Annotated in this window: 82 protein-coding genes and 1 tRNA gene; 36 read left to right on the top strand and 47 right to left on the bottom strand. The window is 66.0% G+C overall.

The features are described from left to right. Nucleotides 1-148: 148 nt before the first annotated feature. Entirely contained in the window at nucleotides 149-445 is a 297-nt protein-coding gene (locus tag ACFWIX_RS09660; RefSeq protein ID WP_377215898.1) for an HPr family phosphocarrier protein, read from the bottom strand. A gap of 173 nt (nucleotides 446-618) precedes the next feature. On the opposite strand from ACFWIX_RS09660, the gene ACFWIX_RS09655 reads away from it, so the two are divergent. Further along, the gene (locus tag ACFWIX_RS09655; RefSeq protein WP_377215897.1) at nucleotides 619-1,389 is read left to right on the top strand and encodes a GntR family transcriptional regulator; all 771 of its coding nucleotides are present in this window, start codon (nucleotides 619-621) and stop codon (nucleotides 1,387-1,389) included. Between the two features lie 100 nt (nucleotides 1,390-1,489). Here the strand turns inward: ACFWIX_RS09655 and ACFWIX_RS09650 are convergent, their stop codons facing one another. The 4 genes from ACFWIX_RS09650 to ACFWIX_RS09635 form a co-directional block, all read right to left on the bottom strand. Then, the gene (locus tag ACFWIX_RS09650; RefSeq protein ID WP_377215896.1) at nucleotides 1,490-3,160 is read right to left on the bottom strand and encodes a cytochrome bc complex cytochrome b subunit; all 1,671 of its coding nucleotides are present in this window, start codon (nucleotides 3,158-3,160) and stop codon (nucleotides 1,490-1,492) included. Next, entirely contained in the window at nucleotides 3,138-4,211 is a 1,074-nt protein-coding gene (locus ACFWIX_RS09645; RefSeq protein ID WP_377215895.1) for a Rieske 2Fe-2S domain-containing protein, read from the bottom strand. The genes ACFWIX_RS09650 and ACFWIX_RS09645 overlap by 23 nt, the downstream gene beginning before the upstream one ends. Before the next feature lie 100 nt (nucleotides 4,212-4,311). Then, on the bottom strand, nucleotides 4,312-5,100 hold the full coding sequence (locus ACFWIX_RS09640; protein ID WP_377215894.1) for a c-type cytochrome: 789 nt from the start codon (nucleotides 5,098-5,100) through the stop codon (nucleotides 4,312-4,314). A gap of 86 nt (nucleotides 5,101-5,186) precedes the next feature. Next, a complete protein-coding gene (locus ACFWIX_RS09635) occupies nucleotides 5,187-5,861 on the bottom strand; it encodes a heme-copper oxidase subunit III (protein ID WP_377215893.1) in 675 nt (224 codons plus the stop codon). Nucleotides 5,862-5,973: 112 nt separating this feature from the next. Here ACFWIX_RS09635 and trpD point away from each other — a divergent pair, with 112 nt between their 5' ends. Then, a complete protein-coding gene (trpD, locus tag ACFWIX_RS09630) occupies nucleotides 5,974-7,029 on the top strand; it encodes an anthranilate phosphoribosyltransferase (RefSeq protein WP_377215892.1) in 1,056 nt (351 codons plus the stop codon). A gap of 10 nt (nucleotides 7,030-7,039) precedes the next feature. On the opposite strand, the gene ACFWIX_RS09625 is transcribed toward trpD, so the two are convergent. After that, nucleotides 7,040-7,321 carry an Lrp/AsnC family transcriptional regulator gene (locus ACFWIX_RS09625; protein WP_377215891.1) on the bottom strand — a complete coding sequence of 94 codons (282 nt, stop codon included), beginning with the start codon at nucleotides 7,319-7,321 and terminating at the stop codon, nucleotides 7,040-7,042. Nucleotides 7,322-7,392: 71 nt separating this feature from the next. Next, complete coding sequence (locus ACFWIX_RS09620; protein ID WP_377215890.1) at nucleotides 7,393-7,803, bottom strand: DUF3054 domain-containing protein; 411 nt, start codon at nucleotides 7,801-7,803, stop codon at nucleotides 7,393-7,395. Nucleotides 7,804-7,890: 87 nt separating this feature from the next. On the opposite strand from ACFWIX_RS09620, the gene ACFWIX_RS09615 reads away from it, so the two are divergent. The 10 genes from ACFWIX_RS09615 to ACFWIX_RS09570 all read left to right on the top strand — a co-directional run bounded on the left by ACFWIX_RS09615 (nucleotide 7,891) and on the right by ACFWIX_RS09570 (nucleotide 15,714). Continuing rightward, a complete protein-coding gene (locus ACFWIX_RS09615) occupies nucleotides 7,891-8,364 on the top strand; it encodes a VOC family protein (RefSeq protein WP_377215889.1) in 474 nt (157 codons plus the stop codon). A 44-nt stretch (nucleotides 8,365-8,408) separates the two neighbouring features. Beyond that, nucleotides 8,409-8,558 carry a hypothetical protein gene (locus ACFWIX_RS09610; protein ID WP_377215888.1) on the top strand — a complete coding sequence of 50 codons (150 nt, stop codon included), beginning with the start codon at nucleotides 8,409-8,411 and terminating at the stop codon, nucleotides 8,556-8,558. A gap of 226 nt (nucleotides 8,559-8,784) precedes the next feature. Continuing rightward, the gene (locus ACFWIX_RS09605; RefSeq protein WP_377215887.1) at nucleotides 8,785-9,990 is read left to right on the top strand and encodes a type III polyketide synthase; all 1,206 of its coding nucleotides are present in this window, start codon (nucleotides 8,785-8,787) and stop codon (nucleotides 9,988-9,990) included. Between the two features lie 2 nt (nucleotides 9,991-9,992). Continuing rightward, entirely contained in the window at nucleotides 9,993-10,682 is a 690-nt protein-coding gene (locus ACFWIX_RS09600; RefSeq protein ID WP_377215886.1) for a class I SAM-dependent methyltransferase, read from the top strand. Beyond that, the gene (locus tag ACFWIX_RS09595) at nucleotides 10,648-11,850 is read left to right on the top strand and encodes an FAD-dependent oxidoreductase (RefSeq protein WP_377215916.1); all 1,203 of its coding nucleotides are present in this window, start codon (nucleotides 10,648-10,650) and stop codon (nucleotides 11,848-11,850) included. Before ACFWIX_RS09600 ends, ACFWIX_RS09595 begins: the two co-directional genes overlap by 35 nt. Before the next feature lie 37 nt (nucleotides 11,851-11,887). Beyond that, complete coding sequence (locus tag ACFWIX_RS09590) at nucleotides 11,888-12,586, top strand: peptide deformylase (RefSeq protein ID WP_377215885.1); 699 nt, start codon at nucleotides 11,888-11,890, stop codon at nucleotides 12,584-12,586. Beyond that, nucleotides 12,579-13,442, top strand: a complete 864-nt coding sequence (locus ACFWIX_RS09585; protein ID WP_377215884.1) for a methyltransferase domain-containing protein — start codon at nucleotides 12,579-12,581, stop codon at nucleotides 13,440-13,442. The genes ACFWIX_RS09590 and ACFWIX_RS09585 overlap by 8 nt, the downstream gene beginning before the upstream one ends. A 173-nt stretch (nucleotides 13,443-13,615) precedes the next feature. Then, on the top strand, nucleotides 13,616-14,089 hold the full coding sequence (locus ACFWIX_RS09580; protein ID WP_377215883.1) for an NfeD family protein: 474 nt from the start codon (nucleotides 13,616-13,618) through the stop codon (nucleotides 14,087-14,089). Between the two features lie 57 nt (nucleotides 14,090-14,146). Beyond that, on the top strand, nucleotides 14,147-15,109 hold the full coding sequence (locus ACFWIX_RS09575; protein WP_377215882.1) for an SPFH domain-containing protein: 963 nt from the start codon (nucleotides 14,147-14,149) through the stop codon (nucleotides 15,107-15,109). 257 nt (nucleotides 15,110-15,366) lie between these two features. Next, the gene (locus tag ACFWIX_RS09570; protein ID WP_013600997.1) at nucleotides 15,367-15,714 is read left to right on the top strand and encodes an RNA polymerase-binding protein RbpA; all 348 of its coding nucleotides are present in this window, start codon (nucleotides 15,367-15,369) and stop codon (nucleotides 15,712-15,714) included. Nucleotides 15,715-15,823: 109 nt separating this feature from the next. Here the strand turns inward: ACFWIX_RS09570 and ACFWIX_RS09565 are convergent, their stop codons facing one another. From ACFWIX_RS09565 to ACFWIX_RS09480, 18 genes are all read right to left on the bottom strand, one after another. Continuing rightward, nucleotides 15,824-16,564: a polyprenol monophosphomannose synthase gene (locus ACFWIX_RS09565; RefSeq protein ID WP_377215881.1), complete on the bottom strand. Its 741-nt coding sequence runs from the start codon at nucleotides 16,562-16,564 to the stop codon at nucleotides 15,824-15,826. A gap of 101 nt (nucleotides 16,565-16,665) precedes the next feature. After that, nucleotides 16,666-18,318: an amidohydrolase gene (locus tag ACFWIX_RS09560; RefSeq protein ID WP_377215880.1), complete on the bottom strand. Its 1,653-nt coding sequence runs from the start codon at nucleotides 18,316-18,318 to the stop codon at nucleotides 16,666-16,668. Between the two features lie 44 nt (nucleotides 18,319-18,362). Continuing rightward, nucleotides 18,363-21,284 (bottom strand): DEAD/DEAH box helicase, encoded by a 2,922-nt coding sequence (locus tag ACFWIX_RS09555; RefSeq protein ID WP_377215879.1) that lies wholly within the window; start codon nucleotides 21,282-21,284, stop codon nucleotides 18,363-18,365. A 20-nt stretch (nucleotides 21,285-21,304) separates the two neighbouring features. Further along, nucleotides 21,305-22,099, bottom strand: coding sequence for a twin-arginine translocase subunit TatC (gene tatC / locus ACFWIX_RS09550; RefSeq protein ID WP_377215915.1), 795 nt, complete (start codon nucleotides 22,097-22,099; stop codon nucleotides 21,305-21,307). Between the two features lie 50 nt (nucleotides 22,100-22,149). Beyond that, on the bottom strand, nucleotides 22,150-22,422 hold the full coding sequence (gene tatA / locus ACFWIX_RS09545) for a Sec-independent protein translocase subunit TatA (RefSeq protein WP_377215878.1): 273 nt from the start codon (nucleotides 22,420-22,422) through the stop codon (nucleotides 22,150-22,152). Nucleotides 22,423-22,455: 33 nt separating this feature from the next. Then, complete coding sequence (locus ACFWIX_RS09540; RefSeq protein WP_377215877.1) at nucleotides 22,456-22,818, bottom strand: hypothetical protein; 363 nt, start codon at nucleotides 22,816-22,818, stop codon at nucleotides 22,456-22,458. Between the two features lie 10 nt (nucleotides 22,819-22,828). Next, nucleotides 22,829-24,823 carry a helix-turn-helix transcriptional regulator gene (locus tag ACFWIX_RS09535; protein ID WP_377215876.1) on the bottom strand — a complete coding sequence of 665 codons (1,995 nt, stop codon included), beginning with the start codon at nucleotides 24,821-24,823 and terminating at the stop codon, nucleotides 22,829-22,831. Between the two features lie 103 nt (nucleotides 24,824-24,926). Then, complete coding sequence (locus ACFWIX_RS09530) at nucleotides 24,927-25,322, bottom strand: FKBP-type peptidyl-prolyl cis-trans isomerase (RefSeq protein ID WP_066275847.1); 396 nt, start codon at nucleotides 25,320-25,322, stop codon at nucleotides 24,927-24,929. 66 nt (nucleotides 25,323-25,388) lie between these two features. Beyond that, a complete protein-coding gene (locus ACFWIX_RS09525; protein WP_377215875.1) occupies nucleotides 25,389-26,315 on the bottom strand; it encodes an FKBP-type peptidyl-prolyl cis-trans isomerase in 927 nt (308 codons plus the stop codon). Between the two features lie 111 nt (nucleotides 26,316-26,426). Next, nucleotides 26,427-27,791 carry a Pup--protein ligase gene (pafA, locus tag ACFWIX_RS09520; RefSeq protein ID WP_377215874.1) on the bottom strand — a complete coding sequence of 455 codons (1,365 nt, stop codon included), beginning with the start codon at nucleotides 27,789-27,791 and terminating at the stop codon, nucleotides 26,427-26,429. Next, nucleotides 27,791-28,510 carry a proteasome subunit alpha gene (gene prcA, locus ACFWIX_RS09515; protein ID WP_377215873.1) on the bottom strand — a complete coding sequence of 240 codons (720 nt, stop codon included), beginning with the start codon at nucleotides 28,508-28,510 and terminating at the stop codon, nucleotides 27,791-27,793. The genes pafA and prcA overlap by 1 nt, the downstream gene beginning before the upstream one ends. A 1-nt stretch (nucleotide 28,511) precedes the next feature. Then, a complete protein-coding gene (gene prcB, locus ACFWIX_RS09510) occupies nucleotides 28,512-29,330 on the bottom strand; it encodes a proteasome subunit beta (RefSeq protein ID WP_377215872.1) in 819 nt (272 codons plus the stop codon). 86 nt (nucleotides 29,331-29,416) lie between these two features. Continuing rightward, entirely contained in the window at nucleotides 29,417-29,620 is a 204-nt protein-coding gene (locus tag ACFWIX_RS09505) for a ubiquitin-like protein Pup (RefSeq protein ID WP_377215871.1), read from the bottom strand. 83 nt (nucleotides 29,621-29,703) lie between these two features. After that, a complete protein-coding gene (dop, locus tag ACFWIX_RS09500; protein WP_377215914.1) occupies nucleotides 29,704-31,323 on the bottom strand; it encodes a depupylase/deamidase Dop in 1,620 nt (539 codons plus the stop codon). A 50-nt stretch (nucleotides 31,324-31,373) separates the two neighbouring features. Next, complete coding sequence (gene arc / locus ACFWIX_RS09495; protein WP_377215870.1) at nucleotides 31,374-33,125, bottom strand: proteasome ATPase; 1,752 nt, start codon at nucleotides 33,123-33,125, stop codon at nucleotides 31,374-31,376. 83 nt (nucleotides 33,126-33,208) lie between these two features. Further along, entirely contained in the window at nucleotides 33,209-34,273 is a 1,065-nt protein-coding gene (locus tag ACFWIX_RS09490) for a tRNA (adenine-N1)-methyltransferase (RefSeq protein WP_377215869.1), read from the bottom strand. 98 nt (nucleotides 34,274-34,371) lie between these two features. Continuing rightward, complete coding sequence (locus tag ACFWIX_RS09485; protein WP_377215868.1) at nucleotides 34,372-35,583, bottom strand: site-2 protease family protein; 1,212 nt, start codon at nucleotides 35,581-35,583, stop codon at nucleotides 34,372-34,374. Next, entirely contained in the window at nucleotides 35,528-36,283 is a 756-nt protein-coding gene (locus ACFWIX_RS09480; protein ID WP_377215867.1) for an HAD family hydrolase, read from the bottom strand. Before ACFWIX_RS09480 ends, ACFWIX_RS09485 begins: the two co-directional genes overlap by 56 nt. Nucleotides 36,284-36,427: 144 nt before the next feature. Between ACFWIX_RS09480 and ACFWIX_RS09475 the strand changes: the two genes are divergently transcribed. Beyond that, nucleotides 36,428-37,333 (top strand): PAC2 family protein, encoded by a 906-nt coding sequence (locus ACFWIX_RS09475; RefSeq protein WP_377215866.1) that lies wholly within the window; start codon nucleotides 36,428-36,430, stop codon nucleotides 37,331-37,333. Nucleotides 37,334-37,357: 24 nt separating this feature from the next. Here ACFWIX_RS09475 and mshC read toward each other — a convergent pair whose 3' ends face one another. Further along, nucleotides 37,358-38,635, bottom strand: a complete 1,278-nt coding sequence (mshC, locus tag ACFWIX_RS09470) for a cysteine--1-D-myo-inosityl 2-amino-2-deoxy-alpha-D-glucopyranoside ligase (RefSeq protein WP_377215865.1) — start codon at nucleotides 38,633-38,635, stop codon at nucleotides 37,358-37,360. Between the two features lie 15 nt (nucleotides 38,636-38,650). Further along, entirely contained in the window at nucleotides 38,651-39,484 is an 834-nt protein-coding gene (locus tag ACFWIX_RS09465; RefSeq protein ID WP_377215864.1) for an undecaprenyl-diphosphate phosphatase, read from the bottom strand. Nucleotides 39,485-39,536: 52 nt separating this feature from the next. Between ACFWIX_RS09465 and ACFWIX_RS09460 the strand changes: the two genes are divergently transcribed. Next, nucleotides 39,537-40,469 carry an aldo/keto reductase gene (locus ACFWIX_RS09460; RefSeq protein ID WP_377215863.1) on the top strand — a complete coding sequence of 311 codons (933 nt, stop codon included), beginning with the start codon at nucleotides 39,537-39,539 and terminating at the stop codon, nucleotides 40,467-40,469. Between the two features lie 15 nt (nucleotides 40,470-40,484). Here ACFWIX_RS09460 and ACFWIX_RS09455 read toward each other — a convergent pair whose 3' ends face one another. Further along, a complete protein-coding gene (locus tag ACFWIX_RS09455; protein ID WP_377215862.1) occupies nucleotides 40,485-40,745 on the bottom strand; it encodes a hypothetical protein in 261 nt (86 codons plus the stop codon). A 39-nt stretch (nucleotides 40,746-40,784) separates the two neighbouring features. Here ACFWIX_RS09455 and ACFWIX_RS09450 point away from each other — a divergent pair, with 39 nt between their 5' ends. Next, nucleotides 40,785-41,018, top strand: a complete 234-nt coding sequence (locus ACFWIX_RS09450; RefSeq protein ID WP_377215861.1) for a DUF5703 family protein — start codon at nucleotides 40,785-40,787, stop codon at nucleotides 41,016-41,018. Between the two features lie 12 nt (nucleotides 41,019-41,030). Here ACFWIX_RS09450 and ACFWIX_RS09445 read toward each other — a convergent pair whose 3' ends face one another. Continuing rightward, nucleotides 41,031-42,335, bottom strand: coding sequence for a M20/M25/M40 family metallo-hydrolase (locus tag ACFWIX_RS09445; protein ID WP_377215860.1), 1,305 nt, complete (start codon nucleotides 42,333-42,335; stop codon nucleotides 41,031-41,033). 162 nt (nucleotides 42,336-42,497) lie between these two features. On the opposite strand from ACFWIX_RS09445, the gene ACFWIX_RS09440 reads away from it, so the two are divergent. Further along, nucleotides 42,498-42,580 (top strand) — tRNA-Leu (locus ACFWIX_RS09440). A 78-nt stretch (nucleotides 42,581-42,658) separates the two neighbouring features. Here ACFWIX_RS09440 and ACFWIX_RS09435 read toward each other — a convergent pair. Together ACFWIX_RS09435 and ACFWIX_RS09430 are read right to left on the bottom strand one after the other, a co-directional pair. Then, nucleotides 42,659-43,591 (bottom strand): glycosyltransferase family 9 protein, encoded by a 933-nt coding sequence (locus ACFWIX_RS09435; RefSeq protein ID WP_377215859.1) that lies wholly within the window; start codon nucleotides 43,589-43,591, stop codon nucleotides 42,659-42,661. Beyond that, entirely contained in the window at nucleotides 43,588-44,730 is a 1,143-nt protein-coding gene (locus ACFWIX_RS09430; RefSeq protein ID WP_377215858.1) for a glycosyltransferase family 9 protein, read from the bottom strand. The genes ACFWIX_RS09435 and ACFWIX_RS09430 overlap by 4 nt, the downstream gene beginning before the upstream one ends. A gap of 210 nt (nucleotides 44,731-44,940) precedes the next feature. Between ACFWIX_RS09430 and ACFWIX_RS09425 the strand changes: the two genes are divergently transcribed. The 4 genes from ACFWIX_RS09425 (at nucleotide 44,941) to ACFWIX_RS09410 (ending at nucleotide 48,361) form a co-directional block, all read left to right on the top strand. Beyond that, entirely contained in the window at nucleotides 44,941-45,243 is a 303-nt protein-coding gene (locus ACFWIX_RS09425) for a DUF4193 domain-containing protein (protein WP_377215857.1), read from the top strand. Between the two features lie 161 nt (nucleotides 45,244-45,404). Then, on the top strand, nucleotides 45,405-46,145 hold the full coding sequence (locus ACFWIX_RS09420) for a M50 family metallopeptidase (protein WP_377215856.1): 741 nt from the start codon (nucleotides 45,405-45,407) through the stop codon (nucleotides 46,143-46,145). A gap of 10 nt (nucleotides 46,146-46,155) precedes the next feature. Continuing rightward, nucleotides 46,156-47,247, top strand: a complete 1,092-nt coding sequence (locus ACFWIX_RS09415) for a glutathione S-transferase family protein (RefSeq protein WP_377215855.1) — start codon at nucleotides 46,156-46,158, stop codon at nucleotides 47,245-47,247. 43 nt (nucleotides 47,248-47,290) lie between these two features. Further along, nucleotides 47,291-48,361 (top strand): aromatic acid exporter family protein, encoded by a 1,071-nt coding sequence (locus tag ACFWIX_RS09410; RefSeq protein WP_377215913.1) that lies wholly within the window; start codon nucleotides 47,291-47,293, stop codon nucleotides 48,359-48,361. Nucleotides 48,362-48,376: 15 nt separating this feature from the next. On the opposite strand, the gene ACFWIX_RS09405 is transcribed toward ACFWIX_RS09410, so the two are convergent. From ACFWIX_RS09405 to ACFWIX_RS09395, 3 genes are read right to left on the bottom strand one after another with little or no spacing between them, the layout of a single operon-like run. Further along, nucleotides 48,377-49,288, bottom strand: coding sequence for a MaoC family dehydratase (locus ACFWIX_RS09405; RefSeq protein WP_377215854.1), 912 nt, complete (start codon nucleotides 49,286-49,288; stop codon nucleotides 48,377-48,379). Then, nucleotides 49,285-50,625, bottom strand: a complete 1,341-nt coding sequence (locus tag ACFWIX_RS09400; RefSeq protein ID WP_377215853.1) for a 3-oxoacyl-ACP reductase — start codon at nucleotides 50,623-50,625, stop codon at nucleotides 49,285-49,287. The genes ACFWIX_RS09405 and ACFWIX_RS09400 overlap by 4 nt, the downstream gene beginning before the upstream one ends. A gap of 10 nt (nucleotides 50,626-50,635) precedes the next feature. Further along, nucleotides 50,636-51,994 (bottom strand): acetyl-CoA C-acetyltransferase, encoded by a 1,359-nt coding sequence (locus ACFWIX_RS09395; RefSeq protein WP_377215852.1) that lies wholly within the window; start codon nucleotides 51,992-51,994, stop codon nucleotides 50,636-50,638. A 57-nt stretch (nucleotides 51,995-52,051) separates the two neighbouring features. Between ACFWIX_RS09395 and ACFWIX_RS09390 the strand changes: the two genes are divergently transcribed. Both ACFWIX_RS09390 and ACFWIX_RS09385 read left to right on the top strand, forming a co-directional pair. Then, nucleotides 52,052-52,786 (top strand): TetR/AcrR family transcriptional regulator, encoded by a 735-nt coding sequence (locus tag ACFWIX_RS09390; protein ID WP_377215851.1) that lies wholly within the window; start codon nucleotides 52,052-52,054, stop codon nucleotides 52,784-52,786. A 1-nt stretch (nucleotide 52,787) separates the two neighbouring features. Next, complete coding sequence (locus ACFWIX_RS09385; RefSeq protein ID WP_377215850.1) at nucleotides 52,788-54,908, top strand: acyl-CoA dehydrogenase; 2,121 nt, start codon at nucleotides 52,788-52,790, stop codon at nucleotides 54,906-54,908. Nucleotides 54,909-54,994: 86 nt separating this feature from the next. On the opposite strand, the gene glgA is transcribed toward ACFWIX_RS09385, so the two are convergent. After that, the gene (gene glgA / locus ACFWIX_RS09380) at nucleotides 54,995-56,200 is read right to left on the bottom strand and encodes a glycogen synthase (protein WP_377215849.1); all 1,206 of its coding nucleotides are present in this window, start codon (nucleotides 56,198-56,200) and stop codon (nucleotides 54,995-54,997) included. Nucleotides 56,201-56,301: 101 nt separating this feature from the next. Here glgA and glgC point away from each other — a divergent pair, with 101 nt between their 5' ends. From glgC to ACFWIX_RS09365, 3 genes are all read left to right on the top strand, one after another. Then, nucleotides 56,302-57,711 carry a glucose-1-phosphate adenylyltransferase gene (gene glgC, locus ACFWIX_RS09375; protein ID WP_377215848.1) on the top strand — a complete coding sequence of 470 codons (1,410 nt, stop codon included), beginning with the start codon at nucleotides 56,302-56,304 and terminating at the stop codon, nucleotides 57,709-57,711. An 84-nt stretch (nucleotides 57,712-57,795) separates the two neighbouring features. Then, a complete protein-coding gene (locus ACFWIX_RS09370; RefSeq protein ID WP_377215847.1) occupies nucleotides 57,796-59,247 on the top strand; it encodes an SDR family NAD(P)-dependent oxidoreductase in 1,452 nt (483 codons plus the stop codon). Nucleotides 59,248-59,266: 19 nt separating this feature from the next. Next, entirely contained in the window at nucleotides 59,267-59,734 is a 468-nt protein-coding gene (locus ACFWIX_RS09365; protein ID WP_377215846.1) for a pyridoxamine 5'-phosphate oxidase family protein, read from the top strand. Between the two features lie 4 nt (nucleotides 59,735-59,738). Here the strand turns inward: ACFWIX_RS09365 and ACFWIX_RS09360 are convergent, their stop codons facing one another. From ACFWIX_RS09360 to ACFWIX_RS09350, 3 genes are all read right to left on the bottom strand, one after another. Further along, nucleotides 59,739-60,590: a transglutaminase N-terminal domain-containing protein gene (locus tag ACFWIX_RS09360; RefSeq protein WP_377215845.1), complete on the bottom strand. Its 852-nt coding sequence runs from the start codon at nucleotides 60,588-60,590 to the stop codon at nucleotides 59,739-59,741. After that, nucleotides 60,587-61,513: an alpha-E domain-containing protein gene (locus ACFWIX_RS09355; RefSeq protein ID WP_066275749.1), complete on the bottom strand. Its 927-nt coding sequence runs from the start codon at nucleotides 61,511-61,513 to the stop codon at nucleotides 60,587-60,589. Before ACFWIX_RS09355 ends, ACFWIX_RS09360 begins: the two co-directional genes overlap by 4 nt. Nucleotides 61,514-61,591: 78 nt before the next feature. Continuing rightward, nucleotides 61,592-63,148 (bottom strand): circularly permuted type 2 ATP-grasp protein, encoded by a 1,557-nt coding sequence (locus ACFWIX_RS09350; RefSeq protein ID WP_377215844.1) that lies wholly within the window; start codon nucleotides 63,146-63,148, stop codon nucleotides 61,592-61,594. A gap of 112 nt (nucleotides 63,149-63,260) precedes the next feature. On the opposite strand from ACFWIX_RS09350, the gene ACFWIX_RS09345 reads away from it, so the two are divergent. Then, on the top strand, nucleotides 63,261-64,286 hold the full coding sequence (locus tag ACFWIX_RS09345; protein ID WP_377215843.1) for a YeiH family protein: 1,026 nt from the start codon (nucleotides 63,261-63,263) through the stop codon (nucleotides 64,284-64,286). Nucleotides 64,287-64,305: 19 nt separating this feature from the next. Further along, on the top strand, nucleotides 64,306-66,936 hold the full coding sequence (gene pepN, locus ACFWIX_RS09340) for an aminopeptidase N (protein ID WP_377215842.1): 2,631 nt from the start codon (nucleotides 64,306-64,308) through the stop codon (nucleotides 66,934-66,936). Nucleotides 66,937-67,002: 66 nt separating this feature from the next. Here pepN and ACFWIX_RS09335 read toward each other — a convergent pair whose 3' ends face one another. The 4 genes from ACFWIX_RS09335 to ACFWIX_RS09320 form a co-directional block, all read right to left on the bottom strand. After that, entirely contained in the window at nucleotides 67,003-67,260 is a 258-nt protein-coding gene (locus tag ACFWIX_RS09335) for a type B 50S ribosomal protein L31 (protein WP_076803010.1), read from the bottom strand. A 139-nt stretch (nucleotides 67,261-67,399) separates the two neighbouring features. Further along, nucleotides 67,400-68,209: a TrmH family RNA methyltransferase gene (locus tag ACFWIX_RS09330; RefSeq protein WP_377215841.1), complete on the bottom strand. Its 810-nt coding sequence runs from the start codon at nucleotides 68,207-68,209 to the stop codon at nucleotides 67,400-67,402. Nucleotides 68,210-68,216: 7 nt separating this feature from the next. Then, nucleotides 68,217-69,002, bottom strand: a complete 786-nt coding sequence (locus ACFWIX_RS09325; protein ID WP_377215840.1) for a sulfite exporter TauE/SafE family protein — start codon at nucleotides 69,000-69,002, stop codon at nucleotides 68,217-68,219. Nucleotides 69,003-69,012: 10 nt separating this feature from the next. Further along, entirely contained in the window at nucleotides 69,013-69,798 is a 786-nt protein-coding gene (locus ACFWIX_RS09320) for an ABC transporter ATP-binding protein (protein ID WP_377215839.1), read from the bottom strand. A 157-nt stretch (nucleotides 69,799-69,955) separates the two neighbouring features. On the opposite strand from ACFWIX_RS09320, the gene serB reads away from it, so the two are divergent. After that, the gene (gene serB / locus ACFWIX_RS09315; RefSeq protein WP_377215838.1) at nucleotides 69,956-70,849 is read left to right on the top strand and encodes a phosphoserine phosphatase SerB; all 894 of its coding nucleotides are present in this window, start codon (nucleotides 69,956-69,958) and stop codon (nucleotides 70,847-70,849) included. Nucleotides 70,850-70,939: 90 nt separating this feature from the next. Here serB and ACFWIX_RS09310 read toward each other — a convergent pair whose 3' ends face one another. Further along, the gene (locus ACFWIX_RS09310; protein ID WP_377215837.1) at nucleotides 70,940-71,692 is read right to left on the bottom strand and encodes an SDR family oxidoreductase; all 753 of its coding nucleotides are present in this window, start codon (nucleotides 71,690-71,692) and stop codon (nucleotides 70,940-70,942) included. Nucleotides 71,693-71,818: 126 nt separating this feature from the next. Further along, nucleotides 71,819-72,544, bottom strand: coding sequence for a beta-ketoacyl-ACP reductase (locus ACFWIX_RS09305; RefSeq protein WP_377215836.1), 726 nt, complete (start codon nucleotides 72,542-72,544; stop codon nucleotides 71,819-71,821). A 153-nt stretch (nucleotides 72,545-72,697) separates the two neighbouring features. On the opposite strand from ACFWIX_RS09305, the gene ACFWIX_RS09300 reads away from it, so the two are divergent. From ACFWIX_RS09300 to ACFWIX_RS09285, 4 genes are read left to right on the top strand one after another with little or no spacing between them, the layout of a single operon-like run. Beyond that, on the top strand, nucleotides 72,698-73,150 hold the full coding sequence (locus ACFWIX_RS09300) for a DUF3099 domain-containing protein (protein WP_377215835.1): 453 nt from the start codon (nucleotides 72,698-72,700) through the stop codon (nucleotides 73,148-73,150). Next, a complete protein-coding gene (locus ACFWIX_RS09295; RefSeq protein WP_377215834.1) occupies nucleotides 73,147-73,413 on the top strand; it encodes a hypothetical protein in 267 nt (88 codons plus the stop codon). Before ACFWIX_RS09300 ends, ACFWIX_RS09295 begins: the two co-directional genes overlap by 4 nt. Then, complete coding sequence (locus tag ACFWIX_RS09290; RefSeq protein WP_377215833.1) at nucleotides 73,414-74,289, top strand: SURF1 family protein; 876 nt, start codon at nucleotides 73,414-73,416, stop codon at nucleotides 74,287-74,289. A 3-nt stretch (nucleotides 74,290-74,292) separates the two neighbouring features. Beyond that, complete coding sequence (locus tag ACFWIX_RS09285) at nucleotides 74,293-74,769, top strand: YbaK/EbsC family protein (protein WP_377215832.1); 477 nt, start codon at nucleotides 74,293-74,295, stop codon at nucleotides 74,767-74,769. A 9-nt stretch (nucleotides 74,770-74,778) separates the two neighbouring features. Here ACFWIX_RS09285 and abc-f read toward each other — a convergent pair whose 3' ends face one another. Beyond that, complete coding sequence (gene abc-f, locus ACFWIX_RS09280) at nucleotides 74,779-76,377, bottom strand: ribosomal protection-like ABC-F family protein (protein WP_377215831.1); 1,599 nt, start codon at nucleotides 76,375-76,377, stop codon at nucleotides 74,779-74,781. A 295-nt stretch (nucleotides 76,378-76,672) separates the two neighbouring features. On the opposite strand from abc-f, the gene ACFWIX_RS09275 reads away from it, so the two are divergent. Genes ACFWIX_RS09275 through ACFWIX_RS09265 form a run of 3 tightly spaced genes read left to right on the top strand, consistent with a single transcriptional unit; the run spans nucleotide 76,673 to nucleotide 78,668 of the window. Beyond that, nucleotides 76,673-77,314 (top strand): biotin transporter BioY, encoded by a 642-nt coding sequence (locus ACFWIX_RS09275; protein WP_377215830.1) that lies wholly within the window; start codon nucleotides 76,673-76,675, stop codon nucleotides 77,312-77,314. A gap of 11 nt (nucleotides 77,315-77,325) precedes the next feature. Beyond that, entirely contained in the window at nucleotides 77,326-78,048 is a 723-nt protein-coding gene (locus ACFWIX_RS09270) for an energy-coupling factor ABC transporter ATP-binding protein (protein WP_377215829.1), read from the top strand. Continuing rightward, a complete protein-coding gene (locus ACFWIX_RS09265; protein ID WP_377215828.1) occupies nucleotides 78,045-78,668 on the top strand; it encodes an energy-coupling factor transporter transmembrane component T family protein in 624 nt (207 codons plus the stop codon). The genes ACFWIX_RS09270 and ACFWIX_RS09265 overlap by 4 nt, the downstream gene beginning before the upstream one ends. 11 nt (nucleotides 78,669-78,679) lie before the next feature. Here the strand turns inward: ACFWIX_RS09265 and ACFWIX_RS09260 are convergent, their stop codons facing one another. Beyond that, the gene (locus ACFWIX_RS09260; protein WP_377215827.1) at nucleotides 78,680-79,864 is read right to left on the bottom strand and encodes a thiolase family protein; all 1,185 of its coding nucleotides are present in this window, start codon (nucleotides 79,862-79,864) and stop codon (nucleotides 78,680-78,682) included. Then, nucleotides 79,854-81,263: a class I adenylate-forming enzyme family protein gene (locus ACFWIX_RS09255; protein WP_377215826.1), complete on the bottom strand. Its 1,410-nt coding sequence runs from the start codon at nucleotides 81,261-81,263 to the stop codon at nucleotides 79,854-79,856. Before ACFWIX_RS09255 ends, ACFWIX_RS09260 begins: the two co-directional genes overlap by 11 nt. Before the next feature lie 60 nt (nucleotides 81,264-81,323). Between ACFWIX_RS09255 and ACFWIX_RS09250 the strand changes: the two genes are divergently transcribed. After that, nucleotides 81,324-82,211 (top strand): neutral zinc metallopeptidase, encoded by an 888-nt coding sequence (locus tag ACFWIX_RS09250; RefSeq protein ID WP_377215825.1) that lies wholly within the window; start codon nucleotides 81,324-81,326, stop codon nucleotides 82,209-82,211. Nucleotides 82,212-82,272 lie beyond the last annotated feature (61 nt).

The following is an 82,272-nucleotide window of genomic DNA, read 5'->3' as shown; positions in this document are numbered from 1 at the left end:
GCCACCACCCTTTATATAACCTCCTTTTTTGGGGGGCTGTTTTTTTTTTTTTTTGCTCAATTAATTTTCCCCCCCGGGGGCGGGCCCCCCAGTTGGGGGGGGGCCCCGGCGCCGCTTTTCGTGTTGCAGGGAGATGTACAACCAGCGGTCAGCCGTTGTTTCCCTGGGACTCGAGGAGGGCGGCCAGCGACGAAAGAATCCGCTCCGCTTCCTCGGTGAGGTGCGGCTCACGAGCTGTCTCGGACTCGATCTCGAGACGAACTTCGCACCCATGCTGAAAGTCTGCCGCCATGACCTGCAGCAGCGACCGGGCGTCGGCTGCGGCCGTTCCGTCCTTGCTGATAGTGACGGGTAATCCGGACGCGGTGACTGCCCGGACAAACTCAGCGGCTGGTCTGGCATGCAGGCCGACCAGGGCCCTGACCACGGCCTTGCGTGATGGCAAAAGTACTCCTCGATTCGGCTTCCTCACGAAGCCGCTATGCAATTTCCCATCCAATATAGCCGCCGCGCCTACGGCTCCGGACACCCGCCCCGCCATGTTGCGGAAAGCGGGGCATTAGCGGTCTAGACCTGCCATAAAATGGATGCTGCAACCCAACGGCAGGGAGAACAACCATGGCAGGTAGCGCTGCGGCCATTGCAGGCACTATCGACCGCGAGAGTGGCATCGCCATATACGTCCAGCTCCGCGAAATCCTCCGGACCTATATCGCTGAGTCATGTCCCCCAGGGTCGGCGCTGCCCTCCGAACGGGATCTCGCGGACCGTTTCGGCCTGGCCCGCATGACGGTCCGGCAGGCGATTGATGCCCTGGTAGGGGAGGAGGTCATCGAGCGCGTGGTGGGGCTGGGGACTTTCGTGCGCAAGCCGAAGGTTGATCTCCAGGTAAAGCTGACGTCATACAGCGAAGAGATGCAGCGCCGCGGGATGGTACCCGCTGCCAAAGTCCTGAGCTTCGAGCAGATCGGCGCCAGCGCCTTTCTGGCGCGCGAACTCCAGGTTGAGGAGGGAACGCCCCTGGTTCGCTTCCGGCGGCTTCTGCTCGCCGATGGAGAGCCGATGAGCGTTGATGAGAACTTCATCCCGGCCCATCGGGTGCCGGGGCTGCTGGACCAGGAGCCCCCTACGTCTCTCTACAACGTCCTCAGTGAACAATTCGGGCTGGTGATGGAGTGGGGGGAGGACATGATCGAGGCGACGGCCGCCTCCCCCTCCACCGCGCGGCTCCTGAACGTGGAGGTGGGCTCGCCGTTGTTGAAGATTCAACGCCATGCGTTTGTTGCACGTGCCATGGTTGACTATTCGGTGTCCTACTACCGTGCCGACCGCTACAAGCTGTGGGTTCCGCTCCAGCGGCCCGGTGCGCGGAGGGCGCGAAACCACTAAACGCGCCGTTCCCCCCGTGGATGCCGGCGCAGGCTGGGGAGACGTGAAAGACGGAAGGCCCGGTCCTTATGGACCGGGCCTTCCGTCTATGGCATGGAACCTAGTGGCTCAGACTCTTGGACTCGTCGGCTGCCTCGACCGCCGCATGTCCGTGGCCGTGTGCGGCCTCGAGTTCAGCAGGAGTGGCCGGAGCGACACGATCCTCGAAGAACCACCGGGAGAGGAACGCGCGACGCTTCTCCTTGCGTGTCACCAAGCCGTGCTCGTTCGGTTGGGCAGGAATCACCGTTGGCGACTCGAAACCAACCAGCTTGTAGCGCTTGTACTCGTCCAGCGGAGCGTGGACCTCGATGAATTCACCATGCGGCAGGCGAACAATGCGGCCAGTCTCCCGGCCGTGGAGGGCGATCTCGCGGTCCTTGCGCTGGAGGGCCAGGGCCACTCGCTTGGTGACAATGAATGCGATGACCGGTCCGATGAAGAACAGGGCCCGCAGCCAGTAGGTCACGTCGTTCAGAGAGACACTGAAGTGCGTCGCGATAAGGTCGGAGCCCGCAGCGGCCCACATCACGCAGTACCAGACAAAGCCGGCCATACCGATAGCCGTACGGGTAGGAGCGTTACGGGGACGGTCCAGCACGTGGTGTTCCCGGGTGTCCTTGGTTACCCAGCTCTCGATCCACGGGTACATGAACATAACAGTGAACAGTATGCCGGCCGGGACCAGGGCCGGGAGCAGCACGTTCAAGGTGAGCGTGTAACCGAAAATCACGTATTCGAAGTAGAAATCGCCGATGACGCCGGGCATCAGGCGGAGAGCGCCGTCAACGAATCCGATGTACCAGTCGGGCTGGGTGCCTGCAGACACAGGGGAAGGGTCGTACGGGCCATAGTTCCAGATCGGGTTGATGGTGAAGAACCCGGCCATCAGAGCCAGGACCCCAAACACGATGAAGAAGAAACCGCCTGCTTTGGCTGCGTAGACAGGACCCAGAGGATAGCCCACAACATTGTTGTCGTTGCGGCCTGGACCGGGGTACTGGGTGTGCTTGTGCACTACCACCATGAAGAGGTGCAGGACAATCATCAGCAGGATCAAGGCCGGTACCAGCAGAATGTGCAGGACATACAGGCGGCCGATGACGGCCGTGCCGGGGAACTCGCCCCCGAAGAGGAAGAACGAGATATATGTACCGACGACCGGGATGGACTTGATGACGCCGTCGATGATGCGCAGGCCGTTACCGGAGAGCAGGTCATCGGGGAGGGAGTAGCCGGTGAAGCCGGCAGCCATGGCCAGGATCAGCAGGACGCCACCTACGACCCAGTTCATTTCACGGGGCTTGCGGAACGCCCCGGTGAAGAACACCCGCAGCATGTGCACGGCAATCGAGGCAACGAAAAGTAGTGCGGCCCAGTGGTGGACCTGGCGCATGAAGAGGCCGCCGCGGATATCGAACGAGATGTTCAACGAGGAGCTGTAGGCAACCGACATCTCCACGCCCTTCAACGGCACGTACGAACCCTCATAGTGCGTCTCCGCCATGGAGGGATCGAAGAAGAACGTCAGGAAGGTGCCTGAGAGCAGCAGTACTACGAAAGAGTAAAGTGCCACTTCGCCGAACATGAAGGACCAGTGGTCGGGGAAAACCTTGCGGCCGAATTCACGGAGGATCCCGGAACCGCCGACACGCGCGTCAACGAAGTCGGTAATCCGGCCTGCCTTGGTTTTGGCGACGAAAGCGGGCTCAGCTGTTGATGCTGCGCTCATGCATATCACGCTCCCAGTAACTCGGTCCTACAGGTTCTTTGAAATCGCTGGTAGCGACAAGGTAGCCCTCGTCATCGACTGCGATAGGCAGCTGGGGCAGTGGGCGGCTCGCCGGTCCGAAGATCACCTTGCACTCTTGAGTGAGGTCGAAGGTGGATTGGTGGCACGGGCACAGCAGGTGGTGGGTCTGCTGCTCGTAAAGGGCAACAGGGCATCCCACGTGGGTGCAGATCTTGGAATACGCAACAATACCGTTGTAGCCCCAGTCTTCACGGCCCTCGGAAGGGTTGAGCGACGCGGGGTCAAGGCGCATGAGCAGGACGACGGCCTTGGCCTTCTCGTTCAGCTTGCCTTCGTGGAGCTCGTTGAGCCCCTCCGGAATGACGTGGAACGCGGACCCGATCGTGACATCCGAGGCCTTGATGGGGGTACCGTCCGGGTCGCGGGTAAGGCGCTTAAGCTTGCCTTCCTGCGGAGCCCACATGGTGTGCGCCAGCTTGTCATCGGGACGCGGTCCCAGGTCGCCGAAGATGGCGACGGCGGGGAGGGGTGCAAGCGCCACAGCGCCGAGGAGGGTGTTGCGGATCAGCGGACGGCGCTTGATGCCGGTTTCCTCCACAATGTCGTCCACGATGCGGACTGCAGCCTGGCGGTCCTCTTCGTAGCGGATCGCGTGGCGCTCTTCCGAGACTTCGTGGTCGGGCATCAGGGCCTTGGCCCAGTGGACGATGCCGGTACCAATGCCGAGCATCGCGAAGGCGGTGCCAAGGCCAAGCAGCATGTTCTGCAGCCGGATAGTGCCGATGCTGGATTCTTCGCCTCCCAGGTCGATGGCAAAGTACGCCACCAGGAAGATCAGGGTTCCGACAACAGAGATGCCAAATAGTAAGGCGACCTGCCGTTCTGCCCGCTTTGCGGCCTTCGGGTCCGTGTCAGCCAGGCGCAAACGGTGCGGGGGAATTCCAGGGTCCTGGAACTTCTCCACCTCATTCTGACCAGCCGTAGCTACGGTGCCCGAGTGGTTCGGACTGCCGTCACTATGGTTGCCCATAATTCGCCTCATCCTTCTCTCGTCCCGGCGGTAGCCGGGTTAGTTTCTAATTTCAAGCTGCTGTTGACCAGCAGAAGTGTTTGCCCGTTCGGGCGGATCCCTAGGATGTCCGGGAGGTTAGCCAAATCGTGAAAGCGATGATGACGCCGAGGCCGGCAACCCACACAAAAAGACCTTCGGCAACGGGACCCAGGGAGCCCAGGGCGGCGCCACCGGGCGAACCGGTGCTTTCGATCTGCTTCAGGAACGTGATGATGTCACGCTTGCCCTCTGGGGAGATGTTCGAGTCGCTGAAGACGGGCATATTCTGCGGACCGGTGACCATGGCCTCGTAGATGTGTTTTCCGGAAACGTCGGCCAGGCCCGGGGCGAACTTGCCCCGGGTCAGTGCACCACCGGCAGCGGCCGCGTTGTGGCACATCGCGCAGTTGACGCGGAAGAGCTCGCCGCCTTCGGCTGCGTTTCCGCCTTCGTCCAGCAGTCCTTCTTCAGGGATTGCCGGGCCGGCACCGAGAGAGGCAACGTAGGCTGAAAGCTGCTCGGTCTGCTCATCGTTGAACTGGACTGGCTTCTTAAGGGCCTGAGGGCCGTTCATCTGCATCGGCATGCGGCCGGTTCCGACCTGGAAGTCCACGGATGCTGCACCGACGCCTACCAGGGAAGGGCCGTCCTGGGTGCCGCTGGCTCCCATGCCGTGGCAGGTGGCGCAGTTGGCGGCGAAGAGCTTGCCGCCTTCTTCGACATCATCGGAGCTGTAGCTCGTCGTGGAGGCCTTTGCCTCATTGACGGAGGTGGCCGCAGCGTAGATCCCACCCGTGAGGAGGAGGCCCATCAGAAGCAGCGCGATGGCTGCGAGTGGGTGACGCCGCTTTTGTGAGAGTGCCTTCACGTGGTGGTTCCTTTATTCGATCGTGCGCCGGCTCGTGGAGCCGCTACCTGAAATTCTGCCTCTTGTAGAAAAAGAATCAAAGCTGGCTACTTGAGTACGTAGATGACCAGGAAGAGGCCGATCCACACCACGTCGACGAAGTGCCAGTAGTACGACGTGACGATCGCGGAGGTGGCCTCGAAGTGGCCGAACTTCTTGGCTGCGAAGGAGCGTCCCATAATCAGCAGGAAGGCGACCAGTCCACCGATCACGTGCAGGCCGTGGAAGCCGGTGGTCATGTAGAACGCGGAGCCATAGGCGTTCGAGGAGAGCGATACGTGCTCGGAGACGAGCATCGCGTATTCGGTGGCCTGGCCGGCGACGAAGAAGGCGCCCATCAGGAACGTGAGGGTGAACCATTCGTTCATTCCCCAGCGGCCGAACTGGAAGACACCACCGGTTCGGCGCGGCTGGAGGCGCTCGGCGGCGAAGACGCCCATCTGGCAGGTGAAGGAACTTGCCACGAGGACGATGGTGTTGGCGAGCGCAAACGGGAAGTTCAGTTTGGCGGTCTCATCCGCCCACATCTCACCACTGGTGGAGCGGAGCGTGAAGTACATGGCAAAGAGACCGGCAAAGAACATCAACTCGCTGGAGAGCCACACTACGGTTCCAACGGAAACCATATTGGGGCGGTTCAGCGTGGGGTGCGCCGGGGTACTGGGGGCATGGGTCGCAGATGTCACATAGACATTATGTCTGTAAAAGTCCGTGCTGCCCAACGCAAACCGCCTTTTGGAAGGACTTTTTCTACAAAGACGCGAAATCGCGGTGAAAAGTTCCCCGGGGCCGTTCATATTGGTCACCCGCTGGTGTGATCGATAGCATCAGGACGTGACTTCTCAGGCATCCACGGCGCCGGTCAACTCCTGGCCCCGCCTTATCTCGGCGTTGATCAAAGGCACGGACCTCACGGCCGACGACACCTCCTGGGCCATGGACAGGATCATGTCCGGAGAAGCGACGCCGGCCCAGATTGCCGGCTTCCTGGTGGCGCTCAGCGCCAAGGGCGAGACGGTGGAGGAACTGTCCGGCCTGGTGGAGACGATGCTGCTGCATGCCAACCCGATCTCGATCGCAGGCGAAAAGCTGGACATCGTCGGCACCGGGGGCGACCAGCTCAACACTGTGAATATCTCCAGCATGGCAGCCCTGGTGGCTGCCGGGGCCGGCGCAAGAGTGGTCAAGCACGGGAACCGCGCCTCGTCGTCGTCCTCGGGTTCCGCGGACGTGCTGGAGGCACTCGGCGTGCGGCTGGACCTGCCCATAGAGAATGTGGCGAGGAACGCCGCAGAGGCTGGTATCACCTTTTGCTTCGCGCAGGTCTTCCACCCGTCATTCCGCCACACCGCCGTGCCGCGCAGGGAACTTGCCATCCCCACTGCCTTTAACTTCCTGGGCCCGTTGACGAACCCGGCACGGGTGCAGGCCTCGGCTGTCGGCGTCGCCAATGCACGGATGGCTCCCCTGGTGGCAGGAGTACTGGCGCAGCGGGGGAGCAGGGGCCTGGTGTTCCGAGGAGACGACGGGCTGGACGAGCTCACCACCACTGGACCGTCCACTGTATGGGAGATCCGGGACGGTGCCGTCACTGAAGCGGGGTTCTCGCCGGAAGACCTGGGCATCAGGCTGGCGACAGTCGAACAGCTTCGTGGCGGCGATGCGGAGGCCAACGCCCAGGTGGTGCGCGACGTGCTTGCAGGACAGGAAGGCCCTGTACGCGATGCGGTTCTGCTCAATGCGGCGGCCGGGCTCGTGGCGTTCGACACAGCCGCCGAAGGGACCTTCCTGGAGCGGATGCGCACGGCTTATGTCCGCGCCAAGCAGTCCATAGATTCCGGAGCGGCGGCTGCCGTGCTCGATAAGTGGGTCGCGCTGACCCGCCCCTGATCCGGCCGGCTTACTGCTCGAATCCTAGGGCGAAGGCGGCGTCGAGGTCGTGTTGTGAGTAGGCCCGGAAAGCAATGTGCGTAGTCGTGTGCACTACAGCGGGCACCTTGGAAAGCTTGTCTGCAATGACGTCGGCGAGGTCCTCGTGCCTGGCCACCCGCGCTACGGCGATCAGGTCCCATTCACCGGTCACCGAATACACCTCACTGATTCCCTCGATGGCCGAGATCTCTTCAGCCGTTTCCGGAATGCGGGCGGCGTCGGTCTTGATCAGAACGAATGCGGTGATCACGGTGAATCCTTTCGGATCAGTTGCGCCGTAGCAATGCCCGGCAAGCTTTTCGGTGCTGACAGCCTATTACATCAGGGCAATGTTCCCCGCGAGGTTGAGCGCACAACGAGCCCTGCCAGCAAGCGATAGCCGAGCAGCAGAACGCCCAGGCTCAGGAACGCGACGATCACGAAGGGGAGCACTACCGTTTGTCCTGTGAGGGCGCGCAGGAGCATGCCGCCTGCCAGGCTGCAAAGCCAAATCACGACGCCGGCCCATCGCACCTTCAACGGGTGCAGCCATGCACGGGAGGCCAGCCAGCCTATCGCCGCGCCGGCCAGGAACGGCCACGCGGTTAGCAGCACCCCCGCCACTACGTCTCCACGTTCGTGGGCTCCGCGTCCGACAGCGGCAAACAGCATGATCAGCACGGCGTCAGTCAGTGCCACAGCGGCTACGGGCCAGGGGGACCGCAGGTCGCGGCGGCTAAGCAGGGAAGGCATGCTTCGAGCCTAGCGTCCACAGGCTGCGTCTTCGTGCCGTTGTGTGTGGCAAGTGGCAGGGTTAGGCTCGGGGCGGAAGGGGGCACCATGCCGCGCAATATTGGAACCTGCCTGTGGTTTACGGACCAGGCTGAGCAGGCAGCCGAGTTTTACACGTCTGTTTTTGACGGGGGACGGGTCGTGAATGTGTCGCGGTTTGGCGACGGCGGGCCGGGTGGTTCCGGCCACGCGGCCGCAGTCGAATTCGAGATTGAAGGGCGACGGTTCATGGCACTTAACGGATCCAGGGGAGCACCTTTTACCGCGGCTGTCTCACTGGTGGTTGACTGCGAGAACCAGCAAACCATCGACAGGTACTGGAATGCGCTGACTGCCGGCGGTTCCGAGGGACGCTGCGGATGGCTTACCGACCGGTTTGGCCTGACGTGGCAGATCGTGCCCACCGGATTGCCCGGGCTGATCGGTGGCCCTGATGCCGCTGGGTCGCGCCGCGCCATGGATGCCATGTTGGGAATGGGCAAGCTTGACGTAGACGCACTCCAGAAGGCCTACAGGGGCTGAGCGCCGGTGGGCAGGGGAGTTGGCTGCTGTGCGGGCATCGGGCTGTGAACAAGGCGCTGTGGATCTGCTCCCTGCTCGGGGCGGCCGTCGGGATCACGCTGGGATTGGCTGTCTTTGACAATCCTGTGCTGGGCTTCGCGCTGGGGCTCGGCGTGGGGGCGCTGGTTGGTACTTCCATCGGGCGCAGGGCATAGCTTCACATTTCGCTGCTTTGGCCTCACGCCAGGCGCCTCGCGCGTAGGAGTGCAGGGAAGAGAAGCCATCGTGCCGCGACGGGGATGTCAAAAGCGTTACTTGACATAATGTAGATTATCGGCGTTTTCCAAGTGGTGTCGGACAGGCGTTCCCTGAGCCGCATGAGATGGCAAACGGGCAGGTCAGGCCATTGTCTAAACGTCCGGCCTCGCTAAGAATGAGTTGATGACGGTCTACGTGCAAGCCCTCGAAACCGCAGTTCCACCAACGAAGCTCATCCAGTCCGAGGCCCGCGACGTGTTCGCAGCACAGCCGGGCCTGACACGGCTTGGCTCCAGGCTGGTCAGCACGTGCTTCGATTCCGCCGCGATCGATACCCGGTATACGGCCGTCGATGAGCTGACGATGGATCACGGCGCTGACGATCCACAGTTCTTCGACGCGGCCACGGGCCTGCTCCTGAACCCGAGCACCAAAGTCCGCAACGAGATCTTCGGCCGCGAGGCCACCAGACTCTTCGTCCAGGCCGCGCGCGCTGCGGTGAATGCGTGTCCAGACCTCAATTTACTTGACATAACTCATCTCGTCACCGTCTCCTGCACGGGCTTTTTCAACCCCGGGCCTGACTACAAGATCGTCAGAGAGCTTGGCTTGGACCCCGCCGTGCAGCGTTACCATCTTGGATTCATGGGCTGCTATGCGGCCTTTCCCGCCCTTCGGGCGGCTAAACACTTCTGCGAGGCGGACCCCAACGCCGTCGTCCTGGTGGTCTGCGCGGAACTCTGCTCCCTGCACGTGCGCACCTCCAATGATCCGGACACCATCATGGGATCGGCACTCTTTGCCGATGGTGCCGCAGCGGCGGTCATCACCGCCCGTCCCGGCACGCGGGAATCAGCCCTGCTCCAGCTGGACCACTTCGAGACAGTCCTCACGCCCGTCGGAGAGGACTCCATGGCCTGGAACATCGGCGACCACGGGTTCGAGATGATCCTGGGTAATTACGTGCCGCATATCATCGATGACCACATCATCGGCGCCCTCCGGCCCCTGCTGGCGCGGGACCCGGAACTCGAGCCCCTCCCCTACGCCTCCATCCCCCACTGGGCGATCCACCCCGGTGGCCGGAGCATCCTGGACAAAGTCCAGTCTCGCCTGGAGCTCACGGACACCCAGTTGGTCCCTGCCCGGGAAACACTGCGCAATTATGGCAACATGAGCAGCGCAACGGTCCTCTTCGTCCTCAAACACATCCTGGCGCAGCCGCCTGTAACAGACTCCGGTCAGAAAGACGCCGGCGAGCGGATCTGCTCGATGGCCTTCGGACCCGGACTGACCGTGGAGACAGGGCTTTTCACCAAGCTGCGGCAGCAGCCGGACGTCGCAACAGGCGTGTCAGAGCCCGGCCGGGCGCAAGTGCCGGTGGGCTGAGCATGCCACTCCTGATGCGGCGGCGGGCGGCAGCGGCGGAAGAGCTCATGGACCGGCCGGACTGCGATCCCGCCCGCCTGGAAAACACGTACCGCCAGTTCGGCGTGGTTAATCGCGTGGTGTCGGGATGGCGCCGGCTCTACGTCCGTGAAGTGCGTCCGCTCCTCGCCCCGACCGGCACGGCAACGCTTCTGGACGTCGGGTCCGGCGGCGGAGACCTCGCCGTCACCCTGCGCCGATGGGCACGAAGCGACGCTTTCGACCTTCGGATCACCGGGATCGACCCTGATCCCCGGGCCATTGCTTTTGCCGTCCAACGCCCCCCGGTGAGTGGCGTGGAATTCCGCCAGGCGCACAGCTCCGACCTGGTTGCTGAGGGCAGGCGCTACGACCTGGTGGTCTCCAACCATGTCCTCCACCATCTCAGCCCGGCCCAGCTCCACCAGCTGCTGGAGGACACGGAAACCCTCGCCACCCGCCTCTGCCTCCACAATGACCTTCGCCGCAGTCCTGCCGCCTACGCACTGTTCAGCGTGGCGGCGCTGCCGTTCAGGCACTCGTTCATCCGGGCAGACGGGCTGACATCCATCCGCCGGAGCTATACACCGGCCGAACTCACCGCGGCAGCGCCGCCGGGCTGGGCGGTGGCCCGCACCGCTGCCTTTCACCACGCGCTCGTGCGCCGTGCCTGAAGCCAGGCCGGATGTCGCCATTGCCGGGGGCGGCCCTGTCGGGCTGTACCTGGCTGTCCTGCTCCTGCAGCAAGGGCTCAGCGTCCGGGTGTATGAACAGCGCCGCACCCGCGAACGTCACTCGCGGGCCATCGGGATCCATCCCCCGGCACTGCGCGCGCTGGCCCTGGCCGGGGCCGCTTCGGCGATGGTGCGGGACGGCGTCCCGATCCGTTCCGGCTTGGCCATGAGCCGGGGGCGGGTGGTGGGCAGAATGGACTTTGGTGGCGTCGCGGAAGATTTTCCCTTCATCCTGGCGCTCCCGCAGTTCCGGACAGAGGAGATCCTGGAGGAACGGGTCCTCGCCCTCGACTCCGGGGCCATCGTGCGGGGCGCGAAGGTTACAGGAGTAGCGGACGACGACGGCGCGGTCACCTTCACGGTCCGTTACACCACGGGCGGGACACCCCCAGCCGTACTCACCGCCGGGGTCCTGGTCGCCGCGGACGGCGCCCGGTCCGGTTTGCGGGACTATTTCGGCCCGGCCGTGGTCAGGCGGAACTACCCGGACCACTACCTGATGGGAGACTTCGCGGCCGGGGACCTGGACGCGGAGCGGGCGGTCCTGTTCCTCGAACCGGACGGAATCGTGGAGTCCTTTCCCCTGCCCGGCCATCTGCGGCGCTGGGTGGTGCGGTTGCCGGCGCCCGCAGGCAACGCGGATGCGACTGAGCTGGGCAGGCTGGTGCGCCAGCGGACCGGGATCAATCCGGCTCCGGCGACGAACACCATGCTGAGCGCCTTCAGTGTCCGCTCCGCGATTGCCCGGGACTCCGTGCGCGGCCGGGCCGTCCTGCTGGGGGACGCCGCGCACGAGATCAGCCCCATCGGCGGCCAGGGAATGAACCTGGGCTGGCTGGATGCCGCCTCCCTGGCGCCGCTGATGCCGCGCATCCTGGCCGGCCCCTATCCGGCGGGGGAACTGCGGGACTACGGGCGTGCGCGGCACCGGGCAGCACTCGTGGCCAGGCGCCAAGCTGAAATTAACATGCTGCTGGGCCGCCCCCTGCCCGCTCCCCTGCTCACCGCGCGCAATGCCGCCGTCGGCGCCGCCGCGGCAGTTCCAACGGTCAACAGATGGGTGGCCCGCCGCTTCACGATGCAGTCGGATACCAGCGGGCCGGCTTAACGGCCCAGGACTGCCGGCCGGCCGATAGGCTGGGTCCATGACCCATACCCCTCCGCGGACGCCACTGGGCGCCGCGGAAATCAGCGACCTGGTGGACCGGATCCTCGACGCCGGCACCCTGCCGCCCATTGTGCAGGCCGGCCATCCGGCCCTGCGCCAGCGGGCCGCCGCCTTCGACGGCCAGTTGTCACGGGACCGGCTGGAACGGTTAATCGGTCTCATGCGGCAGGTGATGCACGAGGCCCCCGGCGTCGGTCTTGCGGCACCCCAGCTGGGCATCCCCCTCCAGCTTGCGGTGCTCGAGGACCAGTTCGACGTCGATCCGGAGGCCGCCACGCTGCGGCGACGAAGCCCGCTGGAATTCCTGGCCATCCTGAATCCGCGGTACGGCCCCGCCGGGCCCACCACGGCGGCGTTCTATGAAGGCTGCCTCTCGCTCAACGGTCTCCAGGCCGTGGTGGCTCGTCCGGAGTCGGTGGTGCTGGAGTTCCAGGCGCCCGACGGCGCGGCGCAGCGCCGGGAGTTCTCGGGCTGGCAGGCCCGCATTGTGCAGCATGAGACGGACCATCTCAATGGAATCCTTTACCTTGACCGCGCGCAACTCCGATCCCTGAGCACCAATGCCGAGTACGCCGCGCACTGGGCCGAGGCCGGTACCGGCAAGGCACAGGAAGGGCTGGGCTTCGACGCCACCCCTGCAGGAATCAGTGTCCCGGGGGAGCATCCCGATGCCTGACGCTGCCCTGCCGCTGCTGTGCCCGGTGTGTTGCGGTCCCCTCAGCCGGGCGGGCGTCGGGGCAGCCGCAGCGCGAACGCTTTCCTGCGCATCGGGCCACAGCTTCGACGCAGCCCGGCAGGGCTACTTCAACTTCCTGGTGGGCAAAGGCACTCCCTTCGAACCGGACTCCGCCGCGATGGTGGAAGCACGCGTCAACTTCCTGTCCCGCGGGCATTACCTGCCGCTCGCCCGGGCGGTGGCAGCCGCCGTCGTGCCTTCCCTGGGTGAGCACCCGGCTGTCCTTGACTCGGGAACGGGAACCGGCCACTACCTGCGGGCCGTACTTGATGCTTCGGCAGCGGCGGGAAGGCCGGCCGCCGCGCTGGGCCTGGACATTTCGAAGTTCGCGCTGCGCCGCGCTGCGCGCCTGAATCCGGAAGCCCTCAACGTGGTGTGGGACGTGTGGCGGCCGCTGCCGCTCGCCGACGATTCAGTCGACGCCGTCACCGTCGTCTTCGCTCCCCGCAACCCGGCCGAGTTCGCACGCGTCCTGAGACCCGGCGGCCGCCTCGTCGTGGTGACCCCGCGCCCCGGCCATCTCAACATCGTCGCGGACCTGACCGGCATGTTGGGGATTGAAGAAAGCAAGGAGGACCGACTGGGGCAGGCCATGGCCGAACATTTCGATACCCACAGTGCGGCCCCCGTGGATATTCCGCTGGAGCTCTCCCGCCGGGACGCTGCCGACCTGGCGCTCATGGGTCCGGCCGGACACCATTCGGACAGGGAGAGCGTGGAGGCGCGTCTTGCCGGCGTGCCGGAACCCCTCCAGACGGGCGCACGGTTCCAGGTAACGGTATTCGCGGTTCGTTGACGGTGCTTACCGGGCACGTGTCGGCCCACTGCGGTCTTGCGGATAACGAGTTGGACACGGTAAGGCTGCCGACCGTATGATCCTGCCCACAGTGCACCCGCCACGCCTACGATGGGAAGACAGGCACGGGCGGCACCGCGCGCGCGGTTGCCGTGCTGCGAAGGGGGCACGAAGTGTTCGAGTGGTTGGGCGAAAACTGGTGGGCGTTGTGGCTCACCGCCTTCCTTGCCTTTGCTGTGGTCGAAATGATCACGCTGGACCTCTTTTTCATCATGCTGGGAGGCGGCGCCCTCGCTGCACTCGTGGCGGATTTCGCCGGCGCTGACCTTTGGCTGCAGATTGTCGCCTTTTGCGTGGTTTCACTGCTGATGATCGGATTTGTGCGGCCCGTCGCCCTGGCGCACCTTAAGAAGGGGCCGGCTACCCAGCGCAGCAACATCGACCGGCTTATCGGCGAGCACGCCGTGGTGATGGAAGCGGTAACGTCCGACGGCGGCCTGGTCAAGATCGGGGGCGACGTCTGGACTGCGCGCACCGCCTCGGGAATCCTGCCGGCGGGGCAGCGCGTCGTCGTGTCCGCGATCGAGGGAGCCACAGCAGTCGTGTCAGCCGACGCCGTCGAACCGCCGCCTGCGGGCGCCGCCTGACCACCCCGGCGCAGCCGGTACCGCTACAGCCACAACTGATTGGGGAAGAGGGAATAGATGGATATCGCCGGAGGTGCCGCGCTGACCATAGTCCTCGCGGTCCTGATCGTCTTTGTGATTATTGTCCTGGTCCGTTCGGTACGGATCATTCCGCAGGCCAGGGCGGGCGTGGTGGAGCGGCTGGGCAAGTACCAGCGCACGCTAAACCCGGGACTGACCATCCTCATCCCGTTCGTGGATCGGCTCCTCCCCCTTCTGGACCTGCGCGAGCAGGTTGTCTCCTTTCCGCCCCAGCCGGTGATCACCGAGGACAACCTGGTGGTATCCATCGACACCGTGGTCTACTTCCAGGTCACCGATGCGCGGGCGGCCACCTACGAAATCGCCAACTACATCCAGGCCGTGGAACAGCTCACCACAACCACCCTGCGAAACGTGGTGGGCGGCCTGAACCTCGAGCAGGCCCTCACCTCCCGAGACCAGATCAACGGGCAGCTTCGCGGTGTTCTCGACGAGGCCACCGGCCGATGGGGCATCCGGGTCTCGCGGGTGGAGCTCAAGGCCATCGACCCGCCGCACTCCATCCAGGACTCGATGGAAAAGCAGATGCGTGCCGAGCGCGACCGCCGGGCAGCCATCCTGACCGCCGAAGGCACCAAGCAGTCGGCCATCCTCACCGCCGAAGGCCAGCGCCAGGCCTCCATCCTCGCGGCCGAGGGTGACGCCAAGGCCGCCATCCTGCGGGCGGACGGTGAAGCGCAGGCCATCCAGAAGGTCTTCGATGCCATCCACCGGGGAAACCCCGACCAGAAGCTGCTGGCCTACCAATACCTGCAGACGTTGCCCAAGCTGGCCGAAGGGTCGGCGAACAAACTCTGGATCATTCCCAGCGAAGTGGGCGAGGCGCTCAAGGGAATCGGGAACGCGTTGGGCGGGACCAGTCCGGACGCCTCAGGCGGCCTGTTCGATGAAGCGGGCACTCCTCCGGTGGATCCCGTGGCGGACCGGGCCGAACCCTAGGCGCACCGGAACCCTGGGCTAACCGGGCCGAACAAGGCCGGAGGACCCTCCTAGGGACCCTCCGGTTTTTGCCGCGCAGCCCTCTGCGCCCGTATAATGGGGTATTTGTCCGGCTTGAGCAAATCTGCCGGAACAAGAGAGCTTGGCGATGCGTTGAATCTTATGATGCAGCAAAGCGCAAACGATAGTCCGGTGATGCCACGGTGCCGCCGGCTTCCGCGGAGTCCTGCTCCGCGAACCGACCAGAGGGAGAAATCATGAGCGATCGCAGCCTGCGGGGCATGCGCCTTGGTGCGCAGAGCATGGAGACCGAGTCCGGAGTTGAGCCGGCTCCGCGCCAGCGCGTTGAATACCGTTGCGAGGACGGCGAGCAGGTGTTTGTCACCTTCTCCTCCGAGGCAGAGATTCCTCCGGTGTGGGTTTCCAAGACCGGCAAGGAAGCCCTCCTGGTTGACGGCGAACGTCCTGATACCAGCAACGACAAGGCTGTCCGGACGCACTGGGACATGCTCCTGGAACGCCGCTCCCTGCCCGAGCTCGAGCAGATCCTCGAGGACCGGCTGACCATCCTGCGCGAACGCCGCGGAGAACGGCGCAGCGCCTAGGACCCAGCTGCACCACCGGCCTCTTATGCCGTAACGCAAAAGGGGGCGGCCGCTGCAACTGCAGCGGCCGCCCCCTTCGGTGTTCAGATCCGTTTCGGCTGCCGGACCCTTAGGGGCGGGTGGCCTTCCGGCGGGTCAGGGTGTTCCAGCGGGCCAGCAGGCCCCACTTGGTGACGTTAATCATTGCCTCGACAACGATGTTGCCGCTCATCTTGGAGGCACCCAGCTCGCGCTCGACAAAGGTGATGGGCCGCTCCTCGATCCGCAGGCCCAGCTTGGCCACACGCCAGGCGAGGTCCACCTGGAAGCCGTAGCCCACAGAGTCCACCTCAGCCAGGTTCAGTTTTTCCAGCGTGGTGCGGCGGAATGCGCGGTAGCCGCCCGTGACGTCCTTGATCTTCAGGCCAAGCATGAGCCGTGCGTAGGTGCTGCCAACGCGGGAGATGGCCTGGCGGTACAGCGGCCAGTTCACCACGCTGCCGCCGGGCACCCAACGGGAGCCCATGGCCAGGTCCGCGCCCTGCTCAATGGCTTCGAGGAGCTGGGGCAGTTGTTCCGGCTGGTGGGAGCCGTCGGCGTCCATTTCGACCAGAATGTCGTAGCCGGCGTCCAGGCCCCACTTGAACCCTGCGATGTAGGCGGCCCCGAGGCCTTCCTTGCCTTTGCGGTGAAGAACATGGACTTGGGCGTCCTCGGCTGCGAAGGTGTCTGCCAGCTTGCCGGTACCGTCAGGGCTGTTGTCGTCAACCACCAGGACATCCGATGCCGGCACTGCGTCCCGGAGCCGCTTCAGCGTCTTGGGCAGTGATTCCAGCTCGTTGTAGGTGGGGATGATGGTAAGGACGCGCACTGAGGGCCTTTCCGGGTGGGAGCGGTCGGAGCGCCTGGCCGTCAAGGCATGACCGGCAGGCGCAACTATCCATTATAGGGCGGCGGTTTGATGATCCGTGGTCACGCCCGGAGCACAGGGCTGGCGAACAATTCCGCTCCGTCCCGGACGGTCTGGAGACACACCGGATCCGTGCCCGTATCCAGGGCAGGAAGGAGCGGAGTGCGGGCCCTGGGGTCGGTGCTCCAGGACTGCACCCGGCCGTCGGCCACCTGCACCATGAGCTCTTCAACCTCCCAGACGGCGAAACTTGCCGGGGCTCCCGGGACAAGCTGCCCGGCCATGGGGTTGCGGTACCTGGCAGCCCGCCAGCCGGCACGGGTGTGTCCCAGAAACGCGGCGCGGGCGGAAATCCGTTCGGTATCCGTATGGTGCTCCAGGCAGGCGCGGACACTGGACCAGGGCCGCAACGGGGTCACCGGGCTGTCGCTGCCGAAGCAGACGGGAACGCCGGCGGAGTAGAGCGTGGCGAACGGGTTCATGCCGCGGCTCCGCTCCCCCAGTCTTTTGCCGTAGAGTCCTCCCGGGCCTCCCCATACCGCATCGAAGGCCGGCTGGGCACTGACCGTCACCGCATAGTGGGCCAGCTTCTGCACGGCGCCGGCATCGATCATCTCGACGTGTTCAAACCGGTGCCCAGCAGCACGGATGCGTTGTTCACCCACCTCAGCGGCGGCAAGGTCCAGCGCCGTCAGGGCGGCGTCGAGGCCGGCGTCGCCAATGACGTGGAAGCCGCCTTGGAGACCCGCGAGCGAGCACGCCGCCAGGTGGGCCGCAGCTTCCTCCACCGTCAGGTAGAGACTCCCGCGTTCCCCGGGCGCGTCGGAATATCCGTCCCGCAATGCTGCGGTCCGCGAACCAATGGACCCGTCGATGTTCAGGTCCCCGGCGAGTCCGTGGACAGTGCCGCCGAATTGCGCGGCCAGCTCCCTGGCGTGTTCTTCCGAGGTGGCAAGTTCGCCCCAGTACGGGAGGACCTCCGGGTACGCTCCGGGACCTGCCGCGTGTGTTCCATTCCAGGCAGCCGCTACGCGCAAGTCCGCTTCGCCGCCGATGTGTGGTGCACCCATTTCAGCCACCGCCACGTATCCGTTGGCCGCAGCCTCGGACAGGGCCCGCTCCTGGTGGCGGCGCAGCACTTCCTCCGGCAATTTGCGCGTGGCCCGCCGGGCGGCCGAGTGCGCGTCGCGCGATACCCTCGCGCCGCCGTCGTACCCTTCCAGCGCGGCGAGCCCCGCTGCGCTGGCGAGGGAGCCCGACACGAGGGCCGAATGCACGTCCACCCGGGCAAGGTAGACCTGCCGGCCGCGGGCAGCCCGCTCCAGCTCTGCCGCCTCAGGGAGGGTGGCATCGACCCAGGTGGTCTCGTCCCATCCGTGGCCCAGGACAGGACCTTCTCCAGGAGCGGCCGCGACGGCGTCCAGCAACTCACGCGCGGAACGCACGGTCCCGAGCTGAAGGGACGCCAGGGCAATGCCTGTCTCGGTCAGGTGCACGTGGGAGTCGACAAAGCCCGGAGCAACAAGCGCTCCCTGCAGATCGATCACGTCCATGGAACTGTCCACAATGGAGGACGCGGCCTGCTCCGAACCCACCCACGCGACGGTATCCCCATCCACCAGCATCGCTGTGGCAAAGGGGTCGGCAGCCGAGTAAACGGATCCGTTACGGTACAGGACCGGGGCACGGCGGGAATCAGACTCCGGGTGGGTCATAAGGAAAGGCTCCTGGCTACGCGCCGGCCCGTTGGCCGGCGGGGTTAGAGAACAGATGAATAAGCGACGACGCCGCGCCGGATCAGTGCGATGGCGTCACCGCACAGCCGGGCCAAGCGGGGATCCAGGCCCGGGATCTTGGCCAGCTGGTCAAGGAGGTCCACCACCTGTTTTACCCAGCGGACGAAATCGCCGGCTGCCAGGTCCGTGCCGCTCAGCACGTCCTGGAGGTGGCGGCCGCGGGCCCACTTGTACACGGGCCACACCAGCCCTAGCTCGGGCTCCCCCGTGAGCGGAAGCTTGTTCTCCTCCTCCACGTCCTCCAGAGCAGACCATTCCCTCACCACGATGTCGACGGATGTTTCCAGTGAAACGCTCGGCATCCGCGGGCGCAAACCCCGGTCCTCGCGCTTGGCCTGGTAGACCAGGACGCTGGCAAGGGCGGCCACCTCGGCGGCATCGAGGTCATCGAATGCGCCCAGCCGGAGGGACTGCGAAATCAGCAGGTCTTTCTCGCCGTAGATCCGGCGCAGCCGCTGGCCGTCAGGGCTGATCACCAGCCCACCGTCGCCGGCCGGTGCCAGATACCCGTAGGCGGAGAGGACATCGCAGACCCGGTCGAAGGTCTTGGCGATGGTGTTGGTCCGGCCCTGGATCTGGCGGACCAGCCCGTCGGTCTCGCGCCGCAGTTTCCACCAACGCTCCGCCCAGCGGGCGTGGTCCTCCCGTTCGCTGCACCCGTGGCAGGGATGCGCCCTCAGGGCGCGGCGCAGCTCGGTGATCCGCTTTTCCTGGTTGGGCGATGCTGCCGCCCGGCCGAAGTCGTTGCTTCGGTTGTTCCCGGGCGACGGCGGCCTGTTTTCGCGGAGCGCGTTCCGTGCGGACGACGCAAGGTCCCTCCGGGATTTCGGCACTTTGGCGTTGAAGGCTTTGGGGATGCGGATGCGAGTCACCGGCGTGATGGGCCCTTCAAGGTCATCGGTACCGATCCTGCGCAGCTGGCTGTCCAGGGTAAGGATGGCTGGCCGCGGATCACGGCTGCCGTGGTCTGAGCTGAGCACCACGGCCGGTCCCGGCACCCGGCCACCGGGTACGTTGACGACGTCCCCGGGAAGCAGCCGCGCCAGCGAATCGGCACTAATGGACTTCTGTGCGCGGGACATGGACCGGGAGCCGGCATTTTCCGCGTCGGAGAGCTCCCGGCGAAGCCGGGCGTACTCGGTGAAATCCCCCAAGTGGCAGGTCATGGACTTGGCATAACCGGCCAGGGACTCCTCCCGGCTCCGCACCTGGCGGGCAAGTCCCACCACGGAACGGTCCGCCTGGAACTGGGCGAACGAGGACTCAAGGATCTCCCGCGCGCGGGCCCGGCCGAACTGAGCCAGGAGGTTGATGCTCATGTTGTACGTGGGGCGGAAGCTGGAGTTCAGCGGATACGTCCGCCGGGAGGCGAGCCCTGCCACCGCGGTGGGGTCGGTTCCCGGCTGCCAGAGGACCACGGCGTGGCCTTCGACGTCGATGCCCCGCCGCCCGGCGCGTCCCGTAAGCTGCGTGTACTCCCCCGCCGTGATGTCCACGTGGGATTCGCCGTTGAACTTGTCCAGCTTCTCCAGGACTACCGAGCGGGCGGGCATGTTGACTCCGAGGGCAAGCGTTTCCGTTGCGAAGACGGCCTTGACCAGGCCGTCGACGAAAAGCTTTTCCACGACTTCCTTGAACGTCGGCAGCATACCCGCGTGGTGGGCAGCAAATCCACGGAGTAGGCCGTCGCGCCAGCTCCAGAAACCCAGGACATCCAGATCATCGGAAGGAATCTCCAGGGCTGCCTCGTCCACCCGCTGGGCGATGATGCGCTGTTCCTTTTCGCTGGTCAGCCACAGGCCCGAGGCTACGCATTGCGCCACGGCAGCGTCGCAGCCGGCCCGGGAGAAGATGAACGTGATGGCGGGCAGCAGGTCCATCCGGTCCAGGCTGGCAATGACCTGCGGCCGGCTTGCCCGCCTCACGGCGGAGCCTTCCTGGCCGCGGGGGGCTGGCCGTTCGCTGCCGCGGCGGCCCCGCTGGTCCCGCCTGCCCGGCCTGCTCCGGAAACCCTGCTGGACCTCGCTGCGGGCTACAGCCAGGAGGTCCGGGTTGACGTCGAAGCCGCGGCTGGAGGGAAGTTCCCTGGCGGACCCGGTGCGCTCCTCGTCCAACGGCGGCGCGATTTCGTCGAAGGTGGTTTCGCCGGCGAACAGGTCCATGATCCGGCGGCCCACCATGACGTGCTGCCACAGCGGCACCGGGCGGTGTTCGGAGACGATGATGTCCGTATCTCCCCGCACGGTATCCAGCCAGGCGCCGAACTCCTCGGCGTTGGAGACGGTGGCGCTGAGTGAAACGACCTGCACCTCGCTGGGAAGGTGGATGATGACCTCTTCCCACACGGCGCCGCGGAACCGGTCCGCAAGGTAATGCACCTCGTCCATGACCACGTAGCCGAGGTCGAACAGTGTTTCGGAGTCCGCGTAGAGCATGTTGCGCAGGACCTCGGTGGTCATCACGACGACGGGCGCGTCCCCGTTGATGCTGGTATCGCCGGTGAGGAGCCCGACGTTTTCGGCACCGTATCTCTCGCCCAGTTCGCTGAACTTTTGGTTGCTAAGGGCTTTGATGGGCGTGGTGTAGAAGGCCTTGAGGCCGCGCTGCAGGGCAAGGTAGATGGCGAACTCGCCCACGATGGTCTTACCGGCCCCGGTGGGCGCAGCAACCAGGACGCCCCTGCCCTCCTGGAGGGAGCGGCATGCCTGCCGCTGGAAGTCATCGAGCTCAAAGTCCAGTGTCCGGATAAAGGAACCCAGGTAAGTGGCCGCCTCAGCCCTGCGCTCTGCGCTGGCACGGTATCTTTCGGCAGGTGACAGTTCTTCGGGATCGCTGGGACCGCCGGGCTGGGGCCCTGAAGAAAACGGCCCGGTGTTGGAGGACATACCCCAAGCCTACTGGGAGCTTAGAGGTTCTTAAGCTCGCTGCTTGGTGTGGCGATGTTGGCCGACGCTTCGGTTTCCTCGGCGCGTTTAGCCGTGCGCCGGTCCCGCCGTTTGTCGTTCATCAGGCACAGCACCACGGCCAGGAAGAACAACGCCAGCATGGGAATGGCAAGGTAGAACATGCTCATGGCATCCGCACCGGGAGCCGCCATTGCAGCGAACAGGCACACCAGGAACACCGTGATGCGCCAACTCTTCACCAGCTGGGCGCCGCGGAGCAGACCGGCCACGTTGAGCCCGAACAGGACGACGGGCAGGAGGAAAGCAATGCCGAAGGCCAGCATCAGGCGGGTCACGAACGACAGGTACACCTGTGCGGTGATGAAGTTCGACGCTCCGGCCGGGGTGAAGTCGGTCAGGACCCGCACCGCGTTGGGCAGCACCAGCCAGGCGAGCACCACGCCGCCGACGAACAGGGGAACGGCGGCCGCCACGAAGCCGAGTGCCATGCGGCGTTCCTTCTTGTGCAGACCAGGAACAATGAAGGCCCAGAGCTGGTATAGCCAGACCGGGCTGGCCAGTATGAGGCCCATGAACACGGAGATCTGGATCATGAGATCGAAGGAGCTCGCCACACCGTCGAAGTTCAGGCTCGCCAGCCGGCCTTCTTTTTCATTGAGATCCGTGATCGGCTTGATGAGGGCCGCAAGCATGGGCTGGTACAGGATGAATCCCGCAACCGTGCCGAGGATGACGCCGATGGCGGACTTAAACAGCCTGTTCCGCAGCTCCCGCAGGTGGTCCACCAGCGGCATGCGGCCTTCGGGGTTTGCCTGCCGCCCCATAGCTATGGCCACGTGGGGTGTCAGGCGCGGGACGAGGGCGGAACGTCAGTGCCGTCCACGGGACCGCCCGGGTTCGACTGAGGGTGGTTGACAACCCTGCCCTCTACCGGACCGGGACCGGTTTGCCCGGAGGTGTCCTCGGCCGTGCCCTCTTTCTTCATCTCACGGACTTCGGATTTGAAGATGCGCATGGACTGCCCCAGGCTGCGGGCCATTCCGGGCAGTTTGGGCGCTGCAAAGAGAACAAGCGCCAAAACGATGATGATGATCAGGTGCCAGCCTTCAAGCCTCATGTCTAAATCCTTTCGTCTGCATACATCCTACCTCTAGGTGAGGTCCAGATCTCCAAGCCGTTGGGGCTGGCCGCGGTCCGCTTTGCGCTGCACTCTGCGGCGGCGCCGTTGTTCGCTGCGGACGGCCTTGGATGCCTCGTAATCATGTCGCATTGCGGCAGGGGAGGCAAAAACGGCGGAACCGGGAAGAGCCAAGCGTGCATTGGCCGCCTTCGTCGCAGCGTCGCGGGCGGCAGAATCGAGTGGCCCCAGCCTGCCCAACTGCTCCCCTGCCGCGCCAAGGTCCGCCATAGTGGCCATGAACTGGCGGAACAGGCGGATGCCCAGCAGGACATAGAACAGCAGGGCCAGCGCCACGAGGGACACCCAGATCAATATCCACGACCACCAAGGCATGCTGAAAAGTCTAGCCTTCGTATTTGGCCAGCGCGTCCGCGAGCCAGTGCCGGGCCGCGTCGCCGAGCCCGGTTGGCGCGAGTATCCTGGCCGTTCCGCCGTGCTGGGCCACGAACATTGGCAGCCAGGCCGTGTTGCCGAAACGGATGTCCGCCACCATTCCGCCGTCCGGCAATTCCGCCACCCGCTCGGCGTAATAGTCCTCCGCGAGCCCCCTGCCCTGCCGGGTCAGCTGCACAGTGACCGTGGTGTCGCCGTCGTTCGGGGTGAAGAGCCTTTCCGGCACTCCCCCGGCGCCCGCGGCCGCGGCGGAAGCCCCGCGGCCATTCGGCACCAGTTCCTCTACCCGGTCCAGCCGAAAATTGCGGATGCCCTGGACCAGGTGGCAATACGCTTCGAAGTACCAGACATCATCCTGGGAATAGAGCCGGATCGGATCAACGTCGCGGACGGTCAGGCTGTCCCGCTGCGGTGAAAGGTAGGTCAGCCGCAGCTGGCGGCGTCCGGCGATGGCGTCGCGGACGGTGTCATGGACAGCCATGGCTGCCGGGGCGACCGTGGGGCCGGACAGTGCGGCAGCCCGGCGTCCCACGTCGCCGGCTGCCGCACTAAGCTTCAGTGCCACCGCTTCCAGCGCCCCTCCGTCGGCCACGCCCGGCAGGCCTCGCAGGGTCTCAACCCCCGTCAGCAGGGCGGACGCCTCCTCCGTTGTAAACCGCACTGGCCTGGTGAGGTCAAGGTCCTGGCTGATATAGACGCGCCCGTCCTCCCACTGGATATCCAGCAGGTCGTCCGGATAGCCGCCTGGAAGGCCGGAGCAGATAAGGATGTGGAGGTCGTTCTCCAGTTGCCGGCGGCTGATCCCGAAGTGGGCGGCGACCTCTTCGATGCGCAGGCCCTGGTTATGGACCAGGAACGGCACCAGCTGGAGCATCCGCTGCAGCTGGTCCTCTGAGGTTCCCTTGCGGGTGCCGCGGGGTCCGGTTCCCGGGAACTCGTACCGTGGTTTCGGCGCAGCGCTGAATTCCGATGCAGCGCGCAGGCGCCGCCGGACAGCCTCAACAAGCTCTTCAGGCTCAACCGCAACCGCATCAGGACCGTACGAAGCGATTTCTTCGGCGAGCACCTCAGGATCCCGGAACGGGAGGCGAAGAGTGTCGTAGCCGCCGTCGTCAGCTGCCCCATCTGCTGCGGGCGCAGTGCCGCCGCGCTGCTCAGCACGCCGGCGCAGAGCCAGCAGGCGGCCCTTCCTGACGCGTACGACGGCGGTGCGGAGCGGCAGTTCGGGCAGGCGGTCCAGCTCTTCGCGGATGTTGAAACCGGCGGGCGGGGAGTAGCTGTCCCTGTCCAGCGTAGTGACGGCGCTGGTGAAGCGGGACAGCCGGAAGTGCCTGACCGATTTGCGGGCGCGGTCGAATCCCATGAGGTACCACTGGCCGAACCGGCTGCCCAGGCCCCACGGCTCGACGGTACGGACCTCTTCCCTGCCGGTGCTTCCTGCCAGGTAGGTGAACGTCACGGGGTGCCGGGCGTGCATGGCGGCGACCAGGTCGTCGAACGCCTGGCCGGCGGGCTTGATGCGCGGTTGCACGCCTGCGGGAAGCTCGACGGCGGCCAGGCTTCCGGACGACTGAAGTTTCCGGACTGCGCTACGCGCGGCAGTGCCCAGCGCCGCGCGCTCCCAGAGCTGGGACGCCAGCAGGAGGACTGTCCATTCCTCGGGTCCAAACTGGACTTCCGGCAGCCGGTTGGATTCCTTGCCGATGCGGTAACGCGTGGTGGTGCTGTCGTCCTCTGCCCAGCCGGCGTCGGTCAGAGTCTCCACTTCGAAACCCATCCGGCGGAGGTCGTTTTTGTCCCGTTCGAACATCCGGGCAAAAGCCACGTCGTTGTCGGAGGTGTCGTGGTAGACCTTATCGCGCAGTTCGCTGCGGCCGAGGCCGTAGCGGGTGTTCAGGAGCGCTATCAGGAGGTTCAGGAGTCGTTCGGTACGCGATACGGGCACGGTCGCTACGTTACTAAACCCGGGCCCGGAACGCAGGAAGCGCGACAGCGCCGGGCGACGATGTCGCCTGGCGCTGTCGCGCTCTGCCGGACCGCAGGGGACTTTAGCGTACGCCCACCAGGTCCACCACGAAGATCAGGGCTTCGTTGGGAGCGATAGCTCCCCCGGCGCCACGGGAGCCGTAAGCCAGCTCGGACGGGATTTCCAGACGGCGGCGGCCGCCGACCTTCATGCCGAGGAGGCCCTGGTCCCAGCCTTGGATGACCTGGCCTACGCCCACGCGGAAGTCCAGCGGCGCGCCGCGGCCCCACGAGGCGTCAAACTCTTCGCCGGTGGACCAGGCAACGCCCACGTAGTGAGTGGACACAGTGTCTCCCGCTTTGGCTTCGCGACCGTCACCTTCAATCAGGTCGGTGATGACGAGCTCCGTGGGGACGTCGCCTTCCGGGAAATCGATCTCGGGCTTCTGGCGGTCGAATTCGCGCTGTCCAAATGACATGCTTGCTCCTTTTCCTGGTTCTGTGCTTCGGCATCGCGGCCAGAGGCCGCGCTTGTACCAGTCTTGCTACTTGGCGCCGAGGATGTCCACTACGAAGACCAGGTCTCCCTTTGCCTTGCCCTGGCCGGCGTCGCCGTATGCGAGGTCCTTGGGGACCACCAGCAGCACGCGCGACCCAACCGTCTTGCCGGCCAGTCCCTGGGTCCAGCCCTTGATGACCTGGTTCAGCGCGAAGGATGCCGGTTCGCCGCGGTCAAAGCTCGAATCGAACTTCTCACCGCCTTCGAGGTTCACGCCTACGTAGTTGACGGTCAGGGTGTCGGTGGCTTTGACCACGGCTCCCTTGCCCTTGATGAGGTCCTGCGCCACCAGCTTCTTGGGAACGGATGCACCTTTCACCGAAATCTCCGGGACCCCGTCCTTTTCGGTGACGGTGGGCAGGCCGGCCGGCGGGGTTACGGGTTCACCTTCAGGCTTTTCGAGGGCCGGGGCGACGTCCTTGGCCGAAAGGACCTTGATGACCAGCAGCTGCGTGGGCTGCGCCTGGGCGCCTTCCGCGCCGGCCTGGCCCGGAACCGCGAGGGCCAGGCTGGAGCCGACCTTGGCGCCGACAAAGGCGTTGTAGATGACGGCGCTTCCGGTCTTGAGCTCCTCGTTCAGCTCCAGCGGTTCCGGATCGTTCGGGAAGGTATCCTCCAGGGTGCTGCCGTCGGTACCGTTCAGCGCGAGGATGGAGATGTTCGCCACCTGGTTCGCCTTGAGGGTGTCACCGCTGCCTTCGGCCACCACCTTGACGGTGGGCTCTGTGACTTCCAGGGGCTTATCGAACTCGACGCCGGGGGCCTTCTTGTCCCCGTTGTCGGTCAGTTTGAGGGAGTCGAACTTTGCAGTCTCCCCGGCAGATTGGCTGCTGGGCTCCGGCTCGGATGCCGTACCGCTGCAGGCGGTGAGCATCAGCAGGCCGGGGAGAAGGATTGCTAGTAGTCGGCGCACGTAAAAAACTTTCGTCGGGGCAGGATGGATGCAACAGGTCCGCGGAAGGCGGACAGCGTCGCCACGGGCCGGCAAAACGGCCCTGTCCAGAATAGCCCCTCAAGCTGGGAGTCAGCCCATAGTCTCCAGGAGCGCATCCACGCGTTCATCCACGCTGCGGAAGGGATCCTTGCACAGGATGGTCTGGTGTGCCCGGTCGTTAAGCTTCAAGTGCACCCAGTCCACCGTGTAGTCCCGGCCCAGTTCCTGCGCACGGCGGACGAAGTCTCCACGGAGCTTGGCACGCGTGGTCTGGGGCGGGGCATCGACAGCGTCCTTGATGATGGTATCGTCGACGATCCGCCGTACAGCGCCCCGCGACTGCAGCAGGTAGTACAGGCCGCGTGAGCGGGAAATGTCGTGGTAGGTCAGGTCCAGCTGGGCAATGCGGGGTGCGTCAAGCCCGAGCCCATGGCGTTCCCGGTAGGAGTCCATCAGTTTCTTCTTGATGGCCCAGTCGATTTCGGTTTCGATGCCGCGGGTGTCGCCGGATTCAATCGCTTTCAAGGTCCGTTCCCACAGATCCAGGATCAGCGGCACGTGCGGATTGTGTGCGCCATGGTCGTGGACGAAGGCCGTGACTTTAGAGAGGTACTCCTGCTGGATTTCGAGGGCGGTCAGCTGCCGGCCGTTAGCGAGCCGGACGAGCGCCCTGCCGCTGAGGTCGTGGGAGATCTCGCGGATGCTCCGGATAGGGTTTTCCATCCGCATGTCCCGCATGATGACACCGGCCTCGATCATGCGCAGCACCAGGTCCACGGTGCCCACCTTCATGAGGGCCGTGGTTTCGGACATGTTGGAGTCGCCAACGATAACGTGCAGGCGGCGGTAAAACTCAGCGTCCGCATGCGGTTCGTCCCGGGTGTTGATGATCGGGCGCGACCGGGTGGTGGCTGAGGATACGCCCTCCCAGATGTGGTCTGCGCGCTGGGAGAAGGCATAGGTGGCGCCGTGCGGGGTCTTGAGGATTTTGCCGGCCCCGGCAATGAGCTGGCGGGTCACCAGGAACGGAATCAGGATTTCGGCGAGCCTGGAAAACTCGCCGCGCCTCGGGATCAAGTAGTTCTCATGGCTGCCGTACGAGTTGCCGGCCGAATCCGTGTTGTTCTTGAAGAGGTAGACGGTGCCGTTGAAACCCTCGGCCGCCAAGCGGGCCTGGGCCTCGTCCACGAGGTCGTCCAGGATGAGTTCGCCGGCCCGGTCGTGGGCAATCAGCTGGGCGAGGTCGTCGCATTCCGCCGTCGCGTATTCAGGGTGCGAGCCGACATCCAAGTAGAGTCGCGAGCCGTTGGTGAGGAAGACGTTGGACGAACGCCCCCAGCTGACCACCTTGCGGAAGAGATAACGCGCCACTTCCTCAGGGGCGAGGGGCCGGGAATCCGGGCTGGAATAGGAGATTCCGAACTCGGTTTCGATGCCAAAAATCCGCTTGTCCATCAGTCCTCCCGGTCCAGCAGTGCCGTCATGTCCGCGTCGTTGAGCCGCCGGAACGCGCGCCGGGTGCCCCGGGCCGTTTCCGAGAGCCTGTCCAGGACGGCAACCTCAAGGGCACGGGACGGGACAGGGGCCGTAGGCTCTTCGGACTCCGTGGCCACGGCCAGGCCGGACATAGCCAGACGAACAGCGCCGGCAAAGTTCAGGGATGCCTGCCAGCCGCCCTCGATGGCGGCGGAAACCTTCTCGGCCTGGCCGCCCATCACCACAAAGCTGTGTTCGTCGGCAATGGAACCGTCAAAGGTCAGCCGGTAGAGGTGGTCCTCGGCCTGGGTCCGGCCTACCTCAGCGACCGCAAGCTCCACTTCGAAAGGTTTCTGCTCGGCGGTGAAGACGGCGCCCAGGCTTTGGGCGTAGACGCTGGCCAGGCCGCGCGCGGTGACATCCTCGCGGTCATAGGAGTAGCCGCGGACGTCGGCGTAGCGGACGCCGGCCTGGCGCAGGCTCTCGAATTCGTTGTACTTTCCCACCGCAGCGAAAGCGATCTTGTCATAAATCTCGCCGATCTTATGCAGGGACGGGGAAGGATTCTCCGCCACAAGCGCAATTCCGTCGGCGCAGCTGATGACCACCACAGACCGGCCGCGGGCGATTCCCTTCCGGGCAAAATCGGCCCGGTCCTTCATCAGCTGCTCGGGAGAAACGTAGAACTGCTGCGTCATCCTAGGCCTCCCGTCCGGCGATGGTCCGTACTTCGATCACATGCCGTGCCGCCGCGGCAAGCCGATCCTCGGGTACACGCCGAGCGCCGGTGGCATCAACGGTGTACACCACGGGCCAGAGCTGGCGGACGGTGTCCGGACCGCCCGTGGCCGAATCGTCGTCGGCCGCGTCGAAGAGGGACTCCACCGCTATGGCCACTGCTTCCTCTTCGCTGAGGTTGGGCCGCCACAGTTTCTTCAGGGCGCCGCGGGCGAAGACGGAACCGGATCCCACCGTATGATGCTCGTGTTCCTCATAGCGGCCCCCGGTGACGTCGTAGGAGAACAGCCGCCCGACGCCCGCGCCGGTGTCGAAGCCGGCAAAAAGCGGTACAACAGCGAGGCCTTGCAGGGCCATGGGCAGGTTCCCGCGGATCATGGCGCCCAGCCTGTTCGCTTTACCCTCGAGGCTGAGCTGGGTGCCCTCAATTTTTTCGTAGTGCTCCAGCTCCACCTGGAAGAGGCGGGTCAGGTCGATGGCGATGCCGGCAGTTCCCGCGATGCCCAGGACAGAATAGTGGTCTGCGGGAAACACCTTCTCAATGTGCCTGCTGGCAATGATGTTGCCCATGGTAGCGCGCCGGTCCCCCGCCATCAGCACGCCGCCGCCGTAGCTCATGGCCACGATGGTGGTGGCATGAGGCGCCTGCAGAGCTGCGGCCGGAGTCCCATGCTGGATGTTCCGGTTGTACGGCAGAAGATCGGGGCGGTCCCGCTGCAGGTGTTCAGTGAAGGACGAGGTGGCGTTCGCAGCTACCTGGTTGGCGGTTGATTCCTGCACTCATGCACTCCTAGAACGTGGTGGTTCAACTCAGGGTCGGTCCAGTCCCCGGCAGGATGCGGCTTCCGCCACCTCCGGGTTACCTTCTACTGGCCGCCCTTTTGGACGAACGCCCGCACGAATTCTTCGGCGTTGGACTCCAGGACACCATCGATTTCGTCGAGGAGGTCATCCACGCCTTCCGTCGACGCCGAGGCCTGAGCCTCGGGCGGAGCGGGAGGGGCGTCAGGGAGCTCCTCTTCCACCTGGCTGTCCCGCGGTTGCGGCTGCTGCTGCTCCTGACCTGCCATTTCTATCCTCTTTCCTTCCCTGCCGGGCCCTGTGGATCCGGCGATAAGCCCATCCTGCCACGGTGCCGCCGCTGCGGAGCGGTTTACGCCGCAGGCGGAGAAGTTTTGTGTCCCAGCAGTTCCGCAAGGAACGGGCCGGCTTCCCGGTGGCGTTGGAATAACGGGCCGGTCAGTGCTTTGGTTCCCCGCAGCGGCTCCCTGGTGGGTACGCGCTGAAGGCGTCCGGACCCCGGCACGTCGAAGATGACCGAATCCCAACTCGCGCCCACCACGTTCTTGCCGAAGCTGCTCACACACTTGCCCCGGAAAAAGGCACGCGTATCCTGCGGCGGCTCGGACACCGCCGCTGCGATGCCGGCGTCGTCCACAATTCTGTGCATGCGGCCCCGGGCCAGGAACCGATAGTAGAGGCCCTTCTCGGGCCTTAGGTCCGCCCACTGGAGATCCACCAGTCCGAGCCGGGCGTCATCCCAAGCCAGTCCGTCCCGGTCGCGGTAGCCGTTGAGGAGGGAAAGCTTGGCCACCCATTCCACCGAGCCGGCTGCAGCCGGACGGTCCGTGTCCAGCTGGGTGAGGACTGTGGCCCAACGCTCCAGGACCTCATGGGTGTGGCCGTCACCGTAAGCGGCATCGCCCACTCCGGTGTCCTGGGCGAGTTTCGCTGCTGCCTCGTGGTACATCCACTGGAGATCCAGCGCGGTGACGCGCCGGCCGTCCAAGAGGCGGACTTTTGTGGTGAGCGACGTGTCATGGCTGACCGCCTGGAGTGCCGCGACCGGTTCGTGGACCTCGATCCGGGGGGCGAGCCCTGCCTCGATCAGGCTAAGTACCATGGCGGTGGTGCCAAATTTGAGGTAGTTGGACACCTGGCTCAGGTTGGCGTCGCCGATGATCACGTGCAACCGCCGGTACTTGTCCGCGGTGGCGTGCGGTTCGTCACGGGTGTTGATGATGGGCCTGCGGATGGTAGTTTCAAGCCCGACTTCCGCTTCGAAGAAGTCTGCCCGCTGGCTGATCTGATAGCCGGGGGCGGAACTGTCCTGGCCTATGCCCACTCTGCCGGATCCGCAGATGACCTGCCGGCTGACGAAGAACGGGGTCAGGCCGCGCACAATCTCGCCGAAAGGCACCGAACGGGGCATCAGGTAGTTCTCGTGCGATCCGTAGGAGACCGACTTGTTGTCCGTGTTGTTCTTGTAAAGATTCACGGGTGGCAGGTCCGGGTCTGCAGCCAGCCGGCGCACCGCCGCGAGCCCCACGAGGTCCCCCGCGGCATCCCAGGCAACGGCGTCGCGGGGATTCGTGACCTCGGGACTGGAATATTCAGGATGGGCGTGGTCGACGTAGAGGCGTGCCCCGTTGCCCAAAACCATATTCATCAGCAGCGTCCCGGACTCGTCCTCCCCGTCGAGTTCCAGGTCCTCCGCGCCGTAGGCGAGGGCCACGGCTTCGGCGTCAAGCACCGGTGGCTGGTCCGTCAGCTGGCTGGGATGGGCGGCAGACCTCTCCAGGGTCCAGCCGCGGGCATCATGGAGGGGTTCCTCGTCCGTATAGTCCCAGCGGGTCTCCGCTCCCCCGGCAGCACGCTGGCGGGTTACCTGGGCGTAGGCCTGGACCACCCGGGCGCTCATCATGGTGGCGTTGGCAGATGGTGCCGACGGTGCGTGGATGCCATACTCGGTCTCGGCCCCCATCACGCGCATGGCGCCGCCGGCGGGAAGGGCCTCCCCGCCGGCGGGCTCCACCGCAGGCGTCACAGATACTGTCCGGTAGTCGGCATCGTCTCAATGGACTTGCCGGGCTCCTGGCCCGCCTTGCCCTGGACGATGGTTCGGATATAAGTGATCCGTTCGCCCTTCTTACCGGAAATCCTGGCCCAGTCGTCCGGGTTCGTGGTGTTCGGCATGTCCTCATGCTCGCGGAACTCATCAACGACGGCCCGCAGCAGGTGCTCGATTCGCAGGCCCTTCTGGTTGGTAGTGAGCAGGTCCTTGATGGCGTATTTCTTGGCCCGGTCCACCACGTTCTGGACCACGGCACCCGAGTTGAAATCCTTGAAGTACAGCATCTCAGTGTCCCCGTTGGCGTAGGTGACCTCCAGGAACTCATTGGACTTGTCCGTGGAGTACATAGCCTCTACCGTGCGCTGGACCATGGCGTCAACTGTCGCCTGGACATCCCCGTGATGCTCGGCCAGGTCCGACTCATGGAACGGGAGGTCCGTGGTGATGTATTTGTTGAAGATGTCGGCGGCAGCCTCCGCGTCCGGTCGCTGGATCTTGACCTTCACGTCCAGGCGGCCGGGCCGCAGGATGGCGGGATCGATCATGTCCTCCCGGTTGGACGCACCAATCACGATGACGTTGTCCAGCCGCTCCACGCCGTCGATCTCGCTCAGGAGCTGGGGAACGATGGTGGTCTCGACGTCGGACGAGATGCCCGTGCCCCGCGTCCGGAACAGGGAGTCCATTTCGTCGAAGAACACCACGACGGGGCTGCCGTCGGATGCCTTCTCGCGGGCACGGGCGAAAATCAGCCGGATGTGGCGTTCCGTCTCGCCCACGTACTTGTCCAGCAGCTCCGGGCCCTTGATGTTCAGGAAGTAGCTCTTCAGGTCCACGTTCCCGGACCGTTCCGCGGCGCGGGCGGCGAGTGAGTTGGCCACTGCCTTGGCGATCAGCGTCTTGCCGCAGCCCGGCGGCCCGTACAGCAGGATGCCCTTAGGCGCCTTGAGGCCGTGCTCACGGTAGAGGCCGGGGTGCAGGAACGGCAGCTCCACAGCGTCCCGGATCTGTTCTATCTGCGGGCCCAGGCCGCCAATGTCCTCGTACGTAATGTCCGGGACTTCCTCCAGCACCAGGTTCTCGACTTCCGAACGGGGCACCTTTTCCAAGGCATACCCTGTGCGGGAATCGACCGAAAGCGCATCCCCCACCCGCAGCTGTTCGGCCATGAGGGCGCCGGAGAGACGCACGACGCGTTCCTCATCGGCCCTGCCCACCACCAGCGCGCGGTCCCGTCCGAGCATCTCCTTCAGCGTGGCCAGCTCGCCGGCACGTTCGTAGCCGAGACCCGCCACGATGAGGAGTGCCTCGTTCAACAGCACTTCCTGACCCACTGAGAGCTGGTTCATGTTGACCAGCGGGCTGATGCCCACACGCATCTTCCGTCCAGCGTTGAAGATGTCGACAGACTCCTCAGTGGCTGCCTGGCCGCTGGCACCCGGTGACGGCTGCCGCCGCGGGTTCAGCTGCAGGATGGTGCCGAAGCTGTAGGGCGGCTGCCCCTCCTGGTCCAGGGCGTTCTTGAGCCGGAGGATCTCCGCCTTCGCCGTCTCCAGCATGGTGACCAGCTTGGAGTTGTTCTGCGTTGCCGCCGCCAACTGGCGGTCGATGTGCCTGAGCTTGTCCCGGAGGATATTGATCTGCCGGTCGGCGACCGAGAGCTCATTGGCGGCAGACTCATGTGCCGGTGTAGGTCCGGAGTCCTGGTTCGGCGTCTCCATGATGTATCAGCCCCTTCCTGCGGTTCTCTTTAAGACATTAGTCCCAAGATGGCCGGCAGGACGGGTGACTCCCGAAATGTGGACTAGTTCGTAATCTCGGGTGCGTCCTTGACGTTGGTCCCGGCAATGGCGTCCCGGGCTGCGCGGCGCAGTTTCTTGTCCGAGACGGCACGCTCCCCCACGGCCCCGGGCGTCCAGGCGTTGACGTCCTCTTCGTTGAACTCCGTCTTGGAGGGCCTGCGCTTCACGGAAATGCCCGTGACGCCGTCGGCCAGCCGTCGGGTCACCAGCAGGAAGCCCGTGTGGGCCACCATGCGGTGGTCGGGACGGACGGCCAGTCCCTCCAGGTGCCAGCCGCGAACCATTGACTCCCAGGCGTCCGGTTCAGTGAAGCGGCCGTCGGCGCGGATTGCCTCAGCGGTGCGCGAAAGCTGGGTAACAGTTGCCACGTAGTTGATCCAGACCCCGCCGGGAGCCAGCACGGTTGCCACGGCGTCCAGGCATTCCCAGGGTGCCAGCATGTCCAGGACCACGCGGTCCACTGAACCGGGTGCTTCGCTGCGGACCACTTCCTCCTGGAAGTCGCCCAGCGATACCTGCCAGGCAGGGTGCGGCCCGCCGAAGATGGTTTCCACGTTGCCCCGGGCGATGTCAGCAAACTCTTCCCGGCGCTCAAAGGAATGGAGATAACCGTTGTCCCCTACGGCCCGCAGCAGGGAAATGGAGAGAGCGCCGGAGCCGACGCCCGCCTCCACGACGCGCGCGCCGGGAAAGATGTCCGCCATCGTGACAATCTGGCCGGCGTCCTTCGGGTAGACGACGGCGGCGCCGCGCGGCATGGACAGCACAAAATCGGACAGCAGCGGACGCAGGGTCTGATACTGCTGGCCCACGTTGTTGACCACCACGGAGCCGTCCACTTTGCCAATGATGTCGTCGTGGTTCAGGAAACCGCGGTGGGTGTGGAACGCTCCGCCACGTTCCAGCGTGATGGTGTTCATCCGGCCGCGCTCATCGGTCAACTGGACACGCTCACCTTCCCGGAAGGGGCCACGGCGGCGGGCAGCCCCCACCGGCTGCGAGGCGCCGCCGGCAGCACCGGCCCGGGCTGCTCCGTGGGCGTCGTTGACGGCAGTTTCGCTGCTCATGATGTTCCTCGCTCCTATAAACCTTTGGTGCCTGCGCAGGGCCGTCACCGGACGACGGTGCGGCAACTGCGGCGGCAATGCACGACCGGCAGGTAACTCTACCGGTTCCGGCCCTTGGCCCGCTTGTCGGACGCCTGCCGTTTGCCCGTGATGGCAGCGACGACTGCTTCCTGGGACAGGAGCCCCGTGACGATTCCGTTGTGGTCCACCACCGCATACTGGCGGCCCTCCACCTGGGAAAGGAACTGCACCAGCTCCTGGCCTTTGGACCACTCGGGGACATATGCGCCCGGTGCCAGTGCATAGGAAACCGCAGTAACCGGCGTCGACGGCGCCGCGGCAACAGGAACAGCGGCGAGGGCCGTGGGGTCAACGACGGCCTCGGGCCGGCCTTCAGGTCCGCAAACGACGAGGGCGCGGGACTGCCCGGCGTGTTTGCGTGCCTCGGAAACGGAGGCCGTGGCAGGAAGGCCCACTGCCGGCGTCGACAGTCCCGCCGCGGTTACCAGGGGCAGGCGGCCGCGGAGCGTGCCCTGCTGGATTGCCGCCGAGGCGCCCACCCATAGGAAGCCGCCCACAAGCAGGGAAATCATCAGCAGCGGGAAGTCGGGCGGACTCCCGGCGAGCACGGGCCTGGCAATGAACCAGTAGCCGATTGCCACGACGATCACACGCCCCGCCCAGCCCGCAGCAACGGTGCCCTTGGCCTGGCTGCCGGTGACCTTCCAGACGGCAGACTCCACCATGCGTCCGCCGTCCAGCGGAAGCCCTGGCAGGACGTTGAATATCCCGATCAGGAAGTTGGCCCACATAAAGATATTGATCAGGATCTCGGCCACACTGCCGAGGCTGGCCGTGCCCAGCACCAGCCAGGCGCCGCCTGCCAGGACCAGGTTTGCGGCGGGTCCCGCCAGCGCCACGAGGACGGACCTGCCGGGGCTGGCGGTGAAGCTTTCGAACTGGGTATGCCCGCCCCACAGGTTGAGCACGATTTTTTGTGTGGGCCAGCTATAGATGCGGGCCGTCAGGGCGTGAGCCAGTTCATGGATCAGCACCGACACGAGAAGCAGCAGGGCGTACGCGAAAGCCACAAGATAGGCGCTGAAGCCCAGCGCGGGGTTATTCCTGATGAGGATCGGCCCGTAGACGATGACGGTAAAGGCGGCGATGATGAACCACGAATAGGCCAGGATGACGGGAACGCCAGCAATACGGCCCAGCGGAATACCTTCGCGGCGCACCGGGGCTGCGGGATCAGCCACGGGCGGTCCCCAGCGCAGCAGGCTGCTCCAGCGCAGCAGCCTCCCCATCCGACCCTCTGCTGCCGCCCGGAGCCAGCAGTTCCTCAAGGTCGGCCACGGAGCGCCCTGCCAGCGAATTCCAAAGTGCATAGGCGGGATGCTCGGGAAGCGGCACGATGTGCGGAATGGCCACGGTGGCCACGCCGGAGGCAACGGCGGCGGCAACGCCCGGCCCGGAGTCCTCCAACGCAACACAGTTCCCGATTTGGAGCGCCGCATCGCGTTCCCGGAGAAGGTCGACGGCGGTCAGATACGCCTCCGGGTCCGGCTTGCCCCGCGTGACGGTGTCCCCGGTGACCAGGACCTCGAAGTATGGCCGGGGCAGGCTGGCCACCACCTGGCGTGCCAGCGGTCCCTCGGACATGGTCACGAGTGCGCAGCGGACGCCGGCGAGGTGGAGTTCCTCGAGGAGCTCGCGGGCGCCGGGACGCCACGGGACCTCTTCTTTGACGCGGCTGACCACCGCCTCCGTGAGGGTGTCAACGATGTCCCGGATTCCGAGCGCCACCCCGGCCTTCTGGAGCAGGCCAGCCGAGTAGGTCAACGACTGGCCCACCAGTTGCATGGCCTGTTCATGGCTCCAGGTTCCGCCGTGTGCTTCCACCAGGGCACGCTCGGCGGCGATCCAGTATGGCTCGGTGTCCACAATGGTTCCATCCATGTCCCAGAGGACGGCTTTCAACGGGGCATGGGCGGGTGTGGATTGCATGGATTTAGTCTACGGTCGGTCGCCGAAGGGATCCCGGCAGGTACGCCATCGGCGTACTGCAGCGAACTACCCCGCCGGACCCGGAGGCAGGCAGGCGCGTTGCAATCCCTGCGCAGGGACACATCTTGGACGTAGGGTGAAGAAATGAATAGCTTCGAGGAAGACACCAGCGGGCACGGTGCCGAAGCCGGCCGGGAGCGGTTCCTGCAGCCGGCGGCGCAGGGGCGGCGCGTGACCGTGATGCTTGCGGCGTTCGAGGGGTGGAATGACGCCGGTGAAGCGGCCAGCGACTCGCTGCGCTACCTGAATAAGGCCTGGGGCGGCAAGAAGGTGGCGTCCATCGATGCGGACGAGTACTACGATTTCCAGTTCACCCGGCCTACGGTGCGCCGCAATGCAGCTGGTGAGCGCAAGATTAAGTGGCCTTCCACCCGCATCTTCAAGGCGAGCGTCCCGAATTCCAACGTGGATGTGATTTTTGTCCAGGGCATCGAACCTTCCTACAAATGGCGGGCCTACACCGCCGAACTCCTGGTGCACGCCGAGGCCTTGAACGTCGAGTACCTCGTGCTGGTCGGTGCCCTGTTGGCCGATGTGCCGCACAGCCGGCCCATCCCGGTAAGCACTTCCTCGGACGACAGTTCACTCCGTGAGCGCATGAATCTCGAGGCCTCGCAGTACGAGGGGCCGGTGGGCATCGTCGGGGTCATGGCGGAGGTGGCCCTGCTCGCCGGAATTCCTACCGTGTCGCTGTGGGCAGCCGTGCCGCACTACGTGGCGCAGGCGCCGTCGCCGAAGGCCCAGCTGGCACTTCTGCACCGGATTGAAGAGCTTCTTCAGGTTCCGCTGGACACCCATGAACTGGCTGAGGAAGCGGCCGCCTGGGAACGCGGCGTGGATGAGCTCGCAACGGAGGACCCGGAGATCGCCGCTTACGTGCGCCAGCTGGAGGAGGCCAAGGACACGGCCGACCTGCCCGAGGCCACCGGCGAGTCCATCGCCCGTGAGTTCGAGCGATACCTTAAACGGCGCGGCCAGGACCGGCCATAGCGCGGCTGGCCGGGGCCGGAAGCGTCAGAGCCTGATCCCCAGGAGGGCGTCCACGGCGTCCACCACCAGGGCGCGGTCGGCCGCGCTGGCGGGACCGGCGTCGTCCGTTGCCTCGCGCGCCCACCGGGAAACGGCGGCGACGGCGGCAGGTGCGTTCAGGTCTTCGGCCAGCGCCGCGCGCATGGCGGCGAGGAGCGGCGCGGCCGAACCGTGCGGGGCGTGGTCCAGGGCGCGGCGCCATCCCTCGAGGTCCCGTTTGGCAGCAGCGAACCCTTCTTCGGTCCAGGACCAGTCCGAGCGGTAGTGGTGGGCCAGGATGGCAAGCCGGATTGCTGCAGGCTCTTCACCGGCTGCCCGGAGCTTCGAGACCAGCACCAGGTTGCCTTTCGACTTGCTCATTTTTTCGCCGTCCAGCCCAACCATGCCCGCGTGGGCGTAATGGTGCGCCAACGGGACACCGGCGAGGGAGTGCGCGTGGCCGGCGCCCATTTCGTGGTGCGGGAAAATGAGGTCCGACCCGCCGCCCTGCACGGTGAAGGGTGCCGGCAGGTACCGCTGCGCGATCACAGTGCACTCGATGTGCCAGCCCGGGCGGCCCGCGCCCAGGCTTCCTCCGGGCCAGCTGGGCTCGCCGGGCCGCTCCACCCGCCACAGCAGCGGGTCAAGGGCCTGGTGCTTGCCGGCACGTCCGGGATCTCCGCCGCGTTCGGCGAAGAGCTCGAGCATTTCGCTTTCGCTGAGGCCGGACACCGAACCCAGGGTCCAGGCGTCAGGCGCCACGGACTGTTTGCCGGCCGCCTCGACGTCGTAGTAGACATCCCCGTCCGGCTCGCCGCCGCTACCGGCGACCCGGTAGGCCAGCCCCATAGCCAGTAACCGTTCCACCTCAGGCACGATGAGTTCTATGGATTCCACCGCGCCGACGTACCGGTCCGGCGCCAGGACGTTGAGCGCCTCCATGTCGGTCTGGAACAGTTCGATCTGGCTGGCGGCGAGATCGCGCCAGTCGACACCGGTGGCAGTGGCGCGTTCCAGCAGGGGATCATCCACATCCGTCACGTTCTGCACATAGGACACGTGCTTGCCGGCATCCCGCCAGGCGCGGTTCAGGAGGTCGAAAGCGACGTAGCTGGCCGCGTGGCCCATGTGCGTTGCGTCATACGGCGTGATTCCGCAGACATACATCGAGGCCTCTGCACCTTCGTCCAGCTCGATTTCGCGGCCCGCGGCCGTGTCGAACAGCCGGATTGAAGGCATGGTGCCGGGCAGGCCGGGGACGGGGCGGGAAGTCCAGGATTTCACATGCCAAGCCTAGTGCTAGGCGCTGATGACCCCGAAACCGAGCAGCAGATACACGGCAAGTCCCAAGCCGATGCGGTACCAGACGAAGAGACGGTAGCTGCGAGTGGAAACGAACTTCAGGAACCAGCCAATAATGATGTAGCCCACCACGAACGCGATCACGGTGGCCAGCGCAGTCTCCGGCAGTCCGTAGGGTCCGCTGACACCCTCCTTGGAAACCACTTTATAGAGCTGGTAGAGCCCGCTGCCGAACACTGCGGGGATAGCCAGCAGGAATGAGTAACGGGCGGCGGCCTCACGGGTGTACCCCATGAGCAGGCCTGCAGTGATGGTTCCACCGGACCTGGACACGCCGGGAATGAGCGCCAGGGCCTGCGCGAAGCCGTACAGGATGCCGTGTTTATAGGTCAGGCGGCTGAGTTCCCGTTCCTGCCGGCCCACTGCGTCAGCCACCGCGAGAAACAGTCCGAAGACGATCAGCATCGTCGCCACGATCCACAGGCTTCTCAGCACCGATTCGATCTGGTCCTGGAAAAGGAGCCCGAGGACCACGATGGGCAGGCTGCCAAGGATCACCAGCCAGCCCATCCGGGCATCGGGATCCTGCCGCGGGACCTTGCCGGTCAACGACCCCGCCCACGCCTTAACTATCCGGACGATGTCACGCCAGAAGTAGACCAGCACCGCGGTCTCGGTGCCCAGCTGGGTGATGGCGGTGAAGGCGGCGCCAGGATCGGCCGCATTCGGGAGGAACTGCCCGACGATCCTCAGGTGTGCGCTGGAGGAAATGGGTAGAAATTCGGTCAGTCCCTGCACAAGGCCCAGCAGGGCCGCCTCAAACCAGTTCACGCTACGACACTACGTCATGGCCGGCAGGGATTCTGGCCGTAAGCTTGCTGCTATGCAGCAGCGTTACGTCGGCAACAGCGGATTGCGGGTCTCCGCCGTCTCACTCGGCACCATGTCCTGGGGGGCCGAAACAGATGAACAGGATGCGTCCGAGCTGCTGCAGACATTCCTCAACGGCGGCGGCCGGCACATCGACACGTCGGCTTCCTACGGCGACGGCGCCGCCGAGGCCTTGGTCGGGTCTTTGCTCGGTGACGTCGTTGCACGGACGGAAGTATCCATCAGCACCAAGGCAGGAATGACGACGGCGGGTGGCCGCCGGCGGATCGACACCTCCCGCAGCGCCCTGCTCAATGGGCTGGACGCAAGCCTTGCGCGGCTGGGCACCGATTACGTCGACGTCTGGTTCGCCGAGGCGTGGGACGGTAACGTTCCCCTTGAGGAGACGCTCTCTGCCCTGGATTTCGCCTTGCGGACTGGCCGGGCCCGGTACGCCGGCGTCGCGAACTTTGCCGGTTGGCAGGCAGCCAAGGCGGCCGCCCTTGCCGGGTTCCCGCTGGTCTCGGTCCAGGCGGAATACTCACTGCTGAACCGCATCCCGGAATCGGAACTGATTCCCGCCGTCGAAGATGCGGGCCTGGGACTGATGGCGTGGGGCCCCCTGGGGCGCGGTGTGCTCACGGGCAAGTACCGTGGCGGGACTCCCGCCGGCTCGCGTGCTGCCTCGGCCACCGAGGCTTCCTACGTGGAGCGGTATCTTGGTGAGTCGTCAACCCGGACCGTAGATGCCGTCTGCATGGCCGCGAAGGGGCTGGGGCGCACCCCGCTGGACGTGTCACTTAGCTGGCTGCTGGGACAGCCTGGTGTGGCCACGGCAATCGTGGGTGCCAGGAACCCCGCCCAGCTGAAGGAAATGCTGGACGCGCAGCTCCTTCCCCTGCCGCCGGAAATCGCCCTGGCGCTCGAAGACGTATCGGCACCCTGAGGCTGCTCAAGCCGGTTACTCTTCGACGATCTCCAGGTCCTCGTCGTCATCGACGTCCATTTCCTCATCGTCCTCGTCGTCGAATACCTGAAGCGGAGTTACCTCGTTGTAGGCCTCGTACAGAGCGTCCTCATACACTTCAAAAGCGTCCGCCACTGCGAAGAACGCTGCTTCCACAGACGGATCACCGTCCCCGCGGCGGTTGGATGCTGCTATAAGGTGTTCTTCCAAAGCTGTGGTCAGGGATGAAAGCGCGACACGCGGATCGATGCTCATGACTTCACGTTAGCCGGAAAAGGACGAAAATGGAGAGCAATGAAGGAACAATTTCTCACCAGCTCGGTCCGGCGGGAACGGGACTATTTGAAGCAGTACGAGTACCTCGTGCTGACGGTCAGTCCCGTCGATTCCCTGCATGAGGCCCGACGCCGCCTCGTGGAGCACTCCGAGTACGGAAAGTGGGAACTGGAGCGCAGCAAGCTTTACATGGGCGGCGGCCGTCGATTCTGGCTCCGGCGCCGTGTGATGCAGGTCCAGCGGACCGTCTAGCCAGCTGTCTTATCAGTAGTTCGTCAGCAGCGTGTCGAGGACCCGGGCGCCGAACTTCAGGCTGTCGGCCGGGACGCGCTCGTCCACGCCGTGGAACATCCCGGTGAAGTCCAGGTCATCCGGCAGCATCAGCGGCGCGAAGCCGTAACCCGTGATCCCCAGCCGGCTCAGGGACTTATTGTCCGTTCCACCGGAAAGGGTGTACGGCAGCACCTTCGCGCCGGGGTCCTCGGAGTGCAGGGCATCGATCATGGCGTCCACCAGGTTGCCGGCGAACGGCACCTCCAGCGAAACGTCCTGATGCACGTAGCTGACGTCCACTCCGGCGCCGGCCAGCTCACGCACAATCTCCAGCACCTGCTCCTGCTGGCCCGGGAGCGTGCGGCAGTCGATCAATGCCTCGGCCGACTCGGGAATGACGTTGTGTTTGTACCCGCCCCTGAGAAGCGTGGGGTTTGTGGTGTTCTGCAAAGTGGCACCAACGAACCTGGCAACGGTCCCCAACTGCTCCAGCAGAACGTCCGGGTTATCTGGGTCGAACTCGACTCCTGTGAGTTCCGTCACCCCGTCCAGGAACTGCCGGGTGGTAGGGGTCAGTTCGATGGGCCATTTGTACCCCCCGATGCGTGTTACCGCCGCAGCGAGGCGGGTCACGGCGTTGTCGGTATTGATTTGGGAGCCGTGCCCCGCCCGGCCGTGGGCCACAAGGCGCAGCCACGAAATGCCCTTCTCGGCCGTCTGCAGCAGGTAGGTCCGCTGTCCGCCGACGGTGGCGGAAAACCCGCCGACTTCCGAGATCGCTTCGGTGGCACCATCGAAGAGCTCAGGACGCTTGTCCACGGCGTAGCGCGCGCCATAGGTGCCGCCGGCTTCCTCGTCCGCAAAGAACGCAAAGATGATGTCCCGTTTCGGCTTCGTGCCGGAGCGGGCGAAACTGCGCAGCACGGAAAGAATCATGGCATCCATGTCCTTCATGTCCACGGCGCCGCGGCCCCAGATCAGGCCGTCCTTGAGTTCCGCGCCGAACGGGTCGACGGACCACTGGTCACGCAGGGCGGGAACGACGTCGAGGTGGCCATGCACCACCAGTGCACTGGCGGAAGGGTCCTGCCCTTCCATCCTGGCGACCACGTTGGCCCGGCCGGGTGCCGACTCAAAGATCTCCGCCTCCATGCCAACCTCCGAGATCAGCCCGGCGGTGTATTCGGCGGCCGCCCGCTCCCCCGGGCCTGAACCATCCCCATAGTTGGAAGTATCGATCCGGATGAGTTCCTGGCAGATCCGGACAACCTCGTCCTCGGGCAGGATGTCAGGCATGCGAACTCCTTTGATGGGCAACGGCACCGGCTGGATTGCTGCCCCCAGACTACCCAAGCGGACCGATTCCATGTTTCCGGAAAGTTCGTGTTAGAGTTTTTCTCGCTGCTTCGGAGAGGCGCGAAACGCCGAAAGGCGGGAACACTTTCCGAAATACCACCTGCGCGGGTGGCGGAATGGCAGACGCGCTAGCTTGAGGTGCTAGTCCTCGAAAGGGGGTGGGGGTTCAAGTCCCCCTCCGCGCACACATGATGAATTCATTCATCGCGAATCACCCCGGTCTTCTGACCGGGGTGATTTTTGCTTTAACCCGGTCTTTCTTCTCAGAGCACGCCCAGTCCGCGCAGCGCTGCGAGCACGTCGGCGACCTGGACGCCCAGCAGGGCGGGATCGGGATCACCGGCGAAGGCATCACCGCGCCGAAGCTCCGGGCGCGTGAGCACCACGTGGGGACCAGGCGGCGGCCCCCAGATCTCCGGCGGTGCAGGACCGAACAGAACCACGGACGGGGTCCCGTACGCCGAGGCCAGGTGCGCGGCGCCGGTATCGGCAGAAACGACGACGGCGGCCTCCGCCACAGCTGCGGCAAAGGCACCAAGTCCCAGCCTTCCGGCGAGCATGGATTCGGCCGGCAGGCCGGCGAGGAGGCACACTTCTGTGGCCCGCGCGGTTTCCGCCGCTCCCCCGGTGAAGACCACCCGGCGGCCTCCAGCGGCCAGGACCCGCGCCACCTCCGCGAATCGCTCCGCCGGCCACAGCCGACTGCCATAGGCTGCACCCACATGCAGGACGGCTGCTCCTGGAGCCGGACTTGCGACCTTGGGCGGGGAAATCGACACATCCTCCGAATCGGCAGCAATCCCGTGCCACTCCAGCAACCGTACCCAGCGTTCCCGTTCGTGCAGATCCGCCCGCCACGACGGTCCGTCCACGAGATGGCCTGCATGACCGATGGTGCGGTTTGCCTTCAGTGCTGCAATCCTGGCCCGGCTCTCGGGTCCGCCGCCGTGCAGGTTGACGGCGACATCCACGGAGCCCGGGTCCTTGGCCAAAGGCTGGTCGAGGCCCTGGGTTGGCAGCAGCTCAAACCCGCCGACCAGCTCCAGTGCCTCCGCAAGCCAGCCTTGTGCGGCATACATTAGCCGGTGCCCGGGAAACGCACGCCGCAGCCCTTTCAGGGCCGGTACGGCCACCAGCAGGTCCCCCAGCTTCAATGCCCGGAGAACGAGAAGTTCCGGCCGGCTGTCCCTGCTCATGCCCGGCCTCCGGTTCGGCCGGCAGCTGCCAGGCTGAGGACGTCATCGAGGACGCCGGCCACCGGAACGCCCTCCACGAGCGATGCATCGTGCGGACACCTCGGCGCAGTCCATCCCACCTGCGTGACGTCTATACCGCAGACAGGGCACGACGTTGCCCACGACGCGTGCAGGCGGTGATGGCTTCTGCCGAGCGGGCCGGCGTTAATGATGTTCCCCGCCCAGTAGATGCCGACAGTCGGAACTCCCAGTGCCTGTGCGAGGTGCCGCGGCCCGCTGTCATTGCCTACGACCACCGACGCCGAGGCCAGCAACGCGACGAGCTGCGCCATGTCCAGGGACCCCGCCACGGACCGGACGCGGCCGGAACTTGCTCCCGCGGCGATCTCCGCCGCCAGTGACTGCTCACTTTGGTCCCCCACCACGGAAACCCGGAATCCTTCGGCGGCGCATGCCTCCGCAAGGTCGGCGAAACGAGCGGCCGGCCAGCGTCGCCGTGGGTCTGTTGCTCCCGGATGGATCACCACCAGGGGTGCGCCACCGCCGTCGTCCGTTGAAGCGTTGTAGTCTGTCTGCTTCACTGGCACCAGCCGCGCCTCGAGGTCGCGGGGATAGGCGCCGGCGAATCCCGCCACCTCCAGGGCGCGCAGCGGTTCATGCTGGTAGTAGAGGTATGGGATGCTGCGCTCCAGATGTGCCGCGTCCGGCGTCCTCGTGCCCACGGTGTGCCGCGCACCCAGGCGTAGCAGGAAGGGGTTGGAGTATCGTCCCCCGCCATGGAGCTGCACAGCGAGGTCCAGGCCCATACTCCGCATCCGTGTGAAGAAGGCATCCACGGCTGCCTGGTCCTCCTCGCCCGGCCGCACGCCCTCAGCATGCGGCAGGATCTCCACCCGGCTTACTGGACTGTCCGTGACAGCCAGGATGTCCTGGTGGACCGGCGTACCGAGCAATGTGATTTCTGCCTCAGGATAGGCCGCTGCCAGGGCGCTGACTGCGGGCAGAGCGAACATCAGGTCGCCCAGTCCGCCGCCCCGCAGGACTGCGATCCTGTGGACGCCGCTGAACTTCTCCAGCACGGGCCCAACACCCGTACCGACGCGGCGTGCGCCGCCGAATTCAGCCGTGAGCTGGTCCACTTAGACTCCCCTCGGGTGGATGCGGGACCTGGGTTTTGCCCTGGCCTCCGGCTACGATGGACGGCGCGCAGAGACTGTGCCCGGCGCCGTGTTTCTTCTGGCTCCCTACCCATGCCGGCGGCGAATATACTGCGCCTCTTGGGGAATACCAGCTTGATGCTGTACGTTTCATACGCGACAGACGAACCAAAGAAAAGAGAAGCACCCAAAGTGGCAACCGATTATGATGAGCTGCGTTCCGACGTCAAGGAATCGCAGGACAACTCCCTCGAGCAGCTCCAGTCTGCCAACGCTCCGGATGCCCGCAGCGTGGTCCTGGAACTCGACGAGGCGGACGGACTGGACGGTGCCGGTGTTCCCGGCGGCGAGTTCGTTGCCGAAGAGCTTGTAGTACAGGTCATCCCGCAGGCCGAGGACGAGTTCACCTGCTACTCCTGCTTCCTGGTACGCCACCGCTCCCAGATCGCCAAGCAGAAGAACGGCCACAGCTACTGCACCGAGTGTGAGGGCTGACGTTCTGACCCTGGCGGGCATCCGTCCGCCGACTGCCGCCCCTATCGGGCAAAGGCACGCCCGTCCTCCGGCGTGCCTTTCGGCTTTAAGGGTGCCTTAATGGCCGCGGCAGGTTCAGCCGTTACCGCTAAATAGAGCGGCCCGCGACGCGAAAGGCTCCGATGAATGATTACGGCGACCTCCTGGCCCAGGGCGCGGACCTGGTGTCCCGTACCGCACCTCCGGAAATCAGCCCGCTTCAGCTGCTGGTGGTGGTGGCCGGGGCCGCGGGCCTGGCAATCCCCCGTTGGTCATGGCGCTGGTTCGGCCTCCTCGCAACGGTCACCCACGAGCTCGGTCACGCATTCGCTGCGGTTACCTCGGGCCAGCGCCTGTCCGGGATACGCCTGCGCCTGGACCACTCCGGGACCACCACCACCTACAGTCGAAGAAGGATCGCGACTGCCTGGTCCTGCTTCTGGGGCTACCCTGTGCCAGCCATCGTGGGTGCGTCGCTGGTCTGGGCAGGACTGAACGGTTGGGGTCCCGCCGCCCTTGCCGTTTCAGCGTTGTTTATGGCGACGTCGCTGGTGTTCCTGCGCAACCTGGCCGGGTTCCTCATCACCGGTGCCGCCATCGCCGGTTGCACCGGACTGGTCCTGCTGGTGCCTTCACCGATCCAGGGCCAGGTGGCAGTGGCCCTTGGTGCGGCGCTGCTGGTCGCCGCCGTCCGGGACCTTGCCAAACTCGTGCACATACACCTGCGCCGGCGGGACAGGCTGGCGACTTCGGACGCCTATCTGCTCTTCCGGGCTACGGCCGTACCGTCGTTCGTCTGGATCATCCTCTTCAGTGGAGTGGTGGCCAGTGCATGGCTGGCAGCGTGGCAGCAGGTATCGCTGATTATGCCGGGCGGCGCTTAGGCTGGAGGGCATGAACCAGCAGAGCGAAATAACCCGGCAGGGCGGCACAGCAGCACCGGGGGAATACAGCACGCGCGGCGCCTACGTCACCGGCGGTGCGGAGTTCACCCGTGACACGAACTACATCGAGGACCGGATCACCAGGGACGGCAGAGCCGGCGACAACGGTGAACCAGGCTGGCCTGTGGAGGCAGGCCGATACCGCCTCGTGGCTGCGCGGGCATGTCCCTGGGCAAACCGCACCGTCATAGTCCGCCGCCTGTTGGGCCTCGAAGACGCCATCTCATTGGGCCAGCCCGGGCCCACCCATGATGCCCGGTCCTGGACCTTCGACCTCGACCCCGGCGGACTGGATCCGGTCCTGGGCATTGAACGCCTGCAGGAAGCATACTTCCGGAGGTTCCCGGGCTATCCGCGCGGCATCACCGTCCCCGCCATCGTGGATGTTCCCAGCGGCGAGGTGGTCACCAACAACTTCCCCCGGATCACGCTGGATTTCACCACGGAGTGGACGGAGTTCCACCGTCCTGGCGCGCCGGACCTCTACCCGGAACACCACAGGGAAGAAATTGACCAGGTGAACCGGCGGGTCTTCACGGAGGTCAACAACGGTGTCTACCGGTGCGGATTTGCCGGCTCGCAGGAGGCTTACGATGCTGCCTATGCCAGGCTCTGGACGGCGCTCGACTGGCTCGAGAACCGTCTTTCCCGGCAGCGCTACCTGGTAGGTGACACCATCACCGAAGCCGATGTTCGCCTCTTCACTACGCTCGCCCGGTTCGACGCCGTCTACCACGGCCACTTCAAGTGCAACCGGCAGAAGCTTTCCGAGATGCCGGCACTTTGGGCCTACGCCCGTGACCTGTTCCAGACGCCAGGTTTCGGCGACACCATTGATTTCGTCCAGATCAAGCAGCACTATTACCTCGTCCACGAGGACATCAACCCCACCGGGATCGTGCCCGCGGGCCCTGACCTGTCCGGCTGGCTCGAGGACCACGGACGGGAGTCCCTCGGCGGCCGGCCATTCGGTGACGGCACACCGCCGGGGCCAGTGCGGCCGGGCGAAGAAGTGGCAGCAGGCCACAGTGCCGCGGCCTGATGCCCGCCGGGAGGCGCGGACTGCCTGGCTCCTGAAAAAGGCGCTGGCCGGGCTGTCGGCAGCTTTCGCCGCCCAGCGGCTCCAGTTGGCTGCCAAAGCCGCCATCGCGGCGGGCATCGCCTTTGCGATCGCGCCGTTCATGCCGGGAACGGCTGCCGAGTACCCGTATTACGCTCCCTTGGGGGCCCTGGTGGCGATGTACCACAACGTGGCGGGCTCGGTCCGGCAAGGCGCACAGACACTGGTGGGCCTTTCCATGGGCATCGGCCTGGCCTTCCTCCTGGTGAACATTACGGATCCGTCGCCGCTGACCGTGGCGATTTTCATGGGTGCCGGGGTGCTGCTCGGAGGACTGCCGAAGATCGGCTCCGGCAGCGATTGGATTCCGACGGCGGCGCTGCTGGTCTTGCTTGTCGGCGGCAACAACGCCGACGACTATTCGTTCGGGTACCTCGTGCAGATGGGCGTGGGGGTTTTAGTGGGCATCGCGGTCAACTTCCTGATCTTCCCGCCGCTCCACCTCGAGGCTGCCGCGGCGAGCATCGAAGACCTGCGCGTTGCCCTCGGTACCCAGCTGACCGACATGGCAGAAGCTGTCAAGGAAAAGTGGCCTCCCGAACATGAGGAGTGGTCCCGACGTTCGGACGATCTTTCCGGGGCGGCGAGGTCAGTGCGGCACCTGGTCAAGGAGGCGGACGCCAGCCGCCGGGCCAATCCGCGCCGCAAACTGCACCCGCGGGACATTGACCGCGACTACCGAAACCTGCGCGAGCTGGAAAGGGTCACCTTCCACATCCAGGACATTACAGACGTCCTCTCGGACGTGATCTGGGAGAGCGATGTCCCTTATGTGCTTCCGGAACAGGACACTGCTCCGCTGGCCGGCGCCATGGCGGCAACCGGCGAATTGCTCAAGGCGTACAACGAGCCGGACGAGAAGCTCCACCACGAGTCCTACAGGTCCGCATTGGCGGCGGTGGAAGCCTGCGTGGCTACCACCGCCGAACGCGCGCCGGACGAGCGGGGTGTTCCCGCCTCCGAATCCATCATCCTCAGCCTGCACCGCATCCTGCGCGCGCTGCAGACCCCGGATGAAACCCAGCCAGCGGTCTAAACCGGGTCAACGGCTCTAAAGTCCTGACACTGAGCCGCTGAAATGCCGCCGGCCGGTCCTCGGATGCCAGGCGACGAAGTCCGAACGCTTCCAGCTTCCGGCAGCGTCCTGCGCTGTGTTGATCTCCAGCGCCACCCGGGACGGCAGAAAAACCGGGGCATCAAACGCGACATCCCAGGTAAAGGAGTCGCCCCGCACCGGACCGACGTCGGCCAGCGCCCTCGAAGCCAGGTACATGCCGTGGGCAATCGACCGGCGCATGCCTAGTGCCTTGGCTGAGAGGGCACTGAGGTGAATGGGGTTGAAGTCGCCGGACACCGCCGCGTAGGCGCGGCCGGTATCCACCCCGAGCTGCCATACACCTGTAGGGGCCGGTGCTGTAAAGTCCTGCCGCTGGACCGGAGCCGTGGGTTTGTCGATGCCCGGCAGGAACACGCCCTTGGCCAGGTAGGTGGAAACCCCCCGCCAGCAGGGCAGGGAGGCTCCTGACAGCCGCACCTCAGCGATGACATCAATCTGCGTCCCGGCCCGGTGGCCACGCAGGTGTGCCACCGACGCCGCGATGTCCAGGACGTCGGTGAACAGCACTGGAGCCCGTTGCTCCACCGTGTTGCGCAGGTGGATCATCCCGAGCAGGGGCAGCGGGAAGTCGTCCCGGTTCATGACACTCATGGCCACGGGAAACGCCAGCGCGTGAAGGAAACCAGCCGGAAGGACGTCGCTTGCCGTCTCGCCCACCAGGTGCTGGTAGGCGGTGAGGTTGGCGACATCCACGGTGACGTCCCGGACTTCATGTCCGGCAGCGGGAAGGTCCGCCGCGTCGTGTGTCCCCAGCAGGCGCCGCCGCGCGGCCTGGGCCGCTGCATTGACGTAGAGCTTGGACAGTGACGGCATCTCCCCCAGGATCACCGGCTGCACCGTACTCACGCGCCCACCAGGTTCTGTCCGCACACCCGCACTACCTCGCCGTTGATGCCTCCGGCCGCGTCACTGGCCAGGAACGCGATAGTTTCTGCCACGTCCACCGGCAGGCCCCCCTGCTGCAGCGAGTTCAGGCGCCGGGCAACTTCCCGCACGGCGAACGGAATCCGGGCCGTCATGTCGGTTTCGATAAAGCCCGGAGCCACGGCATTCACTGCTCCTCCCTTGGCCGCTGCCAGTGGCGCTGTTGCACGCACCATCCCGATGACTCCTGCCTTGGACGCCGCATAGTTGGTTTGTCCGCGGTTCCCGGCAATGCCACTGGTGGATGAAACAGAGACGATCCTCGGCGCCGTAGCCAGGCGGTCATCAGCAAGAACGGCATCGTTAATACGGAGCTGGGCCGCGATGTTGATGTTGATCACCGAGCTCCAACGTGCGTGGTCCATGTTGGCCAGGAGCTTGTCCCGCGTAATACCGGCATTGTGGACCATGATGTCGAGGCTCCCGTGGCGCTGCAGGGCGTGGCTGATGATCCGTCGCCCCGCGTCCTCTGTGCTGATGTCCAGCTGGAGTGCGGTTCCGCGGACCTCGTTGGCCACGGCAGCGAGGTGGTCGCCGGCGGCAGGGACATCCACCAGGACCAGGGTTGCGCCGTCCCGGTGGAGGGTCCGGGCTATGGCAGCGCCAATCCCGCGAGCGGCGCCGGTGACCACGGCCGTCTTACCGGCGAGCGGTTTGTCGACGTTTCCGGTGGGCACGGCGTCTCCGGCACCGACGGTCAGGAACTGCCCGTCGACGAAGGCCGACCTCCCTGAGAGCAAGAACTGCAAGGCTGCCAGCGCACCGGGGCTGGCCGGGGCGGCTGCCCCGGCCAGCAGGATTCCGTTCCCCGTAGCACCAGCCCTGAGTTCCTTTGCCAGGGAGCGAAGCAGCCCATCCACGGCCTGGCGCGCAGCGGCGGCAGCCGGGGATTCAGCGTCCAATGCCGGTCGCGAGATTGTGATGACGCGGCCTCCCGGCGCGAGGTCCCGCAGTGAGGCCGCTGCCGCCAAGACCGGCGTTTCCAGGTCCTCCGGACGGGAAACAGCGTCCAGGCCCAGGATGATGGCGGCGAGTTTCTCCCGGGGAACGGCGTGGCGCCGGACGTCCAGGTCCCAGCCGAGCAGCGCGGCAGCAAGGTCGTCGGCGCCGGATGAGCTGCCCTGAACCAGGACGGGGCCGGTAACCAGAGGCTGTCCGGGCTCATAGCGGCGGAGTGCCGCCGGCTGCGGGAGGCCCAGCTTCCTGGCGAGCCTCTTCGCCGGGCCTTTTTTGACCAGTTGTGCATAAGTGTCTGTCACGGCTGCCTTCCTACAGTGATTCGAGGATAGCGACCACGCCTTGTCCGCCCGCAGCGCAGACGGACACCAGGCCGCGGACGGGACGACCGCCGTCGGACGCCTTGGCGTGCAGCATTTTCGCCAGCGACCCGACGATCCGTCCGCCGGTGGCTGCGAAGGGGTGGCCGGCGGCCAAGGAGGAGCCGTTCACGTTCAAGCGGCTCCTGTCGATGCTGCCGAGGGCAGCGTCAAGCCCCAGGCGGGTGCGGCAGAACTCGTCGTCCTCCCACGCTGCCAGGGTGCTGAGAACCGTAGCAGCGAAGGCCTCGTGGATTTCGAAATAGTCGATGTCGTCGAGGGTGAGTCCATGGCGGGCCAGCAGGCGGGGCACTGCGAAGACAGGTGCCATGAGGAGTCCGTCCTTGCCATGGACGAAGTCCACTGCGGCGGCTTCCGCGTCCACCACTGCTGCCAGCTTGGGCAGGTCGTGGGAATCGGCCCACTCCTCGGAACCCAGCAGGACCACGGAAGCACCGTCCGTCAGCGGGGTGGAATTTCCGGCGGTCATGGTGGCGTCCATGCCGAGGTTCCGGCCAAAGACCGGTTTGAGGGTGGCCAGTTTTTCCAGGGACGTGTCCGCGCGCAGGTTGCTGTCCCGGGCCAGGCCGCGGTACGGCGTGACGAGGTCGTCAAAAAAGCCTGAGTCGTAGGCGGCGGCCAGGTTGCGGTGGCTGCTGTAGGCCAGTTCGTCCTGTGCCTCCCGCGTGATCTTCCACTGGGCTGTTGTCAACGCCTGGTGCTCCCCCATGGAGAGGCCGGTACGTGGTTCTGCCGTTCCGGGTGCCAACGGAGCAAGGTCCTTGGGGCGCAGCCGGCTGATGGCCTGCAGGCGCTGTCCCAGGGTCTTAGCACGGTTCAGGTCCAGGACCACCTCCCGCAGGCCCTCGCTCACCACGATGGGGGCGTCTGAGGCGGAGTCCACGCCGCCGGCGATCCCCGAATTAATCTGCCCCAGCTTGATCTTGTTGGAGAGGCCAACCACTGTTTCGAGTCCGGTGGCACAGGCCTGCTGGAGGTCGTAGGCCGGAGTCTCCGGCGACAGCGCCGACGCGAGGACGGCCTCACGGGTGAGGTTGAAGTCCCGGGAATGCTTGAGTACGGCACCCGCGGCGACTTCGCCGATGCGCTCGTCCTGCAGGCCGAACCGGGCAATCAGTCCGTCCAGCGCTGCGTTGAGCATGTCCAGGTTGGATGACTTGGCATATGCGCCGCCGGAACGGGCGAACGGAATGCGGTTGGCCCCGATGACCACCGCTTTGCGGGTGGAAGGGGCAACAGGCTGGCCGCCCGGCGCAGCGGCTTCGGCGGTGGGCTGTCCTTCTACGGGCATGGGATCTCCTCTGATCAACGATTACCGATACCCAGCGTACCTGATACGCTGGGTATCGTGAACATCCAGGACCCGGCAAGTGGGCTTTCCTCCGGCGCGGCCACAGACGGCCGGTCATCGCGCTGGCAGTCGCACCGTGAGGAACGGCGGCGCGAGCTCATCAAGGCCGCACGCCGCGCCGTCCACGCTTTGGGCAGCGACGCGAACATGGAAGACATCGCGGGTGCCGCTGGAACGTCAAAATCGGTGTTCTACCGGTACTTCGGCGACAAGGCCGGGCTCCAGCAGGCGGTTGGCGAAGTTGTCCTGGACCAGATGCAGCGCCGGATCCGGGAGGCTGCCCAGACCGCCCAGACACCGCGTGAAGGCCTGCTGGCCATGGTGGCGGCATACCTCCAGATGGCAGCCACGAGCCCTAACGTCTACACATTCGTTACGCGTCACGGAGCCACTGAGCCCGACGGCGCAGCGGCGTCCGCCACCGATTCGGGCGCGCTGGGGCACTTCTTCGAAGCCGTGGCCGAAATGATAGCCGCACCTATGCGTTCACATCTGGGCGGCGGCAACGAAGCGGTGATCGGCTATTGGCCCAAGGCGGCGATCGGGCTGGTCCGCAACGCCGGCGAGCAATGGCTGAACACACCGGACTCGCCTGCCAAACCCGGCCAGGAGGCGATGGCGCGGCTCATTACGGCGTGGCTTTGCGTAGGGATCGCCCCTGAACTCAGCCAGTCCGCCGGCAGGCAAGTTTCCAGCATCAAACAATCTGTCAGCACCAACGAAGGACAATGACATGACTGAACTCGTGGACCGCGCCGCGCGCGGCAACCAGCGCCAGGACCAGGCAACGCAGCCCGGGCCCGGCGCAGGACCCTCCGGCGGGCACGCCGCCGTCAACGTGGAAGCCTTGGGCAAGCAGTTGCTGGGCCGGTGGTCGGACGTGCGCCTACAGGCGCGCAGCATTGCCGCGCACCCGGAGCTGCGGAAGATCGAAGGACTGACACACACGGACCACCGGGCGCGCGTCACCGGGCAGCTTAAGTTCCTGGTGGACCACAACGCCGTCCACCGCGCCTTCCCCGAGGAGCTCGGCGGAACCAACGACCACGGCGGCAACATTGCGGGTTTCGAAGAGCTGGTCGTGGCGGACCCGTCGCTACAGATCAAGGCTGGAGTGCAGTGGGGCCTGTTCGGCTCCGCAGTTCTGCACCTGGGCACTGCTGAACACCACGCCAAGTGGCTGCCGGGCATTATGGCCCTGGGCATCCCGGGCTGCTTTGCCATGACCGAGACCGGGCACGGTTCGGACGTTGCCAGCATCGCCACCACCGCCACTTATGACCCGGACACTGAGGAATTTGAAATCCACACACCGTTCCGCGCGGCGTGGAAGGACTACATCGGCAACGCGGCCGTGGACGGCCTGGCCGCGGTGGTCTTCGCCCAGCTGGTGACCCGGGGAGTCAACCACGGAGTGCACGCCTTCTACGTGGAACTGCGGGACCCGCAGACGCGGGACTTTCTGCCGGGCATCGGGGGCGAGGACGACGGTATCAAGGGTGGACTCAATGGCATCGACAACGGCAGGCTGCACTTCACCCGAGTCAGGATCCCGCGGACCAGCCTGCTGAACAGGTATGGCGACGTCGCCCCGGACGGCACATACAGCTCACCGATCGCCAGTCCGGGACGCAGGTTCTTCACCATGCTGGGAACGCTGGTCCAGGGGCGGGTATCACTGGACGGCGCAGCAGTCGCTGCGTCCAAGGTGGCACTCAAAGCGGCCATCCAGTACGGCACGGAACGGCGCCAGTTCAACTCGTCCTCCGCCACCGACGAGGAAGTCCTGCTCGATTACCAGCGGCACCAGCGGCGCCTGCTCACGCGCCTCGCCACCACCTACGCGGCCGGGTTTGCGCATGAACAGCTCCTGACCAAATTCGACGACGTGTTTTCCGGGGCCTCTGACACTGACGAGGACCGCCAGGACCTGGAGACCCTGGCTGCTGCCCTTAAGCCGCTGAGCACCTGGCACGCCCTGGATACCCTGCAGGAATGCCGCGAAGCATGTGGCGGGGCCGGCTTCCTCATAGAGAACCGGTTCGCCTCGCTGCGTGCCGACCTGGACGTCTATGCCACGTTTGAAGGTGACAACACCGTCCTGCTGCAGCTGGTGGCCAAACGCCTCCTGGCGGACTACGCCAAGGAGTTCCGCAGCGTGGACTTCGGAGTGCTGGCACGCTACGTCGTGGGACAGGCCACGGGCGCGGCCCTGCACCGCACCGGCCTGCGCCAGGTCGCCCAGTTCGTGGCCGACACCGGCTCAGTCCAGAAAGCAGCGATTGCGCTGCGGGACGAGGAAGGCCAGCGCGCACTCCTGACGGACCGCGTCCAGACCATGGTGGCCGAGGTGGCCACGGCGCTCAAGGGAGCCTCCCGGCTGTCGCACGCACAAGGTGCCGCGGTATTCAACCAGCACCAGAACGAACTCATCGAGGCAGCCCAGGCGCACGCGGAACTGCTGCAGTGGGAAGCCTTCACCGACGCCCTGGGCGAGGTCGCCGACCCCGGAACGAAAGTTGTCCTGACCTGGCTGCGGGACCTGTTCGGCCTGTCCCTCATCGAGAAGAACCTTGCCTGGTACCTGATGAACGGCCGGCTCTCCATGCAGCGCGCCCGCACGGTGGGCGGCTACATCAACCGGCTTCTGGCCCGGATCCGGCCGCATGCCCTGGACCTCGTGGACGCCTTCGGCTACGGCGACGAGCACGTCCGCTCCGCCATCGCGACGGGGGCCGAGAAGCAACGCCAGGACGAAGCCCGCACCTACTTCCGGGAGCAGCGGGCCACCGGCTCGTGGCCTGCGGATGAAAAATCCCTGAAGCCCGCCGCGGCACGCACCCGGCGTAACTAGGGACACCTTGAGGAAGTAAAGAACGACGGCGCCGCCCCCCGCACGTGGGGAGCGGCGCCGTCGTGCGTGGCCACCCTGGACGGCTGCTAGTGGGCTGCAGGAAGTACCGAGCGGTACACCTCGAGGGTGGTCTGGGTGATGGATTCCCAAGAGAAGTGCTCTTCGGCGCGGCGGCGGCCAGCCTCCCCCATGGCGCGGGCGCGGTCGGGGTCCGAAACGACCTCTGTCAGCGCAGCCGCGAACTCTGACACGAACTTCTCCGGATCCAGCGGGGTCCCGGTACCGTCCGTGACCTGCTCCAGTTCCACGAGCAATCCAGTGCGGCCGTGCTCCACTACTTCCGGAATGCCGCCGGTGGCGCTGGCCACCACAGCGGCACCGCAGGCCATGGCTTCAAGGTTCACGATGCCGAGCGGCTCGTAGATCGAGGGGCAGGCGAATGCCGTCGCATGGCTGAGCACCTGGATCAGTTCGTGCCGCGGCAGCATCCGCTCGATCAGCACCACCCCGGTGCGCTCGCGCTGCAGGTCTTCAATGAGGCGGGCCGTTTCGGCAGCGAGCTCCGGGGTGTCCGCAGCTCCGAGGCAGAGAACCAACTGAACGTCGGCGGGAAGCCTGGACGCCGCGCGAAGCAGGTACGGGACGCCCTTCTGCCGGGTGTTCCGGCCAACGAAGACCACGCTGGGCTTGGCTGGATCGATGCCGAGGGCGCGGACGGCGTCGTCATTCTCATCACGCTTCCACAGCTCTACGTCGATGCCGTTGTGGACCACCCGGACCTTCTGCGGATCAACTGCCGGGTAGCTGCGCAGGATGTCCTGGCGCATGCCTTCCGAAACGGCGATAATCGCGGCGGCGGCTTCGTAGGCTGTCTTCTCCACCCAGGAGGACAGCGCGTAGCCCCCGCCCAGCTGCTCGGCTTTCCAAGGCCGCAGCGGCTCCAGGCTGTGCGCGCTGAGCACGTGCGGGATGCCGTGCAGCAGGGAGGCGAGGTGGCCGGCCATGTTGGCGTACCAGGTGTGCGAGTGGACCAGGTCCGCGCCGGCGACGTCCGGGACGATGCGCAGGTCCACGCCCAGGGTCTGGACGGCCGCGTTGGCCGAGCCGAGGTCCTCCGGGACCGAATACGACGTCACCTCCGCACCGTGATAGTCGGTATCCCGCGGCGCTCCGAAGGCACGAACCTGCAGGTCAACATGCTTACTAAGCACCCTGCTCAACTCGGCGACGTGCACCCCTGCTCCCCCGTAGATCTCCGGCGGGAATTCTTTAGTCACAATGTCTATTCGCACAAGACCCAAGGTAGTCCTTCACGCTGAACTGTTCTACTGTGAAGAAGTCCGGGGCAGACCGGACTGTTGGGGAGATACGAAGGCGTACAGGAGCGACCACTATGCCGTTGAACAAGAAAGTCCTGGCCATTGTCCTCGCAGGCGGCGAGGGAAACAGGCTGATGCCATTGACGGCAGACCGGGCCAAGCCAGCCGTGCCGTTCGCCGGCAGCTACCGCCTCATCGACTTTGCGCTGTCCAACCTGGTGAACTCCCGCTACCTGCAGATCGTGGTGCTCACGCAGTACAAGTCGCACAGCCTTGACCGGCACATTTCGGAAACGTGGCGGATGTCCACCCAGCTGGGCAACTACATCGCCTCCGTGCCGGCTCAGCAGCGCGTGGGGAAAAGCTGGTTCCTGGGCAGCGCGAACGCCATCTATCAGTCGCTGAACCTGATCCATGACGCGAACCCGGACATCGTGGTGGTGGTGGGCGCGGACCACGTGTATCGGATGGACTTTGCCCAGATGGTGGCCCAGCACGTCAGCAGCGGCGCGAAAGCCACCGTGGCCGCTGTCCGCCAGCCGCTGCACATGGCCAACCAGTTCGGCGTCATCGAAGTGGACCAGAACGACCCGCAGAAAATCGCAGCCTTCGTCGAGAAGCCGGACAGCACTCCCGGGCTGGCGGCGGATCCGTCCCAGTTCCTTGCCTCCATGGGCAATTACGTGTTCGACGCCGATGCCCTTGTGGCCGCGCTGCACGTGGACGCCGAACGGTTGGACACCAAGCACGACATGGGCGGGGACATCATTCCCTACTTTGTGAACCAGGGCGAGGCCGGCGTCTACGACTTCACCCTCAACGACATCCCCGGCTCCACTGAGCGCGACCGCACTTACTGGCGCGACGTGGGAACCATCGACTCGTTCTATGACGCCCACATGGACCTGATCTCGCCGCTTCCCGTGTTCAACCTGTACAACTCCGAGTGGCCCATCTACACCCGGCAAAGCATCTCCCCGCCGGCCAAGTTCGTCCGGGGCCAAAAGAACACCATCGGAACTGCCCTGGATTCAATCGTGTCCAGCGGTGTGGTCATCTCCGGTGGCGTGGTGGAAGGTTCGGTACTGTCCAACGACGTTTTCGTGGGGACCAGCAGCCGGGTCATCGACTCCGTCCTGATGGACAAGGTGTACGTAGGCGAAGGCGCGGTCATCAACCGCGCGATCCTGGACAAGAACGTCAGGGTCCCCGCGGGGGCGGCCATCGGCCTGGACCCTGAACTGGACCGCGCGCGCGGCTTCAAGGTGACGGAGTCGGGCATCACTGTCCTGGCGAAGGGGCAGCAGGTCCCGGAGCCCGGCGAAGAGGAACGGAAGCTCGCAGCCAACAACCTGCACCTGGTTCCCAACGCCGTGAAGGCTGCGACGGCGGACTACCCTGACGTGCGCGATTCCGTGGAACGGGCAGCAGGAACGCATGCATCGGCGGCAGCAGAATCGGTTCCCCGGGCACAGCTGTCCTAGCAGCTTTCGGGCGGCGACCAAGGGGCGGCGACCAAGGGGCGGGGCCGGGCCGGGGCTGCCGCCGAAGGCTGTAAAATCAGTCCAATGAGCTCCCCCGACCTGACCCCTGAGGAAATCGAGGCCTGCCTCAAGGTCTTGAACACCATCCACGCATACGACGAGGAGCACCCGGATTACGTTGCGGTACGCCGTGCCACGGGAAAGATGTTCAAGGCCGTCAAGCGCCACCGCAGGGTCACCAAGCGGGACCTCATCGCCGAAGCGGACAGGGCTGTCATCGCACAGACCGCCACCGCCGCGCCGGACCGGATCGACGACGAAACCCGGGGCAACAAGCTGGCGCCGTCAGCCTCGGGAAAGGTGGCCGGGCACCTGATCCGGTCCCGGCCCTGCTACATCTGCAAGCAGCACTACACCCAAGTGGACGCCTTCTACCACCAGCTGTGTCCTGAATGCGCCGCCTTCAGCCATAGCAAGCGTGACGCAAGGACGGACCTCACCGGCAGGCGCGCGCTCCTGACCGGCGGCCGCGCCAAGATTGGCATGTACATCGCGCTGCGCCTGCTGCGGGACGGTGCCCACACCACCATCACCACCCGGTTTCCCAAGGACGCCGCACGCAGGTTCGCGGCCATGGAGGACAGCGCCGAGTGGCTGCACCGGCTCCGCATCGTGGGAATCGACCTGCGCGACCCGGCCCAGGTCATGGCCTTGACGGACTCCCTCAACGAGGCCGGCCCGCTGGACATCATCATCAACAACGCGGCGCAGACAGTCCGCCGGTCCGGCAACGCCTACAAGCCCCTGGTGGACGCCGAGGACGAGCCGCTGCCGGCGGCGCTGGAAGCGGCCAACGGCGGGCCTGAACTGGTGACCTTCGGGCACGCCCACGACAAGCACCCGCTCACGCTGGCCAGCAGCGTGACCGAGCACCCCGTGCTGGCCGGTGACGCCATTACGTCGCTGGCCCTGTCCACCGGATCCGCCTCGCTCGAACGGATTGCGTCGGGCACCGCCATCGATGCCGGCGGTCTGGTTCCGGACCTTGCCACCATCAACAGCTGGACCCAGGTAGTGGACCAGGTGGATCCGCTGGAAATGCTCGAAGTGCAGCTGTGCAACGTCACGGCACCCTTTTTGCTGGTCAGCAGGCTCCGGGGCGCCATGGCACGGTCCACGGCGCGGCGGAAATACATCGTGAACGTCTCGGCCATGGAAGGCCAGTTCTCGCGTGCATACAAGGGCCCCGGGCACCCGCACACCAACATGGCCAAGGCTGCGCTGAACATGATGACGCGCACCAGCGCCCAGGAGATGCTGGAAACGGACGGAATCCTCATGACCGCCGTGGACACCGGGTGGATCACGGACGAGCGCCCGCACTATACAAAGGTACGCCTGATGGAGGAGGGCTTCCACGCTCCCCTGGACCTGGTGGACGGTGCGGCCCGGGTTTACGATCCGATCGTCATGGGCGAAGCCGGTGAAGACCAGTACGGCGTCTTCCTGAAGGATTACAAGCCCAGCCCCTGGTGAATGGCGGTATGCTCACGGCATGAGCAAAGAGCCAGCCCCCGATGTTGAAAACCTCGAACACCACGATTGCTGGGCACTGCTGCGCACGGTCTCCGTGGGCCGGCTGGCTGTCCTGACGGACGGCCACCCGGATATCTTCCCGATCAATTACACGGTGGACAGCGGGACGCTCGTCTTCCGCACCGGCGAAGGCACCAAGCTCTCTGCAGCCTCGGACGGCGCGCAGGTAGCCGTGGAGGCCGACGGCGTGGATGCGCAGACCGGCCTGGCCTGGAGCGTGGTGGCCAAGGGAACCGCCGAAATCGTCACCGGTACCGAGCACGTCCTGGACACCGCCGCCCTGTACCTTTTCCCGTGGCAGGCCGGCCACAAAGACACCTTCATCCGGATCACGCCCACCACGCTGACCGGCCGGCGCTTTAAGGTCACAGCGCCGCTGACCTGGTGGACCCAGCTCAGCGGCGCCATCAAGACTGCCCAGGAATAGGAACTCAGGCCAGCTGCGTGATTTCCACGCTGACGCTGAGGGCGGAACCTCCTCCGCCGGAGAGGATGCCCTTCAGCGGCGGCACGTCACGGTAATCCCGGCCGCGGGCTACCGTGACGTGGAAGTCCCCTGCCGGTTTGTGGTTGGTAGGATCCCAGCTGCGCCAGTCACCATCCCACCACTCCAGCCAGGCGTGCGACTGGCCGGCTACAGTTTCACCGATGCCCGCGCTGGAACGCGGGTGCAGGTAGCCTGACACGTAGCGTGCCGGGATGCCACAGCTGCGCAGCGCACCTATGGCAAGGTGGGCAAGGTCCTGGCACACACCCTGCCGCTGGCCCCAGGCCTCTTCCGCATTCGTGGTGACCGCGGTAGAGCCGGACATGTAGGTCATTTCCCCGCGCATCCATTCAAAAACGGCCAGGGCGGCCTCGTGCGGGTTCTTCCCCGCCACCACGGTGGGAATGATACCCAGCACCTCGTCCCCGGGCCCGCTCAGCCGCGACTGCGGCAGCCAGTCGCTGAACGTGCTGAGCGTTTCGGGCGCTGCGAGGACATCCCAGCCGACGATGTCAGCCTCTGAAGGGATCTTTTCGGTCCGGTGCACCTCCACCAGAATCGTGGAGACCACCTCCAGGTGGTCGTGCGGCATCTGCATGTCGAAGGCTGTTACCCGGGTGCCCCAGTAATCGCGGTAGGTACTGACCGCCGCCTGGGACGGGGACACCTTAACCACGGATTCAAGGACCACCTGCTGGGAGTCGGTCAGCGGCGTCATCCGTGCCTCGTTGTAGGACAGGGTAACCCGCTTGTTGTACTTGTACGCCGTGCGGTGGTTGATGCTCAGCCGGGTCATGAAACTTCTCCCACCCAGGCCAGTTCGTCCGCCTGATTGAAGTACTTACGGGAAATGGCGTCGGATGCCTGTGCCACGGCCTTCTGCACCCGCTCCATGTGCTCGGGCAGTTCCGACATCAGGTCGTCTGTCCGGTGGAATTCGAGGAACGTCCGGGCCTGGCCCACGATGCGGCGGGCGTCGTTGATGAAGCCCACCCGCTGCGCTGACGGGTCCAGCTTTGCAAGGCACTCGTCGGCATCACGCAGGGCGTAGACAATGGAGCGCGGAAAGAGCCGGTCCAGCAGCAGGAATTCAGCCGCGTGCTGGTCCCCGAACGCCGCGCGGCGCGTTCGGAGGAACGATTCGTAGGCACCGGCGCACCGGAGCATGTTGACCCAGGACATACCCGCGGACAGGACATCCCGGGTGGACAGCATGCGCGCCGTCATGTCGGCGCGCTCCAGGGAACGTCCAAGGACCAGGAAGAGCCAGCTTTCGTCGTGGCTGACCGTGGTGTCCGCCAGGCCGCTGACCATCGCGGTGCGTTCCAGCGTCCAGTTGCAGAACCGGTACGTGCCCACCACGTCCTTGCGGTGCTGGCTGAGGCCGTAATACGTGGTGTTCAGGCTTTCCCACAGTCCGGACGACACGGTTTCCCGCGCCCGTCGGGCGTTCTCCCGGGCGGCGCCGAGGGAGCCGGCGATTGAGGTGGCGCTGGTCTTGTCGTAGGCCAGCGCGTGCAGCAGCTCGGGCAGGCCGAAGTCCTCGCTCTGGGGGCGGGCACCCATCACGGCCAGGAGTTCCTGGGCAACGCTCTTTCGTTCATCCATGGGAAGGTGGTTGAGCCGTTCCAGGTGGACATCGAGGATGCGGGCCGTGCCATCGGCACGTTCCACATACCGGCCAATCCAGAATAGGGATTCGGCGATGCGGCTAAGCATGTGCGGCTACCTCCTGCACGCGGGAAAAGTCGGTAAGAAAAAAGGGCACGACGGCGGCGCGGTGGTTGACTGCGCCGCTCACTGCTGCTGCTCCGGCTGCCGGTCGCGCCAGTTGCTCTCCACCGGCCACACCGAGACCCGTTCGCGGACGGTAACGGAAGGACGCGGAACGGTCTCCACCGGCATCTGGGGCGAGTCGGCCAGGACCCAGGTGTCCTTGGACCCGCCGCCCTGGCTGGAATTCACGATCAGCGAGCCCTCCTTCAGGGCTACCCGCGTCAGCCCGCCCGGCAGCACCCAGACGTTGTCGCCGTCGTTCACCGCGAAGGGGCGAAGATCGACGTGCCGGGGCCCGAACTTGTCGCCGCTGAGGGTGGGGACCGTGGAAAGCTGCAGCACGGGCTGCGCGATCCAGCCGCGCGGATCGGCCACGATGCGCTGCCGCAGGGCCTCCAGCTCCTCCGGCGAAGCGTCCGGGCCTATCACCAGGCCCTTGCCGCCGGAGCCGTCCACAGGCTTCACCACAAGCTCGGAGAGGTTGTCCAGGGTGTACTCGCGGGCTTCCTTCTCTTCGAGGCGGTACGTGTCCACATTCGCGATCACGGGCTCCTCGTTGAGGTAGTAGCGAATCAGGTCAGGAACGTAACTGTAAACCAGTTTGTCGTCCGCAACGCCGTTGCCCACAGCGTTGGCAATGGTGACACCCCCGGCACGGGCTGCGTTGACAAGGCCCGGGCATCCCAGCATGGAGTCGGAGCGGAACTGTAGTGGATCCAGGAAGTCATCGTCGATGCGCTTGTAGATGACGTCCACGCGCTGTTCGCCGGCCGTGGTGCGCATGTAGACCCGGTTCCCACGGCAGATCAGGTCACGGCCCTCTACCAGTTCGACGCCCATCAGGCCTGCCAGCAGGGTGTGCTCGAAATAAGCGCTGTTGAAGACGCCCGGGGTCAATACCACCACGGTGGGATCGTCCACCCCGGCCGGTGCCGTCTTCCGCAGGGCCGACAGGAGCCGGCGCGGATACTCTTCCACCGGGCGGATGAGCTGCTGGCCGAACGCCTCCGGCAGGCCCTTGGCCATGGCGCGCCGGTTCTCCAGGACGTAGCTGACGCCCGACGGCACGCGGACGTTGTCCTCCAGGACCCGGAAGGTGCCCGCGGCGTCCCGGACCACGTCGATCCCGGAGATGTGCACGCGAACCCCGCCGGCCGGCTCGAAGCCATGGACCTGGCGGTGGAAGTGGGCACTGGTGGTCACCAACTGGCGTGGGATCACACCGTCGGCCACTACCGTCATTTTGTCGTAGACGTCATTGAGGAAGGCCTCCAGCGCGCGCACACGCTGCGCCACGCCGCGCTCCAGGACATCCCATTCAGACGCCGGAATGACGCGCGGCACAATGTCCAGGGGAAACGGACGCTCCTCCCCCGCGAAATCGAAGGTCACGCCGCGGTCCAGGAAGGTGCGCGCCATCGAATCCGCGCGGGCGCTCACGTCCGCCAGTGAGAGCTTGCTCAGGGCGTCCGCAACCTGCCCGTAAGAGTCCCGGGGCTGCTGCCCGGGCGCAAACATCTCGTCGTAGGCACCGGTCTTGCCCGCGGCCGCGGAGTAATCCTGGAAAAGGTCTGACATGCGCAATAGCCAACCATCTTTTGGGTTCGATTTCATACTGCCCTCCACTCTGGCGTGTTGGCAGCCGGGCAGCAGTTCGTGCTTTAGGGACCTTATCCGGCACAGTAGTCAGGTGCCACTCAGCAGACGCTTACCGGCCGCCGGGCGGATGGTTTCCGGCCTCGGCTTCTCCGCTGCCGCCGTAACCGCGGCCTTCCTGGTCCATGGCCTGCTGCCCGCACTTCCGGCGATGACAGCAGCGGTGGTCCTCGGCGTGCTCGCGGCGAACCTGCCCGCGGTGGGGGCCTGGACCGCGGGCAGGGCGCGCCCCGGCCTGGATTTCGCCGGGAAGCACCTCATGCGGGCCGGCATCGTGCTGCTTGGCTTGAAGGTCAGCGTCATGGACGTGTTGGGACTCGGCTGGCTGGCCCTGCTGCTGATAGCGGCCGTGGTGGCTGCCGGGTTCGGTGGCACGTACCTGATTGCGCGCCTTTTCCGGCTTCCTGCGGAGACGTCCCTCCTGGTGGCCGCCGGGTTCTCCATCTGCGGGGCATCCGCGATCGGCGCCGTGGCAGCGGTGCGACGGATCCGTCACACGGACACGGTGCTGCCGGTGGCCCTGGTAACCCTGTGCGGGACGCTGGCCATCGGCGTGCTGCCGCTGCTGGTGCACCCCCTGGGCCTCAGCGCCACGGTCTTCGGCGCCTGGGCCGGGGCGTCTGTCCACGACGTGGGGCAGGTGGTGGCCACGGCGCAAACCGCGGGGACCGCGGCCCTGGGGATCGCCGTTGTCGTCAAACTCACCCGGGTGCTGCTGCTGGCTCCGGTGGCCGCGGTCGCCGGCGCGCACCACCGGCTGAATCCGGCGCCCGGAGCCGCCGCCGCCGGAAGCCGGATGCCGCCGGTGGTGCCCCTGTTCGTGGTTGGCTTCGTGGCCATGGTGGCCCTCCGCTCCACCGGTATGCTGCCGGACAGCTGGCTTGCGGCGGGTGCGGTGGCACAGGACATCCTGCTGGCCGCCGCGCTGTTCGGCCTGGGATCCGCCGTGCGCATCCGGACGCTCCTCCACACGGGGGGCCGGGCGCTCCTGGCAGCTCTCGCGTCCTGGCTGCTCATAGCCGCCCTCGGGCTGGGGGCCGCGCTGCTGATCGCCGCCTGACCTGTGATTGGATAGCGGAGTGTCACTTGAGAATCTGAGCCGCAATGAGGCGGCCGATCGTTCAGCCCTGATCACCACCGCCGCCTACGACGTCTCCCTTGACGTGCGGCAGGCCCCGGACCCCGATACCGCCGGTTATCCGAGCCGGACCACCATCAGCTTCAGCGCGGCCGAGCCCGGCAGCACCACGTTCCTGGACTTCATCCACGGCGGCGTGCACAGCGTCGTCCTGAACGGGGAGCCGCTCCGGGTGGACGACGTAGTGGACGGGCCAAGGATCCGGCTGGATAACCTGCAACGGGACAACCAGGTCACCGTCACGGGCACCGCCCTTTACAGCCGCTCCGGGGAAGGCATGCACCGTTTCACCGATCCCGCGGACGGACAGTGCTACCTGTACACGCAGTACGAGCCGGCGGACGCGCGCCGCGTCTTCGCCAACTTCGAGCAGCCGGACCTCAAGGCATCCTTCACGTTCCACGTCACGGCACCCGCCGGGTGGGAAGTGGCCTCCAACGGCGGGCAGGCGGCAAGGACCGCGCTGGCCGATGACCCCGCCGCTGCCCACTGGGACTTCGCACCCACGCTCCCCATATCCACCTACATCACCACGGTGCTGGCCGGGCCCTACTTCAAGGCGCAGGACCAGTGGGAAGCCACCCTGGACGACGGCACCGCAATGCATGTTCCGCTGGCCCTCTACTGCCGGGCGTCCATGGCGGAATCCTTCGACACGGAGGAGCTGTTCCGGCTTACAAAGAACGGCCTGGAATTCTTCAACCGGCTCTTCGACTTCCCCTACCCCTGGGGAAAATACGACCAGGCATTCGTTCCCGAGTACAACCTCGGGGCGATGGAAAACCCCGGCCTGGTCACGTTCACCGAAAGCTACGTCTTCACCTCCCGCGCCACGGACGCCCAGTACCAGGGCCGCGCGAATACCCTTCTGCACGAGATGGCGCACATGTGGTTCGGCGACCTGGTAACCATGCAGTGGTGGGATGACCTATGGCTCAAGGAGTCCTTCGCGGACTACATGGGCACCCTTGGCGTGGACCGGGCCACCGGCTGGGACACGGCATGGGTGAACTTCGCCAACAAGCGCAAGGCCTGGGCCTACATGCAGGACCAATTGCCCACCACGCATCCCATCGTGGCGGACATCCCCGACCTGGAGGCCGCCAAGCAGAACTTTGACGGCATCACCTACGCCAAGGGCGCCTCCGTACTCAAGCAGTTGGTGGCCTACGTGGGCTTTGACGCCTTCATTGCCGGGTCCCGGGCCTACTTCCGCAGCAACGCCTACGGGAACACCACGCTGGCCGACCTGCTGGAGGCGCTCAGTGCGGCTTCCGGACGGGACTTGGGGACCTGGGCGCAGGAATGGCTCCAGACATCCGGTATCTCGACGCTCCGCCTCGAGGTCACAGAGGGCGGAACGGACGACGGCGTTATTGGCAGCGCGGCGATCGTCCAGGAGGCAACCGATCCGGTCACGGGACGGAACGTGCCGCGGGCGCACCGGGTGCGGATCGGTCTGTACGACGCCGACGCTGCCGGCGCGCTGGTGCGCACCGGCAGCGTCGAGACAGACGCGGCCGGGGCGTCCACACAGGTTCCGGAGCTGGCCGGCCAACGGCGTCCGGCGCTGCTGCTGCTCAACGACGACGACCTCACCTACGCCAAGGTTCGGCTGGACCCGGCATCCCTGGCCACCGTCCGCAGCTCGCTGGACCGGATCCAGGACCCAATGGCCCGGGCGCTGTGCTGGACGGCCCTGTGGGATTCAACCCGGGACGGTGAAAGCCCGGCCCCGGACTACGTTGACGCCGTGGCGGCCTTCGCGCCCTCCGAAACGGGGATCGGCGTCCTGCTGACCGTCCTCGAAAACGCCACTGCCGCCATTGACCGCTATACGCCGGCTGCAGAGCGGGTTGCGGTGCGCGCATCCTTCCTGGCAGCGGCCTCTGCCCAGCTGGACCGCTCGGCGGCGGGCTCCGACCAACAGCTGGCCTGGGCCCGGACCCTGGCCACGCTGAGCCGCCGCGACGCTTCCGGGCTGGGGCGGCTGCGGGGGCTGCTCGACGGCTCCGCACCGATGGCAGGCCTGGCGGTGGACGCCGAGCTGCGCTGGCACTTCTGGCACGCCCTCGCGGCTAACGGCCGGGCCACCCGGGAGGAACTGGATGCGGAACTCGAGCGGGACACCACCGCCTCGGGCCGGGCCGGGCATGCAACGGCCCTGGCCGCACGACCGGACACCGACGTCAAAGCCGCTGCGTGGCAGGAGGCAGTACACGGGCACAGCCTGTCCAACCAGCTCCTGACGGCCACCATCACCGGCTTCAACACTGCCCCGGCAGCGCTGCTGGAACCCTTCACCGAGCCCTACTTCGACTGCCTGCGGACGGTGTGGGACGAACGCAGCATCGAGATCGCCGGCAGGATCGTCCGAGGACTCTACCCGCTGACCCAGGACATTGCCCCCGGGCAAGACCCGGCCGGGCACCCCGTCATCGTCCGGACAGGCCGGTGGCTCGAAGCCAACGGCGACGCGCCCCGGGCGCTGCGGCGGATCATCCTGGAGCAGCGCAGCCACCTGCTGCGCGCGCTCACGGCGCAGGCCGCCGTCGTGCGCTCCACCCGCTGATCCCGGAAACGCGAAAGGCCCGCACCGTTGCCGGTACGGGCCTTCAGGAAGCTCGGTGGAAGCGGGTTACTTCTTGCCGCCGAAGCCCTTGAAGCGAGCGTTGAAGCGCTCGACGCGGCCTGCAGAGTCCATGATGCGCTGCTTGCCCGTGTAGAACGGGTGGGACTCGGAGGAAATTTCGACATCGATGACCGGGTAGGTGTTGCCGTCTTCCCACTCGATGGTCTTCGAGGAAGACACGGTGGAGCGGGTCAGGAACTTCGTGCCGGAAGCCAGGTCGTTGAAAACAACAGCTTCGTACTTCGGGTGGATCTCAGACTTCATAATGGGACCTTTGTTCGCACAACTGGATTTTGCCAGCTGCCAGGTATGAATGGGATAGCTGACCCTGCGCCGGCCGGAGCTTGGGCGGCAGGACAACCAGCTATCCATCATAACGGATGCGTACGGCCCGGGCGAACGCTCAGTGGCGCCGGCGCAACTCCCAAAACGCCACCGCGGAAGCGGCGGCCACATTGAGCGAGTCCACGCCGTTGCGCATGGGGATCTTCACTGCGAAGTCGACGGCGGCGAGTGTACTTGCGCTCATGCCCGCCCCTTCTGTGCCGAGCACCAGCGCCAGCCTCTCCGGATCCTTTGCCGCGACGGCGTCCACGTCCTGTGCGTCTTCGGTGAGTTCGAGCGCGGCCACAGTGAATCCGTGGTCCTTGAGGACCTGGAGGTCCCCCGGCCAGCTTTCGAGGCGGGCCCAGGGCACCTGGAAAACAGTCCCCATGCTGACCCGGACGCTCCTGCGGTAGAGGGGATCCCCGCAACGGGGGGAAACCAGGACGGCGTCGATGTCCAGGGCGGCTGCGGAGCGGAAGATGGCGCCGACATTGGTGTGGTCCACGATGTCCTCCAGCACGGCGACGCGCCGGGCGCCTTCGAGGAGCTTCGGCAGCGGAACCGGGGACGGCCGTTCCATCGCCGCCATCGCACCGCGGTGCAGGTGGAAACCGGTGATCTCCTCCAGCAGGCCCGCGCTGCCGACGAACACCGGCACGTCGGGGTGCGCTGCGAAGACGTCCTGCAGGTCCGCCAGCCACTTTTCGGCCAGGAAGAACGAGCGCGGCCGGTGGCCCGCGGCCAGGGCGCGGCGGAGCACGCGGGAGGACTCAGCAATGTACATGCCTTCGGCAGGTTCACGGAGTTTGCGGAGGTGGACGTCGGTGAGGCTGGTGTAGTCGGCCACGCGGGGATCGTCAGCGGACTCAAGGTGGTGGATTGTCACCGGGTGATTATGTCAGCAGCTTGGCGAGCATGACGCCCAGGGCGACCAGGCCCAGGGCGAAGATCACGGCCCGCAGTACCGTTGGCGAGAGTCGGCGGCCGATTTTCGCCCCGAGGACGCCGCCGATGCCTGAGCTGATGGCGATGAGCAGAACTACGGTCCAGTTGATCCGGTCGAACGCGAACAGCAGGTAGGACATCGCGGCCACCAGGTTCACGCCGAGCACCAGGATGTTCTTCATGGCGTTGGCGTTCTGCATGGTGCCGGTCAGGAAGACCCCAAGGATGCCGACCAGCAGGATGCCCTGGGCCGCCACGAAGTAGCCGCCGTAGACGCCGGCAAGGTACACCAGGACCACCAGCAGTACGCCGTGGCGCTTGTCGCGGACGGCGTGTTCGGGGTTTTCCTCCCGATTGCGCACCCAGGCCTGCAGCCGCGGCTGGAATACCACCATGAGCAGCGCCAGGACGATCAGGAACGGAGCGGCGTAGTGGAAGACCGCCTCCGGCAGATGCAGCAGCAGCCAGGCGCCGGAGATGCCGCCCAACAGGGAGGCCGGCAGGAGCCGCATCAGTTGCCTTCCGCGGCCCTTCAGTTCACGCCGGTAGCCCACGGCACCGGAAATGCCCCCGGCCACCAGGCCCATGGCATTGCTCATGGAGGCGACCACCGGGGTAATGCCGAGCGCTATCAGCACCGGGAAGGTAACCAGTGTTCCCGAGCCCACCACGGCATTGATGGTGCCGGCCCACAGGCCGGCGATCGACACAAGAGTGCCGCTGAAAAGGTCCACCTGTGTGCCGCTAGTGGCGTGCGACGGCGGTGTAGCGGCCCGCGTTGACCGTTACATCCAAGTCAAGGCCGAAAGTCCGGCCCAGGTTCTCTGCAGTCAGCACCTCGGCGATGGGTCCGGTGGCCACGACGCCGGCGTCGCGGAGCAGCATGGCATGCGTGAAGCCCGGCGGCACCTCTTCCAGGTGGTGGGTGACCAGGACCATCGCGGGGGCAGCCTCGTCCATTGCCAGCTCGCTGAGCCGGCTGACCAGGTCCTCGCGGCCGGCGAGGTCGAGGCCGGCACCGGGCTCGTCCAGGAGCAGCAGCTCCGGGTCCGTCATGAGGGCCCGGGCGATCTGAACGCGCTTGCGTTCGCCTTCGGAGAGTGATGCGAAGGTGCGGTTCAGCAGCGGCCCCATGCCCCAGTCGTTGAGCAGGCGGAAGGCGCGGCGTTCGTCGTCGCGCTCGTATCCCTCACGCCAGCGGCCGGTGACGCCGTAGGCCGCGGTGACCACCACGTTGAGAACCGTCTCGTGTTCGGGAATCTGGGTGGCCAGGGCGGCAGAGGACAGCCCGATGCGCGGACGGAGTTCGAAAACGTCCACGCGGCCCAGTGTCTCGTCGAGGATGCCGGCGGTGCCGCTGCTCGGGTGCAGCCGTGCTGCCGCGATCTGGAGGAGGGTGGTCTTGCCGGCGCCGTTGGGTCCCAGGATGACCCAACGTTCGCCCTCATTGACCTGCCAATCGACTTTGTCCAGCAGTGTCTTCTTACCTCGGACAACACTGACGGAGGCCAATTCCAGAACATCACTCATAGGAGTAGACACTAGGACAAAAGAGAGGGTGACTGATAACCGGTGCGGGGCGGTTCGGCACGGGGGGTATGACCGCCGTCACGTCGGGGGGGGCGGGCTCCTCCATACCGCGCAATGATTTCAAGGCGCCGCTCCCCCGCTGGCTAAGATTGCAGGCATGACTTCGAACGTGACTGCGGTCAGCTACGGCTTGAAAATGACTCCCCCGGCGCTGGAGCAGCTGCGTTCCGCCTTGGCCGCTGGGGGCGCTGCGCTGCAGTCCGAGAGCACCGCCGGTGACGACCGATACCGGGTCCACGTCGCTGAGCTGGAGGTGCCGGATTCCACGACGTCCGGCCTGGCCGCGCTGCGGCGTGCGGTATCCGGTGCGGCACTGGCGGGCCTTGATACCGCGCTCGTCCCGACCGGCCTGCGGTCGGCTGCCCGAAAACTCCTGATCATGGATGTGGACTCCACCCTGATCCAGCAGGAGGTCATCGAACTCCTCGCAGCATATGCGGGCAAATTCGAAGAAGTGGCCGCCGTGACGGAGGCGGCCATGCGCGGGGAACTGGACTTCGCCCAAAGCCTGCACGCCCGGGTGGCCGTGCTCGCAGGGCTGCCCGCCGACGTCGTCCATTCCGTCCGGCAGGAAGTAAAGCTAAGCGAAGGGGCCGCCGAGCTCGTTGCCGCATTCAAGGCAGCCGGACACGTGGTTGCCGTAGTGTCGGGCGGCTTCAACCAGATCCTCGAGCCCATCGCCGGCGATCTGGGCCTGGACTACTGGCAGGCCAACGAGCTCGAGATTGTTGACGGCGCGCTGACGGGCAAAGTGCTGGGCGCCGTGGTGGACCGCGCTGCGAAGGAAAAGTACCTGCGGGAGTGGGCTGCCGACGAGGGCATTCCCCTGGAGCACACGATCGCGGTGGGCGACGGCGCCAACGACCTGGACATGCTGGGTGCCGCCGGCATCGGCGTGGCCTTCAACGCCAAGCCGGCCGTGCGGGCCGTCGCCGACGCAGCCCTCAACATGCCGTACCTGGACGCCGTCCGGCACATCGCCGGAGTCTGACCCCTTAACCGCGAGATGACACTTCGTGGCAGTGTCCGGGAGGAACATTGCCGCGAAGTGTCATCTCGCGGTTGGGGTGGAAGCTGAGACCTACTGCGCGCCCTTGCCGAAGTAGTCTGCGCCGCCGGCGTACTCCGTGTGGCCGGACTCAACGTCCGCGGTAACCATGCCGGCCACCACTTGGGCGAACTCCTCCACGGAGTACAGCTTGCCGGCCTCTGCGCGGCGCGCTTCGATAGCGCCGGGGGCTGAACGGTCCAGCAGGGTGGCGGTGACGGTGCCTTCGATCATGTCGCCGGAGACCACAACCAGCGAGATGCCCTTGTCCGCCAGGTTGGGGACAAGCTCACGCAGGGCGTCCTCGCCCGCGCGCTTGCTGCGGGCCACCGGTTCGTAGGCGTCCATGGTGGGCACGGTGTTGATGAAGTGGGCCTGGTGGCTGGTGACGAACACCACCCGGGAGCCCTCCTTCATCAACGGGACAGCGGCGTTGAGCATATTCACCTGGGCGTCGCGGTTGAGCTTGAGCGCATAGTCCTCGCCCATGCCGGTCTCCATGCCGCCGGAAGCGTTGAGGACCAGGATGTCCAGGGAACCGAAGTTCTCCATCGCTGCGCTGGCCAGCGCCTGGACGCCTTCCTGGGTGGTCAGGTCCGCTCCCACCGCCACGGCACGGCCACCGTCGGCTTCGATGCCCTGGACCACTTTGTTGGCGCGGGGCGCCTTCTGACGATAGTTGACGACGACGGCCGCGCCCTCGCCTGCGAGGATCTTGGCCACCTCGGCGCCGATTCCCCGGGAGGACCCGGTGACAATGGCGGTCTTGTTATCCAGCAGTCCCATGCATACTTCCTTTGTTCTAAACGTCCAATTCGCTGTCTCTGCAGACCATCATGCCAGCGCACAGCAGTGATTCCGTTGTCCGGGTCCAACAAAGAAGCCCGGCCCGGCTAGTTTCCGGGAAGACTCCTAGTGGCCCATGCCCAGGCCGCCGTCCACGGGGATGACCGCGCCGGAAATGTAGGCTGCCTCGTCGCTGGAGATCCAGCGGACCACGTTGGCAACCTCGGACGCTTCGGCGAAACGGCCAGCGGGGATGCTGGAGAGGTAATCCTTCTGGGTGGCCTCCGGGAGCTCAGCGGTCATGTCCGTGTTGATGAAGCCCGGCGCCACCACGTTCGCCGTGATCCCGCGGGAGCCGAGCTCGCGCGTCAGGGACCGGGCGATACCCACCAGGCCTGCCTTGGAGGCGGAGTAGTTGATCTGGCCAGGCGCGCCGTACAGGCCGGAGACGGAGGAGATGAGGACGACGCGGCCCTTGCGCAGCCGGATCATGCCCTTGGAGGCCCGCTTGATGACGCGGAAGGCCCCGGTGAGGTTGGTGTCGATCACCGAAGTGAAGTCATCCTCGCTCATGCGCAGCAGCAGCGTGTCCTTGGTGATGCCCGCGTTGGCGACCAGGACCTCCACCGGACCGTGGGCGGCTTCGACCTCCTTGAACGCGGCATCCACGGATGCCTCATCGGTAACGTCCGCCTTGACACCCAGGATGCCCTCGGGCAGTTGCGTTTCACTGCGGTAAGTCACGGCTACCTTGTCGCCATTGGCCAGGAAGGCTTCCGCGATGGCCAGTCCGATGCCGCGGTTACCGCCGGTGATCAGGACGCTGCGGGGGGCGGAAGCTGCTTCAGTCATTGACGGACTCCGGTTCTCTGCGGCATGCGGCGCCGCGGTAGCAAGGTGGTGTTGGGACTGCCTCCGATCTTAGCGAACGCCCGGGACCGGGTTTGGGTGCCACTGCCGTTGGTGAGAGAATTGATCCAAGCCTTTGGAGCGTGATCAATCACCGTGACCCTTGAAAACCATGCGGGACAGTCCGCGCCCGGAGAACCCGGCCGGTTCTCGGGGGACGCCGAGGTCCACAGCATTACGGATGCCGCCGCGGCGCACTCGGTGGACATGCACAAGCGCATGGTCAAGTACGCCCTGGCCATGGGCATCCGCATGGTGTGCCTGATCCTGATCTTTGTGGTCGACGGCTGGTTCAAGCTCATACCCGTGGCCGGGGCAGTGTTCCTGCCCTGGATCGCCGTCATCATCGCCAACGGAAGCGACCTCGCGGAAGGCCACAGCGACCTCTTGCTGGATTCGGCACCGCTTGCCGAACTTGAAGCGCCGGCGGCCGCGGGCGTGGATGACGATCCCGGCAGCACCCTGCTCCAGGGCGAACTGATTGACGAGTCGGACCTGAATGGTCAATTTCACAACCCCAATCCCGGGGAGGAGCGGCGGGCATCATGAGTATTTTCGATTTCGCCGCGGGGTCTGATCCCGCGCTCCCGGAGAACGCGGCAGTCTGTTCGCGCAAGGCCTGCCGCGCCGACGCGTCTTGGCGGCTGTTGTGGAACAACCCCAAGATCCATACACCGGAACGCCGCAAGACCTGGCTGGCCTGCGGGGAACACCGGGAATGGCTCGAAGACTACCTGCAGACCCGTGGCCTGTGGAAGGAAACCCTTCCCCTGGACGCCGCCGCGGACGGCGCCCCGGAGCAGGACAGCTGAATGTACCGCTTCCTGTTTTCCAGCAAGTGGCTGGGTTACCTGCTGCTGGCCGCGATCTTCGCCTCTGCCTGTGTGTTCCTGGGCCGCTGGCAGATGGACCGGCGCGCTGAAACACTCGCGGAAATCAACCGCGTGGTCAGCAACTATTCGGCTGCTCCCGTCCCGTTTGCGCAGGCAAAGGACCAGTTTCAGGCGTTGGCGCCGGAAAAGGAGTGGGCCCAGGTTGAGCTGAAGGGCTCGTACGACCCGGACGCGCAGCGAATTGTCCGCAACCGCCCGCTCAACGGCCAGCCGGGCTACGAAGTCGTGGTCCCGTTCCGCCTCGACTCAGGCGAGACCGTCATCATCGACCGCGGCTGGCTGCCCATCGGCAACAACAACCCGGGCAGCCCGGATTCGGTGCCCGCTCCCCCGGCCGGCGACGTCACCGCCGTCGTCCGCTTGAAGCACCCTGAGCCGGAACTGCAGCGCGGTGCACCGGAAGGCCAGCTGGCCTCCATCGATCTGAAGGCCTACGCGGCGCAGCTGTCCTACCCGATCCTCACAGGTGCCTACGGGCAGCTGGCTTCGGAAACGCCGCCGGCCGCGGAGATGCCGTACCCGTTCCCCAAGCCGTCCGTCGAGGAGGGCACGCACCTGTCCTACTCGCTGCAGTGGTTCGCGTTCGGCGTGCTCATGTTCGTGGGCTTCGGCTATGCCGCCCGGCAGCAGGCGCGGAACGCGGCCATCGACGCGGAGGACGACGGCGACGCGGAAGCGGCCGGGACCGTCCACTCCGCGGTTCCCGCCCGGCGTCGTCCGGCCCCTTCGCGGAGGCGGAAGCGGCCCACGGCCGAAGAAGAGGAAGATGCGCTGCTGGACGCGCAGGGGTACTGACCGGTGACCTCGAACGACGGCGGCCCGGTGGCCCTGGTGCGCTCGGCCCTGGTCACCGCGGGGGTCGGCGACACGATCCGCCACTTCCCTGCAGGTGTACCGACTGCCGCGGCCGCCGCCGAGGCGCTGGGGTGTGACGTTTCGGCGATCACCAACAGCCTGGTGTTCGAACTGGCGGGCGAACCGCTGCTGATCCTTGCCAGCGGCGCGGCGCGGGTGGACACGGCACTGGTGGCGGGACAGTTGGGCTCGGGAAAGATCCGGCGCGCCTCCCCGGACTTCGTGCTGGAACACACAGGCCAGGAGGTAGGCGGAGTAGCCCCGGTCGGCCACCCACAGCGAATCAGAACCCTCCTGGACCACTCCCTGCAAACCAAGGACCTCCTCTGGGCAGGAGCGGGCGACCACACGACGATGTTCAGCATCACCTATCAGCAACTGCGCAGGATTACTGGAGCCGAAGAAATGCCGGTCCGTTGACCCGGCGGCTCAAGCGAGCGTGATCAGGTCCAGGTAGTCCTCGTTCCACAGATCTTCGACCCCGTCCGGCAGCAGCACGACGCGCTCCGGGTTGAGGGCCTCTACCGCACCTTCGTCGTGGCTGACGAGGACGACGGCGCCGGTGTAGTTGCGCAGTGCGCCCAGGATTTCGGCGCGGCTGGCGGGGTCGAGGTTGTTGGTGGGTTCATCCAGAAGGAGGACATTGGCGCTGGAGGCCACGATGGTGGCGAGGGCGAGGCGGGTCTTTTCACCGCCGGAGAGGACCCCGGCGGGCTTGTCGACATCGTCTCCGGAGAAGAGGAACGAACCCAGGATGCCGCGCACTTCCGCGTCCTTCATGTCCGGGGCGGCCGAGCGCATGTTTTCCAGGACTGTCCGGTTGACGTCCAGGGTTTCGTGCTCCTGGGCGTAGTAACCCACCTTAACGCCGTGGCCCGGAATGACCTCGCCGGTGTCCGGCTGGTCAACCCCCGCCAGCATGCGCAGCAGGGTGGTCTTGCCGGCGCCGTTGAGGCCCAGGATGACCACCTTGGACCCGCGGTCGATGGCGAGGTCCACGTCCGTGAAGATCTCCAGCGAGCCGTAGGACTTGCTGAGTCCGTCTGCGGTGAGCGGGGTCTTGCCGCAGGGCGCCGGGTCCGGGAAGCGCAGGGCTGCCACGCGGTCCTGCTCGCGAACGGCCTCCAGGCCGCTGAGCAGCCGTTCGGCACGCTTGGCCATGTTCTGCGCCGCAACGGCCTTAGTGGCCTTGGCCCGCATCTTGTTGGCCTGGTCCATGAGGACCTGGGCCTTTTTCTCGGCGTTGGCACGTTCACGTTTGCGGGCCCGCTCGTCCGTTTCGCGCTGCTGCAGGTACCGCTTCCAGTCCATGTTGTAGAAGTCGATCTGCGCCCGGTTGGCGTCCAGCAGGAACACCTTATTGACCGTAGCCTCGAGGAGTTCGGTGTCGTGGCTGATGACGATCAGGCCGCCCTGGTGGTTCTTGAGGAAGTCGCGCAGCCAGGCAATGGAGTCGGCGTCGAGGTGGTTGGTGGGCTCGTCCAGGAGCATGGTCTCGGCATCCGAGTACAGGATGCGCGCCAGTTCCACGCGGCGCCGCTGGCCGCCGGAGAGAGTCTTGAGCGGCTGGTTCAGCAGCCGGTCCGGCAGGGCGAGGTTGGAGCAGATCGAGGCGGCCTCCGCCTCGGCTGCGTATCCGCCGGCGGCGAGGAACTCTGCCTCGAGCCGGTCATAGCGGTTCATCGCCTTCCGCTGGACTTGTGCGTCGTCGCTTGCCATCTCGTCCTGCGCCGAACGCAGCTTGCCCACCACGATGTCCAGGCCACGTGCCGACAGGATCCGGTCCCGGGCCAGCTGCTCCATGTCCGGGGTCCGGGGATCCTGCGGCAGGTAACCGATTTCGCCGCTGCGGGTCACTTTCCCGGCGGCGGGAAGGCCTTCGCCGGCGAGGACGCGGGTGAGGGTGGTTTTGCCTGCACCGTTGCGGCCCACCAGCCCGATCTTGTCCCCCTTGTCGATGCGGAAGCTCACCTGGTCCATGAGGAGCCGGGCGCCGGCGCGCAGTTCAAGATCCTGGACGGTAATCACAGCAGGTAAGGCCTTTCACAACAGGGAACGCCACAACCGCGCACAGTTCCTGCGGGTCGGCCGGGGAGAGTGGCCGGAGAACGGCCCATGAAAGTCTACCGCGCTTTATCTTCATCCCTCCTTACCGCGGAGGCTTGGAGGAACGCCGGAGGCGCCCGGGCACTCGGCCTGTTTGTACCCGGCCGTCAGGGGTGGACGGCCGCTTTAGTAGGGGCCCTACAAGATGGGGCCTGTCTGGCCCGGGTAACGTCGGCGGTACATCCGCTTTTCCTTGTTCAACCCCGACAGGACCACCATGAGCAACACTCGCACCCCCGCCCCCAAAACCGCAGCGCTTCGATCCAACTGGAACGCCACCGACCTTGGCCTGATCGCCGTCTTCGCCGCCCTCGTGGCCGGTTCTGCACTCGTTCCCGGGCTGGCCGTCAACGGCTTCGGCGTTCCCATCACCTTCCAGACCCTCGCCGTCATGCTGACCGGCCTGGTGCTCGGCCCGGGCCGCGGCTTCGCCGCCGTCGGCCTCTACGTCTTGCTGGGCCTCGCCGGACTGCCTATCTTCAGCCAGGGCCGCAGCGGTCTGGGCATCCTGGCCGGCCCGTCAGTGGGCTACATCATCGCGTTCCCCATCGCCGCAGGCGTCGTTGGCTGGCTGGCCACTGTGGTCATCCGCCGCACCGCCAACGCCCGCGCCCTCTGGTTCTTCCTCGCTGCCACCGTAACCAGCGTGGTGGTGGTCCACTCCCTGGGCATCCTGGGTATTGCCATGAACACCAAGGCGACGATCGGCCAGGCGTTCCTCAGCGACCTCGTCTTCTACCCGGGAGACCTGGTTAAGAACGTCCTCGCCGGCCTTATTGCCGTGGCCCTGCACCGGGCCTTCCCGGACATCCTGGTGCGCCGTTCCCTGCGGACCGTACCCGCACAGGTCCAGGACTAGGGTTCTCGACCATGCCCACAGTGACGTTCGACCAGGTAGCAGTCTCCGTTCCCGTGGACCATTCCCCGGCGCCCAAGGTGCTGCTGGAAGCAATCAGCCTCCGGCTCACCGAGGAACGGATCGGAGTTATCGGGGCCAACGGTTCCGGCAAGTCCACCCTGCTCCGCCTGGTTAACGGCCTGGTCCAGCCAACGTCCGGGGCGGTGGCCGTGGACGGCGCGGACACTGTGCGCGCCGTCCGGGCGGTCCGTCGCGCCGTAGGCTTTGTTTTCACCGATCCGCTTTCCCAGCTGGTGATGCCCACCGGCCGGGAGGACGTGGAACTCTCACTGCGCCGCTCCGTCCGGAACGGCAAGGAGCGGCGCGCCAGGGCGGAAGCCTCACTGGACCGGCTGGGGCTCCTGCACCTCGCAGACCAAAGCATCTACGAACTCTCCGGCGGCGAACGCCAGCTCATGGCCTTGGCCGCAGTCCTCGCCGTCGATCCGGCCATCCTGGTCCTTGACGAGCCGTCCACCCTGCTTGACCTGCGCAACCGGGAACTACTGCGGCGCACCCTGGCCGGCCTGGACCAGCAGATCATCATGTCCACGCATGACCTGGACCTCGCCCTGGCGATGGACCGCGTGCTGGTCATTGAAACGGGCAAGGTCGCCTACGATGGCTCCCCCGCGGAGGCCGTTGCCGCCTACCGCAGCCTGTGCGCCGAGCAGGCCGGGGCCGGTGCGCCGTGAGGGGACACGGCTTCCTCCTTGCCAATTACGTGCCGGGCACCTCCCTGCTGCACCGGACCCCCACGGGCCTGAAGTTCGTGCTGGTGTTCGCCACCGGGCTGGCCTCTTTTGTGGTGCTGGACTGGCGGGTTTCGGCGGCGGTCCTGGCGGGCTTCTGCGTGCTGTTCCTCAGCACGGGGGCCGGACCACAGCGTCTCTGGGCCGCGGTCAGTCCCCTGCTTCCCGTCCTGGCGGTCATCGCCGCCTTCCAGTGGTGGCAGCTGGGCGGCCCGGCAGCAGCACGGATCGTGCTGAACATCCTGGTCTGCGTGGTTGCTGCGTCACTGTTGACGGCCACCACACCGGTCCAGCAAATCCTCGACGCAGTGGTGGGGGCGGCCCGGCCCTTCAGACGCCTCGGCGCCGACCCCGAACGTTTTGCCCTCACCATCGGCGTGATGCTGCGCAGCATCCCCTACATTGCCGGAACTTTTGCGGACGTCCGCGACTCCGCCCGGGCCAGGGGCCTGGAACGTAACCCGCGCGCGCTTGTCCTGCCTGTCTTCATCACCTCGGTGGCATTCGCCCGCCAGACCGGCGAAGCACTGGCAGCGCGCGGCCTCGGCGAGCCTGAGGACTAAGGGCCGGTGCGTCAGTCCGCCAGCCGGGCGTACTGCAGCAGCGCAGCCGTGCCCATTCCGCCGGCAATACTGATCATGGCCAGCCCCAGTAATCCCGGCCGGTCCACCGCCCGGGCCTGGGCCAGCAGGCGGGTGACCAGCACGGCGCCCGACGCCCCATAGGCATGCCCCAGCGCCAGGGCGCCGCCGTCAAGGTTGGCCGCTTCAGGGTCAATCCCCAGCAGGTCCAGACTGGCCAGCGTCTGCGCAGCGAACGCCTCATTAAACTCCACCAGGTCCAGCTGGGAAGCAGTCACCCCAGCCGCCGCCAGGACCTTGCGCGCTGCCGTGGCCGCACCCACGCCCAGGAGTTGCGGTTCTACGCCGGACGTGTCCGTCCCCAGCACAAGCAAGCCGTCCGCAGCGCCCAGTTCCCGCGCGCGCTGCACTGAAGTGATCACGACGGCGGAGGCTGCGTCAGCGTCAAAGCACGAGTTGCCGGCCGTAACAGTTCCCCCTTCCACGAAAGCAGCGGGGAATCTCGCCATCACGGCCGGGCTGAGCCCGCGGCGTGGACCGTCGTCGGCCGACACCGTTCCGGACAGTCCAGCCAAAGGTACCGTTTCAGCCGCGAACCGGCCCGCTGCAGCGGCGGCGAGGGCCCGCCGATGGCTCCGCAAGGCGAACGCATCCTGCCGCTCCCGTCCGACGCCGAACTCCCGTGCCACGTTCTCGGCCGCCACCCCCATGTCCGGGTCGCCATAGCGCGCCGGCACAAAGCGGGCGCGCGCGAAAAACTCGGGGACGCCATCGTCGTCCGGGTAAGCGCGGAGGGGCGCCGTGCTGGTGCTTTCCACCCCGCCGGCCAGATAGAGGGGATTGCCCCCGGCGGCCACCAGGCCGCCGGCCAGGACGATGGCGTCCAGACCCGAACCGCACTGACGGTCAACGGTGAGCCCTGGAACCTCCACCGGCAAACCGGCTTCGAGCAGTGCGAACCTGGCCACGTTGCCGCCGCCGCCGACGGCGTTGCCGATGACGACGTCCGTCACGCTTGACGGGCCGACCCCCGAATCCGACACCAGCCGGCTCAGGACCGGCGCCAGCAAGTCGTGGGCGCGCAGGCCCCGCAAAGCGCCGTTTGTGCGGCACACGGGGGTGCGCCGGGCAGCAACGATCACCGGCTGGCGGTCCGGCGGGAGCACATCAGGAGCCAAGGCTGCGCACCCGCGTGTCCCGCGTGCTGATCCATTCAAGGAAGAGGCTGCGGCTGACCTTGCCCCGGTCGGTGACCGGAAGCTCTGCCAGGGCGTAAAACTGCAGGGGCCGCTTATCCCTGGCCAAAATGTCCTCCAGCCCGGCACGCAGCTGCGCGGCGGTGACTCCCCCGTGGGACGGCACCACGCCGGCCACTACGCGCTGGCCGCGGAGGTCGTCGGGCATGCCCGCGGCCACGGCCGCAGCAACACCGGGCACGGCCGAGAGCGCCAGTTCCACTTCATGCGGGTAGACGTTCTTGCCGGCCGTCAGGATCATGTCCGAGCGGCGCCCAAGGATGTGGAGCTCTCCGGCCTCCAGGTAGCCCTGGTCTCCTACGGTGAACCAGTCGTTATCGAAGGCACGCAGCGCCTGGCCGTCGTCTCCCCAGAGGTAGCCGTCGCTCACCATGGCGCTCCGGACGCAGATGTTGCCGGGCTCTCCGTCCTCGAGGGGGGATCCGGCGTCGTCAATAATGCGCACTTCGACGCCCGGGAAAGGCCTGCCGATCCCGGTGCCGCCCCGCGAGGGCGTCCGGCTGGCCGGCAGTCCAGCCCCGGATACAAAGCTCAGTTCGGAGGCACCGTAATACTCGAAGATGGTGGCGTTCGGTGCCCAGCGGCGGGCCGCCTCCAGGGTGCGCGCGTCGAGCTTGGAGCCGGCACAGATGATGGTTCGCACACCCGAGGCGTCTACGCAACCGGTGAGACCGCGTTCGCTGAGCATCCGGAGCATGGTCGGTACCAGTACCAGGCGCGTGACGCGGTCATGGGTGATGGCCGCGTGCACGTCGCCGACGTCGAACGTCTTGAGGGTCTGGAATTCGGAGCCCGCGTAGAGGCACTCCGCCAGGGCGTAGAGGTTCAGGCTGGCCGCCAACGGACCGGGAGCCAGCGTGACGTCGTCCCGGCGGAGCCCGAAGAACTCAATCGAGGCTTCGAAGGATTCCTGCCAGGACCGGCGCGACCTGGTGAACGCCTTGGGAACCGAGGTGGTGCCGGAGGTAAGTCCAATCAGGAAGGGGGAGTCTGCCGGCCCGTCCTCCAGCGCATCATCGGTGGCGACGGCCGCAGCCCGCGCAGAAGCGTGGACCCGGTGCACGATGTCGTCCTGGAGCGCTGCAGGCCACGCCGGATCGAGCACGGCGCACTGCCGTCCCCCCGCAACAGCTGCGGCGAACTTCACGGCAAAGTCCGTTGAATTCGGCTCGCAGAGGGCACTGACGGACTTGGTGTCCGCGACCACTGAAGCGGCCTGGTCCCGGAGCTGCTCCCAGTCCAGGCGCCGGCCGGCGACCACAACGGCGGTGTCGTGGGGCCGTTCCGCGGCCCATCGCTGGATTCTGTTGAGAAAAGGCATCGGATCAACTTTACCGGCCGGGCTCCTCCCCCATCGAGGGCCACGGGCTATTGTGACCATATGAGTTTCAATGACAATGTGCAGCTGGACCCATCGCAGGTCCAGGACCGGCGCGGCATGGGCCGCGGGGTGAAGGTGGGCGGCGGCATCGGCGGCGGGCTCATCCTCCTCATCGCAGCCCTACTGGGCGTCAACCCGCAGCTGTTGGAAGGCCTGGCCGGTGCTGGTCAGGCTCCCCCGGGCCAGGAACAGGGGACGGCCCCGGCCTGCAGCACCGGAGCGGACGCCGACCAGCGGATCGACTGCCGGATCACCGGCACGGTCAACAGCCTGAACGCGTTCTGGCCGGAATACCTTGCGCAGTACAAGGTGAAATACCCCCAGCCCGAGACCGTCATTTTCACCGGCGGCACCAACACCGGTTGCGGATCCGCCACCAGCGCAGTGGGACCGTTCTACTGCCCGGCGGACACCACGGCCTACTTCGATCCGGACTTTTTCCAGGAGCTCGTGGACCGCTTTGGTTCATCCGGCGGTCCCCTTGCGCAGGAATACGTAGTGGCGCACGAATTCGGACACCACGTGCAGAACGTCCTGGGCGACATCAACCGTGCGCAGCAGGATCCGCAGGGGCCGGAGTCCGGCGCCGTCCGGGTCGAGCTCCAGGCTGACTGTTATGCAGGATTGTGGGCCAAGCACGCCACCACCGTGCCGGACCCGTCCACAGGCCAGCCCTTCCTGGAACCCCTCACGCAGCAGGACCTGAACGATGCCCTGTCCGCCGCCTCCGCCGTAGGTGACGACCGGATCCAGGAATCCACCACCGGGCAGGTGAACCCGGAAGCCTGGACGCACGGTTCCAGCGAGCAGCGCCAGCGCTGGTTTAGCCGCGGCTACGAGTCCGGCGACATCAGGCAGTGCGACACATTCGCGGCCCGCACCTTGTAGCCCCATCGATTGCTTACGACGGCGGCCCGGTAACAATACCCCGAGACGGTAACAGCCCCCC

Origin of the sequence: Pseudarthrobacter sp. NPDC058362 (assembly GCF_042723515.1) — a bacterium.
Lineage (GTDB): Bacteria > Actinomycetota > Actinomycetes > Actinomycetales > Micrococcaceae > Arthrobacter.
This window is presented reverse-complemented; position numbering and strand designations above follow the sequence as displayed.

Coding starts and splice junctions, on each gene's coding strand:
- ACFWIX_RS09310 (WP_377215837.1), bottom strand. CDS start 71,692: ATGGGACTGCTGGATAACAAGACCGCCATTGTCACCGGGTCCTCCCGG.
- ACFWIX_RS09560 (WP_377215880.1), bottom strand. CDS start 18,318: ATGACCCACCCGGAGTCTGATTCCCGCCGTGCCCCGGTCCTGTACCGT.
- ACFWIX_RS09450 (WP_377215861.1), top strand. CDS start 40,785: ATGAAGGAACAATTTCTCACCAGCTCGGTCCGGCGGGAACGGGACTAT.
- pafA (WP_377215874.1), bottom strand. CDS start 27,791: ATGGACAAGCGGATTTTTGGCATCGAAACCGAGTTCGGAATCTCCTAT.
- tatC (WP_377215915.1), bottom strand. CDS start 22,099: ATGCCGCTGGTGGACCACCTGCGGGAGCTGCGGAACAGGCTGTTTAAG.
- ACFWIX_RS09460 (WP_377215863.1), top strand. CDS start 39,537: ATGCAGCAGCGTTACGTCGGCAACAGCGGATTGCGGGTCTCCGCCGTC.
- ACFWIX_RS09255 (WP_377215826.1), bottom strand. CDS start 81,263: ATGCCTTTTCTCAACAGAATCCAGCGATGGGCCGCGGAACGGCCCCAC.
- ACFWIX_RS09455 (WP_377215862.1), bottom strand. CDS start 40,745: ATGAGCATCGATCCGCGTGTCGCGCTTTCATCCCTGACCACAGCTTTG.
- serB (WP_377215838.1), top strand. CDS start 69,956: ATGACTTCGAACGTGACTGCGGTCAGCTACGGCTTGAAAATGACTCCC.
- ACFWIX_RS09620 (WP_377215890.1), bottom strand. CDS start 7,803: ATGCCTTCCCTGCTTAGCCGCCGCGACCTGCGGTCCCCCTGGCCCGTA.
- glgC (WP_377215848.1), top strand. CDS start 56,302: ATGCCGTTGAACAAGAAAGTCCTGGCCATTGTCCTCGCAGGCGGCGAG.
- ACFWIX_RS09590 (WP_377215885.1), top strand. CDS start 11,888: ATGACCCATACCCCTCCGCGGACGCCACTGGGCGCCGCGGAAATCAGC.
- ACFWIX_RS09435 (WP_377215859.1), bottom strand. CDS start 43,591: ATGAGCAGGGACAGCCGGCCGGAACTTCTCGTTCTCCGGGCATTGAAG.
- tatA (WP_377215878.1), bottom strand. CDS start 22,422: ATGAGGCTTGAAGGCTGGCACCTGATCATCATCATCGTTTTGGCGCTT.
- ACFWIX_RS09615 (WP_377215889.1), top strand. CDS start 7,891: ATGCCGCGCAATATTGGAACCTGCCTGTGGTTTACGGACCAGGCTGAG.
- ACFWIX_RS09290 (WP_377215833.1), top strand. CDS start 73,414: ATGTACCGCTTCCTGTTTTCCAGCAAGTGGCTGGGTTACCTGCTGCTG.
- ACFWIX_RS09445 (WP_377215860.1), bottom strand. CDS start 42,335: ATGCCTGACATCCTGCCCGAGGACGAGGTTGTCCGGATCTGCCAGGAA.
- ACFWIX_RS09415 (WP_377215855.1), top strand. CDS start 46,156: ATGAACCAGCAGAGCGAAATAACCCGGCAGGGCGGCACAGCAGCACCG.
- ACFWIX_RS09335 (WP_076803010.1), bottom strand. CDS start 67,260: ATGAAGTCTGAGATCCACCCGAAGTACGAAGCTGTTGTTTTCAACGAC.
- ACFWIX_RS09650 (WP_377215896.1), bottom strand. CDS start 3,160: ATGAGCGCAGCATCAACAGCTGAGCCCGCTTTCGTCGCCAAAACCAAG.
- dop (WP_377215914.1), bottom strand. CDS start 31,323: ATGCGCGTGATGGGGGCCGAGACCGAGTATGGCATCCACGCACCGTCG.
- ACFWIX_RS09420 (WP_377215856.1), top strand. CDS start 45,405: ATGAATGATTACGGCGACCTCCTGGCCCAGGGCGCGGACCTGGTGTCC.
- ACFWIX_RS09475 (WP_377215866.1), top strand. CDS start 36,428: ATGAATAGCTTCGAGGAAGACACCAGCGGGCACGGTGCCGAAGCCGGC.
- ACFWIX_RS09305 (WP_377215836.1), bottom strand. CDS start 72,544: ATGACTGAAGCAGCTTCCGCCCCCCGCAGCGTCCTGATCACCGGCGGT.
- ACFWIX_RS09385 (WP_377215850.1), top strand. CDS start 52,788: ATGACTGAACTCGTGGACCGCGCCGCGCGCGGCAACCAGCGCCAGGAC.
- ACFWIX_RS09250 (WP_377215825.1), top strand. CDS start 81,324: ATGAGTTTCAATGACAATGTGCAGCTGGACCCATCGCAGGTCCAGGAC.
- ACFWIX_RS09655 (WP_377215897.1), top strand. CDS start 619: ATGGCAGGTAGCGCTGCGGCCATTGCAGGCACTATCGACCGCGAGAGT.
- ACFWIX_RS09505 (WP_377215871.1), bottom strand. CDS start 29,620: ATGGCAGGTCAGGAGCAGCAGCAGCCGCAACCGCGGGACAGCCAGGTG.
- ACFWIX_RS09350 (WP_377215844.1), bottom strand. CDS start 63,148: ATGTCAGACCTTTTCCAGGATTACTCCGCGGCCGCGGGCAAGACCGGT.
- arc (WP_377215870.1), bottom strand. CDS start 33,125: ATGGAGACGCCGAACCAGGACTCCGGACCTACACCGGCACATGAGTCT.
- ACFWIX_RS09320 (WP_377215839.1), bottom strand. CDS start 69,798: ATGAGTGATGTTCTGGAATTGGCCTCCGTCAGTGTTGTCCGAGGTAAG.
- ACFWIX_RS09555 (WP_377215879.1), bottom strand. CDS start 21,284: ATGTCCTCCAACACCGGGCCGTTTTCTTCAGGGCCCCAGCCCGGCGGT.
- ACFWIX_RS09645 (WP_377215895.1), bottom strand. CDS start 4,211: ATGGGCAACCATAGTGACGGCAGTCCGAACCACTCGGGCACCGTAGCT.
- ACFWIX_RS09575 (WP_377215882.1), top strand. CDS start 14,147: ATGGATATCGCCGGAGGTGCCGCGCTGACCATAGTCCTCGCGGTCCTG.
- ACFWIX_RS09605 (WP_377215887.1), top strand. CDS start 8,785: ATGACGGTCTACGTGCAAGCCCTCGAAACCGCAGTTCCACCAACGAAG.
- ACFWIX_RS09485 (WP_377215868.1), bottom strand. CDS start 35,583: ATGGGGAGGCTGCTGCGCTGGAGCAGCCTGCTGCGCTGGGGACCGCCC.
- ACFWIX_RS09370 (WP_377215847.1), top strand. CDS start 57,796: ATGAGCTCCCCCGACCTGACCCCTGAGGAAATCGAGGCCTGCCTCAAG.
- ACFWIX_RS09270 (WP_377215829.1), top strand. CDS start 77,326: ATGCCCACAGTGACGTTCGACCAGGTAGCAGTCTCCGTTCCCGTGGAC.
- ACFWIX_RS09600 (WP_377215886.1), top strand. CDS start 9,993: ATGCCACTCCTGATGCGGCGGCGGGCGGCAGCGGCGGAAGAGCTCATG.
- ACFWIX_RS09395 (WP_377215852.1), bottom strand. CDS start 51,994: ATGCCCGTAGAAGGACAGCCCACCGCCGAAGCCGCTGCGCCGGGCGGC.
- ACFWIX_RS09275 (WP_377215830.1), top strand. CDS start 76,673: ATGAGCAACACTCGCACCCCCGCCCCCAAAACCGCAGCGCTTCGATCC.
- ACFWIX_RS09355 (WP_066275749.1), bottom strand. CDS start 61,513: ATGCTTAGCCGCATCGCCGAATCCCTATTCTGGATTGGCCGGTATGTG.
- ACFWIX_RS09585 (WP_377215884.1), top strand. CDS start 12,579: ATGCCTGACGCTGCCCTGCCGCTGCTGTGCCCGGTGTGTTGCGGTCCC.
- ACFWIX_RS09365 (WP_377215846.1), top strand. CDS start 59,267: ATGAGCAAAGAGCCAGCCCCCGATGTTGAAAACCTCGAACACCACGAT.
- prcA (WP_377215873.1), bottom strand. CDS start 28,510: ATGACGCAGCAGTTCTACGTTTCTCCCGAGCAGCTGATGAAGGACCGG.
- ACFWIX_RS09490 (WP_377215869.1), bottom strand. CDS start 34,273: ATGAGCAGCGAAACTGCCGTCAACGACGCCCACGGAGCAGCCCGGGCC.
- ACFWIX_RS09480 (WP_377215867.1), bottom strand. CDS start 36,283: ATGCAATCCACACCCGCCCATGCCCCGTTGAAAGCCGTCCTCTGGGAC.
- ACFWIX_RS09360 (WP_377215845.1), bottom strand. CDS start 60,590: ATGACCCGGCTGAGCATCAACCACCGCACGGCGTACAAGTACAACAAG.
- ACFWIX_RS09570 (WP_013600997.1), top strand. CDS start 15,367: ATGAGCGATCGCAGCCTGCGGGGCATGCGCCTTGGTGCGCAGAGCATG.
- ACFWIX_RS09540 (WP_377215877.1), bottom strand. CDS start 22,818: ATGCCTTGGTGGTCGTGGATATTGATCTGGGTGTCCCTCGTGGCGCTG.
- ACFWIX_RS09530 (WP_066275847.1), bottom strand. CDS start 25,322: ATGTCATTTGGACAGCGCGAATTCGACCGCCAGAAGCCCGAGATCGAT.
- ACFWIX_RS09295 (WP_377215834.1), top strand. CDS start 73,147: ATGAGTATTTTCGATTTCGCCGCGGGGTCTGATCCCGCGCTCCCGGAG.